General features: G+C 51.7%; 115 protein-coding genes, 4 pseudogenes and 1 other annotated feature (1 of these 120 only partly in view). Of the genes and pseudogenes, 66 read left to right on the forward strand and 53 right to left on the reverse strand.

What is annotated here, in order from left to right; genetic code table 11:
- A partial coding sequence (locus M2374_RS17685) for a DUF4376 domain-containing protein (RefSeq protein WP_259155294.1) occupies positions 1–521 on the forward strand: 521 nt, incomplete at its 5' end.
- Positions 514–891: a DUF1353 domain-containing protein gene (locus M2374_RS17690; protein ID WP_259155295.1), complete on the forward strand. Its 378-nt coding sequence runs from the start codon at positions 514–516 to the stop codon at positions 889–891. The genes M2374_RS17685 and M2374_RS17690, both read left to right, overlap by 8 nt.
- 234 nt (positions 892–1125) lie before the next feature.
- Here the strand turns inward: M2374_RS17690 and M2374_RS22290 are convergent, their stop codons facing one another.
- Positions 1126–1242, reverse strand: coding sequence for a YnaM/YnfT family protein (locus M2374_RS22290; RefSeq protein ID WP_275051828.1), 117 nt, complete (start codon positions 1240–1242; stop codon positions 1126–1128).
- Positions 1243–2412: 1170 nt separating this feature from the next.
- Between M2374_RS22290 and cspG the strand changes: the two genes are divergently transcribed.
- Both cspG and M2374_RS17700 read left to right on the forward strand, forming a co-directional pair.
- On the forward strand, positions 2413–2625 hold the full coding sequence (gene cspG / locus M2374_RS17695; protein WP_048221209.1) for a cold shock protein CspG: 213 nt from the start codon (positions 2413–2415) through the stop codon (positions 2623–2625).
- A 411-nt stretch (positions 2626–3036) separates the two neighbouring features.
- Positions 3037–3249 carry a KTSC domain-containing protein gene (locus M2374_RS17700; RefSeq protein WP_181595513.1) on the forward strand — a complete coding sequence of 71 codons (213 nt, stop codon included), beginning with the start codon at positions 3037–3039 and terminating at the stop codon, positions 3247–3249.
- Between the two features lie 431 nt (positions 3250–3680).
- Here the strand turns inward: M2374_RS17700 and M2374_RS17705 are convergent, their stop codons facing one another.
- On the reverse strand, positions 3681–4022 hold the full coding sequence (locus M2374_RS17705) for a hypothetical protein (protein ID WP_249418281.1): 342 nt from the start codon (positions 4020–4022) through the stop codon (positions 3681–3683).
- 150 nt (positions 4023–4172) lie between these two features.
- Here M2374_RS17705 and M2374_RS17710 point away from each other — a divergent pair.
- Positions 4173–4340, forward strand: a pseudogene (locus M2374_RS17710) (isocitrate/isopropylmalate family dehydrogenase); the annotation flags it as partial.
- A 173-nt stretch (positions 4341–4513) separates the two neighbouring features.
- On the opposite strand, the gene M2374_RS17715 reads toward M2374_RS17710, so the two are convergent.
- Complete coding sequence (locus M2374_RS17715) at positions 4514–4918, reverse strand: DUF1398 family protein (protein ID WP_117342950.1); 405 nt, start codon at positions 4916–4918, stop codon at positions 4514–4516.
- Between the two features lie 326 nt (positions 4919–5244).
- Between M2374_RS17715 and M2374_RS17720 the strand changes: the two are divergent.
- Positions 5245–5340, forward strand: a pseudogene (locus M2374_RS17720) (terminase); the annotation flags it as partial.
- A gap of 77 nt (positions 5341–5417) precedes the next feature.
- Here the strand turns inward: M2374_RS17720 and M2374_RS17725 are convergent.
- From M2374_RS17725 to M2374_RS17735, 3 genes are all read right to left on the reverse strand, one after another.
- Positions 5418–8150 carry an autotransporter outer membrane beta-barrel domain-containing protein gene (locus M2374_RS17725; RefSeq protein ID WP_181688225.1) on the reverse strand — a complete coding sequence of 911 codons (2733 nt, stop codon included), beginning with the start codon at positions 8148–8150 and terminating at the stop codon, positions 5418–5420.
- Positions 8143–9363: an autotransporter strand-loop-strand O-heptosyltransferase gene (locus M2374_RS17730; RefSeq protein WP_181688224.1), complete on the reverse strand. Its 1221-nt coding sequence runs from the start codon at positions 9361–9363 to the stop codon at positions 8143–8145. The genes M2374_RS17725 and M2374_RS17730 overlap by 8 nt, the downstream gene beginning before the upstream one ends.
- Positions 9364–9561: 198 nt before the next feature.
- Complete coding sequence (locus tag M2374_RS17735) at positions 9562–9882, reverse strand: adhesin biosynthesis transcription regulatory family protein (protein ID WP_249418280.1); 321 nt, start codon at positions 9880–9882, stop codon at positions 9562–9564.
- 659 nt (positions 9883–10541) lie between these two features.
- Here M2374_RS17735 and M2374_RS17740 point away from each other — a divergent pair.
- Positions 10542–10703 (forward strand): annotated as a pseudogene (locus M2374_RS17740) (NADP-dependent isocitrate dehydrogenase); the annotation flags it as partial.
- 164 nt (positions 10704–10867) lie between these two features.
- Here M2374_RS17740 and M2374_RS17745 read toward each other — a convergent pair.
- The 3 genes from M2374_RS17745 to M2374_RS17755 form a co-directional block, all read right to left on the reverse strand.
- Entirely contained in the window at positions 10868–12448 is a 1581-nt protein-coding gene (locus M2374_RS17745) for a phosphoethanolamine transferase (protein WP_181688221.1), read from the reverse strand.
- Between the two features lie 465 nt (positions 12449–12913).
- On the reverse strand, positions 12914–13771 hold the full coding sequence (yibB, locus tag M2374_RS17750; RefSeq protein ID WP_181688220.1) for a protein YibB: 858 nt from the start codon (positions 13769–13771) through the stop codon (positions 12914–12916).
- A 268-nt stretch (positions 13772–14039) separates the two neighbouring features.
- A complete protein-coding gene (locus M2374_RS17755; RefSeq protein ID WP_181688219.1) occupies positions 14040–16127 on the reverse strand; it encodes a TonB-dependent receptor in 2088 nt (695 codons plus the stop codon).
- Between the two features lie 435 nt (positions 16128–16562).
- On the opposite strand from M2374_RS17755, the gene M2374_RS17760 reads away from it, so the two are divergent.
- The 6 genes from M2374_RS17760 (at position 16563) to zinT (ending at position 22055) form a co-directional block, all read left to right on the forward strand.
- The gene (locus M2374_RS17760) at positions 16563–18149 is read left to right on the forward strand and encodes an ABC transporter substrate-binding protein (protein ID WP_181688218.1); all 1587 of its coding nucleotides are present in this window, start codon (positions 16563–16565) and stop codon (positions 18147–18149) included.
- Positions 18149–19123, forward strand: coding sequence for an ABC transporter permease (locus M2374_RS17765; RefSeq protein ID WP_181688217.1), 975 nt, complete (start codon positions 18149–18151; stop codon positions 19121–19123). The genes M2374_RS17760 and M2374_RS17765 overlap by 1 nt, the downstream gene beginning before the upstream one ends.
- On the forward strand, positions 19113–19925 hold the full coding sequence (locus M2374_RS17770; protein ID WP_181688216.1) for an ABC transporter permease: 813 nt from the start codon (positions 19113–19115) through the stop codon (positions 19923–19925). The genes M2374_RS17765 and M2374_RS17770 overlap by 11 nt, the downstream gene beginning before the upstream one ends.
- Entirely contained in the window at positions 19919–20713 is a 795-nt protein-coding gene (locus M2374_RS17775; protein WP_181688215.1) for an ATP-binding cassette domain-containing protein, read from the forward strand. The genes M2374_RS17770 and M2374_RS17775 overlap by 7 nt, the downstream gene beginning before the upstream one ends.
- Positions 20697–21287: an ATP-binding cassette domain-containing protein gene (locus M2374_RS17780; protein ID WP_117342959.1), complete on the forward strand. Its 591-nt coding sequence runs from the start codon at positions 20697–20699 to the stop codon at positions 21285–21287. The genes M2374_RS17775 and M2374_RS17780 overlap by 17 nt, the downstream gene beginning before the upstream one ends.
- A gap of 123 nt (positions 21288–21410) precedes the next feature.
- Positions 21411–22055 carry a metal-binding protein ZinT gene (gene zinT / locus M2374_RS17785; protein ID WP_404979247.1) on the forward strand — a complete coding sequence of 215 codons (645 nt, stop codon included), beginning with the start codon at positions 21411–21413 and terminating at the stop codon, positions 22053–22055.
- Between the two features lie 57 nt (positions 22056–22112).
- Here zinT and ycaC read toward each other — a convergent pair whose 3' ends face one another.
- Entirely contained in the window at positions 22113–22739 is a 627-nt protein-coding gene (gene ycaC, locus M2374_RS17790) for an isochorismate family cysteine hydrolase YcaC (RefSeq protein WP_096757333.1), read from the reverse strand.
- Positions 22740–22975: 236 nt separating this feature from the next.
- Here ycaC and leuE point away from each other — a divergent pair, with 236 nt between their 5' ends.
- The 4 genes from leuE (at position 22976) to M2374_RS17810 (ending at position 25191) form a co-directional block, all read left to right on the forward strand.
- Complete coding sequence (gene leuE, locus M2374_RS17795) at positions 22976–23614, forward strand: leucine efflux protein LeuE (RefSeq protein ID WP_117343116.1); 639 nt, start codon at positions 22976–22978, stop codon at positions 23612–23614.
- 174 nt (positions 23615–23788) lie between these two features.
- Positions 23789–24151: a DUF1971 domain-containing protein YeaR gene (yeaR, locus tag M2374_RS17800; RefSeq protein ID WP_096757332.1), complete on the forward strand. Its 363-nt coding sequence runs from the start codon at positions 23789–23791 to the stop codon at positions 24149–24151.
- A 3-nt stretch (positions 24152–24154) separates the two neighbouring features.
- Positions 24155–24337, forward strand: coding sequence for a DUF1869 domain-containing protein (locus M2374_RS17805; RefSeq protein WP_096757331.1), 183 nt, complete (start codon positions 24155–24157; stop codon positions 24335–24337).
- A gap of 209 nt (positions 24338–24546) precedes the next feature.
- Positions 24547–25191 (forward strand): hypothetical protein, encoded by a 645-nt coding sequence (locus M2374_RS17810; RefSeq protein WP_115258709.1) that lies wholly within the window; start codon positions 24547–24549, stop codon positions 25189–25191.
- A gap of 54 nt (positions 25192–25245) precedes the next feature.
- On the opposite strand, the gene fdhF is transcribed toward M2374_RS17810, so the two are convergent.
- Positions 25246–27393 (reverse strand): formate dehydrogenase subunit alpha, encoded by a 2148-nt coding sequence (fdhF, locus tag M2374_RS17815; protein WP_153880422.1) that lies wholly within the window; start codon positions 27391–27393, stop codon positions 25246–25248.
- 358 nt (positions 27394–27751) lie between these two features.
- On the opposite strand from fdhF, the gene M2374_RS17820 reads away from it, so the two are divergent.
- Complete coding sequence (locus M2374_RS17820; protein ID WP_115258707.1) at positions 27752–28000, forward strand: GlsB/YeaQ/YmgE family stress response membrane protein; 249 nt, start codon at positions 27752–27754, stop codon at positions 27998–28000.
- Between the two features lie 48 nt (positions 28001–28048).
- Here M2374_RS17820 and yoaJ read toward each other — a convergent pair whose 3' ends face one another.
- From yoaJ to M2374_RS17835, 3 genes are read right to left on the reverse strand one after another with little or no spacing between them, the layout of a single operon-like run.
- Positions 28049–28123: a protein YoaJ gene (gene yoaJ / locus M2374_RS17825; RefSeq protein WP_099530266.1), complete on the reverse strand. Its 75-nt coding sequence runs from the start codon at positions 28121–28123 to the stop codon at positions 28049–28051.
- 2 nt (positions 28124–28125) lie between these two features.
- A complete protein-coding gene (locus M2374_RS17830) occupies positions 28126–28224 on the reverse strand; it encodes a YoaK family small membrane protein (protein WP_096757327.1) in 99 nt (32 codons plus the stop codon).
- A gap of 47 nt (positions 28225–28271) precedes the next feature.
- Positions 28272–29297 (reverse strand): sensor domain-containing diguanylate cyclase, encoded by a 1026-nt coding sequence (locus M2374_RS17835; protein WP_181688213.1) that lies wholly within the window; start codon positions 29295–29297, stop codon positions 28272–28274.
- 186 nt (positions 29298–29483) lie between these two features.
- Between M2374_RS17835 and M2374_RS17840 the strand changes: the two genes are divergently transcribed.
- Positions 29484–29732, forward strand: coding sequence for a DUF333 domain-containing protein (locus M2374_RS17840; RefSeq protein WP_181688212.1), 249 nt, complete (start codon positions 29484–29486; stop codon positions 29730–29732).
- A 7-nt stretch (positions 29733–29739) separates the two neighbouring features.
- Here the strand turns inward: M2374_RS17840 and M2374_RS17845 are convergent, their stop codons facing one another.
- Positions 29740–30087 (reverse strand): DUF488 domain-containing protein, encoded by a 348-nt coding sequence (locus M2374_RS17845; protein WP_096757324.1) that lies wholly within the window; start codon positions 30085–30087, stop codon positions 29740–29742.
- 198 nt (positions 30088–30285) lie between these two features.
- Between M2374_RS17845 and M2374_RS17850 the strand changes: the two genes are divergently transcribed.
- On the forward strand, positions 30286–30993 hold the full coding sequence (locus tag M2374_RS17850) for a CTP synthase (RefSeq protein WP_117342964.1): 708 nt from the start codon (positions 30286–30288) through the stop codon (positions 30991–30993).
- A 37-nt stretch (positions 30994–31030) separates the two neighbouring features.
- Here the strand turns inward: M2374_RS17850 and M2374_RS17855 are convergent, their stop codons facing one another.
- Complete coding sequence (locus M2374_RS17855) at positions 31031–32218, reverse strand: CynX/NimT family MFS transporter (protein ID WP_115258702.1); 1188 nt, start codon at positions 32216–32218, stop codon at positions 31031–31033.
- A 99-nt stretch (positions 32219–32317) separates the two neighbouring features.
- On the opposite strand from M2374_RS17855, the pseudogene M2374_RS17860 reads away from it, so the two are divergent.
- Positions 32318–33110: pseudogene (locus tag M2374_RS17860) on the forward strand (AraC family transcriptional regulator); the annotation flags it as partial.
- Here the strand turns inward: M2374_RS17860 and M2374_RS17865 are convergent.
- The 3 genes from M2374_RS17865 to dgcJ form a co-directional block, all read right to left on the reverse strand.
- Positions 33093–33539, reverse strand: a complete 447-nt coding sequence (locus M2374_RS17865) for a DUF441 domain-containing protein (protein WP_016152803.1) — start codon at positions 33537–33539, stop codon at positions 33093–33095. The pseudogene M2374_RS17860 and the gene M2374_RS17865 sit on opposite strands and share 18 nt — an antisense overlap.
- A gap of 144 nt (positions 33540–33683) precedes the next feature.
- Positions 33684–34187, reverse strand: a complete 504-nt coding sequence (locus M2374_RS17870) for a YbaK/prolyl-tRNA synthetase associated domain-containing protein (RefSeq protein WP_146716730.1) — start codon at positions 34185–34187, stop codon at positions 33684–33686.
- A 45-nt stretch (positions 34188–34232) separates the two neighbouring features.
- Positions 34233–35723, reverse strand: a complete 1491-nt coding sequence (dgcJ, locus tag M2374_RS17875) for a diguanylate cyclase DgcJ (protein WP_096757320.1) — start codon at positions 35721–35723, stop codon at positions 34233–34235.
- 177 nt (positions 35724–35900) lie between these two features.
- Here dgcJ and M2374_RS17880 point away from each other — a divergent pair, with 177 nt between their 5' ends.
- Genes M2374_RS17880 through M2374_RS17890 form a run of 3 tightly spaced genes read left to right on the forward strand, consistent with a single transcriptional unit; the run spans position 35901 to position 37766 of the window.
- Positions 35901–36671: a class I SAM-dependent methyltransferase gene (locus M2374_RS17880; protein WP_181688210.1), complete on the forward strand. Its 771-nt coding sequence runs from the start codon at positions 35901–35903 to the stop codon at positions 36669–36671.
- A gap of 13 nt (positions 36672–36684) precedes the next feature.
- Positions 36685–37095 carry a hemerythrin domain-containing protein gene (locus M2374_RS17885; RefSeq protein WP_117342968.1) on the forward strand — a complete coding sequence of 137 codons (411 nt, stop codon included), beginning with the start codon at positions 36685–36687 and terminating at the stop codon, positions 37093–37095.
- A gap of 38 nt (positions 37096–37133) precedes the next feature.
- Positions 37134–37766: a CatB-related O-acetyltransferase gene (locus M2374_RS17890; protein WP_170973041.1), complete on the forward strand. Its 633-nt coding sequence runs from the start codon at positions 37134–37136 to the stop codon at positions 37764–37766.
- A gap of 86 nt (positions 37767–37852) precedes the next feature.
- Here M2374_RS17890 and M2374_RS17895 read toward each other — a convergent pair whose 3' ends face one another.
- Complete coding sequence (locus M2374_RS17895) at positions 37853–39130, reverse strand: YeaH/YhbH family protein (protein ID WP_096757316.1); 1278 nt, start codon at positions 39128–39130, stop codon at positions 37853–37855.
- Between the two features lie 122 nt (positions 39131–39252).
- The gene (gene yeaG / locus M2374_RS17900; protein ID WP_096757315.1) at positions 39253–41187 is read right to left on the reverse strand and encodes a protein kinase YeaG; all 1935 of its coding nucleotides are present in this window, start codon (positions 41185–41187) and stop codon (positions 39253–39255) included.
- 433 nt (positions 41188–41620) lie between these two features.
- On the opposite strand from yeaG, the gene M2374_RS17905 reads away from it, so the two are divergent.
- Positions 41621–42367 carry a MipA/OmpV family protein gene (locus tag M2374_RS17905; protein ID WP_181688209.1) on the forward strand — a complete coding sequence of 249 codons (747 nt, stop codon included), beginning with the start codon at positions 41621–41623 and terminating at the stop codon, positions 42365–42367.
- Between the two features lie 165 nt (positions 42368–42532).
- A complete protein-coding gene (locus tag M2374_RS17910) occupies positions 42533–43387 on the forward strand; it encodes an aldo/keto reductase (protein WP_181688208.1) in 855 nt (284 codons plus the stop codon).
- A gap of 36 nt (positions 43388–43423) precedes the next feature.
- Here M2374_RS17910 and M2374_RS17915 read toward each other — a convergent pair whose 3' ends face one another.
- On the reverse strand, positions 43424–44308 hold the full coding sequence (locus M2374_RS17915) for a D-hexose-6-phosphate mutarotase (protein ID WP_181505902.1): 885 nt from the start codon (positions 44306–44308) through the stop codon (positions 43424–43426).
- Positions 44309–44480: 172 nt separating this feature from the next.
- A complete protein-coding gene (gene gapA, locus M2374_RS17920) occupies positions 44481–45476 on the reverse strand; it encodes a glyceraldehyde-3-phosphate dehydrogenase (RefSeq protein ID WP_096757311.1) in 996 nt (331 codons plus the stop codon).
- 341 nt (positions 45477–45817) lie between these two features.
- Between gapA and msrB the strand changes: the two genes are divergently transcribed.
- Positions 45818–46231, forward strand: a complete 414-nt coding sequence (gene msrB / locus M2374_RS17925) for a peptide-methionine (R)-S-oxide reductase MsrB (RefSeq protein ID WP_168246963.1) — start codon at positions 45818–45820, stop codon at positions 46229–46231.
- A gap of 41 nt (positions 46232–46272) precedes the next feature.
- Positions 46273–46548: a YeaC family protein gene (locus M2374_RS17930; RefSeq protein WP_115258693.1), complete on the forward strand. Its 276-nt coding sequence runs from the start codon at positions 46273–46275 to the stop codon at positions 46546–46548.
- Between the two features lie 61 nt (positions 46549–46609).
- Here M2374_RS17930 and yajD read toward each other — a convergent pair whose 3' ends face one another.
- The 4 genes from yajD to sppA all read right to left on the reverse strand — a co-directional run bounded on the left by yajD (position 46610) and on the right by sppA (position 50694).
- Positions 46610–46954 carry an HNH nuclease YajD gene (gene yajD, locus M2374_RS17935; RefSeq protein WP_003030690.1) on the reverse strand — a complete coding sequence of 115 codons (345 nt, stop codon included), beginning with the start codon at positions 46952–46954 and terminating at the stop codon, positions 46610–46612.
- Between the two features lie 158 nt (positions 46955–47112).
- A complete protein-coding gene (gene pncA / locus M2374_RS17940; protein ID WP_181517254.1) occupies positions 47113–47751 on the reverse strand; it encodes a bifunctional nicotinamidase/pyrazinamidase in 639 nt (212 codons plus the stop codon).
- Positions 47752–47764: 13 nt separating this feature from the next.
- On the reverse strand, positions 47765–48781 hold the full coding sequence (gene ansA, locus M2374_RS17945) for an asparaginase (RefSeq protein WP_096757298.1): 1017 nt from the start codon (positions 48779–48781) through the stop codon (positions 47765–47767).
- 56 nt (positions 48782–48837) lie between these two features.
- The gene (gene sppA / locus M2374_RS17950) at positions 48838–50694 is read right to left on the reverse strand and encodes a signal peptide peptidase SppA (protein WP_181688207.1); all 1857 of its coding nucleotides are present in this window, start codon (positions 50692–50694) and stop codon (positions 48838–48840) included.
- A gap of 173 nt (positions 50695–50867) precedes the next feature.
- Between sppA and M2374_RS17955 the strand changes: the two genes are divergently transcribed.
- The 3 genes from M2374_RS17955 to M2374_RS17965 all read left to right on the forward strand — a co-directional run bounded on the left by M2374_RS17955 (position 50868) and on the right by M2374_RS17965 (position 54524).
- Positions 50868–51419, forward strand: a complete 552-nt coding sequence (locus tag M2374_RS17955; protein WP_153880414.1) for an NAD(P)H nitroreductase — start codon at positions 50868–50870, stop codon at positions 51417–51419.
- 116 nt (positions 51420–51535) lie between these two features.
- A complete protein-coding gene (gene selD, locus M2374_RS17960; RefSeq protein ID WP_115258691.1) occupies positions 51536–52579 on the forward strand; it encodes a selenide, water dikinase SelD in 1044 nt (347 codons plus the stop codon).
- Between the two features lie 4 nt (positions 52580–52583).
- A complete protein-coding gene (locus tag M2374_RS17965; RefSeq protein WP_117342974.1) occupies positions 52584–54524 on the forward strand; it encodes a DNA topoisomerase III in 1941 nt (646 codons plus the stop codon).
- A gap of 18 nt (positions 54525–54542) precedes the next feature.
- Here the strand turns inward: M2374_RS17965 and gdhA are convergent, their stop codons facing one another.
- Positions 54543–55886, reverse strand: coding sequence for an NADP-specific glutamate dehydrogenase (gene gdhA / locus M2374_RS17970; protein WP_096757292.1), 1344 nt, complete (start codon positions 55884–55886; stop codon positions 54543–54545).
- A gap of 237 nt (positions 55887–56123) precedes the next feature.
- Here gdhA and M2374_RS17975 point away from each other — a divergent pair, with 237 nt between their 5' ends.
- Positions 56124–56399 carry a YnjH family protein gene (locus M2374_RS17975; RefSeq protein ID WP_137399333.1) on the forward strand — a complete coding sequence of 92 codons (276 nt, stop codon included), beginning with the start codon at positions 56124–56126 and terminating at the stop codon, positions 56397–56399.
- Here the strand turns inward: M2374_RS17975 and M2374_RS17980 are convergent.
- Positions 56365–56772, reverse strand: a complete 408-nt coding sequence (locus M2374_RS17980) for a pyrimidine (deoxy)nucleoside triphosphate diphosphatase (protein WP_115259956.1) — start codon at positions 56770–56772, stop codon at positions 56365–56367. The two genes, M2374_RS17975 and M2374_RS17980, sit on opposite strands and share 35 nt — an antisense overlap.
- A gap of 79 nt (positions 56773–56851) precedes the next feature.
- On the opposite strand from M2374_RS17980, the gene M2374_RS17985 reads away from it, so the two are divergent.
- Complete coding sequence (locus M2374_RS17985; protein ID WP_181688206.1) at positions 56852–57421, forward strand: carboxymuconolactone decarboxylase family protein; 570 nt, start codon at positions 56852–56854, stop codon at positions 57419–57421.
- The gene (locus M2374_RS17990; RefSeq protein ID WP_096757289.1) at positions 57414–58037 is read left to right on the forward strand and encodes a CDP-alcohol phosphatidyltransferase family protein; all 624 of its coding nucleotides are present in this window, start codon (positions 57414–57416) and stop codon (positions 58035–58037) included. The genes M2374_RS17985 and M2374_RS17990 overlap by 8 nt, the downstream gene beginning before the upstream one ends.
- Before the next feature lie 7 nt (positions 58038–58044).
- On the opposite strand, the gene M2374_RS17995 is transcribed toward M2374_RS17990, so the two are convergent.
- The 7 genes from M2374_RS17995 to xthA all read right to left on the reverse strand — a co-directional run bounded on the left by M2374_RS17995 (position 58045) and on the right by xthA (position 65167).
- Positions 58045–59352, reverse strand: a complete 1308-nt coding sequence (locus M2374_RS17995; protein ID WP_153880413.1) for a sulfurtransferase — start codon at positions 59350–59352, stop codon at positions 58045–58047.
- A gap of 88 nt (positions 59353–59440) precedes the next feature.
- Positions 59441–60073, reverse strand: coding sequence for an ATP-binding cassette domain-containing protein (locus tag M2374_RS18000; RefSeq protein ID WP_135912156.1), 633 nt, complete (start codon positions 60071–60073; stop codon positions 59441–59443).
- Complete coding sequence (locus M2374_RS18005; RefSeq protein ID WP_135912155.1) at positions 60073–61608, reverse strand: thiamine ABC transporter permease; 1536 nt, start codon at positions 61606–61608, stop codon at positions 60073–60075. Before M2374_RS18005 ends, M2374_RS18000 begins: the two co-directional genes overlap by 1 nt.
- Positions 61581–62750, reverse strand: a complete 1170-nt coding sequence (locus tag M2374_RS18010; RefSeq protein WP_115258683.1) for an ABC transporter substrate-binding protein — start codon at positions 62748–62750, stop codon at positions 61581–61583. The genes M2374_RS18005 and M2374_RS18010 overlap by 28 nt, the downstream gene beginning before the upstream one ends.
- A gap of 26 nt (positions 62751–62776) precedes the next feature.
- Positions 62777–63484 (reverse strand): TVP38/TMEM64 family protein, encoded by a 708-nt coding sequence (locus M2374_RS18015; RefSeq protein ID WP_135953058.1) that lies wholly within the window; start codon positions 63482–63484, stop codon positions 62777–62779.
- Positions 63481–64125, reverse strand: a complete 645-nt coding sequence (locus tag M2374_RS18020) for a TVP38/TMEM64 family protein (protein WP_249414892.1) — start codon at positions 64123–64125, stop codon at positions 63481–63483. Before M2374_RS18020 ends, M2374_RS18015 begins: the two co-directional genes overlap by 4 nt.
- Before the next feature lie 235 nt (positions 64126–64360).
- Positions 64361–65167, reverse strand: coding sequence for an exodeoxyribonuclease III (xthA, locus tag M2374_RS18025; RefSeq protein ID WP_115258681.1), 807 nt, complete (start codon positions 65165–65167; stop codon positions 64361–64363).
- Between the two features lie 444 nt (positions 65168–65611).
- On the opposite strand from xthA, the gene M2374_RS18030 reads away from it, so the two are divergent.
- From M2374_RS18030 to ves, 7 genes are all read left to right on the forward strand, one after another.
- Positions 65612–66832: an aspartate aminotransferase family protein gene (locus tag M2374_RS18030; protein ID WP_181688205.1), complete on the forward strand. Its 1221-nt coding sequence runs from the start codon at positions 65612–65614 to the stop codon at positions 66830–66832.
- Entirely contained in the window at positions 66829–67863 is a 1035-nt protein-coding gene (astA, locus tag M2374_RS18035) for an arginine N-succinyltransferase (protein WP_181688204.1), read from the forward strand. The genes M2374_RS18030 and astA overlap by 4 nt, the downstream gene beginning before the upstream one ends.
- On the forward strand, positions 67860–69338 hold the full coding sequence (astD, locus tag M2374_RS18040; protein WP_181505892.1) for a succinylglutamate-semialdehyde dehydrogenase: 1479 nt from the start codon (positions 67860–67862) through the stop codon (positions 69336–69338). Before astA ends, astD begins: the two co-directional genes overlap by 4 nt.
- Positions 69335–70678, forward strand: coding sequence for an N-succinylarginine dihydrolase (gene astB, locus M2374_RS18045; protein ID WP_181688203.1), 1344 nt, complete (start codon positions 69335–69337; stop codon positions 70676–70678). Before astD ends, astB begins: the two co-directional genes overlap by 4 nt.
- Positions 70671–71636 (forward strand): succinylglutamate desuccinylase, encoded by a 966-nt coding sequence (astE, locus tag M2374_RS18050; protein WP_181688202.1) that lies wholly within the window; start codon positions 70671–70673, stop codon positions 71634–71636. Before astB ends, astE begins: the two co-directional genes overlap by 8 nt.
- Positions 71637–71983: 347 nt before the next feature.
- Entirely contained in the window at positions 71984–72469 is a 486-nt protein-coding gene (gene spy / locus M2374_RS18055) for an ATP-independent periplasmic protein-refolding chaperone Spy (protein ID WP_096757276.1), read from the forward strand.
- Positions 72470–72811: 342 nt separating this feature from the next.
- Positions 72812–73387, forward strand: a complete 576-nt coding sequence (ves, locus tag M2374_RS18060) for an environmental stress-induced protein Ves (protein ID WP_115258676.1) — start codon at positions 72812–72814, stop codon at positions 73385–73387.
- Here ves and cho read toward each other — a convergent pair.
- Together cho and nadE are read right to left on the reverse strand one after the other, a co-directional pair.
- Positions 73347–74234 (reverse strand): excinuclease Cho, encoded by an 888-nt coding sequence (gene cho / locus M2374_RS18065; RefSeq protein WP_181688201.1) that lies wholly within the window; start codon positions 74232–74234, stop codon positions 73347–73349. The two genes, ves and cho, sit on opposite strands and share 41 nt — an antisense overlap.
- Positions 74235–74365: 131 nt before the next feature.
- Positions 74366–75196 (reverse strand): ammonia-dependent NAD(+) synthetase, encoded by an 831-nt coding sequence (gene nadE, locus M2374_RS18070; RefSeq protein ID WP_137399324.1) that lies wholly within the window; start codon positions 75194–75196, stop codon positions 74366–74368.
- Positions 75197–75530: 334 nt separating this feature from the next.
- Here nadE and osmE point away from each other — a divergent pair, with 334 nt between their 5' ends.
- The 7 genes from osmE to chbG all read left to right on the forward strand — a co-directional run bounded on the left by osmE (position 75531) and on the right by chbG (position 81439).
- Entirely contained in the window at positions 75531–75872 is a 342-nt protein-coding gene (osmE, locus tag M2374_RS18075) for an osmotically-inducible lipoprotein OsmE (RefSeq protein ID WP_096757272.1), read from the forward strand.
- Between the two features lie 298 nt (positions 75873–76170).
- On the forward strand, positions 76171–76491 hold the full coding sequence (gene chbB, locus M2374_RS18080; protein ID WP_003832547.1) for a PTS N,N'-diacetylchitobiose transporter subunit IIB: 321 nt from the start codon (positions 76171–76173) through the stop codon (positions 76489–76491).
- Positions 76492–76576: 85 nt separating this feature from the next.
- Positions 76577–77935: a PTS N,N'-diacetylchitobiose transporter subunit IIC gene (chbC, locus tag M2374_RS18085; protein ID WP_115258672.1), complete on the forward strand. Its 1359-nt coding sequence runs from the start codon at positions 76577–76579 to the stop codon at positions 77933–77935.
- A 53-nt stretch (positions 77936–77988) separates the two neighbouring features.
- The gene (gene chbA / locus M2374_RS18090; RefSeq protein ID WP_096757270.1) at positions 77989–78336 is read left to right on the forward strand and encodes a PTS N,N'-diacetylchitobiose transporter subunit IIA; all 348 of its coding nucleotides are present in this window, start codon (positions 77989–77991) and stop codon (positions 78334–78336) included.
- A gap of 10 nt (positions 78337–78346) precedes the next feature.
- Positions 78347–79189 carry a transcriptional regulator ChbR gene (chbR, locus tag M2374_RS18095; protein WP_117342988.1) on the forward strand — a complete coding sequence of 281 codons (843 nt, stop codon included), beginning with the start codon at positions 78347–78349 and terminating at the stop codon, positions 79187–79189.
- A 123-nt stretch (positions 79190–79312) separates the two neighbouring features.
- On the forward strand, positions 79313–80668 hold the full coding sequence (locus tag M2374_RS18100; protein WP_181688200.1) for a 6-phospho-beta-glucosidase: 1356 nt from the start codon (positions 79313–79315) through the stop codon (positions 80666–80668).
- Between the two features lie 12 nt (positions 80669–80680).
- Positions 80681–81439 carry a chitin disaccharide deacetylase gene (gene chbG / locus M2374_RS18105; RefSeq protein WP_137363008.1) on the forward strand — a complete coding sequence of 253 codons (759 nt, stop codon included), beginning with the start codon at positions 80681–80683 and terminating at the stop codon, positions 81437–81439.
- Positions 81440–81475: 36 nt separating this feature from the next.
- Here chbG and katE read toward each other — a convergent pair whose 3' ends face one another.
- A complete protein-coding gene (katE, locus tag M2374_RS18110) occupies positions 81476–83734 on the reverse strand; it encodes a catalase HPII (protein WP_181688199.1) in 2259 nt (752 codons plus the stop codon).
- A 191-nt stretch (positions 83735–83925) separates the two neighbouring features.
- Between katE and cedA the strand changes: the two genes are divergently transcribed.
- Entirely contained in the window at positions 83926–84189 is a 264-nt protein-coding gene (gene cedA / locus M2374_RS18115) for a cell division activator CedA (protein ID WP_115258667.1), read from the forward strand.
- 64 nt (positions 84190–84253) lie between these two features.
- Here cedA and tcyP read toward each other — a convergent pair whose 3' ends face one another.
- From tcyP to hxpB, 4 genes are all read right to left on the reverse strand, one after another.
- The gene (gene tcyP, locus M2374_RS18120) at positions 84254–85645 is read right to left on the reverse strand and encodes a cystine/sulfocysteine:cation symporter (RefSeq protein ID WP_096757263.1); all 1392 of its coding nucleotides are present in this window, start codon (positions 85643–85645) and stop codon (positions 84254–84256) included.
- Between the two features lie 135 nt (positions 85646–85780).
- Entirely contained in the window at positions 85781–86368 is a 588-nt protein-coding gene (locus M2374_RS18125) for a metal-dependent hydrolase (RefSeq protein WP_096757262.1), read from the reverse strand.
- A gap of 95 nt (positions 86369–86463) precedes the next feature.
- Positions 86464–87225, reverse strand: a complete 762-nt coding sequence (gene kduD / locus M2374_RS18130; RefSeq protein ID WP_181688198.1) for a 2-dehydro-3-deoxy-D-gluconate 5-dehydrogenase KduD — start codon at positions 87223–87225, stop codon at positions 86464–86466.
- A 149-nt stretch (positions 87226–87374) separates the two neighbouring features.
- Positions 87375–88043, reverse strand: coding sequence for a hexitol phosphatase HxpB (hxpB, locus tag M2374_RS18135; RefSeq protein WP_096757260.1), 669 nt, complete (start codon positions 88041–88043; stop codon positions 87375–87377).
- Between the two features lie 170 nt (positions 88044–88213).
- Here hxpB and M2374_RS18140 point away from each other — a divergent pair, with 170 nt between their 5' ends.
- Entirely contained in the window at positions 88214–88750 is a 537-nt protein-coding gene (locus M2374_RS18140) for a YniB family protein (RefSeq protein WP_115258665.1), read from the forward strand.
- Positions 88751–88817: 67 nt separating this feature from the next.
- Here the strand turns inward: M2374_RS18140 and M2374_RS18145 are convergent, their stop codons facing one another.
- Both M2374_RS18145 and pfkB read right to left on the reverse strand, forming a co-directional pair.
- Positions 88818–89678 carry a fructosamine kinase family protein gene (locus M2374_RS18145; RefSeq protein WP_117342995.1) on the reverse strand — a complete coding sequence of 287 codons (861 nt, stop codon included), beginning with the start codon at positions 89676–89678 and terminating at the stop codon, positions 88818–88820.
- 262 nt (positions 89679–89940) lie between these two features.
- Positions 89941–90870 (reverse strand): 6-phosphofructokinase II, encoded by a 930-nt coding sequence (gene pfkB / locus M2374_RS18150; protein ID WP_117342996.1) that lies wholly within the window; start codon positions 90868–90870, stop codon positions 89941–89943.
- 287 nt (positions 90871–91157) lie between these two features.
- Here pfkB and M2374_RS18155 point away from each other — a divergent pair, with 287 nt between their 5' ends.
- Together M2374_RS18155 and M2374_RS18160 are read left to right on the forward strand one after the other, a co-directional pair.
- A complete protein-coding gene (locus tag M2374_RS18155) occupies positions 91158–91916 on the forward strand; it encodes a YdiY family protein (protein WP_115258663.1) in 759 nt (252 codons plus the stop codon).
- A 265-nt stretch (positions 91917–92181) separates the two neighbouring features.
- Positions 92182–92415 carry a hypothetical protein gene (locus M2374_RS18160; RefSeq protein ID WP_096757255.1) on the forward strand — a complete coding sequence of 78 codons (234 nt, stop codon included), beginning with the start codon at positions 92182–92184 and terminating at the stop codon, positions 92413–92415.
- A gap of 185 nt (positions 92416–92600) precedes the next feature.
- On the opposite strand, the gene yniD is transcribed toward M2374_RS18160, so the two are convergent.
- On the reverse strand, positions 92601–92708 hold the full coding sequence (gene yniD, locus M2374_RS18165) for a small membrane protein YniD (protein ID WP_096757254.1): 108 nt from the start codon (positions 92706–92708) through the stop codon (positions 92601–92603).
- Between the two features lie 305 nt (positions 92709–93013).
- Between yniD and thrS the strand changes: the two genes are divergently transcribed.
- The 14 genes from thrS (at position 93014) to selO (ending at position 105960) form a co-directional block, all read left to right on the forward strand.
- The gene (gene thrS, locus M2374_RS18170) at positions 93014–94942 is read left to right on the forward strand and encodes a threonine--tRNA ligase (RefSeq protein WP_096757253.1); all 1929 of its coding nucleotides are present in this window, start codon (positions 93014–93016) and stop codon (positions 94940–94942) included.
- A 3-nt stretch (positions 94943–94945) separates the two neighbouring features.
- The gene (infC, locus tag M2374_RS18175) at positions 94946–95488 is read left to right on the forward strand and encodes a translation initiation factor IF-3 (RefSeq protein ID WP_071830666.1); all 543 of its coding nucleotides are present in this window, start codon (positions 94946–94948) and stop codon (positions 95486–95488) included.
- A 96-nt stretch (positions 95489–95584) separates the two neighbouring features.
- A complete protein-coding gene (gene rpmI / locus M2374_RS18180; RefSeq protein ID WP_003030583.1) occupies positions 95585–95782 on the forward strand; it encodes a 50S ribosomal protein L35 in 198 nt (65 codons plus the stop codon).
- A 55-nt stretch (positions 95783–95837) separates the two neighbouring features.
- Positions 95838–96194, forward strand: a complete 357-nt coding sequence (gene rplT, locus M2374_RS18185; RefSeq protein WP_003030578.1) for a 50S ribosomal protein L20 — start codon at positions 95838–95840, stop codon at positions 96192–96194.
- Positions 96195–96314: 120 nt separating this feature from the next.
- Positions 96315–96439: a sequence feature (Phe leader region), on the forward strand.
- The gene (gene pheM, locus M2374_RS18190) at positions 96320–96364 is read left to right on the forward strand and encodes a pheST operon leader peptide PheM (RefSeq protein WP_001386830.1); all 45 of its coding nucleotides are present in this window, start codon (positions 96320–96322) and stop codon (positions 96362–96364) included. It overlaps the preceding feature by 45 nt.
- 125 nt (positions 96440–96564) lie before the next feature.
- Complete coding sequence (gene pheS / locus M2374_RS18195) at positions 96565–97548, forward strand: phenylalanine--tRNA ligase subunit alpha (protein ID WP_045442121.1); 984 nt, start codon at positions 96565–96567, stop codon at positions 97546–97548.
- 15 nt (positions 97549–97563) lie between these two features.
- Positions 97564–99951, forward strand: a complete 2388-nt coding sequence (gene pheT / locus M2374_RS18200) for a phenylalanine--tRNA ligase subunit beta (RefSeq protein WP_115258661.1) — start codon at positions 97564–97566, stop codon at positions 99949–99951.
- Positions 99952–99955: 4 nt separating this feature from the next.
- Positions 99956–100255: an integration host factor subunit alpha gene (gene ihfA / locus M2374_RS18205; RefSeq protein ID WP_003030571.1), complete on the forward strand. Its 300-nt coding sequence runs from the start codon at positions 99956–99958 to the stop codon at positions 100253–100255.
- Between the two features lie 279 nt (positions 100256–100534).
- Positions 100535–101515 carry a vitamin B12 ABC transporter permease BtuC gene (gene btuC, locus M2374_RS18210; protein ID WP_096757251.1) on the forward strand — a complete coding sequence of 327 codons (981 nt, stop codon included), beginning with the start codon at positions 100535–100537 and terminating at the stop codon, positions 101513–101515.
- A gap of 66 nt (positions 101516–101581) precedes the next feature.
- Entirely contained in the window at positions 101582–102133 is a 552-nt protein-coding gene (locus M2374_RS18215) for a glutathione peroxidase (RefSeq protein ID WP_181688197.1), read from the forward strand.
- Entirely contained in the window at positions 102133–102882 is a 750-nt protein-coding gene (btuD, locus tag M2374_RS18220; protein ID WP_117343000.1) for a vitamin B12 ABC transporter ATP-binding protein BtuD, read from the forward strand. Before M2374_RS18215 ends, btuD begins: the two co-directional genes overlap by 1 nt.
- Before the next feature lie 77 nt (positions 102883–102959).
- Positions 102960–103424, forward strand: a complete 465-nt coding sequence (locus tag M2374_RS18225) for an NlpC/P60 family protein (protein WP_096757248.1) — start codon at positions 102960–102962, stop codon at positions 103422–103424.
- Between the two features lie 318 nt (positions 103425–103742).
- Positions 103743–104456 carry an EAL domain-containing protein gene (locus M2374_RS18230; RefSeq protein ID WP_174361058.1) on the forward strand — a complete coding sequence of 238 codons (714 nt, stop codon included), beginning with the start codon at positions 103743–103745 and terminating at the stop codon, positions 104454–104456.
- 61 nt (positions 104457–104517) lie between these two features.
- Positions 104518–105960 (forward strand): protein adenylyltransferase SelO, encoded by a 1443-nt coding sequence (gene selO / locus M2374_RS18235; RefSeq protein WP_181688195.1) that lies wholly within the window; start codon positions 104518–104520, stop codon positions 105958–105960.
- Here selO and M2374_RS18240 read toward each other — a convergent pair.
- The 7 genes from M2374_RS18240 to aroH form a co-directional block, all read right to left on the reverse strand.
- Positions 105957–106736 (reverse strand): heme ABC transporter ATP-binding protein, encoded by a 780-nt coding sequence (locus M2374_RS18240; protein WP_181688194.1) that lies wholly within the window; start codon positions 106734–106736, stop codon positions 105957–105959. The two genes, selO and M2374_RS18240, sit on opposite strands and share 4 nt — an antisense overlap.
- A complete protein-coding gene (locus tag M2374_RS18245) occupies positions 106729–107721 on the reverse strand; it encodes an iron ABC transporter permease (RefSeq protein ID WP_181688193.1) in 993 nt (330 codons plus the stop codon). Before M2374_RS18245 ends, M2374_RS18240 begins: the two co-directional genes overlap by 8 nt.
- Positions 107721–108542, reverse strand: coding sequence for a hemin ABC transporter substrate-binding protein (locus M2374_RS18250; RefSeq protein ID WP_117343004.1), 822 nt, complete (start codon positions 108540–108542; stop codon positions 107721–107723). Before M2374_RS18250 ends, M2374_RS18245 begins: the two co-directional genes overlap by 1 nt.
- Positions 108539–109567, reverse strand: coding sequence for a hemin-degrading factor (locus M2374_RS18255; protein ID WP_181688192.1), 1029 nt, complete (start codon positions 109565–109567; stop codon positions 108539–108541). Before M2374_RS18255 ends, M2374_RS18250 begins: the two co-directional genes overlap by 4 nt.
- Positions 109568–109613: 46 nt before the next feature.
- Positions 109614–111596 (reverse strand): TonB-dependent hemoglobin/transferrin/lactoferrin family receptor, encoded by a 1983-nt coding sequence (locus M2374_RS18260; RefSeq protein ID WP_181688191.1) that lies wholly within the window; start codon positions 111594–111596, stop codon positions 109614–109616.
- A 75-nt stretch (positions 111597–111671) separates the two neighbouring features.
- Positions 111672–111860, reverse strand: a complete 189-nt coding sequence (hemP, locus tag M2374_RS18265) for a hemin uptake protein HemP (RefSeq protein ID WP_115258651.1) — start codon at positions 111858–111860, stop codon at positions 111672–111674.
- 178 nt (positions 111861–112038) lie between these two features.
- A protein-coding gene (gene aroH, locus M2374_RS18270; protein WP_096757239.1) for a 3-deoxy-7-phosphoheptulonate synthase AroH crosses the window boundary here: on the reverse strand, positions 112039–113037 show its 3' portion. It continues 48 nt past the right edge of the window; the window shows 999 of its 1047 coding nt (coding positions 49–1047); its start codon lies off the right edge, out of view; it ends in the stop codon at positions 112039–112041.

Below are 113037 nucleotides of genomic sequence, written 5' to 3' on the forward strand. Positions count from 1 at the left end.
GGGATCCCCCTGTCGGTGCAGCGGCGTTTTACCGTGCAGTGGATAATGATACGGCAGCAACGGGGCGCGCTGTATGGATATCCCTGATGAGTGGCGAGTTCGGTGAAATCAGCCCATTTACGGTAACGCTGGATATGTTAGCCACTGCCAGAGAGGTTAAAAAGCAGGAGATTAATGCCTGGCGTGATAAGCAGGAGAACAGCAGTGTCATTTTTGAATTTAATGGGCATGCGTGGGACGGCGGCAAAGCGTCTCAGTCCCGTTTGTCTCCGGTTATTGCGGCAGCACAGGCAGGCACGTTGCCGCCCGGTTTTTTCTGGACGGATGCAGACAACCATGATGTTGAGTTAACGACTGAAGAGCTTGTGCAGCTTGCGGGGGCAATGACGCAGGCGATGGTCGTTGAGGGGTTCCGGATCCACGAACGCCAGCGACAGATGAAGGAAGAGGTTGCTGCGCTCGATACACTTGAGGCAATTCGCTCGTATCCGGTGGGATGGCCGGAGGTGGACAGTGAGTAAATTTACGACTCCTGCCGTGCTGGAAATGCTCGATGATTATCGCTGGCGTCTGGTTGAGCCGTTTGAATTCTGGCTGACGGACAGCCCGGATGATGTGATACATGTCCCCGCAGGGTACGTTACCGACCTGGCCAGCGTACCGCGCCTTCTCTGGTCAGTGTTCCCGCCACATGGTCGTTATGCGAAAGCTGCCATCATTCATGACTGGATGTATGAGAACGGGCTCCGGACGAAAAGGGCGGCTGACAGGATTTTCCTGGATGGAATGGCCGTACTGGGTGTACCGCGCTGGCGGCGTCTGATGATGTACTGCACTGTACGTCTCTTCGGGCGGGGCAACTACGAACTGTCACATCAAAAGACAATGTGATTTCAAGAATTCACATATCCGGGATATGAATCAGGGCACAGCAGAACAGGAACCGCGGGCGTTACGTCCTAAGGGGACGGTTGCACCATGAACGGAACAATGAATTTTTTCAGAGGCAGAGAAAATGAAAAGAAATGCTGATTGAAATTAGATGGTTGCAGGTGATGAGTGGGGATTTAGTCACAGGGAGTCGCAGTCACGTCATCTGCAAGAGCGTCACTGCGGTTGGAGGGGTTAATTATCATTTCGGTCTGGATTGTTAGACAACCCAACCCCTACTTTTACCGTAGCGTACAACATGATGCACAGAGCGGAAATTACTGCAAAAATCAATGAAAGGCTGGTTATCATAACGTTTCTTTATGTTCGATGGATTCAATTTATTAGACTACTGAAGAGGTAAAAAGTTCCTGAGAATTATTGTGATGGATATTCAAGACGGTATTAACTGCAACCCACCGTTGCAAAATGTAGAATGTGATCTGTTAATAGTTTCACCTCAGTAATTCCCCAAAGCGTCTCCGTACAGAATGTAGATATAAAAGTCAACTCTAACAGATTGTTTTTAAATGTATTTTTGGTTGTAGTGAGATGATTTTAACATCCGTAACCGTATACTGTCATCTTGAAGGCTGCTATGTATCAAAGCGGACGTTGCTAGTAGGTCGATACAATGAGTAGCTGGGTACCGCACAGTCACTATTGCTGTAAATAAAAACATGCTTTAAAAAACAGTATTGATCTTAAATCTAAAATGAGTAAATTACTACTAAGCAGCACAATGAAAGTAGTTGGTAAGTTAGTGAAAAGTAAGAAGTACTGGGAAAGCCATTTTGTTTTACAGGCCACGAAGTTTGTTGTTTGGGTGTAGTTTGCTTTCAGGCCTTGTAGTATTTGTGCTGGTTCGCAAAATGGTAGTGTTAGCGCGACGATGTAAGGCCTTGTTTTTTTGAGTTCATGCTGGCGGTTTTGTTTGTTTTTTAACCCTGCTGGCAAAGGGCAACGCATCAAAGAGTATATGTCGCGATGGGGGATGTGCTTGTTTGAGTTGCCACGCTTAGATTTTAAAAGCGCAGGCAGTTGTATAACGAGATAAATAGAGGGAGGTCTTTTAGTATTAATACCCTATATTATCTGTAGTTAACGGGTACATTTAAAAGCAGTATAAATAGCAGTATCACTTTACTAAGTCCATTAATGTTAAATCTGAAGTTTGTAGTACCTTAAAAGCCCTGGCTGCAATGGTCAGGGCTTTTAAGATTACCCCCTTTCAATTGTAAATTTCCAGACAAATCATTGACAAAACTAACCTTGATTATTGCTCCGTAAGAGTCCATCATGCCTTATCGGTTTGGCATACAGACCTTATGAAAGCAGTTTTAGTAAAGCAGTCCTCATTTCAAGCGTTATCCTTAGATACTCTTCTGCGTGAGCCTCCTCCTAAGTGCCCAATAAGTCCTCATCTGCAAGCAGGCCATGTTCGCCACAACATGTGGCTCAAGAAAATTAAAGGAAGTATCTATGTCGAATAAAATGACTGGTTTAGTAAAATGGTTTAACTCTGACAAAGGTTTCGGCTTCATTACGCCAGCTGACGGCAGCAAAGATGTTTTTGTTCATTTCTCTGCCATTCAGAGCAATGATTATAAAACGCTCGAGGAAGGCCAGAAGGTTGAGTTCTCGATTGAGAATGGTGCCAAAGGTCCGGCTGCCGGAAACGTAGTCGCGCTTTAATTGCCGATAACGACACAGACGCTTACGACATCGATGACGGCACTGGCCTGAGCAGATAAGCGAACGTGATAAAAAACCCGCCCTGAGCGGGTTTTTGTTTTTCATGGATGGCATGTAGCAAGGGTGACTGCCATTTTACTGCAGTTGCTGGAGTGAAAAAATGAAACCAAATAGTGCAAACCCAATGATGGCGACAAAAAGAAAGCCAATTAGTAATTTCCAGCCCAACACCTGTCCTCCATAAGTTTGTTTAACAAGACGGAGAGATAATAATATTCATGATTCATAAGTCAACCGGTGCAGGTGTCTTTGACAATCGCTTCACCAAAAAAATAATTTTGTGAAACAACCCTGAAAGACACCTATGGGTGTACTATGGGTTAGAAAAGATGTTAACAATGAGGAAATAATATGCACTTTCAGAATGTCATATCATCAAGAATCAAATCCATAAGTTATTATTCATCAGAAAAAGTGCTGGAGGTGGCTTTTGTAGATTCAGTAGCCTATCAATTCATTAAAGTGTCTGAAAAAACTCATAATGACTTTCTAACAGCAAAATCCAAAGGCCGTTTTTATGATGGTGTAATTAAAGGTAAATACCTTTGCCGAAAAAAAGGTTGAGTCTTTAAAAATAAAGTCTAACAAAAGCAAAAGCCCCACCGGGAGGCCTGACTGGTAAGTTTAGAGACGACTTAACCTCCAAACTTTAACGGCGCACTACGCGATAAAGTTAAGCGTTAAATAGCGAAAAACTGCCAGCAGAAGGACCTTTCTGTTAAATTTCAATTATAAGTACTATCTTATGGCCTTCGCTCAAAGTCTTAAAGCTACCGCTCTGAATTGCAGCAAAGTGACAGGAGCGGACGTTGCTAACGACAGTCAGAGTTGAACAGCGGGGAGCAAGTCTTTTTGTCTCCTCACCGTCTGGTCGGTGTCCTGCTGAGACTGCTAATTTCCTGTTTTTTCTAGCGCTGTCCTAGCACTGTCCAATCATGATTGGTGGGCTGGCGGGAGTTGAACCCACCGCCGGTATGAAGAACATAGAACATGAATTATTGTTTCAAAATCGCCTCGGCCATCGCTCTCAGACGATCAATTTGAACGTTTATTTCCGAAACAATTTCTTCAGGTTTCAGTCCCTTGTTAGATTGCACAAAATCTCTAATTTGCATCATTTGATGTGCACGAATTTCTAATTCGCTATACATACTTAGCTCGTCAGGAGCATCTTGCGATTGTTCACCTGTTTCAAACTCTACATAGGTATGTGGCGGATTGTGATAAACACGAGAAATCGGAGTTGGCCACCATTCCTCGCCGGTCACTACGTCCGCATCGAATGGCACAGTTTTGTCAATCTCGATTAATTTCTGAATGAGAACAGAAGTTTTCAAACGAACCTCCATTTAGCCCTAAAGTGGTTATCAAAACGCTACGTAAACTATACAAAATCAGCGAGTTATGATGAAGGCAAAAAAACAAGGCTAGATGCTTTTTAAGCATAAAAGCGCTTTAATTCAATTGGATATAATAAATTGCTAAATCTACTGCTGCGCCACATGGGTTGGGTTGAAGCGGCTGACCTGATTGTTAAAGGTATGGAAGGCGCGATCAACGCCAAGACCGTAACCTATGACTTCGAACGTCTGATGGATGGCGCTAAACTGCTGAAATGTTCAGAGTTTGGTGACGCGATCATCGAAAACATGTAATCCACATTCTGGGTTGTATGAGAACGGGAGCCGAGAGGTTCCCGTTTTTTTATACCTGTAAAATTCCTTCCCCAAAACTCTCGCCAAAACGTTTCCCCAAAACCAGGTTTGGCACTTATGCCAGCTTATCCGGTGCCAGGGGGGAAGAAACCGGACTGTTAGTTTAATTATCATTATATTAATGGATTGTTGTTCTCGACATCTTCCATGTATAAAAGTGTATCGTCGACAGAGTAGTAATACCGTTTGTTATCATTGACATCAGTAACCCATCGGAAAACGCCAGCACTAACAAGTGTTGTAATATATTCCCGAAATGTGGATTCCCCGGAAATATGTGTCTGGGCCGCTTTTTTTACTTGTTCAGGGTCCTTGGTTGTACTGACTTTTAATAAATCTCTTTTCCCTCTTATTAATATTACTTCATCATTCGCTGTAACAGCTCTGATGTTATCAGTAGCCAGGTAGTAAATATAATGAGCAATATTCTGGCGTTTAAGTTCAGAGTAAAACCACGAAAAATTATGTTCCTTTCTCACTTGCTCAAACATCTTTTCAAGAACAGTAACCTGATCCATCAGGGTTATAACCTATTGTTAGTTATGAGAGCGTGTAGTGTGCACGATCAGTTTTGTCGCTTCAATCTGGTCAGATCTCTTGGTGTGGTGCGGATAGCGAGGTTATGGGACGATTAAGGGTTCTCCCAGTAGGGGGGCCTTGCTACGGGGCGGGTGCGGCGCGTAGCAAGGCTGGTTTTTGCATTTTCATCGGCCATCACTGTTAGTATAATTTATTGATATTTAATGAGATAAATTTCATAGTGTCGAATATGTGCGCTTTGTTCATCACTGACGCCGTTTTTAAAAGGTGCTCGCAGGATGCAAGTTTTTTCCTGGGGTGAACTATGGATTGTGAACTAAAAAACTTACAACTAAATGTTAGCCAACTGGCCACATTGTCTGATGTGCATCGTCAGACCATTGCGGTGTGCATTAAAAATGACCGGCACCGCTCATGGCGTGAATGTTCAGTCGAAGGGGAGACAGCCACAGATGTGGCTGTCGTTTCCATCGCTGGTTAGAAGTTGATGCGGAAACCTACGCTACCGGTTACCGGAGACTCGATATTCTCTCCTTTCTGGTAGTTTGCCTCAGCCCACACCCCTGCGTTTGGTGTCAACTGGGCACTCACCCCGACACCGTATTTACCTGTCGTGCCTGAGATATCGTTGGTAAAGTCATAGCGGTTGTTGATCTGCACCTTGTTGTTGTCCGAAAACTCGTGGCTGACTGCAGCCTTGAGGTACGGTTTGACTGTTTTTCCGGCAACGTCAAGATTCATACCCAGATTCACACCGGTCTCGGCCTGCAAAGACTTGGTTGCCCCGATGCTGGCTTTCATGCCGTTATTCAGGCTGATATCCTTCTCATCTGCCCGGAACGCCGTTGTCCGCACGTATGGCTGCGCCCATGTATTCTCATTCAGGCTGAAGGTCTTACCAGCTTCGAGACTGCCGCCAAAACCATTCTGGCTGTAATCTCCCTTCACCGCCGAGCCGTCACTCATCCAGGTGCGCAGCTCATTACTAAAGCGGTTGAATTTGATAACCCCGTCCACGTAGTAGCCGTCATTATCAAACCAGGTTGCATACAAACCACCGCCTGTGCTGTCGATCGTACTTTTTCCACCACGGGCATGCTTAATGCTGTTGTCGGTGTAAGAGAAGAAAGCACCCACAGCTAAATGGCTGTCACCCAGCTCAAAGACCTTGTCGCCACCAGTTTCGAAACCGTTCTGGGTCAGAGAATAGCCTGAGCTGGCCCCGCCGCTGATGCGGTTATCTGAACCTGTATAACGGCCCCATACTCCTCCTGGCGCACGGGTGTTCTGCATCACGTCACCGTGACGGAAACGCAGATTCTGCAGTTCGCTGTTGAAGACGTATGCCGGTGCTGTCGCCATGCCCAGTACCGCGTCGGCAGATTTTGTTGTGCGATGTGCAGGAGACGGCACACCTGCATCCGGGTTACCTGCATCCGGGGTGGTCGGCGGAGTAACCGGAGGTGGGGTGTCAGTCTTCAGATACCAGTTGGTATTTTCCTTGCTCAGGCTGTATTCCCAGGTACCAGCATCGACTTTCCCGCCTTTCAGGGTAAACGCGGCGTCACCGCCACCGGTCTGCACCAACTGAAGTGGCGCACCAGCGGATACTGGCTCCCGGCCGGTATTTTTGATATCCAGCACAAAGTTACCACTGGCGTTGCCCGCGACATTCAGCATATCTCCGGTATGCGACGCGATATCAGTGTTCATCCGGAATGTCCCGCTACCCGACAGGCTCCCGAGCGACAGCGAAACCGCCTGGAAGGCTGGTGTCAGACGCGTGGTTGTTGACGGACGGAAATCAACGGTCCCGTTATCCAGCGTTAATGCGCCGACAGTGGAGTCACCATCGAGATGCCAGACAGATGCACCTTTAATCGCCATGTCACCTGCGCCGGTGCTGTCTCCTGCAACGTTCCCCGTCAGGATAGTCCCGTTATCCAGAGTCAGGGTGGTGCCTGATTGTGTCGTCACATTGGCTTTAGCCTGAAGGGCATCCATCGTCATGGCACCGCCACTCTTAAGGACAATCCCACCGTCCTGAGACAACAGACCGCTGAAGCGGGTGTTTCCTCCTTCCTGTGTCAGGGTACCGGTCCCCGTCAGGGTACCTGCAAAGGCTGCAGCACTGTTGTTGAGGTAATACAGGTTGCCTTCATTTGTGACTACGTCACCGACCAGCGTCCCTTTATCAGTCAGGGTGGTGGTGCCGTAGAGCACACCGCCGCTGCGAATATCCAGCGTCCCGCCGCTGTTGATGGTGGTACTAGTGGCACTACCGCCGCTGGAGACGAGCTGGACGCCGCCGTTGTTGATGGTGGTACTAGTGGCACTACCGCCGCTGGAGACGAACTGAACCCCGCCGCTGTTGATGATGGTACTCGTGGCACTTCCGCCACTTCCGCTACTACTATCGATGGAAACATGCTGAACCCCACCGTTGTTAATAGAGGTGCCCGTGGCACTTCCGCCGTAGATAAACTGCCCCCCACCGGAATTAATTGTAGCGTTAGTGGCACTGCCGCCGGTACTGACAATCTGTTGCCCACCGGAATTAATTGTAGTGTTAGTGGCACTACCACCGCTGGAGACAAACTGACGCCCAGTATTGTTAAGCACGGTGTCCGTGGCACTGCCGCCGTCACGGACATACTGGCGACCACCGCTATTAACAGAAGTCGCCTTGGCGATGCCGCCACTGGAGACAAACTGTCGCCCACCGTTTTCGACCGAGGCGTTCAATGCATTAGCACCGTTGTAGACATACTGGTCTCCACCGCTGTTAATTATGGTGTTCATGGCACTGCCGCCGCTGTAAACTTTCTGGTCACCGCCGCTGTTGATGGTGGTACTAGTGGCGCTTCCACCGCTGGAAACAGACTGATACCCACCGTTATTAATGATGGTGTCCGTGGCACTGCCGCCGCTGGAAACAAGCTGAACCCCGCCGTAGTTAATGGTGGTATTTGTTGCCGTATCATTAGCATTCAAAACCATGGATGAGTTTGCTCCGCCACTCTCCAGCGTCTGATTGTCGTAGGTCGCCGCCAGCACGGGCTGTGACGGCATAAGCAGGCCCGCAATCAGCCCTGCCAGCGCGGTTCGCTTGATTTGACGGGGGCGTCGGCCCCCTTTACGGGTCAGTTCTGAGGTTACGACCCACGTTCCTGTGGATTCATTCCAGACAGTGTTATAAACCTTATTCATTGCTTACTCCTTTTTTCAGGGTGGCCTCAACACCCTGTTCAGTTAAAGAACGGTGAAGTTTATTGATGACGCCATTGACCTGGGCGCCGGTTATCAGTCGGGTACATTCAAATTGCCGGTCGGTGTTTTTATGTCTCGGGCACCACAGAAAATCGTGGTGGTCAAAATTCAGCGATGTATCGTCCCAGCATCCATAGCAGCCATGGGGGTTAAATACCCGCCACGGGGTATAAAATTCGCTGTTCGGGAGGCTGAAGCCACTTATCAGCACCACCGGAATACGGGCAGCCCATGCCAGCCATGACAGGCCGCTTGGCAGGCCAATGAAGAAGCTGGCATGGCGAAGGAGGTTCACCCGTTCCTGAAGGGGGAGCTTGCCGGTAAAGTCTTCGGCTCCCCAGGGAATGTGATTCCAGACAAAGCCCTGGCCGTAATGGGCATCCCGGTCAATGCACAGTACCCGGTAACCCAGTAATTTCAGGTGTGCGACAACCTCACTCCAACCAGTGCCGTTGTTCCAGTACTTCGCCTGACAGGTGGACTGTGTGGCGATACACACATAAGGCTCCTGGATAACCCGGGGTGCAGACAAGTCAAGTCGGACGGGGGCTTCACGCGGGTCAACGCCCAGAATGTAGCCTGCAGAACGATGGAAACCGACTTTGCGAAAATCCACGGGCTGATTATCTGTATCGCCACCAAAGTAGAGACCTACGCGGTAAGTTGCGTAAGGCGCTACCGTGCGTGGATTATCCGGCGTGGAAAACTGTATCTGCGGGTACTGAGGTGCCAGCAGGTCGATAATGTCCTGTGCCATCGTGCACTCCAACTGGCACTTGTGCAGAGTCTGGAAGCGTTCGACATAAGGAAACCAGCCGAGCAGGTCGCCTAACGTCCCGGTGGGGAATGAAATCAGCACAGGCCGGTCTTTTAATTTCAGGGTTTCATCCAGCAGGGGAGTCTCTTCCCCCTGACGGAATACCTGAATGCGGAAGCGCACAAAATATTTCTTACTACTAGTCACCCACCCGTTATCTGCATCGCAGCAGAAAAGAATGTTATCGGAGTCGGCATCAAGCAAACGTACGTGCCATTTCCCTTCAGGAAGCAGAACACGAGCGCCATCATTAAAATCATAAAAGATATTTTCAGGTCCGGCCTGCGTTGGAATATCAGGAGGAGGGATAAAAAATGTATTCTTCAGCGTTGACATATTCCCACCTTAAAAATATATAAGCGTTGAAAAGTACAGAAATTATTAAGTATTAGTTGCGGAAAACTGACAACAGTATCCGCAACCTCATGCACCCAGGATGTGTAATGATTTTAATATCGTCTACCGGTTACAAATTTGAGATGCTCTTAAAACTCACTGCATTACTCGAAAATATTGAATGGTTACGCAGGGAATTCATTCGGTTGTTTCGTTTTTTGATATCTTATAATAATTAAGTAGCGCATTAACAACCTGGATGACATGCTCAAATCTGCTGATGCATACCCCAAAGTAGCCATTGCTAACACCATGTTTATCGCAACAGTGAGATCTTGGGCGATTCAATACAAAATAATCGTGCAACGCCCTGATGATTTTATCGCTGCGGATGGGGGTCAGTTCGATCAGAAACCAGAACTCATCATCAGACATATTTCCTGAAGGAAGAATATGATTCTTTTTTTCCAGGAAAGAGCCCTGCTGAGGTTGCTGGCTATGTTCTTTTATGTATTCCACCTTCGTCTCCATTAAGCATTATCTAATTCATAACAAGGACTGTTATCATTAAAAACAATACCATCCGGGAGCGGTTGGAAGTATACCAAAGTGAATTTCAAGAAAAAACAAAAACTAGTAGTGTAAAAATCTGACATTATAAATAATAGTATATTTTTATGCTAATTAATGTTGGTTATTCAAAATATTATTTTGCAAAAATGTATTTTATTGGAATTATCATCTTTTTTTAACAATGTTGAATTTGTTTTGTTTTTTGAAATTAGCAACATTTCAAATATGGCTTATCTATGAAAATGGTAAACAATGTGATTATTTTTTGAGATATCATCAGATGCTTAATTTTCTCAAGGAACAATGTTGCTTTAAACTATATAGCGTTGTATTAACTATTTTCACAATTTAACAAAGAAATCTTCAGGGGATTACCAAACCGTGCAGGGTGATAAGTACGACAATTCCAACCACGTCACTGCTTTGACTAAACGTGTTTAATTGCTGATATGAATATATACTGACCTTCAGCGATGAAGATTACTCCCCAACGACAGAGTGTGGAGGTTTAAATAACTTCATAGGAACTGCGCCACTCCTGGAGTTAACAGGAGATGAATCTATGAGTTTTTTACTTCATCATGAGTAATTTAATGAAATAATGACTGCCCCACATGGGTTGGACTGAAGCGGCTGACCTGATCGTTAAAGGTATGGACGGCGCGATTAACGCCAAGACCGTAACCTATGACTTCGAACCTCTGATGGACGGCGCTAATCTGCTGAAATGTCCAGAGTTTAGTGACGCTATCATCGAAAACATGTAATCCAGACTCTGGGTTGTATGAGAACGGGAGCCGATGGGCTCCCGTTTTTTTATCTATGGAAAACCCCAAATAGGCTCTGTTTCTTAATCCGGCTATCTGATCAATAGACAGGACTAACCTGGAGGATATCTATTGCGGGCATGCTGATTTTTCAACGACGTGTATCAACGGACATTTCGCCATTCATACTGTTTACCCGTGGTATCCATGATGAAAATAGTTTTATCGTAATTCATTAACCAGGAACTCAGCGTATTGATTGGCGCACCCTGACGATGAATACCCAGCCACAACTCCGCAAGCGTATTAAGATCATCGGAAGACCACTGGGTACGATAATCCCCAGTGAGTTTAGTTTTTGCATCAACCAGTTGGCTGTACCAGATAAACATCGGAATATGCAGCGCCTCTTTTGGCGGTGTGACGCCACCGTGTGAATAAACGACTGCGCGCTTGGGGTCTCGGATCAGTGCATGATCGGAAAAATACATTACAGATGAGCGGGTATTTTGCAGTGCACTAAATATGTTGCCCATAAGTGTGTCAGTATAACGAATAGAGTTGTCGTAACAATCATCAGCCTGACTTTCCCCGGCTAATATAGTACTACTTTCAGGAAAACGCTCACAGGATGGTTCATGGCTGCCATAGAGATGCAGCACAATTAGTTTCTTACCGGGCTTCTGTAAGGCATTTTGCAATAATGGCAGTAAGGCCTCATCATAGCCATGATCCACCCATTCTTGCTGATGGGCGTTCATGGCAATCCCGGTAATAATATTGTTATGCGCCCCCCCTTTTCCTTGACGACTATACCAATAAGTATCGTAACCAGCTTTGTTACTGATATTGATAACATTATCGCTATATTTTCGAGGATCGTGGGCGTTCACGGAATCCGCTGTCATTGCCATTGGGACAGCCATAATGGTCACCGGTGCCGGGGCAATCGCGTTTTGAAACAGCAAAAGCTGATGTTTTTGCTTGATGAGTTCAGGCGTTGTATCTCTTGGATAGCCATAGAGCCCCATATTTACCGTACGTGCAGACTCTCCAATAATAAGTACATAGTTTTCAATGCCGGTATCGGTTAAAGTAATTTTATAATCTGGTATATTGTTACCGATATCAGACATGATAGAGATATCCTGTATTGCCTGCATAAACACTTTTCCGGTACTGAGGGGAGTGGCAGACAGGACTCGTTGCATCAGGCTTTCAACATTACTTTTCCTTATTTGGTGTAGATATGCCTGGCCAACAAATGCAATGATGGTTATAGCAAGAAGAATAGGGGGATAGCGATGAAATCGATACGGTATCAGGTTTGCTCCAGTATTCGCCGCATATATAAAAAATGCTGCTAACGTGACAAACGAAAGACAATCGCGCCAGTATAACCCGAGCATCCCTTTGGCCTCACTCGGCGTAGTATCCAAAATACTTAGCGCGAAACCATAGCTAAATTCTGTTCTAAAGTTATGCCAGGCATATAATTGAATCGTAGTGTCCAATGCAACGGGGATCAAAATCACAACGGCCAGAGTATTTCTCAGTAAATTATGCTGTATGCATCGCAATGAAAACATGATCAATATAAATACTAGCGTCCGGTTGATTACCGCGTTATATTTCGCAGTTAAAATATTAACACCAAAAACTATTAGCACGGAAATAATGAGTGGGGAAGCTTCAGATAGTCGCGAAACCTTTTCAGCTGTTTTAAGTCTAAGTTGGATGAACATAATTTATAATTAACTGATCCGATTTTTAAATTAGAGTAAAGCGTATGTAGCGAAATTGTCTCTAGCTTGTTCGCTCTTTTGTGTTTATTTATGCAACTGTGTACTGATGAATAAGTGATATGGCTACGACTCGTGTAGGCCTGCCTACGGCTGAGTACCCGTAACGTCAATGTAACTCGAATTATTTAGTTTTTATTCTGCTTATCCCGTTAGTTATGAAACAGAACGCATGCCTCAACGCGTTAATCTAATCACTGGCTGGCATTCAGGCGTGCGGGCACAAGCACATCACTCTGATGAAAGCATTCCGTTCCTGTAAGAAATAAGCTTGGCTGATTTAATACTATACAGTTTTTGGACTGGATCAGCTAACATCATATATATGTATAAATGGATATTCCCCAAGATCTTCCGGCCATGTTACTGCTCGGAGCCGGTTGATTGTGTCGCAGGGACGGTGAGTTTTTATTTGCCACGAAGCAACACTTTTAGGCGTAGCAATCTGCTTTTTAGATCTTTTTTACCGTACATTTTGAACAAATAAAACCATCTGTTTTTTCCAAGGTAGTTTAGCTTTGTCAACTCCGGGTTTAAGTAATGGCACATGATGAAAATCCCTTGATCATCATCAACTATTTTATTTCTAAGGGTCTTTATTTGGCAGCGGCGTACCAGTTTATAAAACGCTTGCCATTTTTCTTGTGTCGCAACGATGGCACCGCCAATAATATAAGAGCGATTATTGATCATGTGTTCAAAAACATGATCAATGGATTTGGGGTTTAGACCACGTTTAACTGTGAATAAATTTACTTTACGTTTATCAAATGGATAATTCCATAAGGATAAACCGTTTGTGACTTCCGGGTTACGGCAATAGCCGAAATCAATCCAGGCAACCATCTCATTGTTAACAAGATTCATCTCTAACGCTTTGTTTATGAAATAAGCTTTCAGGTTACACACCAGCACGTACTCAGCGGACCAATATTCAGGGTTTATTAGCTGGCGCGTTTCAAGTCTGTTTCTGAAAGCATCATCTTTTTGGATGTCGTGAATTTTTTGCCGAATTGCAGTGAACTTAGTGTTAATGTCAAAGGTAACAACTGTGGTTTTTTTACCCGCTCTAATTTTTTCAATTGCTGGTTTAAGGTCGCAAGAGGTAAAAATGATCATTTCGTTATCCAGAGTGGATAAGTTTTTAAAATAATCAATGTAAGTTTCAGGCGTTCTCTCTAAATGTGGCGAGAAACCTTTATTGGCTGTCCAGTTACCTCGTCCAATATCAAAAAATGCTGTAACGATAGTTATCGATGAATCCATTTCCGTCAACCTGCGTACTTTGTACTTATCCAGTAGGTAATTATATAAAAATAATAAGTCTGACATTTTTAGACACAGTTTATCAGTCCCCACGCCAAACAGGAAGTTGAAATCCATACAGTAAGTGATACGCGTGTTGATCTAAAATTCTGGTAGTTGACAGCAGTGAATATATTCTGTGATTTTACGGACTGTTTGCAGGTGCAGAGACAACATCAGAAAGAGGCCGGGCGATTCGTTATAGCCCGGCCTGTAGGTGAAAAACCAATTAGAACTGGTAGTTTAACGACACCCAGTAGTTGCGGCCCGGATTGACGTATCCGGTTGTGGATTGTGCGGTCTGGAAGTAGTCGCCCGCGTAGGTGCTGCTGCGGCCGACCTGATACAGTGTGACGTCGCTAAAGTCTTTATCTAACACGTTATTTATCGCCGTATTCAGCGTCAGCTCCTTGGTCAGCTTATAGGACATGCCCATATCGAGAACGGTCCAGGCTTTTAAATTGGCCCCTTTATCATCGTACACGGCTTTTTGGACTGCACTAAGGTTGTCATAGTTTTCGGTAAAGCGTGGGGCTTTACCACGATAGCGTGCGCTTAACCAGGCATTCATATCTTCGGTTGCCTGCCAGTTCAAACGGGCGTTAGCCATATGTTTGGGGGTATAGCTCAGCGGTGCGCCTTTGTTTTCGCCATCTTTTTGTTTGCTCTGGGTATAGGTGTAGTTGAGCGATAAGCTCAGCACGTCAGACCAAAGCGGGAAGGTGCTGGCGAATTCAACGCCGTCCGTTCTCGCCTTGCCGCTGTTGGTATAGCTGTTGGTATTGTCATCGATGGAATACGAGACAATTTTATTTTTGTATTCGGTGTAGAAGCCAGTAACGTTGGCGTTCAGCCCCGCGTCGTTCTCATAGTACAACCCGGTTTCATAGCTGGTGCTTTCTTCGGGTTTAAGGTCGGGGTTGCCGACCGTATTGACGGTTCCCTGAGCGGTCACACCGCTGATGCCGTTGTGCAACTGGCTGAGTGACGGGGCTTTGTATCCGGTTGTGACGCCACCTTTCAGGGTCCATTCTTCCGATACGTCCCACACCATGTAAGCTCGTGGGCTAAGGTGTCCGCCAAAGACATCGTTATGCTCATAGCGAGTGCCTGCGGTCAACGCCAGCGAGTCGAGAATATGCCACTCATCTTCCGCGTAGGTCGCCCAGGTTTTCTGGTGGAATGTCTCACCGGTATTGGCCAGCACCACCCCGTCTTTCATGCGGGCATCCCAGTATTCTCCGCCGAGAGTAAGCAGATGCGAATCACCCAATGGCGTCAGCAGGACCGAGTCCAGGATGACGTTGGTATTTTTCAGTTCACGAGCGTCACCGGCCCGGCCCGCGTTTTCTGGCGTGAGTGCGGATGAGACTAGTTGGCGGCCTTTGTTCTCGGTTTCATTCCAGCCCACGGAGGATTTCCAGGTACCAAATGTTAATGCGGTATCGTGACCCAGCGTGACCTTATTACGTTCATAGCGCAGGGTTTTATCGTATCCGCCGGTGAGATTACCCAACTGCCCATCATCATTGTCATAGCGCTGTCTGGCGGAGTCGAGATCCAGCCACAGCGTATTATTTGCGCCGGTTTTCCAGTCCAGACGGGTACCGATGTTGTAGTTTTCAGATTCCGTTGGATATGGCACGCGCGTCGATGTGGTATCGCTCAGAGAGGTGACGCTGGAGCCTTGTCGTTGTGTCGTGCTGCCGCGTACCTGCATGTCCAGTACACCAGCAATTAGCGGGCCGCTTGACCAGAAGTTGGCTACCGTGCTGTTACCCCATTTATTGCTTTCTTGCAGGTTAACGCCGGTATTAATGGACGTGCTCCATTTGTCCGTACTTCTCTTGGTAATGATGTTAACGACACCGCCGATAGCATCTGAACCGTACAGCGTCGACATGGGACCGCGGATCACTTCAATATGATCGATGGCTGCCAGCGGAGGCATAAAACTGGTGTTCATGGCAGAGAAGCCGTTGGGCGTCACGTCACTGCTGCCATTTTGACGAATACCGTCTATCAGGATCAGCGTATAGCTGGCAGGCATGCCGCGAATACTGACCTCCAGACCGCCGGTTTTACCGGTGTTGCTTTCAACATCAACCCCTTCAACGGAGCGCAGGGCTTCACCTAAGTCATTATATTTATTGGTTTGTAATTCTTGTTGAGAAATAACCGACACGCTGGCAGCCGCGTTGGTGATCTTTTTTTCGTAACCCGACGCGGTCACGACCATGACATCATCGGCGAAGGCATAAGTACCGCTGAATCCAAGGCAGGACAGAACGACAGAGGCAACAGGTTTTAAACGCATAGTCAAACTTCCTTTGTTAAAAATTCAAAGGCAGTAAGATAATTGATGAAAATGATAATACAAATAATTATCATTACAAATTTACATAACTTGTCACTCTCTGTATATTTCTTGAATAAATATACATAAATTGTCACTAATTTTAGATAGGGAGTAATGACAAAACGCGTGAGTAGTTTTTACGGTAATTATTAATATTCATTTAATATGAGATTGAATAATAGAGAAGGAGATAAAAATCACGGCAGTGAATCACTGCACGTCGAGAGGTGAGAATTCGACAGTTGTATGATGTTTTTTTAAAATCGTCATACTTTTCTGCGCTGTATCATTTTTTTAGCCAAAGTGGTCCGCCATAATCCCTTCCCCAGGAGACCTCACAACGGGTATGTGCTGTTGTGCGGTATAAAAACAACGCAAAAGCGGGATAAGGTAATGATTAACGGCAAGCTGGCACGGTTGACGTGCGCACTGACTCTGGCATTTTCGACCTCCCTTTTCGCAGCACAACCGGCGGTGGAAGGGCAAACATTGAAACTGGCAATTGGACCCGAACCCACGGAGGGATTCGACCCGATGCTAGGCTGGAGTCACGGCAGCTATCTGCTCCTGCATGCACCTTTGTTAAAACAAAATGCCGATATGAGCTGGGGAAGCCTGCTGACGGAGAAGGTGGAGACCAGCGCTGATGGGAAAACCTGGACATTAACCTTAAAACCCGATCTTAAATTCTCTGATGGCTCCCCGCTCACGGCGGAAGATGTGGTATTTACCTTCAACAAAGCCGCGAAAAGCGGTGGGAAAATCGACATGGGGAATTTCACCCATGCCCGCCTGAAAGATAATCGCACGGTAGAAATGACGCTACGCAGTCCGCAGAGTACGTTTGTGAACGTGCTGGGCTCGTTAGGCATTGTTCCGGCAAAACAATACGATGAAAAAACCTTTGCCAGAAATCCAATTGGCGCAGGCCCTTATCGGCTGGTGAGTTTTCAACCGGGCCAACAGCTGATCGTCGAAGCGAACCCTTGGTACGCGGGTAAGAAAAATGATTTTAGCCGGCTGGTGTTTGTCTTCCTGGACGAAGATAACGCTTACGCGGCCGCACGCAGTGGTCAACTGGGGCTGGTGCGTATTGCGCCATCAATGGCCGTTGCACCTCAGCAAGATAATTTGAAGCTGTGGGTTCGCAACAGCGTAGAGAACCGGGGGATCGTGTTCCCGATGGTCCCTGCGGGTAAAAAAGATGCTAACGGTTATCCGGTCGGTAACGATATAACGGCCGACGTCGCGATCAGACGGGCTATTAACTACGCCATCGATCGTAAGCAACTGGCTGAACAGGTTATGGAAGGCCACGCTATCCCGGCATACAGCGCGGTGCAGGGACTGCCGTGGCAGGGACCGTCGGTTGCGTTTAAAGATGGCGACAGTGACAAAGCGCGCGCGCTTCTGGAACAGGCTGGCTGGAAAGTTGGCCCGGATGGTGTACGTGTAAAAGACGGCAAAGCAGCTCGTCTGACCTTATGGTATGCGAGCGGCGACAGTACGCGTCGTGATTTAGCCGAAGCGGTGCGTGCCATGCTCGAACCTGTTGGCATTGCGGTGTCGCTGCAATCCGGAAGCTGGGAAACCGTTGAGCGCCACATGCATTCGAATCCCACGCTGTTTGGTTGGGGGAGTTTAGATCCGATGGAGCTTTTCCATCACTACAGCGGGCAGGCCGCGGGCGTTGAGTATTACAACCCCGGTTATTACAGCAATCCTGCGGTTGAACAGCATCTCAAACAGGCCATTGATGCGCCGGACTGGCAAAAAGCAGTGCCTTTCTGGCAGCAGGTGGAGTGGGATGGCAAGCAGGGTGCAGGCGTTCAGGGTGACGCTGCGTGGGCATGGTTGCTGAATATCCAGCATACTTATCTGGCTAATCCGTGCATTGACCTGGGCAAAGGGGCGCCGGAAATTCACGGCAGCTGGTCTGTGCTCAACAATCTTGATGAATGGACCTGGACCTGCCGTTGATGAAGTCTGTTGTGGGTCATTTTCTGCGGCTGATCGTATTGTTGGTGCTGGTCGCTGCTGGCACCTTCGTCTTGCTCAGCTTCTCGCCGGTCGATCCGATTCGTGCCTATATTGGTAACGATCTCCTGCATGTTCCGCCAGAACAGTATGCGCGTATCGCCGCACGCTGGGGGCTGGATCAGCCGCTGTGGGAGCGTTTCGGGCACTGGTTTGCACGCGTCTTACAGGGTGATCTCGGATATTCGATGCTGTTTAATGCACCGGTCGCCAGCGTGATCAAAGAGCGTTTTGCGACCTCATTTGCTCTGCTCTGTGGCGCATGGTTGATGTCGGGGTTACTGGGTACGGCAATGGGGTTCGTTGCCGGGCGCTTCCTGAACCGCTGGCCGGATAAAATGATCTGCCGCTTCAGCTATCTGCTTTCATCGTTGCCAACCTTCTGGATAGGAATGCTGCTTCTGGCCGTGTTTGCGGTGCGCTGGCCGGTGCTCCCGGTCTGCTGCGCGTGGGAGCCTGGCAACAGTGGTGATATGGCTGGCTTCACTGAGCGTCTGCGTCATCTGATTCTTCCGGTATGCGCCCTCAGTTTATTAGGGTTAGGGCAAATTACGCTGCACACCCGAGAAAGTATCGCCAGCGTGATGAAAAGCGACTTCGTTCGCTTTGCTCGCTCGCAGGGAGACAAGGGATGGTCGCTGCTGCGCCACCAGGTCCTGCGTCATGCGATAACGCCTGCGCTGTGCCTGCAATTTGCTTCGCTTGGCGAACTTTTTGGCGGCGCATTGCTGGCAGAAAAAGTCTTTGCGTATCCCGGACTGGGGCAGGCGACCATTGATGCCGGATTACGCGGCGATGTGCCGCTGCTGATGGGGATTGTCTTGTTCAGCACCGTGCTGGTGTTCATCGGCAACTCGCTCTCTTCCTGGTTAGTCCATGTGCTAAATCGCGCGGTGGAGCGTCCAGATGCTCTATAACCCAACCCCAACGTTGATTCGCCTTCTACTGTCTGCGGGCGGTTTACTCTTCATCGCCATTTATGGCAACGCTACGCTGGATAACGCACTGAGCGTTAATCTGCTGGCCCGCCATCTGCCACCGGATGCGCTGCACTGGTTTGGCACCGATAATCTCGGGCGTGATTTATGGGTGCGCTGCTTTCAGGGGGCGTTAACCAGCCTGCAAATTGGTATCGGCGCGGCGGTGTGTAGCGGGGTAATTGCTTTATTGATGGCGGCGGTTTCGCGTTTGCATCCGCGCATGGATGTTCTGATGCGCTTAGTCACTGACGCGATGTTGTCGATGCCGCATCTGCTGCTGCTGATTTTGATCTGCTTTACCCTCGGCGGTGGTAAAAGTGGGGTGGTGCTGGCGGTTGCGCTGACCCATTGGCCGCGTCTGGCCTTGATCCTGCGCGCGGAGGCGGAACGTGTCGCACACAGTGACTACCTGATGCTGACTCGGCGGTTGGGACACGGGCATTTTTACTGCTGGCGTCGTCACTACTTACCTGCGCTATTGCCACAATGGTTGACCGGGACGTTGTTGATGTTTCCGCACGCGGTGTTACATAGCGCGGCGTTAAGTTTTCTTGGTTTTGGGCTGGCGCCGCATGAGCCGTCGCTGGGTCTGTTGCTGGCGGATGCGCTGCGATTTATCAGCCACGGCAACTGGTGGCTGGTGCTGTTTCCGGGGTTAATGCTGTTCAGCCTGGTGATGTTATTTGATCAGTTTGCCCGGGCGGTACATCGTTTGTGGTTGAGAGGTGACGCATGTTGAGTTTACAGCAGATCTCGCTGGACGTGGCGCGCTATCGTTGGTATGGCGCGAGAAAGTGGTCATCGCTACTCCAGGATATTTCTTTTGATATTTCCCCCGGTCAAATGGTGGCATTAGTCGGCGGCAGCGGGGAAGGTAAGAGTCTGCTGTTGCAGTGTCTGCTCGATCTGTTACCAGACAATCTGCGCGTTCAGGGCGCGATAACCCTCGATGGAAAAACGCTGGATCGTAATGACATCCGTGCATGTCGCGGCAATACCTTTAGTTATGTACCGCAAGGGGTTCAGGCGCTTAATCCACTGCTGACCATTGAAAAGCATTTGAAAAGAGCGAGTCAACTCTCCGGTCATCCCTGGGACGCGGGGAAGGTAACGCAACTTCTTGAACGGAGCCAACTGGACAACAGCGTATTAGGTGCTTTCCCGCGCCAACTGTCCGGTGGGATGGCAAAACGTGTTCTGGCGTGCCATGCGTCACTCAGTCAGGCGCGCTATATCCTTGCTGACGAAATTACCGCCTGGCTGGATGCGCCTTTGGCGAATCAACTGCTGGGGCATTTACGAGGCCTTTGCGAGCAGGGCTGTGGTGTGCTGTGGGTAACCCACGATCTCACGCTGGCTGCACGCCATGCGGACCGGATTGTTGCCCTGCATCAGGGACGGGTATCGGATAACGTGAGTCGGGAACAGCTGCTGCGTGGCGATATCAGCGAATATTTGCAGCGGCAATGGCGGGCGTTACCTGAGAGAAACCAACTATTTGGAGAGCTGAATGCTGTGCTGTCGTGATGTTGTTATACGCCAGGGCGGTAAGGTGCTGTGGCAAAACCTGACGTTCTCGCTGGCTGTCGGGGAGCGCATGGGGATTTGCGCTCCTAGCGGGACCGGGAAAACCACGTTGGGACGCGTGCTGGCTGGCTGGCAAAAACCAACCTCCGGTGAGATTTTAGTCGATGATAAACCGTTACCGGTCGGGCAATATTGCCCGGTACAACTGGTGCCGCAACATCCTGAATTGACGTTCAACCCCTGGCGAAGTACCGGTGATGCGGTGCGGGATGCCTGGCAGCCGGATGCCTCAACGCTCGCCCGTTTACATATCAATCCCGAGTGGTTAACCCGCCGACCCGGGCAGCTTTCTGGTGGTGAACTGGCGCGTATTGCGCTACTGCGCGCGCTTGATCCGCGCACGCGTTTTCTCATTGCCGATGAAATTACCGCCCAGCTTGACCCTTCTATTCAACGAGATATATGGGCGCTGCTTCTTGAAGAATGCCAGCGTCGTCCGTTAGGAATGCTCATCATTAGCCATCAGCAGGCATTGCTTGATCAGCTTTGTTCGCGAAGGTTGCCCTGGACGTAGTCGTCCTTTCTCCGTGTGGCCGATTTATCGCTGCGGATGAATTTTGCATAACCGCGTTGATTAAATTGTTACGTTATATTATAACAATTCACTCGCAACCATATTGAGGGTGAAATTTTGGCTATTCGTTTGGAAAGACTGGTGGTTGTTTTGGGGATGCTGTTAGCCAGTAGTCAGGTACTGGCACATGGGCACCATTCCCATGGCGCACCGATGACAGAAATAGAGCAAAAAGCGTCAGAGGGCGTTTTTGATAATAGCCATGTGAAGGACAGGGCTCTGAGCGACTGGGATGGCGTGTGGCAGTCCGTTTACCCTTATCTGCAGAGCGGTGAACTGGATCCGGTATTCAAGCAGAAGGCCGAAAAGGATAAAAGTAAAACGGCGGAGGAGTATAAAACCTATTACCGCACAGGCTATGCCACTAGCGTGGACACTATCGGTATCGAGAACGGTGTGATGGAATTTCATACGGGTAATAAGGTCGCGTCGTGTAAATATGATTACGCCGGATACAAAATATTGACCTATACGTCAGGTAAGAAAGGTGTGCGGTATCTGTTTGAGTGCAAAGAGGCAAATAGTCAGGCGCCGAAATACGTTCAATTTAGCGATCATATTATCGCGCCACGCAAATCGAGCCACTATCACATCTTTATGGGAAATACCTCACAGGCAGCGCTGCTTGAAGAGATGGACAACTGGCCAACCTATTATCCGTATCAGCTCAAAGCAGAAGCGGTGATTGACGAGATGCTGCATCATTAATTCCCATCCGGCTGTATTTAAACCCGCCGATAACGGCGGGTTGATAAATTGCGGATATTATTTTCCGGAAGCCAGCGTGCTGTAGCTGGTCATCAGGTTGCGATAGTCAGGAATATGGTTGGAAAACAGCGTGCCCAGCCCTTCAACGTCATTACGCCAGTCGCGGTGTAATTCACAGGCCAGACCGAACCAGGTCATCAACTGCACGCCGGCAGAAGACATACGGTTCCAGGCAGAGTCGCGGGTCAGCGGGTTAAAGGTGCCGGACGCATCGGTAACCACGAACACGTCGAACCCTGCCTCAATGGCCGATAGTGCAGGGAAGGCGACGCACACTTCGGTGACGACACCGGCAATGATCAGCTGTTTTTTACCCGTCGCTTTAATCGCGTTGACAAAATCGTCGTTGTCCCAGGCGTTAATCTGCCCCGGGCGGGCAATGTAAGGGGCGTCAGGAAACAGCGCTTTCAGCTCAGGAACCAGAGGACCATTAGGACCGGTTTCAAAGCTGGTGGTCAGAATGGTGGGGAGTTTGAAGTACTTCGCCAGATCGGCCAGCGCCAGCACGTTGTTTTTAAACTTGTCGGGATCAATATCACGGACCAGCGACAGTAAACCTGCCTGGTGATCGACCAACAGTACGGCAGCCTGATCCTTATCCACACGTTTATAGGTAATCGTCATTTTTTCTTTCTCCAGGTGATGAGAGGGGGCCTCGACGGCGAAATCTATTGATAAACAGTAGTGGCTATCCGGGGTATTGGGTAGTCGCAAAAATGAGTTTCATCGTTGCAAATCTGGAACGAAAAATATTCTGCAACAGAGTGCGCTATTCATAAGCTTCTCTTTCCATCAGGTGATGCATTCGTTAGCATATTGTCTCGCAGCAAGTGCATGTGTTTTATCAGGAAGAGGTTAACGTGTTCGCAGAGTATGGAGTTCTGAATTACTGGACGTATTTGGTAGGGGCTATTTTTATTGTACTGGTACCGGGGCCCAATACGATATTCGTGCTGAAGAACAGCGTAGGGCGAGGGGTGAAGGGCGGTTACCTTGCAGCCTGCGGGGTGTTCATCGGTGATGCCGTGCTGATGTTTTTGGCCTACGCAGGTGTTGCGGCACTGATCAAAACAACGCCCGTTTTGTTTAATATCGTGCGTTATCTGGGGGCTTTTTATCTGTTATATCTCGGCGCGAAGATTCTGTATGCCACGTTAAAGTCGAAGGCCACGGAGACTGCGGCCGAAGAAACGCCCTTTGGTGCTATTTTCAAACGTGCATTAATTTTGAGTCTGACTAATCCCAAAGCCATTCTGTTTTATGTGTCGTTTTTCGTTCAATTTATTGACGTCAATGCACCACATTCAGGGTTGTCGTTCTTTATTTTGGCCATTACGCTTGAAATCGTGAGCTTCTTCTATCTGAGTTTCCTTATTTTCTCCGGTGCTTTTGTCACGCAGTATATTCGCACCAAGAAGAAACTGGCGAAGGTGGGCAATTCTCTCATCGGTTTAATTTTTGTGGGATTTGCCGCCCGTCTGGCGACGCTTCAGTCTTAACGCCATTAGCCCGCTCCTGGCGGCGGGCTTTGCGTTTTCCCCATTCTTATCATTGCCCATCAGTAAGAATACTAACCAATAAATGGTATTTTAAATGTATATTTTGAGGCGTACCCTGTTCACAGCAGCGATTCAATAAGGCTCGCTGGTTGTCGACTGGAAAAGGGAAGAAAGATGCTTCAAATTCCACAGAATCATATTCATACACGCTCAACGCCGTTCTGGAACAAAGACACTGCGCCTGCCGGAATTTTCGAACGCCACCTTGATAAAGGTACCCGTGCGGGGGTTTATCCTCGACTGTCGGTTATGCAGGGGGCGGTCAAATATCTCGGATTCGCAGATGAGCACAGCCCGGAGCCCGTAGAGGTGATGATTATTGAAGCCGGTCAGTTTGGCGTTTTTCCACCGGAAAAATGGCACAACATTGAAGTGATGACCGACGACACCTACTTTAATATCGATTTTTTCGTTGCGCCTGAGGTTCTGATGGAGAGTGCTAATCAACGAAAAGTCGTGCGTACCGGCAAGGAGTGAGTCATGAGTAAAGCAACCTATACCGTCACCGTAACCAATAACAGCAATGGCGTTTCTGTTGATTATGAAACGGAAGCGCCAATGACGCTGTTGGTACCCGACGTGGCAGCCGAAGTGGTCAAAGATCTGGTGAATACCGTACGTTCGTACGATACAGAAAATGAACACGATGTTTGCGGCTGGTAACGCCATAAACGCCGTTACTCTATGATTTATATAAAAAAACCGCAGCATGCTGCGGTTTTTTTATTGACTGACATCCTGTGACTGGTTACTTAAACAGTCCGAAAAAAGAATTCTTAAGAAAACCTTAAGAACATCGCATTCATTGCTAATAGGCAACCATTCACAGGGGTTATGATCGGTACACAGTAACACTACAGAACATCTTGCTTATGAAATTGAACACCCAGCTTACATTACCCACACTCATTCTTGGATTGGTCATCGTCGCGATCCCGTTCACCGCAAACTGGAATCTTCCTCTGTTAAACGGCACCGTTGTCAGATGGATTGAAAATGGGCAGGCGCTGTGGCTACTGTTTGGCGCGATATTTACTCTCGTCTATATTCGGCCTTTATCTCGTCCTGAAGGTGAGAAGCAATTTTGGCTGTGGGCGGCAGTGTGGTGGCTGGTTTTACTGGGCAGAAGCACCAGTTGGGGACGTGATTATTTCCCTGAGCACCCTAAACTTCTGTTCAGAACCATTTCAGTCGTGTTAATTGCCATGATTATTCTGCCAGTGTTATTGTCGAAGCGCTTACGGCAGGATATTGCACGTCGTGTACGTAATGAACCGCTGCCGATTTGGCTGCTGGCAATCACCACCTGTGCATTTTTAATATCTGACACCGTAGAACATCATCGCCTGCTGTCGCCACTGTTTCTGCATAATGCCCATTACGGCGATCTTATTGAAGAGCTGTATGAACTGCCGTTTATGGTGGGATTATTTCTGATGAACCTTGGTTTTATGCGGCGAGATAAGAAGGAAGAATACGCATCTGTTCGTGTAGGCAAGCAACTGCTGGCTAAGTGATCGAAATAACAGCCTGAGCCTTGAACAAAAGACTCAGGCTGTGTGTACTGTTATTTACGCAATAGCCTCACATAAACGTGACTTCATCTCGCTATATGATTGCGCAGCATACTTCTCTGCCCAATGTTGATCGGTGATGTGTTCGATATTCACCGCGCAATACTTGGTTTCCGGCGTTTTCGAGATAGGATCAAGATTATCCTGGGTTAACTCGTTACATGCGCCAATCCACCACTGATACGTCATATACACCGTTCCGCTATTGATGCGCTCGGAGACATCGGCACGGCTGATGACTTTCCCTCGACGGGAACTCACCCACACCAGGTCACGATGACGGATCCCCTGTTTGGCGGCATCCTGAGTATTGATTTGCACATAGCCCGGTTCATCTGCCAGCGCCTGCAGTGCTGCGCAATTGCCGGTCATGGAACGACAGGAGTAATGCCCCACTTCGCGTACGGTACAGAGCACCATCGGGTATTTTTCATCCGGTACTTCGGCAGGGGCTCGCCACTGAGCGGCAAACAGCTTGCCCTTACCGTTGGCGGTATCAAACCGACTATTCTGATAGAGATACGGGGTGCCAGGGTGATCGAGATCCGGGCAAGGCCACTGAATATGGCCCATATCGCCCATTTTCTCATACGTTACCCCATAGAATAGCGGACAGAGTTCGCGCATCTCATCCCAGATTTGCTGGTTGTTTTGATACTGCATTGGGTAACCCATTTCGGTCGCCAACAGACTGATAATTTCCCAGTCGCGCTTCACATCCCCGGTGGGTTCGATCGCCTTCTCAAAACGCTGAAAACCACGATCGGCGCAGGTAAAGACGCCACCGTGTTCGCCCCATGAGGTTGCGGGCAGGATAACGTCGGCCATTTCCGCCGTCTTGGTCATGAAGATGTCCTGCACCACGATAAAATCAAGCGCGTTGAAGCCTTCTCGAACCAGGCCCAAATCGGCTTCGGTTTGCAGCGGATCTTCCCCCATGATGTAGTAGGCTTTAACTTTGCCTTCAATCGCCAGATGCGGGACTTCGGTGATCCGTGTGCCCACCTTGTCATCCATCAGGTTGACGTCAATCCCCCAGGCTTGAGCAAATTTCGCTCTCACTGCGGGATCGGTAACGTCCTGATAGCCCGGAAATTGATTGGGAAGCACGCCCATGTCGCATGCGCCCTGAACGTTATTCTGCCCGCGTACCGGGCCGACGCCGACGTTAGGTCGACCCAGATTGCCGGTCAGCAAGGCCAGACTCGACAACCCACGCACGACGTCGACAGCCTGGCCGAACTGCGTCACGCCCATTCCCCACATCACCGTCGCTGACGGTGCGGCGGCAAAGGTGCGCATCGCCTGGCGTACCTGTTGAGCTGGCACCCCGGTGAGGTGTTCAACGGTTTCAGGCGCATAGTCCTTTACGGTTTCCCAATAGCTTTCCAGGCCTTCGGCATGCTTTTGTACGTATTCACGATCGTAGAGCTGCTCTTCAATCAGCACGTGTCCAAAGGCGTTGACCAGCGCCATGTTACAGCCATTTTTCAACTGCAGGTGCTGGTCTGCAATACGCGCGGTTTCAATGCGGCGAGGATCGCAGACAATGATTTTCGCCCCGTTCTGACGGGCTTTGATGACCCGGCGGGCGACTATCGGATGAGAGTCTGCGCAGTTATAGCCAAAGATGAGCAGGCATTTGGAATTTTCAATGTCGCTGATGGAATTGCTCATTGCGCCATTGCCTAAGGTTTCCTGCAATCCGGCAACGGAAGGGCCATGGCATACGCGAGCACAGCAATCGACGTTGTTGGTGTTGAGCACGCCACGTGCGAACTTTTGCATCACATAGTTGGTCTCATTTCCTGTTCCACGGGAAGAGCCAGTAGTCATGATGGCGCGGGGACCATGAGCATTTTTGATGTCTGATAGGCGTTTTGCGGTGTAGCGAATGGCTTCATCCCAGCTGACGGGCGTGAACTTTCCCCCTTTTTCATAACGGATCAGCGGGCGAGTTAGACGGGGAGTCAGAAGGCGCGTGTCGTTAAGAAAATCCCAACCGTAGTAGCCTTTCAGACATAGCTGGTTTTGGTTGGTCACCCCTTCAGCGGCTTCGGCGCGGATGATTTTGTTATTTTCAACAACAAGCTTGAGCTTGCACCCGGCCCCGCAGTATGGGCATACACTGGTGATTTTTTTCATCAATAACAGACCTGTTAAATGCTGAAATAGCGCGAATTGTAGACGCAGCCACGTGAATAGGTCACGGGCTACGATGTATCGTAGTGACGGGCTGTTAAAGCATAAAGTGTGCCAGAATTGAAAACGTAGTCACGGTAGGGTTGGGCTGCGAAATTAAGCGTAAAGTCACTGACGAAACGACATTAATGACGATAAACGTCAGAAAAGATCGCCATTTGCGGTGATCTAAGATCATGAAACATCGGAATAAGATGAAAATCCATGGTGATGGTGATCACAAATTTTAATTTTTCGGCGCTATGCTATGCTTTTAAATAACGAGTCAATCGTTCACGTAAAAACATAAGCGAGGAAAAAAATGGGTATACTTTCATGGATTATTTTCGGTCTTATCGCTGGGATATTGGCAAAATGGATTATGCCAGGCAAGGACGGCGGCGGATTCTTTATGACTATTATTTTAGGGGTTATCGGTGCAGTCGTTGGCGGTTGGATCAGTACATTGCTTGGCTTTGGCAAAGTGGATGGTTTCAACTTTGGCAGCTTTGCCGTGGCGATTATCGGCGCGCTCGTTGTTCTGTTTATCTACAGAAAAGTCAAAAGCTAAATCAAAACAGATATTGAAGTAGAGGCCACTTCGTGTGGCCTTTATTTTTTACCACCAGCCCAATTCGGTGCCGAGTACCACAATAATGGCGACGCCAATCATGATGAGCGTTGTTTTTTTCATGGTTATGCTCCCGGAGCGGCGTAGCCGCCAATAAAGAACCAGGATAAAAAAACAACGGCGGAAATGAAGATAATGACAGGAAAAATAATACCAATCCGCATGGTTTCACCAGCCAACGTTATGTGAAGATGAGCCAGAATAACAGGGCTTAATGCGTGACAAAAGCAGTTTTGCCCTCGCGTTTTTTATCCAGGTACATCGCGCTATCAGCGTTATGAAGCGCACAGTTTAAGTCGGTTTCTCGCGGATCGACTTCAATCACGCCCAGGCTGGCGCCAGGATAAAACAGGCTGATAGCGCCAAGCTGATAGTCGCCGCAGAGTTGTTGTTGCAACCGGTCTTTAACCCTTTGCATGCGCGTGTGTTGATCTTCTTCACTTTTTTGTGACAGACCCGCGACGAGAAATTCGTCGCCGCCCAGTCGGCCGAGAATATCGTTTTCACTACACACATGGCGCAAACGTTGCCCAACCTGGATCAAAAATTGGTCACCAACTTCATGGCCAAAACGGTCATTGATCAGCTTGAAATCATCTAAATCAATATAGGCGACGATAATTTTTTGCTGCAAATGGCGAGCCAGCGAAAAGAGGGTTTCCATATTTTCGAAAATGGCCCGACGATTAGGTAATCCGGTGAGCGCGTCGGTGTAGGAGTGTGCAATGAGTGCCGCATTCGCTTCACGTAATTGCGCCACCAGTGACTCTTTTTGAATCGACTGGGCAATCAGACTCGCAAACAGATGCAGGACCTGCTCTCCGCGTTGGCTCAACGTTTGTTGCTGCCGGCTGGTGGCGCAAAGCGTGCCGTAAAATGTCCCATCCGGAAGGTGGACAGGCGTGCTCAAAAAGGTGGTAATTTCCAGCGCGCGTGCGGCGGCACAGTCTGGCCAGCGAGCGGGGACGTTATCACTGTACAGGCAATTTTCTTCGATTGCGCGCTTGCACAACGTTTCATCCCACGGCACCGACAAACCCTCGGGTATATGCATCTGTCGGCTGTTACGTGCATACAGAATATGCTGCAGGCGTGCATCTAAATCGACTTTGGTTAAATAGGTCGACTCCATGTCAGTCACCATTTCCAGCATCTCCAGAAGTTGCCGAACCAGACCCTCAACAGACTGCTCGGTGGCTAATGATTGTGAGACTCTGGCAAGGATCATGTCAGACATGAGAGGTAAATACTCCTGAGTAGTAACAACGACGGTGATGCCTGCATGATAAAACAACACTGTGAAAGATGAAACAAGCCGAACTGTATGAAATGTAAGCGGAGAATGAAAACTCATCAGTAAAACATGGAGGTAGGCGGGCAGTCAGGGTAATCTTCCGCAATAACATTATTTGCAGGAGCGGTCATGAAATCTGTGTTTATTGTGTTGCCAGGTATGCTGATGTTAGCGGGATGTTCGACGCAACCCGATGCACCAATGCCACCGAAAGTGGGTATGGCGAATCCGGCATCCGTCTATTGCCAGCAAAAAGGAGGTTCGCTGACTGCGGTACAAACGCCGCAAGGGGTACGTTCTGACTGCAAGCTCCCCGGTGGAGAAGTGATCGACGAATGGGCGCTTTGGCGCAGAGATCACCCGGCTAAAACGCAGTGAGAGCCTGCTACCATTGACGTAGCCACTCGGCCAGCACGAGAGCGTGGTTTTGCTGCGTATTTTTTGCTGCATACAGTAGCGTGACGGTCTGTTGACGCGCGATGTCAGCAAGCCGTTTCCCTTCCTGCTGCTGTTGAGCAAGCTCGGCGCGGTATTGTTCAGCGAAATGTTTAAAATCAATAAGTTCAGCATGAAATGCTTTGCGTAATTCAGTCGAGGGCGTGAGCGCTTTATTCCACTCATCGCAGGCCAGGTCGGTTTTTTTTAACCCCCGTGGCCACAGTCTGTCGACCAGAACGCGATAACCATCATTTTGTTCAGCCGGGTCATACACGCGTTTACATTGAATATTCATTTCTCAATCCGCTCCGTTATGTCACCGAATGGAGACGTTTTATTATCGTCTTTACGGTACATTAAGATCGTAAAACGTGACCATTATAGCATTTTGTCGCGACTGACTCCCAATTTAAGGGATTGTGAAAACAACAAAATATCGGTAGGGTGAGGCTCCTTATGTTGTCCCTTATTGTCTGGACACAAGGAAACTCTCATGGACATTTCCCCTGTAAAAAATACACTTCGCATTGCGCTGGTCGGTGACTACAACCCTGACATTGTCGCGCATCAGGCGATTCCTCTTGCTATTGATGACGCTGCCGCGGTGCTGGAATTAATGGCGGATTACGACTGGCTAACCACATCGGATATTAATAGCGGTGAGGACCTGGTCGGCTATGACGCTATTTGGGTGGTGCCCGGTAGCCCGTATCAGCATCCAGAAGGTGCGCTGACGGCTATTCGTTACGCCCGTGAAAACAGTATTCCCTTTCTCGGCACCTGCGGTGGTTTTCAGCATGCCATCCTCGAATATGCCCGCAACGTGCTGGGTTGGCACGATGCCGCACACGCAGAAACGGATACCGAAGGTCGCATGGTAATTGCCCCATTGAGCTGCTCGCTGGTCGAAAAAACGGATGATATCGAACTGCGGGCGAATACGCTGATCGCCAGAGCCTACAATCAGGAGGTGATCTCCGAAGGTTATCACTGCAACTACGGCGTATCGCAAGCCTTTGCCGACGAACTGGAGCGTGGGGATTTACGCGTAACGGGCTGGGATGAGGCGGGAGATATTCGGGCCATTGAACTGGTGACGCATCCTTTTTATGTTGGCACGCTCTTTCAACATGAACGGGGTGCCTTGGCGGGGAAACCCGTGCCACTGGTTCAGGCGATGTTACGCGCGGCGCGCGGATAAAAAGTCGGGCAGGTCTGCAATGAGCCTGCCCCATGCGTTATGGCGAGGTTATCTCACGGCTGCGTCCAGCATACAGGCCAAACACAGCCATCAGCGTCGCTAGTAGGGCGACGCCAATCAACGGTATCTGCCAGTTACCGTTGAGGTCGTGAATTTTGCCCATTAACGGCGGTCCACATGCCGCCAGCAAGTACCCCACAGACTGCGCCATACCGGATAGCGCAGCCGCCTGGTGCGCAGAACTGGCACGAAGTCCGATGAACGTCAGTCCGAGGATCATCGTCGCGCCCGAGCCAAAGCCAAATAAAATCGTCCACAACACGGCCTGGTTGGGTAGCAGCCAGAATCCTGCGGCTGCAATCGCACACATTAATGAAACCAAAGCGGCAATGGCGCGTTGATCCTTCAATTTAAACAAGATTAAAGGGATCAGTAAGCCGGGTGCGGCAGTAGCGAGTTGCAGCAAACCGTGCAGCGAACCCGCCTGCGCCTCGCTGTAGCCATGGCTAATCAAAATAGCGGGCAACCAGCCGATAATCACGTAATAGACGAGTGAGTTGATCCCCAAAAACAGCGTCACCTGCCAGGCGAGGCTGGAGCGCCAGATCCCTCGGGAATGCAACGCGCGCGAGTTACTCATCGTGGCATGGCTCGTCTGGCGATACTGCGGTAGCCAGATAAACAGCGCCAGCAGCGGAAAGACCATCAACATCATCAGCGCACCGCGCCAGCCGAATCCGTTAAGCGCCAGCGGCACCACGATGGCTGAGCCAATGGCGGCCGCAGCTCCCATCGTCAACGAGTACGCCCCGGTAAGTTTTGCGACATGTTGTGAAAAATCACGCTTAATCAGCCCCGGAAGCAGCACGTTGCCTAATGCTATCCCACAGCCAATGAGGGTGGTTCCACCAAATAAGAATGGCGGTGAGGGCAATGAACGTATGGCAATACCGGCGCAAATCAGCAGCATGGCGGCAAACAGACTGCGCTCAATACCCCATCGACGGGCAACGCCCGCCGCCAGGGGGGAAACTAACGCAAAGGCCAGCAGCGGTAGGGTAGTCAGGAGCCCCGTCTGGGCGGTCGTCAGCGCGTAATCTGCGCGAATGGCATCCAGCAGCGGCGCAGCACCGGTAAAGGTAACGCGAAGCGTGGTGGCGATCATCAGGATACCCGCAATCAGCAATGCACCTTGCTTGCCGCGGGGGGAAGGGGAATAAGTCATCTTTTTCTCTTATCGTCAGGCGAGGCGATACCTTACCGTTTTTACACCATGGATGAATCAAGCTAAAATGACAGATTATCGCTAAAATCGGACAACGTTATGCTGGGACTGAGGCTGGACGGGTATGAACCGGATCGCTATCACGATGCCGCTGTGGCTTTTTGTATTCAGGCTCAGGAAGACGAACTCTTCAGCCCGCTGCATCAGCACCGTAAAGGCCAGTTGATCCTGGCATTGCATGGCGCGATTACCTGTGAAGTTGAACACGCCATGTGGATGGTGCCACCCCAGTACGCGGTGTGGATCCCGGGTGAGATCCCTCACAGCAATCACGTCACCGTTGGCGCTGAGCTGTGTTTTTTGTTTATTGAACCGCAGGCGGTAGTGATGCCTGAACGTTGCTGCACGCTGAAAATATCACCACTCTGCCGGGAACTGATTCTTTCGCTGGCGACCAAAACCGATGCCCAACGGCTGGAGCCGTCAGTGCAGCGGCTGACGCAGGTCTTGTTTGATGAACTTCCGCAGCAACCGCAGGAGCAAATGCAGCTGCCGGTTTCCGATCATCCGAAAATTCGCAGGATGGTCGCAACGATGGCGCAGGAGCCCGCGCAATGGCAGACCTTGGGCCAGTGGGCCAGCGTGTTTGCGATGAGCGAACGTAATCTTGCCCGGCTGGTGGTGAAAGAGACCGGGCTGAGTTTTCGCCGCTGGCGTCAGCAACTACAGTTGATTCTGGCATTACAGGCGCTGGTTGATGGTCGTAACGTCCAGCAGGTCGCCCACATGCTGGGTTACGATTCAACAACCGCCTTTATCACCATGTTCAAAAAAGGCCTGGGTCAAACCCCAGGCCGTTATCTGACGGGGCTGGCTACTGTTTCCCCACAATCAGCGAAACCAGACCCGCGGCGATGAGCGGCCCCACAGGGACGCCGCGAAACAGCGCAACGCCCAGTACCGTACCGACCAGCAACCCGGCGACTAACTGCGGCTGACTGCCCATCAGTGTGACGCCACGTCCACCCAGCCAGGAGACGAATACGCCGATAGCAATGGCGACCAGTGACTTCCAGTTTACGAAGGAGTGAATGAGCGTGGAGGGCGGTAGCGTTCCGCTGGCGATCGGTGCCATCACGCCAATCGTCAGGATAATAATCCCGACAGTCAGGCCCTGTTTTTCAATCCACGGGAAAAAGGTGTTCAGCGGGGTGACACGGACAATAATCAGCACCAGGATTGAAACGGCGACAGTGGTGTTGTGGCTGACAAAGCCCAGAGCTGCCAGTCCGAGCAGGATCAGCAGAGTGACATCAAACATCGTAGTTTCCTTGCCAAAAAAGATAAGCCTGCTTACTGTACGCGCAAATGCGTGGTGGAACAGGCTTTTTTTAGTGATGTATACGCTATTTGGGCGAACGCATAACCGTGCGTTTCTGTGCCGGTAACGGGGCGTTATAGCGTGTTATTGCGTGCGGCGAAACGTGACTAACTCCGGTTGCGCAATGCGCAGGTAATCCTGGGTGTCCATAATGACCGATTTTTCCAGCACCCCAGCGTTAAAGGCAATCTCATCAAAACGCTCGAACAAGAGTGGATCGGCGACCAGCTTGAGCTGAGGATGGAAGCTGAAGGGAGGAATGGCGCCAAAGACGCATCCCGTCAGTTCATCCACTTCAGCAGGGCTTGCCAGGGAGGCCCTCAAGCCGCCAAGATGGCTGGCGAGTTGGCTCAGATCAGCCTGTTGATCGGCAGAAAGAATAGCAAGCACATGCTGATTGACGCCATTGCCTTTCACTTTACACACCAGGGCTTTTGCACCCTGACCCAAGGCTGTGCCACGAATCTCTGATACCGCCTCGCATTTGCCGACGGCGTCGTGGCTGACCACGCGGTACGTTGCGCCGTGTTCCGACAATAACGCGAGCAAACGTTGATGGGTTACATTACCTGTATTTACTTCCGTCATCTCTTACTCCTGATACCACAATAAAAATCCTGCGCAGAAAAAGTATCACGAACGAGGGTGCTTTTTCTGTTTGTTGAGATACAGCTGGGCGTCAGAGGCTTTGTAAGCATCGTTAATGGTGTCACCCGGCTGCATATTATAAATGCCGGCGGAAAAGCTAACGGAGGTCCCTGGCGCAATAATGTGTAAGTTCTCGTCGATCCGTTCCAGCAACTGAGGAGTGAGCTCGGCAGGATAATCGATCAGAATCATGCAGAACTCATCGCCCCCGAGGCGAATAGCATAATCACTTTTGCGGATCGCGTTTTGAATCGCTTTGGCCAGAATAGTGATAATACGATCGCCTTCCTGGTGTCCCAGCGTGTCATTAATGGTTTTTAGCTTGTCACAATCAATAGCGATAAATGTCACCCGCGTTCCGGCGTTGACCAGTTGCTGCAAACGTTGCTCAAGCGTTGGCGTTAAGATTTTACGGTTGTACAACCCGGTCATCGCATCGCTGATATTTTCGCGCCGGACGTTATGATACAAACGAAAGTGGGTTCTGACCAAATTCAGCAGTAGCGCGGTTGCCAGCAGGTAAAAAGCGAAAATTTTCCAGGAAGAGACAATAAAGTACATTAAATCAAGGGAGAGTGTGATCCGTATTCCGCCGGGAATATCATTAACATATTGCACATACTGGAACAGGTTTGATTCACTCTGGTTGATGACGATCTCTTTTCCTGAACTGACGTCAGACAACGTGACGTTCAGATAACGCCAGACGAGGGGACGATCGCTGGTATAAAAAATATGCCGCAGATTGTCCTTGTTCACATCCACCATCACGACGCCTTTGAGTTTACCGGCGTAATAGACCGGGGTGATAAAGCTCATGACTTTTTCTTGCGTCAGGTCATCCTCATAAATACTGGAAATGACGGTGCGGCCGGTAAAAACATCATCGATATCGTTCTGGTGAATTCCCAGCGTGCCTTTTTGCAAAAAAGACCAATGATTCATCGTGAACTGATTAGAGTTAATCAGGTTGTAGAAATAGATATAGTTATTATTTAAATCAATGTAATAACGAAATTTATACTCCAGTGTGGCTAATCCATGGCCATAATCGACCAGTTCACGATTGACGTTGACTGCCTGGTCGAAAGCGGGCAACAAGAATATGTCATCAAGTTGTTCAATACAGTTTGCTGAGTGGGTCTGTAAAGTACCGCGTAACGGCAGGTAGCTATGTGAGGTGAGATTCAGCCCGTACGTGCCGTTAACGTGCTCAAATGCCTGGCACAGTGCTTTTCTTTGTTCAGCAGAAACAGGGGCTTTGGGCGATGAAAAACGGCGCATTAAATGGGCGGCAATACTCTGATTAGTGTATTTATCATACAGGAAAGAAGAGTCGGCTTTCTCAATGACATAACGCATATAGGCGTTCATTGCTCGATCGCTGGCAATCAGTTCGTACACCAGAAAAGAAGAGGTCAAAACAATAACGCTTACGGAGATAAAGTGCCGGAGCGCTTTATGATGAAATTTCATAATGTTTTTCAGCCCTGTAAGTCCGATACTTCAGTTTATCACACGCTAAACGTCCACTCTAACGGTATGGGAATGACCCATTGTTGGCTATTTTTGTAATAAAAATCATTCGTACTCTTCACCTTTAATCTTTAATGTTGTATTTATAATGCAACTTATAGAAAAGGAGACAGGCCGATGAGTACGATGGAAAAAGCAGGCCATACATTTCTGGCCAGCCTGGGGAAAACCCGCCTGCGCCCGGGGGGTATAGAAGCCACAGAATGGCTGTTCAGCCAGTCGCAATTGACGTCAGACAGTCAGGTGCTTGAAGTGGCGTGTAACATGGCGACCACGGCGATTGAACTGGTGCAACGCTTTGGCTGCACTGTATACGCCATTGATATGGATAAAAGTGCGCTGGTTAAGGCGAGAAATAACGTCGCTGTCCATGGGCTGGAAAATCACATTCATGTCATGGCCGCTAATGCGAATACTATTCCTTTCGCCGACAACAGTTTTGACGTGGTGATTAATGAAGCCATGCTCACGATGTACGGTGATAAGGCTAAGACGAAGTTGATTGCGGAATACCATCGGGTACTGAAACCTGGTGGGCGCTTGTTAACCCATGACATTATGTTTACGGCGCAAAAACTGGGAGAGGGCGATCAAAACCAGTTTCAGCAGGTTGTGAAGTCAAATGTGAGTCCACTGACGCAGCAAGGCTGGCGCGATCTATTTCTGGGCGCGGGATTTGAACAGGTGCTACAGCAAAATGGTGAAATGTCGCTAATGTCGCCGCAGGGGTTAATTCGTGATGAGGGATTTAACGGCGCCCTTAAAATTGCTTATAACGGACTACGCACGCATGAGAATCGCCAGCGTTTTCTTAAGATGTTCCGTTTTTTCCGCGCACAGCGTCACCAACTCAACTATATCGCCTGCTGTTCCGTAAAGGGTAAATAAAAAGGATAAAGGGATGAATCTGGATAAAATGAAACATCAGCACGTTGATATTCTCGAAAAAATATCTTTTCTACGTACGTTAAGCCAGTCCGGGGTATCATCCAATGCGCAGCAAATTGCTGCGGCGATCGTGAGCATGAGTGCGATCATTAAAACGCATCTGTCAGCGGAAGATCAGTTTCTTTATCCTCAAATTGAACAGGATGGGAATAGTAAACTCAGACAGGTCAGTACCCAATTTCAACGTGAAATGGCGGATATTGTTGGTGAGTATGATGCGTTTTCGCGCCGCTGGAATATTGCCAGCAAGCTGATGGGTAATGACGAGGCGTTCAGACGCGACGCCAATACCGTATTACGCAAAGTGTTTGAGCGTATGCAGCGGGAAAATAAAGATTTCTATCCGCTGGTAGAAAGGATGTAATGTGCGTTAAGAACATAACTGAGTAAAGGGCTACTGGAATGTCAGAAAAACACTGGTCGAGAATGGAATATCTTCACCAGACAGTGACGAATCCCAATATCGTAATTAAAGGGACGCACAGTTATTACAGCGACTGCTGGGATAAAGGCTTTGAGGCTTCAGTCGTGCGATATTTACTCGGTGACGAGGTTAGCAGAGAGTGGGAACCGCTCGGGCATCTGGATAAGTTGATCATCGGTAATTTCGTCTGTATTGGTGCCGAGAGCGTGATTGTTATGGGGGGAAACAGTACCCACCGGTTGGACTGGATAAGTCTTTACCCCTTTATGGCGTCCATCAACGATGCCTACCAGTTTCGCGGAGACACGGTTCTCAAGGATGGCTGTTGGTTAGGTATGCGCGCGATGATTATGCCTGGCGTGACGGTTGGAGAAGGCGCTGTCGTGGCTGCGGGTGCTGTCGTGACCAAAGATGTACCTCCGTATGCGATTGTCGGCGGGAATCCGGCGAAGATCATAAGATATCGACTTCCCGAAGAGGATATTAAACGATTGCTGGCGCTGGATTTGTATCAACTGGCGGAAGAGACGCTGGTGGCGTTGCAACCGCTGTTGTCATCTGGCGATATTTCAGCGTTGGAGTTGAGCGTTGCCCGGCAGAGACAAGTGTAAACGGCGTATTGGACGTAGAGTGGGCGTATCATGTTGAAAAATCAGCCAGAAACAGTACGTAACTGGCCGATCGTCAATGGTTCATCTCAACTTGTGGCACTCTGCTTATGAAACAGTTCCCGGAACACCGGATAGATATCATCCTGGTCACGGATATGTTGCATGGCAAAGTTATCAAAGGTCGATTGCAGATGCTCGTACTCACGCCATAAGGTCTGGTGCGCGCGGCGGGTGATTTCGATATAGCTATAATATCGCACCACCGGCAGCAGTTTTTTCGCCAGAATCTCATGGCACAACGGTGAGTCATCCGCCCAGTTATCGCCATCTGATGCCTGCGCCGCATAGATATTCCACTGGGCAGGATCGTAACGATCTTTCACCACTTCATCCATCAACTTCAGCGCGCTGGAGACGATGGTGCCCCCGGTTTCCTGAGAGTAGAAGAACTCATGCTCGTCCACCTCTTTTGCCTGGGTATGGTGGCGAATGTAAACCACTTCCACGTTCTTGTAGGTACGGCTTAAGAACAGATACAGCAGAATGTAAAACCGCTTGGCCATATCTTTCGTTGACTGATCCATCGAGCCGGAAACGTCCATCAGACAGAACATCACCGCCTGGCTGGAAGGATCGGGTCGTTTTTCATAATTTTTATAGCGTAAATCAAAGGTATCGATAAACGGGACGCGTTCAATTTTTGCCCGCAGTTCAGCAATCTCTTTGCGTAGGCGTTCTTCCTCCAGCAACTGCGCCGGTTCTGTATTGGCGATGGTCTCCAGGTCAGCTTCAAGCGCGTGCAGCTCCCGACGTTTACCTGCCGTCATCGCCGTGCGGCGCGCCAGTGAGTTTTGCAGGGAACGCACCACGCTGATATTGGCTGGCACCCCATTGGAGGTGAAGCCCGCACGGTGGGTTTTGTATTCCGTTAACTGACGTTGCTGATTTTGCTTCAGATTCGGCAGTGCCAAATCTTCAAACAGCAGATCCAGATACTCATCTTTAGAAATTTGAAACACGAACTCATCCTGGCCTTCTCCATCCTGGCTGGCCTGGCCTTGCCCGCTTCCTGAACCCCCGCCGCCGCCCTGAGGGCGTTCTATACGGTCGTTCTGCACAAAATGGTCGTTACCCGGATGTACGCGATGGCGCAGGCCTCCACGCCCCTGATGGAACATCGGTTCGCTAATATCATCGGTTGGGATAGAGACAGACTCGCCACTATCGACATCAGTCACCGAACGCTTATTAATGGCCTCGGAGATCGACTGTTTAATTTGTGATTTATAACGGCGCAAGAAGCGCTGGCGGTTAACCGTGCTCTTGTTTTTACCGTTAAGACGTCGGTCTATGAACCAGGTCATATGCCCCCCGTACTGCCAACTGTTCGCCATGTCTGTAAGTGCCGGATGGCGCTGGCGCTTATCCGGCCTACGGAACATTGTTTTGCATGCCCGGTAAGCGCATGCGCCACCGGGCACTTATGTTAAGACGATTTACGTACGCGCAAATACCATTCGCACAGTAAACGCACCTGTTTACGCGTGTAGCCTTTTTCCATCATGCGGTCGACAAAATCGTCGTGCTTTTTCTGCTCGTCAGTTGAGGTTTTAGCGTTAAACGAAATGACCGGCAGCAACTCCTCGGTGTTGGAGAACATTTTCTTCTCAATAACCGTGCGCAGTTTTTCGTAACTGGTCCAGTTTGGATTACGACCGCTGTTATTCGCTCTGGCGCGCAGAACAAAGTTGACGATCTCATTACGGAAATCTTTCGGGTTGCTGATACCCGCCGGTTTTTCAATTTTTTCCAGTTCTGAATTCAGCGACTCGCGGTCAAACAGCTGACCGGTATCCGGGTCACGGTATTCCTGATCCTGGATCCAAAAATCCGCATAGGTGACATAACGGTCAAAAATGTTCTGTCCATACTCGGAGTAGGATTCCAGATAGGCGGTCTGGATCTCTTTGCCAATAAATTCAGCGTATTTCGGGATCAGATAACCTTTCAGGAACTCGAGATAACGTTCGGACTGCTCCTGCGGGAACTGCTCGCGCTCAATTTGCTGCTCCAGAACATAGAACAGGTGCACCGGGTTGGCTGCCACTTCTACATGGTCAAAGTTAAACACGCGGGAGAGGATCTTAAACGCGAAGCGCGTTGACAGACCGTTCATCCCCTCATCGACTCCGGCGTAATCCCGGTACTCCTGATAGGATTTCGCTTTCGGATCGGTGTCTTTCAGGCTCTCGCCATCGTAAACGCGCATCTTCGAGTAGATGCTCGAGTTTTCTGGCTCTTTCAGGCGAGAAAGAATGGTAAAGCGAGACAGCGTTTCCAGCGTACCCGGTGCGCACGGCGCGTGGGTCAATTCACTGTGATTAAGCAATTTCTCGTAGATCTTGATCTCTTCGGAAATGCGTAAGCAATACGGAACCTTCACGATGTATACGCGGTCAAGGAAGGCTTCGTTATTTTTGTTGTTACGGAACGTCACCCATTCAGATTCGTTTGAGTGGGCAAGAATGATGCCGTTAAACGGCAGGGCAGAAATACCTTCTGTCCCGTTGTAGTTACCTTCCTGCGTTGCGGTCAGCAGAGGATGTAGCACTTTAATCGGTGCTTTAAACATCTCCACGAACTCCATAATCCCCTGGTTAGCCCGGCACAGTGCGCCGGAATAGCCGTAGGCATCCGGATCGTTCTGGGCGTGGTGTTCGAGTTTACGAATATCCACTTTGCCGACCAGCGCGGAAATGTCCTGGTTGTTCTCATCACCCGGTTCCGTTTTGGCGATAGCGATTTGTTCCAGAATAGACGGCCACACTTTAACCACGCGGAATTTGGTGATGTCTCCACCAAAATCATGCAGACGCTTCGCGGCCCATGGCGACATAATGGTGCCAAGATAGCGACGTGGGATCCCGTACTCTTTCTCCAGGATTTGTGCATCTTCCTGCGGATTAAACAGGCATAACGGGTGATCGTTAACCGGGCTGCGTTCACCGTTGGCGCTCAGGACATAAATCGGTACCCTCTGCATCAGCGACTTCAGTCGCTCAGCAAGAGAGGATTTTCCTCCCCCTACAGGCCCCAGCAGATACAGGATCTGCTTCTTCTCTTCCAGCCCCTGCGCCGCGTGCTTCAGATAGGAGACAATCTGTTCAATCGCGTCTTCCATGCCGTAAAACTCTTCAAACGCGGGATAACGTGCAATAACCCGGTTAGAGAAGAGTCGAGAAAGTCGAGGTTCATGGGCAGTATCGACCATGACAGGCTCACCAATAGCCATTAATAGCCGCTCTGCCGCGTTGGCATAAGCACTGCGATCTTGCCGACAAGTGGTAAGAAACTCCTGCAGCGTGAACTCTTCGTCCTTGGCAGCTTCATAACGCTGGCGATAGTGATCGAATATATTCATGGTATGCCGTCCTTTCGTTTTTTAGCACATGTTAAGAGCCGTTCATATGAATAGTAGAGGCCCCTGAAGAGGTAAACTGAACGACGTCGCTGCTGGAAAAATAAGCAACTCTCATGCCATTTTGATGGTCAGAAGATCAACGTATTCGGTGATACACCTTCTAAAATTAAGCGTAGATGGCATTTGCAAAACTTGCCTGCGCGCGCAAACGAATTTCAATGGCATATCAATAACTCATCGGCAAAAAATAGACATCTTATGTAAAGAAATAGGACGGAATTCATGCCTTGTTCATCGGACTGCAAGTAAAATGTCATCACTCGCTGAGAAATTAGAGGGTTACATAACGAGATGAATACGTAAAATAGTTGGGCTGTCACGCAATGACGGTTACACTTTGGGTGCTTTACATTTGAATAAGGAATTATGGACTGTGACCAAACTCAAACTTCTGGCACTTGGCGTGCTTATTGCCACTTCTTCCAGCGTAGCACAAGCAGAAAGCGACCTGTCGCTGGGCGCGGGCGTTGGTGTGGTTGAGAACGCTTATAAACAATACGATAACGACGTTTACCCGGTACCTGTAGTGACCTATGACAGTGAGAACTTCTGGTTCCGTGGGCTGGGGGGCGGTTACTACCTGTGGAATGACAATTCCGATAAGTTGTCTGTCATGGCTTACTGGTCACCGATGTACTTTAAGCCGGGCGACAGCGATAACAGTCAATTGCGTCGACTGGATAAACGTAAGAGCACCATGATGGCCGGTCTGTCTTACGTCCACAATACGCAATACGGCTTCCTGCGCACCAGCCTTGCGGGAGACGCGCTGGACAACAGTAATGGTATCGTCTGGGATCTGGCGTGGTTATATCGTTACACTAACGGTGGCCTGACGCTGACGCCGGGGATCGGTGTCGAGTGGAACAGCGAAAACCAAAACGAATACTATTATGGTGTATCGCATCATGAATCCTCTCGCAGCGGCCTGCGTAGCTACGATCCAAATAGCAGCTGGAGCCCGTACCTGGAGCTGAGCGCAAATTATAACTTCATCGGCAACTGGAGTGCATACGCGACGGCGCGTTATACCCACCTGTCTGATGAAGTGACCGACAGTCCGATGGTAGACAAATCCTGGACGGGTCTGATCTCTACGGGTATTACCTACAAGTTCTGATAGCTGACCATTCTGAACAGAAGCCCGCATTACAGCGGGCTTTTTTGTGTCTGCTGGCAGGCCGGGCCACAAATAGCCCAAACGATGATGGTGCAATTTGTGCACCATTACAGGACACATGCGCACTGTTTTGCTTTACTGTGGTGCAAAATACAGGAGAGTGCGATGACAGATAAACAGGTGATGTTTACCGGGCAGGCCACGCTTCCTGCTATCGGGCAGGGGACGTGGTATATGGGTGAAAACGCCCATTGCCGGGGAGCTGAAGTGGCGGCGCTGCGTGCTGGACTGGATCTGGGTTTGCGCCTTATTGATACTGCAGAAATGTACGCTGATGGTGCAGCGGAAGAGATTGTCGGTGAGGCGTTATTGGGGCGACGCGATGACGCTTTTCTGGTATCAAAAGTTTATCCCTGGAATGCTGGAGGCCAGAAAGCCATCGCGGCCTGCGAAGCAAGCCTGCGGCGACTGAAGACCGATTATCTGGATCTCTACTTACTGCATTGGACGGGTAATTTTTCATTTGCAGAGACGGTTGAGGCGATGGAAAGGTTGATCGCGCAAGGGAAAATCCGCCGCTGGGGCGTTTCTAACCTCGACTTTGAAGACATGCAGGCGCTATGGCAGGTTACTGGTGGACAGCAGTGTGCCACGAATCAGGTGCTGTATCATCTGGCGTCACGCGGCATTGAGTTTGATTTGCTGCCATGGTGTCAGCAACGGCAGATACCGGTCATGGCCTACAGCCCGTTGGCCCAGGCGGGGCGTTTACGCAGTGATTTGCTCACTAATCCGGTGGTGAGTGAGATTGCGCACGCGCACAAGGCCAGCGCCGCGCAGATTTTATTGGCGTGGGTTATTCGACAACCGGGGGTGATAGCCATTCCGAAGGCGGCAAATGTCGCACACGTTGAGCAGAATGCCGCAGCGCTAAATATGACGCTTTCTGACGAGGAGTTGATGTTGTTAGACTCGGCTTTTCCAGCCCCAGCAGCTAAAACACCGCTAGATATGGCCTGATAAAACGCCAGTTGCCATCAGGCAACTGGCAAAATCTTAGCGCTTAGCAACACGAATTGTTTGTGCCAGGCGAGAAGGCTTCTCAGCGGTGGTTTTCTGCGGCGCGGTCGCGTAAGCGGTTTCTACGCAGACAAATGTTTTGTACCCGTCGTCTGGCATGTCACCCATGCTGACAGACAGGGCCGGCCCTGGGTTCCAGCCGACAACGTTCAGATGGTGATGGTGTACGACGTCGATGTTGCGGTTCAGTGAATCGTCATGGATGACGCTGCACGCTTCCGGGTTCAGGTACACGCGGTCGGTGCGGTCCGGGAACGTCTGGATACCGTCAGCCAGGACATCTTCTTTCGCATCGTTAACTTTATCGATCAGACGGTCACCAAGGCCACTCACTTTCACCGCTGCAATGTCACCGACGTTAAAATAGGTGTGCAGCGCGGAGGTGGTTTCAAATTCACCGTGGGCTTCCAGTTCTATTTCACAAGTAGCACCCACTTTGAAACGCGCTAACAGCGTAAACTCATGCGGCCAAAGCTGACGCGTTTCAGCACTGCTTTGCAGTTCAAACGTCAGAACCACACCGCTATCATCTTCGTTGTGCGCTTTCAGCGTCCACGGCAGATTACGGGCAAAACCGTGCGAGGGAAGCCCTGGCTGTGCCGCCGGGCCAAACCATGGCCAGCAAATAGGGACGCCACCACGCAGCGCTACGCCCGTTTTAAACGGCGTATTGTTGCTTAACCACAGGACCTCATCTTCGCCGGTCGGTTTCCATGACAGAAGATGCGCACCCTGTAGGGCGAAAGAGGCTTTAACCTGCGGGTGATCGACCACCACGACCTCCAGTTCATCCAACTGACGACGGGAGAGGACAGGGGAAATTTGTTCGATTATCGGAAGTGCAAAAATTTTATTAATCATTACGCAATCCTGTTTACCCTAAATAATTCGAGTTGCAGGACAAAACGGTTAACCGTTTTGAACAGCGCTTGCTGCAGCCAACACACCTGTAACTTGAAGTATGACGGGTTTATCTTTGAGCAAAAAAAAGAGCGACCTGAGTCGCTCTTACAGATTACCGTTTCATCTCAACTTATTTGGAGATGTGAGCAATCAGATCCAGAACTTTGTTTGAGTAGCCGGTTTCGTTGTCGTACCAGGATACCAGTTTCACGAAGTTGTCGTTCAGTGCGATACCTGCTTTAGCATCGAACACGGAAGTGCAAACTTCACCGTTGAAATCGGTAGATACAACGTCGTCTTCGGTGTAACCCAGAACGCCTTTCATTGGGCCTTCGGAAGCAGCTTTGATTGCTTTCTTAATTTCTTCGTAAGAAGCAGCTTTTTCCAGACGAACGGTCAGGTCAACAACGGATACGTTCGGAGTAGGAACGCGGAACGCCATACCAGTCAGTTTGCCATTCAGTTCTGGCAGTACTTTACCTACTGCTTTAGCAGCACCGGTAGAGGACGGGATGATGTTCTGTGCTGCGCCACGACCGCCGCGCCAGTCTTTGTGAGACGGGCCATCAACGGTTTTCTGAGTCGCGGTGGTCGCGTGAACGGTAGTCATCAGACCTTCGATAATACCGAAGTTGTCGTTGATAACTTTAGCCAGCGGAGCCAGGCAGTTAGTGGTGCAGGAAGCGTTAGAAACGATGTCCTGACCTTCGTATTTGTCAAAGTTAGCGCCTTTAACAAACATCGGAGTGTTGTCTTTGGACGGGCCAGTCAGAACCACTTTTTTCGCGCCAGCAGTGATGTGCTTACGAGCGGTTTCGTCTGTCAGGAACAGGCCAGTAGCTTCAGCAACTACGTCAACACCAACTTCGTCCCATTTCAGGTTAGCCGGATCACGTTCAGCGGTAACACGGATTTTTTTACCGTTTACGATCAGATGACCGTCTTTCACTTCAACGGTACCGTTGAAACGGCCGTGAGTGGAGTCATATTTCAGCATGTAAGCCATGTAGTCAGCGTCTAACAGGTCGTTGATTGCAACGATCTCGATGTCAGAACGTTCTTGAGCAGCACGGAAAACAATGCGACCGATACGGCCAAAACCGTTGATACCTACTTTGATAGTCATATATTCCACCAGCTATTTGTTAGTGAATAAAAGGTTGCCTGTAAAATTACAAAAACCTTACGCAGCGTCAAGCGGAATCGTGTCAATCATTGCGACAAATCAATCTGCTGCCTAAGCTTTGCGCAACTGACTCGCCTCACTCTTCCTTTGGGCTTGAAACCACATGGGGGCGGCGGCCCGAATTTTAAAGGGCAATCAAGATAAAAACGTGATTGCTATCACGATTTATAGGCTGCCATTTCGCAATGATCAAGTTTAGAACAAAAGTTCGCCCTGCGGTGTTAATGTTTTGTTAGAATCTGTCTCGCAATGTGAGTTTAGATAAAGCGAGATGTGAGCAAATGGCTAATCAACCTTCTCCAGAAGACCTAAAGAAAAATTTATCCGAAATGCAGTTCTACGTGACACAAAATCATGGGACAGAACCGCCATTTACCGGGCGTTTGCTGCATAACAAGCGGGACGGTGTTTACCACTGCCTGATCTGTGACAAACCGCTGTTTCGTTCTGATACAAAATATGATTCTGGCTGCGGCTGGCCTAGCTTTTATGAGCCTGTCAGTGAAGAGGCGATTCGTTACATTAAGGATACGTCACATGGCATGCAGCGCATTGAAATTCGTTGCGGCAACTGTGATGCGCACCTGGGACATGTCTTCCCGGATGGTCCAAAACCTACCGGTGAACGCTACTGCGTCAACTCAGCGTCTTTGAACTTTACCGACGATGAAAACGGTGAGCAGATTAAAGGCTGAAGAAACGATTCAGCAAATTATTCTACGGGAGTGGGTTTAAGATGAATCTTGATGAGATGATTAACAGCATGACGCCGGAAGTTTATCAGCGCTTATCGACGGCCGTTGAGCTGGGAAAATGGCCGGATGGCGTCGCGCTGACGGCAGAACAAAAAGAGAACAGCATGCAACTGGTGATGTTATGGCAGGCGCGTAACAATATCGATGCGCAGCATATGACTATCGACACCAACGGTGAGATGGTCATGAAGAGTAAGCAGCAGCTGAAAGTTGAATTTGGGATAACGCCTGAGCCGATTGCGACGTTCAAATCCTGATTGTGGAAACAACATGAATTCGCAGGTCCGGCACGGCTTACCGTAACGGACCTGCAAAGTCTTACTTCTTGTTCATCATCGCCTTAAGGTCGGCAAACGGGTTGTATTTCGCCTCGCCGACGTCTTTCTGCGCATCTTCGCCCGCTACCACGGTAGAACCATACTGATCCACTTCGGTGTATTTCGAGTGCTCATGATCGTGGCAATACAGGCATAACATCTCCCAGTTACTGCCATCTTCCGGGTTATTTGAATGGTCATGATCGATATGGTGTACTGTCAGCTCGCGCAGGTTGGAATACACGAACTCGCGCGAACAGCGCCCGCAGACCCAGGGGAACAGTTTAAGCGCCTTTTCCCGGTATCCGACTTCCAGACGGGCGTAATTTTTAGGGATAAAAGCCATAAAACCTCGTGCTCCTGTAGAATATGAAAAGCTGCGCCAACGTCAGGCGCAGCAGATGGTGATAATCATAACCTATTGTGCACGACGTGGGGATCAGAGTTTATTAGTGACCATGTGTAGGCCGGATAAGCTATTTTCACTGCCATCCGGCAATAAACTTAACGCTGAGTTTCTTCCCAGTCTGCCAGCGTATACAGCGTTGCACCCGCAGCGGCCATTTCCATAAACGCCTGCGTGCTGTCCTGAGGCTGAATATTCACCCCTCGACAACCGTCGGTAATGACGTTCACCGTATAGCCCAGTTCCAGTGCATCGAGGACGGTAAACTTCACGCAGTAGTCGGTTGCCAGCCCCATGATGATGAGGTCGGTAATACGCTGTTGCACAAGCCACGCATTCAGTTCTGTTGCCTGACGGCGACCGTTATCAAAAAATGCGCTGTAGCTGTCAACCTGCGGGTTTTCGCCCTTATAGAACGTCTTATCAATGCCGCGCTGATTCAGCAGAGGGTGCAGGGCCGCTCCCTGCGAGTTCTGTACACAGTGATCCGGCCAGAATGTCTGCGCCAGGCCATCCAGTTGTCCCTGCGTGTAAGGGGCGACCTGATGCTGGCTGGCAAAGCTGCCGTGATTAGCCGGATGCCAGTCCAGACTGGAAACAACCTTCTCACCGCGCAGCGAACACCAGTCAATCAGGCGATTGGCGACATCCACGGTGCTATCACCTTCTGGAACGGCAAGTGCGCCTCCGGCACAAAAATCGTTTTGTAAATCAACCAGCAGTAATGCTCGTGCCATCGTCACTCCTCCTTCAATCATCTGGCGTCAGCTCACCGCGCAGGTTTTGCGTCATCGCGTCACGGATGGCCTGCGTGTCCAGACCCTGGCTCAGCAAATAATGCAGCTTGGTCAGTGTTGCTTCAACGGTCATATCCGCACCGCCAATCACGCCCGCATGTGCCAGCGCATTCCCCGTCGCATAACCGCCCATGTTGACCTTGCCGGACATGCACTGCGTGAGGTTAATGACCACAATACCGCGTGAGCTGGCATCCTCAAGCTCCTTCAGGAACTCTTTATTCTGCGGGGCATTGCCCACGCCGTAAGAACGCAGAATTAACGCTTTGACTGGCTGGCGCAGGAAGTTACGCACCACGTCTGCGGAAATTCCAGGATAAATCGTGACCACGCCAATCGGCTGCGGGGTGATAGGGTGCACAATCAGCTCGCCCGCACCGTGCGGCGCGGGCGGGGTGCCCAAACGACGGATGTGGATCCCGGCTTCCAGTAAAGGTGCAAGGTTAGGTGAAGCGAAGGCGTCAAAACCGTCGGCGTGCGCTTTGGTAGTGCGATTACCACGATACAGTCGGTTATTGAAGAACAGAGTGACTTCATTGATCGGATAATTGGCCGCAACGTACAACGCATTCAGCAAATTGATTTGTCCGTCTGAACGTAGCTCAGCCAGCGGGATTTGTGACCCTGTCACAATAACCGGCTTGCCCAGATTCTCCAGCATAAACGACAGCGCCGAGGCGGTGAACGCCATGGTGTCGGTGCCGTGCAGGATCACAAAACCGTCGTATTCGTCGTAGTGAGCTTTAATATCTTCCGCAATATGCTGCCAGTCTTCTGGCGTCATATCGGAGGAATCCATCAGCGGGACATATTCGTGAATGGTGAAGTCTGGCATCTCAGGGCGGTGGAATTCAGGCATCAATGCCAGTTGACGCTGAAGATGGCCGGAAACCGGAATGTAACCTTGTTCTGAGCGCTGCATACCGATGGTACCGCCGGTATAGGCAACGTAAATCGATTTCTTCTGCATGACTTTTCTTCTGTCTCAAAGAAAAACCCCTCTTCATCACGAAGAGGGGTCAAGAGTTAGCGGACGTTGGCGCAGGTCAGGCAGAACGCATAACGGTTCTGCGGGTCGTTAAACGCGGCCAGCTTATCACTTTCGGTTTTTACCACGCTTGCCGCAGAGGCCAGTGGTGCCGGGAGCATGGCCTGAATGGCTTCTGGTAGCATAGCGCGAACGGAACCAGACATGCTGTCCATGACCATATCAACGAACGTGGGCTCGTCCTGATAATACTCAATGTGCCATTGTTTCAGTTTCGCCAGTTCTGCCGCTTTTGCTACAGCGTCGTCGAAATCGCCGAGACTGTCGACCAGACCATTCGCTTTTGCATCCTGACCGGTCCAGACGTGGCCCTGGGCGATTTTATCAATCTGCTCTGGCGTTGTCTTACGTGCATCCGCGACCAGCGTGATGAAGCGCTTATAGCCGTACTCGATGCTCAGTTGCATCATCTGCTGCACTTCCGGCGGTAACGCTTTGGTGACGGAAATATCGGCCAGCGGCGAGGTCGCCACGCCGTCGGTATGTACACCAATGGAATCGAGGCTGTTTTCAACGGTGTTGATCACGCCAAAGATGCCGATGGAGCCGGTCAGGGTGCTGGGGTTCGCCACAATGTAGTTTGCCGGGGTTGAGATCCAGTAACCGCCGGAGGCCGCCATGCCGCCCATGGAAACCACCACCGGTTTACCCGCCGCTTTTGCTGCAGCCAGCTCAGCGCGGATCACTTCCGAGGCGCTGACGCTGCCGCCTGGACTGTTAACGCGCAGGACAATGGCTTTTACCTTCGGATCGAGACGCGCTTCACGGATTTGTGCCGCAGTGGTGTCGCCGCCGACGTTCCCCGGTGTTTCTTCTCCGTCCATGATCGCGCCATTGGCGAAGACTACGCCAATGCTGTCACCGGTATCCGCCGGGGTTTTTAGCGTGTAATCGTAATAGCTGACGGCACTGTAGTTCTTCTCTGTTTTGCTCCAGCCAAATTGTTTAGTCAGCAGTTTTTCCACTTCAGCGCTGGAGGCGAGAGCATCGACCAGTTTATTGTCGAGGGCGTACTTCGCGGTGTCGCCACCCACTTTCGTCAGGCCGTCAAGCATCGCTTGTGCGCCCGGGAACACTTGCTGCGCCGGGATCTGGCGGTTAGCGGCAACGGTATCGAGATAGTTCTGCCACAGCTCGCCAATCCAGCGACTGTCGGCTTCACGTGCGGCCGGGGACATATCGTCGCGAATAAACGGCTCGACGGCGGACTTATAGGTACCGACGCGGAAAACGTGGGTGGAGACTTTTAGTTTATCCAGCAGAGACTTGTAATACAGACCGTTGGTCGCAAAGCCGTGCAGGTCAACCGAACCCTGCGGGGAGAGCCAAATTTTATTGGCAAAGCTTGCGAGGTAATACTGTCCCTGGCTGAAGTTATCGCCCACGGCAAATACCGGTTTTCCACTGTCGCGGAATTCGCGCAGTGCTTTGCCGATATACTGCATGGACGGCTGATCGGCCCCGGCAAAGTTTTTTAAATCCATCACGATGCCGGTGATGTTACGATCGTCTTTTGCCTGGCGAATGGTGTTAACGATATCGAACAGTGAGTTTTCTTGCAGGCGATCGGAACTGGCGCCAAACAGCTGACGTCCGATGACGCTTAAGCGGCTGGTGCTCGAGGGCTTATCGACAATAACGCCGGAGATATCGAGCAGCAGTGCGCCACGCTCCGCGTGTTCGCTGGAGGTGCTACTGCTGACCTGCATCCAGATCCCCACGCCCACCAGGACCAAAAAGATAAAGAACAGGTTCAGTACACATTCGCGGACGAAATTCAGTATTCGCCACGTCCATTTAAAAATTCCGGCAATAAAACGCCACAGGGTTCGCATGTATTCTCCCTACCGATGAACAACACGCCCCCCGTTTTACCGGAGAAGGCGTTAAGATGTGGCTATCGTAATGACCCGGCAGGCAATTGTCAGCAGGAATCACCGCCGGCGCTGTAACAAAATCCGCTCACGTGTTAATTTTGTGAACAAATTTCATTGTTGGAGTTAAGCAAATGGATGCACTCGAATTACTTCTTACCCGCCGTAGCGCCTCTCGTCTTGTTGAACCCGCTCCCGTGGGTGAGCAACTGCAAAATATCCTGCGGGCGGGGATGCGCGCACCGGATCACAAATCGCTGCAGCCGTGGCGTTTCTTTGTGATTGAAGGTGCAGGGCGTGAGCGTTTTAGCGCCGTGCTCGAAAAAGGGGCTATTGCCGCAGAGGGCGACGAAAAGGCTGTCGAAAAAGCGCGTGCTGCGCCGTTTCGTGCCCCGCTGATTATTGCGGTGGTGGCGAAATGTGAAGAAAGTGACAAGGTTCCACTGTGGGAACAGGAAATGTCAGCGGGTTGTGCGGTAATGGCCATGCAAATGGCGGCGATTGCGCAAGGCTTTGGCGGGATCTGGCGCAGCGGTGCATTAACCGAAAGTGCAGTGGTGCGCGAGGCATTTGACTGTCGTGCGCAGGATAAAATTGTCGGCTTCCTCTATCTGGGCACGCCACAGCTTAAAGCATCCACCACGATTAACCCTGCCGATCCGAGCGCATTCGTCCAGTATTTCTGATTTCAGCGGCTAAACTGTCTGGATTATGAGCAAAGACACCCGAATTCAGACAGTCACTCTTACCACATCATGGAATGAGCGCTACCATAGCCCGATTGCAATGACAGGAGATGTCCATGAGCGAGCACGCTATTCGTTTAACGCAATACAGCCACGGAGCCGGTTGCGGTTGTAAAATTTCCCCCAAAGTGCTGGAAACCATCCTGCACAGCGAGCAGGCGAAATTTGTTGATCCGAATTTACTCGTGGGGAATGAAACCCGCGACGACGCGGCCGTGTACGATCTGGGTAATGGCACCAGCGTTATCAGCACCACCGATTTCTTTATGCCGATAGTCGATAATCCGTTTGATTTTGGCCGCATCGCCGCGACCAACGCCATCAGCGATATCTTCGCGATGGGTGGCAAACCGATTATGGCTATCGCGATTCTGGGCTGGCCGCTCGATAAGCTGGCACCGGAAGTCGCCCGTGAAGTGACCGAAGGCGGGCGTTTCGCCTGTCGCCAGGCCGGCATTGCGCTGGCGGGTGGTCACTCTATTGATGCCCCAGAGCCGATTTTTGGTCTTGCCGTGACGGGCGTGGTCCCTACCGAGCGCGTGAAGAAAAACAGCACCGCAGAAGCGGGATGCAAGCTGTTCCTCACCAAGCCGCTAGGCATTGGCGTGTTGACCACCGCCGAGAAAAAATCGCTGCTTAAGCCTGAGCATGTTGGGCTGGCGACGGAAGTGATGTGCCGCATGAATATTGCGGGCGCAGCGTTTGCGGACATTGAAGGCGTGAAAGCCATGACCGACGTGACCGGTTTTGGCCTGCTGGGACACCTGAGCGAAATGTGTCAGGGCGCGGGCGTTCAGGCGCAAATCGTTTACCAGGATATTCCAAAACTGCCTGGTGTTGAAGAGTACATCGCGCAGGGCGCAGTGCCGGGCGGCACGCAGCGGAACTTTGCCAGCTACGGGCATCTGATGGGTGAGATGCCGCAGGCGGTACGAGACCTGCTGTGCGATCCGCAAACCTCCGGCGGCCTGCTGCTGGCGGTAACACCGGAATCTGAGGCTGAAGTGAAAGCGGTTGCCGCGCAGTTTGGCATTGATCTCACCGCGATTGGTGAGCTGGTTGAAGCACGTGGCGGTCGCGCCATGGTTGAGATCCGTTAATTCGATGCGGTTGTTTATTGCCGAAAAACCGAGTCTGGCGCGCGCGATTGCCGATGTGCTCCCTAAGCCACATCGCAAAGGTGATGGCTTTATTGAATGCGGAAATGGGCAAGTGGTGACCTGGTGTATCGGTCACCTGCTTGAACAGGCGCAGCCAGACGCCTACGACAGTCGCTATGCACGCTGGAGTCTGGTCGACTTGCCGATTGTACCGGAAAAGTGGCAACTGCAGCCGCGTCCCTCCGTCACCAAACAGCTCAACGTCATCAAGCGCTTTCTGCATGAGGCCAGTGAAGTCATTCACGCGGGAGACCCCGATCGTGAAGGACAGCTGCTGGTCGATGAAGTGCTGGATTACCTGCAACTGGCGCCGGAAAAGCGGCATCAGGTACAACGGTGTCTGATTAACGACCTTAACCCACAGGCGGTGGAGCGGGCAATTTCTCGTCTGCGCGCCAACAGCGAGTTCATCCCGCTGTGCGTTTCGGCGCTGGCGCGAGCGCGTGCCGACTGGCTGTACGGCATTAATATGACGCGCGCCTATACCATTCTTGGGCGTAACGCGGGTTATCAAGGCGTGCTGTCCGTGGGGCGTGTGCAGACGCCGGTGCTTGGTCTGGTCGTGCGCCGTGATGAAGAGATTGAAAACTTCGTCGCCAAAGATTTCTTTGAGGTCAAAGCGCATATCGTCACACCTGCCGACGAGCGGTTTACCGCTATCTGGCAGCCGAGCGAGGCGTGTGAACCTTATCAGGATGAAGAAGGGCGCTTACTGAACCGTACGCTGGCGGAGCATGTGGTGAAACGCATCAACGGTCAGCCAGCGATAGTCACCAGCTATAACGATAAACGGGAATCAGAATCCGCACCGTTGCCGTTCTCACTGTCGGCGTTGCAGATTGAAGCCGCTAAACGCTTCGGACTGAGCGCGCAAAACGTGCTCGATATCTGCCAGAAGCTGTATGAAACCCACAAATTGATTACCTATCCGCGTTCTGATAGCCGCTATCTGCCGGAAGAACATTTTGCCGGTCGCCATGCGGTGATGAATGCGATTAGCGTGCACGCTCCGGATTTATTTCCGCAGCCTGCGGTTAATCCCGATACGCGTAATCGCTGCTGGGACGATAAAAAGGTTGATGCGCACCACGCGATTATTCCCACTGCGCGTAGTTCATCCATCAATTTGAATGACAATGAAGCCAAGGTGTACAACCTGATTGCGCGTCAGTATCTGATGCAGTTCTGCCCGGACGCGGTATTCCGCAAGTGCGTCATTGAGCTGGATATTGCGAAAGGCAAATTTGTTGCTAAAGCCCGTTTCCTGGCGGAAGCCGGGTGGCGTACGCTGCTGGGTAACAAAGAGCGCGACGAAGAAAACGACGGCACACCGTTGCCGGTGGTGGCTCGTGATGACGAACTACTGTGTGAAAAGGGCGAAGTGGTGGAACGCCAGACCCAGCCGCCGCGCCATTTTACCGACGCGACGCTGTTGTCGGCGATGACCGGGATCGCACGGTTTGTGCAGGATAAAGATCTGAAAAAGATCCTGCGCGCCACCGACGGACTGGGAACGGAGGCTACGCGTGCGGGGATTATCGAACTGCTGTTTAAGCGCGGGTTCCTGGTGAAAAAGGGCCGCTATATACACTCGACGGATCCCGGAAAGGCGCTGTTCCATTCGTTGCCAGAAATGGCAACGCGTCCGGATATGACCGCGCACTGGGAGTCGATCCTGACGCAAATCAGTGAAAAGCAGTGCCGCTATCAGGACTTTATGCAGCCGTTGGTGGACACGCTGTATCAGCTGATTGACCAGGCTAAACGTACGCCAGTACGCCGATTCCGCGGGATAACCGCGCCGGCTGGCGTGGAGAAGAAAAAGAGCGCGCCGCGAAAACGTCCGGCGAAAAAAAGCCCGCCTTCAGAGGAGGCAGGCCTGTAATGCGGTCATGACTGATGATTAAATCACACCCTGGCCCAGCATCGCGTCGGCAACTTTCACGAAGCCAGCAATGTTGGCGCCTTGCACGTAGTTGGTTTGTTTGCTTTCACCACCGTACTCGACGCAGGCGTGGTGAATATCCAGCATGATGTGGTGCAGGCGCGCATCCACTTTCTCCGCTTTCCAACCCAGACGCGCGGCGTTCTGCGCCATTTCCAGGCCTGATGTCGCCACACCACCGGCGTTGGCGGCTTTACCCGGCGCAAACAGTACGCCCGCTTCGAGGAACAGATCGGTGGCTTCGATGGTGGTCGGCATGTTTGCGCCTTCCGCCACGGCCTTGACGCCGTTGGCAATCAGCATCTGCGCAGCGTCCACATCCAGTTCGTTCTGCGTAGCGCACGGCAGGGCGATATCCACCGGCACTGACCACGGTTGCTTACCTTCCAGATAGGTCAGGCCAAACTCACGGGCGTAATCCGCCACGCGGCCATCGCGGCTGTCTTTAATGGCACACAGACGTGCCAGTTTCTCTTTCGTGAAGCCACTCTCGTCAACCACGGTACCGCTGGAGTCGGAAGCGGTCACCACACGGGCACCAAACTCCATGGCTTTCTCAATGGCGAATTGCGCCACGTTACCGGAGCCGGAAACGGCGACACGCATGCCTTCAAAGCCCAGACCATGGCGCTTAAGCATTGCTTCGGTGAAGTACACCAGGCCGTAGCCGGTCGCTTCCGGGCGGATCAGACTGCCGCCGAACGACAGACCTTTACCGGTAAAGACGCAGGCGCTGTTGTTGGAGAGTTTTTTCATCATCCCAGCCATAAAGCCGACTTCACGACCGCCCACGCCGATATCACCCGCCGGAACGTCAGTGTCTGGTCCTAAATGACGGAACAGTTCGGTCATCAGGGACTGGCAAAAACGCATCACTTCGCCTTCGCTTTTGCCTTTTGGATCGAAATCGCTCCCGCCTTTACCTCCGCCCATCGGCAGCGTGGTGAGGGCGTTTTTAAAAGTCTGCTCGAAGCCAAGGAATTTCAGGATCGACAGGTTTACCGACGGATGGAAACGCATGCCGCCTTTGTAAGGACCAATCGCCGAGCTAAACTGTACACGCCATGCGCGGTTAACCTGTACCTGATTACGATCGTCCAGCCAGACCACGCGGAACTGGATCACGCGCTCAGGTTCAACCAGACGTTCCAGCAATGACATTTGACGATAGCGCGGGTTTTGTTCGAGGAACGGCCACAGCGTCGTCATGACCTCACGAACGGCTTGCGCGAACTCGGTTTGATTCGGGTCGCGCTTTTGCACATGGTTGAGAAATGACGCCAAAGAACATGTCTGATCCATAGATATAAGAACCTCTTATGTATTGATATGGTTATATTTTTGATGTTTATGTTATGTGTTGTGCAGTTTTTGACTATAACATCAGCAGTGTGACGGGACGCAAGAAAAAATTAACCCCGCTAAGGAAATTAATATTGCGGCGTAGGTCATAACTAAAAACGATGCGGGAAGGGACTAAAGTTTCTGCCGGTTTATACCGTTATACTGAGCATAGAGGTCAGTTTAAAAGGAAAGAGTATGCGCCGTTTTATCATGGCAGGTGCGCTGGTTATGCTCTCCAGCACGGCACTGGCAAATCAGCTTTATCGCCCGGATGTGCAGGTTAATGTGCCGCCAGAAGTGTTCAGTTCCAGCGGTCAGCGGGCGCAGCCCTGTAATCAGTGCTGCGTTTATCAGGATCAAAACTATTCGGAAGGCGCGGTGATCAAGGCTGATGGCGTGCTGTTGCAATGCCAGCGCGATGAGAAAACGATCGGCACTAATCCGCTGGTCTGGCGTCGCGTAAAAGAATAAACGCCTGTAAGAGCGGGATGTCGGCAGGCGCCAGCGGATACGTCAGCGCCTCTTCAGGTAGGCACCACACCAGTTGCTGATGCTCGTGCGCGTGCAGTTCGCCTTGATAATCTGGCACATGCCATGCATGCAGATGGATAATCCGGCCTGATACTTCGCGTTGATGGCTGGCAACGTACTGCCCAACAATCGCCTCAATGCCAAGTTCTTCGTGCAGTTCACGCCTCAGCGCCTGCGGCTGGCTCTCGCCGGGCTCTACCTTACCGCCGGCAAACTCCCACATACCCGGCTGATCCGCATGCGCCGGGCGCTGAGCGAGTAATATTTTGCCATCACGTTCAAGGATAGCGGCGACCACGTCGAGGGTTTTCATCATATTCATCAAGATCTAACAGCAGAAAGTGACATACTATCGCTATCTTTGTTTTATCTAAAGTATTCAGGAGTCACCGTTGAACGATCCTCAGGCGTGGGTAAAACCGTTGACGCGTATCCCTTCCAGTTTGAAACCGCTTGTCGCGACGCAGAAAAAACATTACGGCGACGTGCTGCATCCCACGCGCTGGTGGGGGCGTATGCCGTTTCTGTTTTGGCTGGTCGCGCTGTTTGTCGGATTTCTGGAGCGTAAACGGGCGCGATTAACCCCGGTGATGCGCGCGCTGTTGATGACGCGGGTGTCGCAGGTGTGTCATTGCGCGTTCTGCGTGGATGCCAACAGCTTACGGCTGGCCGAACGCAGCGGGGCGCTGGATAAAGTGTTACAGGTGGCGAACTGGCAATCGTCTGTACTGTTTAGCGCAGAAGAGCGCGTGGCGCTGGCCTATGCGGATGCGATGACTGCCACGCCGCCGCGCCTTGATGATGCGCTGAAGACGCAAATGCAGCAGCATTTTACCGATGACACGATTACCGAAATGACCGCGCTGATTGCCTTTCAAAATCTCTCGGCACGCTTTAACGCCGCGCTGGATATTCCTTCGCAGGGATTGTGCGACAGTTTCAAAGGACGGCCACATGCTTGACCGCCATCTTCATCCGCGGTTAAAACCGCTGTTACATCAGTGCGCTCGCATGATTGATAAGCCCGGTATTTCGCCGGACGGTCTGACGCTCTTCGGTTTCGCTATTGGCGTGCTGGCCTTGCCGTTTCTGGCATTAGGCTGGTATTCGGCGGCGCTGGTCGCCATTGTGCTTAATCGTCTGTTTGATGGGTTGGACGGCGCGCTGGCGCGGCGCAGGGGACTGACCGATGCCGGCGGATTCCTCGATATTTCACTCGATTTTCTGTTTTACGCGCTGGTGCCGTTTGGCTTTATTCTGGCGGCACCCGAGCAGAATGCGCTGGCGGGCAGCTGGCTATTGTTTGCGTTTATCGGCACCGGCAGTAGTTTCCTGGCCTTTGCCGCGCTGGCGGCGAAGCATCAGATTGATAACCCCGGTTATGCGCATAAATCGTTTTATTATTTAGGTGGGTTGACCGAAGGCACCGAGACGATATTGCTGTTCGTGCTGGGCTGTCTGTTCCCTGATTATTTTGCCGTGCTGGCGTGGATATTTGGTGCGCTGTGCTGGCTGACAACGTTCACGCGGATCTGGAGCGGATACCTGACGCTGAAATCGATCCAGCGTCAGGAATAATCAGCGATTACTTGCTGGCGTCCGGGCCGCGCTCGCCGCTGGCTACCGGGTTCTTCGGATTGCTGCTCCACTCGAACCAGCCACCGTCGTACACCGAGACGTTTTTCCAGCCCATCGCACGGGCGTACATAAACGTCTCCGAGGCACGCCAGCCGGTACCGCAGTAGAAGGAAACCTGCTGATCCGGCAAGATGTTCCACTGTTTCCACATTGCGGCGATATCGTCTGCGCTGCGCATGGTGCCGTCCGGGTTATGGAAATCTTCCATATGCGTGGAGTCGCTGCCCGCATGACCCCAACGCGCCCCCGCAATTTCACCTTTTGGTTTAATGTAGCTGTAACCGCTGGTGGTGCCGACAAATTCCGGCCACGAACGAATGCTGACCAGCGACGCATCCTGACGATGCAGCAGGTCACGCGCCTGTTCCATATCCAGCATCAGCTGCGGCTGGGCAGGGATCGTCGCGCCAAAATCAGGCTCCGGTTTAACCGTCGGTGCCGTGCCGCGTTCGACCGGTAATCCTGCGTCGGACCACGTCTGCCAGCCGCCGTCGAGCAGGCGAACATCTTTCACGCCCGCGTACAGCATGATCTGTGCGACACGCGCCGCCGCATAGACATCACGGCCATACAAAATCACCGTCGTGTCATGACGAATACCGTGTTTAGCCAGCATCGCTTTGAGCTGCGCGTCGGAGACTTTGTTCCACAGCGGTTCGCTTTCGACTTCGTTGGTATCAATGTATCCGGCACCCGGAATATGACTGAGCAGATAGAGCTTCGGTGCCCCCCAGGCCGCTTCAATGACTTTCCAGTCACCGGCCGGTTTGGCGGTGACGGCTTTGCCTTGTTGCAGGTCGTGTAGCCACTGCGGATAGACCAGCTGTTCGAAGTGCGGTAGGCGCTGCAATCGCGCGGGATCCTGCAGTGCATCGCTGAGCGTGGAAAGCTGACTAAAGCCCACTTTCTGCAGACGCGCTTTAACGGCCTGCATGTCACTTTCGCTGCCATACAGCGCTACCGGTGCATCGGTTTTTAACTGATGTTGCTTAACCCAGGCGGTGAGTTGCTCGTCGTTCATGTTGTCGAGCCAGGCGGCAGACAGGTTCAGGGCGGCAGGTTCATGGCCGGAAGGGCCATTAAGCGATTGCGGCCAGCCGTTATAAAACGCACTTTGACGGGTATCGATTGCCGCGCCTTGTTGCTGCTGTAACTGGTGGAGGGTGAGCGTCTGTGCTGTTTCAGCAGCCCAGGAAGAAGCGCAAGCGAGCCCTAAAGCCAGTGCCAGCGCGGTCATTTGAGAAACACGTTTCATCGAATAGCCCGACGTTGAAAAAAAGAAGACGACATTCTGTGCCGCCAGCCCGATAAAATCATTGCGTTAACGCAGCATATCGCCACATTCACGCCCAGTTTGCCATCTGCAAAACGCGGCCCGCGGGCGGAACGTCCTGCGCGTCATGGGTAACCTGCACCACGGGAATACCCAGCTTGCGCACTTCGGCAAAGACCCACTGGCGAAACGCGTCGCGAAGCGAGGTGTCCAGTCGGCTGAAGGGTTCATCCAGCAGCAGCGCCTGTGGTTGTGCCAACAGCGCGCGCAGCAGGGCGATACGCGATCGTTGCCCGCCGGAGAGTGATGCCGGATCGCGATGATAAAACCCCGCCAGTCCGGCACGCTCAAGGGCGCGCTCGACCTCATCGCGTCTGGCCGATCCTTTCAGACTTGCGGGGAGTGCCAGCAGCAAATTTTGCCCCACGCTGAAATGGTCGAACAGCAGGGCATCCTGGAACAAAATGCCAATCTGGCGCTGCGCCGTGGGCAATGAGTCGATGCGCCGGTCGTTAAGCCACAGCTCGCCACTCGCCTGAAACGTTGGAGAAAGTGCGCCAATCATCCACGAGAACAGCGATGATTTGCCGCTGCCGGAGGGACCCATAATAGTGACAATGTCACCTTTGTTGACCTCGAAATTGGCCTCGTTGAGCAGAACGCAAAGCCCCAGATGTAGCGAAACATTTTTCACAATTAGCATTAGCGGAGTCCTTGTCGACAGCGGCCAACCCATGCGGAGAGTAATGCTGACAGTGCGAAAACCAACAGCGGCAGCAGCAGTTGCCAGAGCGCCTGTGACGCAAGCCGTGCCGCGCTGCCGCCGCTGCTCAATGCAACGGCCTCGGTGGTCAGCGTGGGAAAGCGTCCGGCCCCTAACCACAGGGTCGGCATATACTGGGCGATACTGACGGAAAATCCCACCGCGAAAGCAATCAGCGCCGGACGCAGCAGCAGCGGACATTTCACCTGCCAGAAGATGCGCTCCCGCGACCAGCCCAGCGTCTGCGCAATCAACATTAACCGCGGATCAATTCGCTGCCACGCCGGTTTGAGGATAAACAGCATCCACGGTGTGACCCACAGCAAATGTCCCCAGACAACCGTCAACAATTGACCATCCAGCTGTGAGTGTAGCGCCAGCGTATATTGTCCGGTGACCAGCGGGAGTGCAGGCAGGATAATCGGCAGCCAGACCCAACGATGTCCGCGCTGTGGTCCCCATTCCAGCCATAGCAACAGCGTGATTAATGCCAGTGCGCTGGCAATCATTCCCACTTGCAGGCTGGTGAATAACGTCTGGCTATCGATGAATGAATACTGTGCAACCAGGGCCAGAACCAGCAGGCAGAGTACGCCGCTTACGGGCACCAGTTGCGCCAGTGAGCGCCCCAGTGGATAGGATGAAAAACGCTGACGCTTCCCGCTAATCCCCGGCAGGGTACGCCGCCAGCTGCGCCAGAGCAGATAACCAACCAGCGCATACACACACAGCAGCAGTACCAGCAGCAGGCTGGCGAGCGAGCCTTTTATCTGTTGGTCGGCATCGCCCTGAGTGAGCCATTGCCAGCTCAACACCGCAAGCGTTGGCGGATTGCCCGGACCCAGCACGATCGCCACATCCACCGCCGACAATGACCATGCAGTGGCCGCCAGCATCACTTTCCCCAGTGCCGGTGCGATGGCGGGTAAGACCAACCAGTTGAGGCATTGCAGGCGGCTATATCCCAGCGAATCCAGCACGGTCACCTGCCGGGCAAGCTGCTTTTCACTGAGCAGGGCCGAGAGTACCCATAACAAAAAAGCGCTCTCTTTGACGGCTAGCGTCAAGCCCAGACCGATCCCGTAGCGGTCAGCCTGTGGGGTAAGAAAAGGCAACACGCGGTACAGCAGACCGCCTTCGGCAAACAACAACAGGACGCTGGTGGCAAACGCGACGTGCGGAATCGCCAACAGCCACGGCAGCCGGGTGCACAGCCGCGCCCAGCCCGCGCCGGGCCACATGGCGAGGATCGCCAACAGGGCAATGACCAACGCACCGAGGGTCGCCAGCGTCACGGAAACCAGCGTCGCCATCAGCGCCTGCGGCAGCTGGGGATCGGCAAACAGCGCCAGCCAATGAGTGATGGAGAGCGCAGGCGTGAAAAGCGCGATGGCGGCAGGTACCAGCGGCAAATAAATCACCGCCATGACGCCCCATATCAGCAGGATTAATGCGTACCGTAACGGCGTAGCCATTCTTGTTCCAGTACGTTTACCCAGGCAGCATGGGGTTCTGGAAGCACGGTGGGTAATCCTTTAGGGATCCGTGCCTGCAGAGCTTCACGTTGTGCCGCAGGTAATTTTTGCGGGTCGAGAACCGAAGGGTCGCCCCAGTAGGCGGGATCGGCTTTACGTAGTTGCGCCTCCGGAGAGAGCAGGAAGTTGGCGACGACTTTCGCCCCTGCGCTGGCGCTGGCGTTAGCCGGGATCGTGACAAAATGCACGTTGCCAATCATGCCTTGCGTAAAACCAAAGCTGTAGCTGTTTTTGGGCAATTCACCGCTGACCACTTTTTGTTGTGCATGCGCGGGGTTAAAGGTCAGCGACAAGCGCAGTACGCCGTTGTTCAGCAGCGTATCCATTCGTGCGGGCGTAGGCGGGAAGTCTTTACCTTCACGCCATAAAAACGGATGCAGCGTGTCAAGATACTGCCACAGCGGAGCCGTAACATCAGCGAACGTCGCGGTATCGGGCGCCATTTTCAACGCTTGTGGTTGGGTAGTAAGCGCCATCAGCAACTGCTCAAGAAATGCAGTCCCGGTAAAATCCGGGGGGCGCGGGTAGGTCACCGTACCAGGATGCGCTTTGGCAAATGCCAGCAGCGCCTGCGGGGTTTGTGGTGGCTGTTCGGTCACATCACGGTTAGCGATAAAAGTAAGCTGCGCGCCTCCCCACGGTGACTCGGCTCCCTCTGTAGGGATGGAGAAGTCTTCGCTGACAGGCTGCAGGGTATCAACGTAGCGCCAGTTGGGTAGCGTCTGCGCCCACTGCGTTTGCAGCAGGTTTGCCTCTTTCAGCGTACGGAAGTTTTCACCGTTCACCCACAGTAAATCGACAGAGCCGCCGGTTTTACGCCCGGAAGCGGCCTCTGTTTGAATACGCTTAACCGCGTCGGCAGCATCGGCCAGACGCACGATTTTCAGGTTAATGGCGTAATGTGTTTTCATCTCGCCGCTTACCCAGTCGAGATATTGGTTCACTGCGTTATCGCCTCCCCAGGCGTTGAACCACACCGTCTGGCCACGGGCGTCGTTTTTGATCTGCTGCCAGCTGTGATCTTGCGCGAAGGTCGCCAGCGGTGAAAACAGCAAACTCAGGCACAATAAGCAATAACGCATACACTCTCCAGTTGTTAAGGGGGGCCTCAGACGTGTTTTCTGTGCCGTTCAAGATAAATGCTTCTCGCCACGGAGATAACCACAGTCAGCGCAAATAATACAAATAGCCCGGTCACGAACCAGAATGCTCCTCCGGTTAACAGACTGCCGGCCCAGGAATAGACGAGTGTCGCGGGTAGCTGACCGACGCCGGTGGCGAGGAAAAAATGACGAAAGCGGATCGATGTCAGACCTGCGGCGTAACTGACCGGGTCAAAGGGAACGAAAGGTAACAGGCGACAGACCAGAATAGTGTGTTTGCCGTAGCGTGCAAAAAAGGCGTCCATGCTATTCAACACCGTTTTTCCGGTCAGCTTTTCCACCGTGCTACGACCAAAAATACGGGCGATGAAAAAGCATAGCGCCGCGCCAGCCATTGCGCTGGTCCAGGAGAGTACGCCTCCCCAGAATGCGCCGAACAATGACGCATTGGCAAAGGTGATCACAAACGCCGGAAGCGGGGCGATAATGGCTTGTAAGATCATTAAGCAAAACGATACCACCGCAGCCTGAGCACCGTATGACCGAATGAGATTTTCAATGGCGTGCTGGTCAACCGTGGCGAATGCCGCCAGGCTGTGACTGACAAAATCACTGACGCCGGGCACCCATACCCAGGCGATCGGCGCCAGCAGTAGCAGGAGAATCAGCCCGGTCCGGCAATAGCGTATGACGTGCGTTTTGTTCAGCTTCATGATTTATCGGCTAACTCACGTTGGACAGAGGGATCAATACGCTTCACGCGGGCCCAGGCTTTGGCTGCCTGTACCAGGGTAAATAAAATAATGCCAGCAATACTGAGTTTAACCACAAACGCCAGGGTGATACCGTCGCTGACGAGTTCATGCGACATGAGCGTATAGATGAACAGGCCGGGGAAGGTGGTGAGCGCAGAAATGACGGTGAATGACCAGAATGGGATGGCGGTCAGCCCATAGGCATAATTTTGAATATTGTACGGGAATAACGGCACCAGGCGGGTGAGGATCAGAAAATCGCTACCGCTTTGGGCAATGCCTTTTTCTATCGCCTGGAAGGTGGCCGTATGCCCGACATATTTCAGCAGCAGATCGCGACCCAGCCAGCGGGCAAGTAAGAACGACAGCGCCGAGGCCACGGTGGCTGCAAACAGCGATACAAGCGTCCCCACCAGCGGGCCAAACAGGATACCGCCGACGATCACCAGCATGCTGCCGGGTATCAGACACAGCGCAGCGACGATAAACAGCAGAATGTACAGCACGTAGCCGTATATGCCGCTCTGGCGGATGAGATCTTGTAAAAGGTGGAAATGGGTTATCAGGCCACTCAGGCCAGAATAATGGAGAACGCCCACCAGGACACAGAGGAGTAGCGCAACGATCAGCAGTCTGTATTCTGCTTTATGCGAACTTCTTTTTCATGGGGGTCTCCTGTAATACCGAGGGTAATAACGCGTTTCGCCAGCGAAAGTGCGCGCGAAGATATAATAAATCCCCGTTGGCAACAATGTATTACCGTGGTTTTTTTGATTTTGCTCAGGCTACATCGACTCTCCAGGCAAGGCCCGGAGAGTGGCAACGCTCAGGCGATCAGACGCGGAATTTGGCCCATACCGGCGCATGGTCGGACGGTTTTTCCATACTGCGGATCTCATAGTCGATGCCGGTTTCTTCGCAGCGCTCCGCCAGCGGGTTGCTCGCCAGCAGCAGATCGATACGCAGACCACGGTTATCGTCAAAGCCTTTTGAACGGTAATCAAACCACGAGTACTGGTCGGCGGTGTCCGGATGTGCGTGACGGAACGTGTCCACCAGACCCCATCCCATCAGTCGTTCCATCCATTCACGCTCTTCCGGCAGGAAGGAGCACTTGCCGGTACGCAGCCAGCGTTTGCGATTCTCTTCACCAATGCCGATGTCCAGATCGGTCGGGCTGATATTCATATCCCCCATGATCAGCACCGGATTGTCGCGCTTCAGTTCAGTCTCCAGATAGTTTTGCAGGTTCTGATAAAACGCGGCTTTGGCCGGGAACTTCAGCGGGTGGTCACGGCTTTCGCCCTGCGGAAAATAGCCGTTAATCACGGTGATATTCCCCAGTGGAGACGGGATTTCAGCCATGATAATACGGCGCTGTGCTTCTTCGTCATCGTTCGGGAAGCCACGACGCACCGAAATGGGCGTTTCTTTCGTCAGCAGCGCGACGCCGTAATGGCCTTTTTGACCGTGATAGAAAACGTTGTAACCCAGCTTTGCGACCTCTTCGAGAGGGAACATGTCATCGTGGACTTTTGTCTCCTGCAAGCCGATCACATCCGGTTGGTGTTTTTCGACAATGGCTGCCAGTTGATGAGGACGGGCACGCAGGCCGTTGATATTAAAAGAGACAAATTTCATAGTCGCTGCCACTTTGCAAGATGAATAGTGCAAGGATGGTAGCAGAATTTCCGCGGGCTGACTGCTTCTTGTCACCTGATTCCAACAATGATTGCTAATGGTGTTAACGATGGGGCAAAAACTGCACTGTTTTGGCGCGATACGCGTCAGAATGGGGCAATAATTTCCGAAAAATTTCGTATACGATCACAATTCCAGAATTATATTTGGCGACTGAATAGAATTGCGTTTTTTCCTCTAATTATTCACCCCGCTGGCGAACGTATTCACTTTATATGCACATATGATGAATATTGATGGTTCGTAACTTATTGATATTTCGTTGTCTCATCGTGTTTATGCATATTTTTTGCTGGCTGGCACGAACCCTGCACTCTACATTTACACCGCAAACACTATATTTATTAACATATAAATAACTTTTTATTTACCGTAGAGGTCGCTATGTCTCTGTCAGTTACGCGTGAAAATTTTGATGAATGGATGATGCCCGTATACGCACCGGCTCCTTTTGTGCCGGTTCGCGGTGAAGGCTCGCGACTGTGGGATCAGCAGGGCAAAGAGTATATCGATTTCGCGGGGGGCATTGCGGTTAACGCGCTGGGTCACGCACACCCGGCTTTGCGCGAAGCATTAAACGATCAGGCCGGTAAATTCTGGCATACCGGAAATGGCTACACTAACGAGCCGGTACTGCGGCTGGCAAAAAAACTGATTGATGCCACCTTTGCCGAGCGTGTCTTCTTCTGTAACTCCGGCGCAGAAGCCAACGAAGCGGCATTAAAACTGGCGCGTAAATATGCTCACGACCGTTTCGGCACGCAGAAAAGCGGCATCGTCGCGTTTAAAAACGCCTTCCACGGCCGCACGCTGTTTACCGTCAGCGCCGGGGGCCAGCCGGCCTATTCGCAGGATTTTGCGCCATTGCCGCCGGATATCCGCCATGCGGTGTATAACGATCTTGACTCTGCCAGCCAGCTGATTGATGACACCACCTGTGCGGTTATTGTTGAGCCGATTCAGGGTGAAGGCGGCGTGGTGCCTGCAACAAAGGCCTTTTTGCAGGGACTGCGCGAACTCTGCGATCGCCACAATGCGTTGCTGATTTTTGATGAAGTGCAGACTGGCGTGGGACGTACCGGCGAATTGTATGCCTATATGCACTACGGCGTGACGCCGGATCTGCTGACCACGGCCAAAGCGCTGGGCGGTGGGTTCCCTATCGGTGCGCTGCTGGCCACCGAACCATGCGCAAGCGTTATGACGGTGGGTACGCACGGCACCACTTACGGCGGAAACCCGCTGGCTTCTGCGGTGGCCGGAAAACTGCTGGAGATCGTTAACACGCCGGAAATCCTCACTGGCGTGAAACAGCGTCACGACTGGTTTGTGGAGCGTATTAACGCCATTAACGAACGTTTTGGATTGTTTAGTGAGGTTCGTGGACTGGGCCTGCTGATCGGCTGTGTGCTGAATGCGGAGTTTGCCGGTAAAGCGAAGCTTATCTCGCAAGAGGCGGCCAATGTCGGCGTGATGATGCTGATTGCTGGCGGTAACGTGGTGCGTTTTGCACCTGCGCTGAACGTTAGCGAAGAAGAGGTTGCCAGCGGACTGGATCGCTTTGCGCTGGCCTGCGAACGTATTAAAGCAGGAGGTTCATCATGATGGTGATCCGTCCCATTGAACGCGCCGATATTACGGCGTTGATGCAGTTGGCCAGTAAGACCGGCGGTGGGCTGACCTCGCTTCCGGCTAACGAAGCCACGCTGATGGCGCGTATTGAGCGTTCACTGCAAACCTGGCAGGGCGAACTGCCAAAAAGTGAGCAGGGCTACGTTTTTGTACTCGAGGACAGTACCACCAGTACCGTGGCCGGGATCTGCGCGATTGAAGTGGCGGTCGGGCTAAACGACCCCTGGTACAACTATCGCGTCGGGACGCTGGTCCATGCCTCGAAGGAGTTGAACGTCTATAACGCGCTGCCGACGCTGTTTCTCAGTAACGATCACACCGGCAGCAGCGAACTTTGCACCCTGTTTCTTGATCCGGACTGGCGTAAAGAGGGCAACGGCTATTTGCTGTCGAAATCGCGCTTTATGTTTATGGCGGCATTCCGCGACCGGTTTAATGAAAAAGTGGTGGCCGAGATGCGTGGCGTGATTGATGAACACGGTTACTCCCCGTTCTGGCAGAGCCTCGGCAAACGCTTCTTTTCGATGGAGTTTAGCCGTGCCGATTTTCTTTGCGGCACCGGGCAAAAAGCCTTTATTGCCGAATTGATGCCCAAGCATCCTATCTATACCCACTTCCTGTCGGATGAAGCGCAAAGCGTGATTGGCGAAGTGCATCCGCAAACGGCACCGGCGCGTGCGGTACTGGAGAAAGAAGGCTTCCGCTATCGCAACTATGTCGACATTTTCGACGGCGGACCGACGCTGGAATGCGATATCGACCGGGTGCGGGCGATTCGGAAAAGCCGGTTGGTGGAGGTGGCTGAAGGCCAGCCCGCGCCGGGCGAGTATCCGGCCTGTCTGGTGGCGAATGAAAACTACCATAACTTCCGCGTCATGCTGGTGCGCGCCGATCCGCATACCCAGCGGCTGGTGCTGACGGCAGCGCAGCTGGATGCCCTGAAGTGCCATGCGGGTGACCACGTCCGTTTCGTTCGTCTATGTGCAGAGGAGAAAACAGTATGACTTTATGGATAAACGGCGACTGGGTAACGGGCCAGGGCGAGCGTCGGGTTAAAACTAATCCGGTGGGCGGCGATGTATTGTGGCAAGGCCATGATGCAGATGCTACGCAGGTGGCGCAGGCATGCCGCGCCGCACGAGCGGCATTTGCGGGCTGGGCCAGGCAACCCTTTTCCGCGCGCCAGGCGGTGGTGGAAAAATTCGCCACATTGCTGGAGAGCAACAAAGCCGAGCTGACGACCATTATCGCCAGAGAAACCGGAAAACCACGCTGGGAAGCAGCCACCGAACTGACAGCGATGATCAATAAAATCGCCATTTCCGTAAAGGCGTACCACACGCGTACCGGAGAGCAACACAACGAATTACCCGACGGCGCGGCGACGTTACGCCATCGTCCTCACGGTGTGCTGGCGGTGTTTGGTCCGTATAACTTCCCCGGCCATCTCCCCAACGGTCATATCGTTCCGGCGCTGCTGGCGGGCAATACGCTGATTTTTAAACCCAGTGAACTGACGCCGTGGACCGGTGAAGCGGTGACTAAACTGTGGGCGCAGGCGGGACTCCCTGCGGGCGTGCTAAACCTGGTGCAGGGTGGGCGCGAAACCGGGCAGGCGCTAAGCGCGCTGGAAGATCTCGACGGTTTGCTGTTTACCGGTAGCGCCAATACGGGTTATCAACTGCACCGACAGCTCTCCGGTCAGCCGGAAAAAATCCTCGCGCTGGAGATGGGGGGCAACAACCCGTTAATTATTGAGAATCCGGAAGATATTGATGCCGCCGTGCATCTGACTATTCAGTCTGCGTTTGTCACCGCCGGGCAGCGTTGCACCTGCGCCCGCCGTCTGCTGGTAAAAAAAGGTGCGCAGGGCGATGCGTTTCTGGCGCGCCTGGTTGAGGTCAGCCAGCGTTTACTGCCCGGCAAGTGGGATGACGAGCCGCAACCGTTTATCGGCGGACTGATATCTGAGCAGGCGGCGCAACACGTCTGTGATGCCTGGCAGCGTCTTGAGGCGTTAGGTGGCCGTACGCTGCTGGCGCCGCGACGGGTAAAAGCGGGCACGTCACTGCTGGCGCCGGGCATTATCGAACTCACCGGTGTGGCCAACGTGCCGGATGAAGAGGTATTTGGTCCGCTGCTCGGCGTCTGGCGTTATGACTGTTTCGACGAGGCAATAAGCCTTGCGAACCACACCCGATTTGGCCTGTCATGCGGATTGGTCTCACCGGATCGCAATCAGTTTGACCAGCTGTTGCTGGAAGCGCGGGCGGGCATCGTTAACTGGAATAAACCGTTGACCGGGGCGGCGAGTACGGCACCGTTTGGCGGAGTGGGGGCTTCAGGAAACCATCGTGCCAGCGCGTGGTATGCCGCAGATTACTGCGCCTGGCCAATGGCGAGTCTGGAGTCACCGGCATTAACATTGCCGACGACGCTGAGCCCAGGTCTGGATTTTTCTCGTGGAGAAAAGCGATGAAAGCGCGTGAGGTCAATTTCGACGGGCTGGTGGGACTGACCCACCATTATGCGGGGCTGTCGTTTGGCAATGAGGCCTCGACCCGGCACCGTTTTCAGGTGTCGAATCCCCGTCTGGCGGCGAAGCAGGGCTTATTAAAGATGAAAGCGCTGGCAGATGCCGGGTTTCCTCAGGCGGTGATCCCGCCGCATGAACGTCCGTATATTCCGGTTCTGCGTCAGCTCGGCTTCAGCGGTAGCGATGAGCAGATCCTGGAAAAGGTGGCGCGTCAGGCGCCACACTGGCTTTCCAGCGCCAGCTCGGCCTCGCCGATGTGGGTGGCGAATGCGGCCACGGTCTGTCCTTCGGCCGATTCACTGGATGGGAAAGTGCATCTGACGGTGGCGAACCTGAACAACAAATTCCACCGTTCACTGGAAGCGCCGACTACCGAAGCGTTATTACGGGCGATATTCCGTGATGAGCATGCTTTTGCGGTCCACAGCGCGCTACCTCAGGTGGCTCTGCTGGGCGATGAAGGGGCGGCCAACCACAATCGCCTTGGTGGAGATTACGGTGCACCTGGTGTGCAGCTGTTTGTTTACGGTCGCGAGGAGGGGAATGTGTCACAGCCGAGGCGCTACCCGGCCAGACAATCGCGTGAGGCCAGCGAAGCAGTGGCGCGGCTGAACCAGGTTAATCCGCATCAACTTATCTTTGCCCAGCAAAACCCGGACGTTATCGATAGTGGCGTGTTCCATAACGACGTTATCGCGGTATCGAATCGCCAGGTGCTGTTTTGCCATGAACAGGCATTTGTCCGACAGCAGGCGCTGTTGAGCCAGCTACGCGCTCAGGTTGATGGGTTTACGGTGCTGGAAGTGCCTGCTGCGGAGGTGTCGGTGGCGGATGCGGTGGCAACGTATCTGTTTAACAGCCAGTTGTTGAGCCGTGATGATGGCTCAATGATGCTGGTTTTACCACAGGAGTGTCGTGAGCACGCGGGCGTGTGGCGCTATCTGAACGGTCTACTGGACGCGGATAATCCGCTTGACGACCTGCGAGTATTCGATCTGCGTGAAAGTATGTCGAACGGCGGCGGTCCGGCATGCCTGCGACTGAGAGTGGTGTTAACGTCACAGGAACTGCAGGCGGTGAATCCGGCGGTAATGATGAACGACACGTTGTTCAATACGCTCAATAACTGGGTTGATCGTTACTACCGGGACCGGCTTACCGCTGCAGATCTTGCTGACCCCCAGCTGTTACGTGAAGGGCGCGAAGCGCTGGATTCGCTGACGCAACTGCTCAATCTCGGCTCGGTGTATCCTTTCCAGCAGGAGCGGGCGATCTATGGATAACTTTCTGGCCCTGACCCTCGCGGGAACCTCGCCGGATATCACCCACGGTGAGGCTCATGGTTTTAACTGGCGGTGGACAGGGCACGGGATGCTGGAGCTGACGCCGGTCGCCGAGGTTGATCGTTCGCTGGTGATCTCTGCAGGTATTCATGGCAATGAAACGGCACCGGTTGAGATGCTGGATGCGCTGCTGTCCGCGCTTTTTCGTGGCGAGTTGACGCTGACATGGCGGTTGCTGGTGATTCTGGGCAATCCGCAGGCGCTGGCGGAGGGGAGGCGCTATTGCCATAGCGACATGAACCGTATGTTTGGCGGGCGCTGGCAGATATTTGTCGAGAGCGGTGAAACGCGGCGCGCCCGCGAACTTGAGCTGTGCCTGGAAGCGTTTTATTCGCGCACCAGGGAGTCCGTGCGCTGGCATCTGGATCTGCACACCGCCATTCGCGGTTCGCATCATCTGCGCTTTGGCGTACTGCCGCAGCGCAACGTGCCCTGGGACGAAGGGTTTCTATCGTGGCTGGGGGATGCGGGACTGGAGGCGCTGGTTTTCCATCAGACACCGGGCGGGACATTTACCCATTTCAGTGGCGAGCATTTCGGTGCGCTGGCCTGTACGCTGGAGCTGGGTAAGGCTCTGGCGTTCGGGCAAAACGATTTGACGCAGTTTGCTCACACGGCGGAGGCGTTGGCGGCTTTGTTGCAGGGTGAGCGTGCATCATCCACGCAAACCACGCCGCTGCGCTATCGCGTGGTGTCGCAAATCACGCGACACAGCGACGATTTTATTCTTCATATGAACAATCAGACGCTGAATTTTACCCCCTTTAACGAGGGCACATTGCTGGCGCAGGACGGCGATGCGCGTTTTGTTGTTACTCATGATGTTGAATATGTGCTGTTTCCCAACCCAAACGTGGCCTGTGGTTTACGCGCGGGGCTGATGCTGGAAAGGTTATAATCAATATCTTTCCCTCGGGTTTATCTCCGGGGGGTATTTTTTTTGTGTGCGCTTTCGTTATTACGGATTATTCCTGGTGAGTTGCTTTATTAATAATCAGGCTTCATGTATAGTCCTCCATAATCCTTTCAAAATCATCCTGTTGTAATATTTAATTTCAATTCTGCGCAATTAATTCTTTTTTTCTCCATAATTGATGAGAATTTGTTTTTTATACTTTCATTGTTTTACCGTTGCTCTGATTAATTGACGCTTCTACCGGTAAAGTTAATCTCGTCAACACGACATCCGATGAGATAAGCATCGTAAGAATGTCGTCAGAATAACTGAAAGGAAGGATAGAAATTATGCGTAAACTGACTGCTCTGTTTGTTGCCTCTACTCTGGCGCTCGGCGCTGCAAATCTGGCACACGCCGCTGATACCACAACTACCGCTCCGGCTGATGCCAAACCGATGATGCACCATAACGGCAAGTTTGGCCCGCACCACGACATGATGTTTAAAGATCTGAATCTGACTGATGCGCAGAAACAGCAGATCCGCGACATTATGAAAGGCCAGCGCGATCAGATGAAACGTCCGCCGCTGGAAGAACGCCGTGCAATGCACGATATCATCGCCAGCGACAGCTTCGACAAAGCGAAAGCTGAAGCGCAGATTGCGAAGATGGAAGAACAGCGCAAAGCTAATATGCTGGCGCATATGGAAACCCAGAACAAGATTTACAACATCCTGACGCCGGAACAGAAAAAACAGTTTAATGCCAATTTTGAGAAGCGTCTGACAGAACGCGCGGCGCAGAAAGGTAAAATGCCAGAGGCTGCTGAGTAACCGATTAGCGTCTACACTACATTATTCGCGTTGTGTCTGGGCATTGCTCAGGACGGCGCGAATCAAAACTCAAGACCGCCGGTCTTGTCCACAACACGTTTAACGAGGTGGGCAGGATCGGCGGTTTTTTCTTTCCAGCCTATTGCACCCTGCAACCGACACGCTATTCTCCTGAAGCCTGCGAAAATTCTACCTGGATCAGCGCGTTAATCTTTTTTCTTAAAACGTCCTCATCCTCGCTAAGGCAAATCAACTCTGCTGCCGATAACAATAAATGTGCAGAGTGAACTTATGGCGGCCAGGGAGCGTCATGCTGACGTACCGCGCCTTTCTGGAGGGATGATGGAATACTTTGATATCCGCAAAATGCCGGTTAATCTTTGGCGCAATGGTGCGGGTGAAACGCGAGAGATTTGTTGTTTTCCGCCAGCGACCCGCGATTTTCACTGGCGGGCAAGTATCGCGTCCATTGCCGCGAACGGTGAGTTTTCTCTTTTCCCGGGCGTAGAGCGAGTGATTACCCTGCTGGAAGGAGGCGAAGTTACTCTGGAAGGCGCCAATCCCTTCAGCCATACCCTGAAACAGCATCAACCGTTTACCTTTGCGGGCGATCAGGTAGTCAAAGCCAAACTGACAGAAGGTCAGATGTCGATGGATTTCAATATTATGACCCGTCGTGATGTCTGCCAGGCCAAAGTCAGGGTTGCGGATCGAACGTTTACCACCTTTGGTTCGCGCGGCGGTGTGGTGTTTGTGTTAAGCGGAGCCTGGCAGTTGGGCGATAAGTTACTGACGGCGGACCAGGGCGCATGCTGGCACGACGGCAAGCACACGCTGCGGTTGTTAAAAGCGGAAGGGAAGCTGTTGTTTAGTGAGATTAACTGGATGCCGGGGCATTCGCCGGATCCAGTTCAATAATGTCATAGTGACCGGACATTACCGGCCGGCAGAGAATTTTGTAACCATCATGATCGAAGCCGGCGGGCATTCGTGCCAGCGAAGCGGCTTCATCCAGCGATGAAACCGCGCCCAGCCATAGCCAGTTATTGATAATGTGATATTGGGTCATTTCTGCGCAGCTTTCTTTTAGCGCAATCGCATTGCTCCACGGCCAGCAGATCACGCGCAATCTTTCCAGTGCCGCCATCAGACGCAGGTGATGCGCCTCGGGACTTTCTTTCCCACAGCAGGCTCCGGCGCAACGTTTAAGCGCTGAGCGAAAGCAGGCGCGACCGCGACTTAGCGGTTCTAGTCCCAGTAAACCGTAGCAAAGCTGGTGCTCGTCGGCGACCGTCTGTAATGCCTGCAGCGCCGCACGCCGGTGTGCAAACAGGCCAAACAGATTCGGGGTATGTGAAAAATCCACATCGCGCGCGTAGATAACCTGGACGCGTTGATCGGTTAATTGCAGAGCACAGAGTTGGCGAGTGCGGCGCAGACGCTTATTGAATAAAGGCTGTTGTTCTTTAATTAGCCGTGCCTCCAGCAACAGGGCACCCATTTCACCCGCCGTGCAAATCCAGGTAATACGTCGGGATTGATGCAGCATGGCCGCTTCGTCTGCGTTGCGTAGATGTGCCATCACCCGGCTGCGAACATTGATGCTTTTACCGATATAAAGCGGCATGGTGTCACTTTCGCCGTGAAACAGATAAACACCGGGCGTGGCCGGAAGCGCTTGTAAAAAGGGGCGCAGTTGCTCGGGGTACTCATAAATTGCAGCTGCTTCAAAGGTAATACGAGGGGCTGATTGGCGGCGTACCACTGTTTACTCCGGATGCTGGTTATTCATCCAGTATAGCAGGCGATTGTTGATTAAAAAAGCAACATGTGTGAAGTTGTTGACGCCGGACATACGAAGCTTTGTTGCTGTCCGGCGTTATGCAAGAAGGTGGATTACGCTTTTTTCCAGAAATCGTCAAACACCGTAATGGGCGTGCGACGTTTGTGTTCCGTCTTTAAATACCAGCTTTCAATTTTCTTCGCGATAGTATCATCCAGAATTTTGCCTTCCAGATAATCATCAATGTTGTCGTACGTTACGCCTAAGGCGGCTTCATCGGGCAGAGAAGGGCGATCGTCTTCGAGGTCGGCGGTAGGCGCTTTCTTATATAAGTGCTCCGGACAGCCTAGCGCGGCCAGCAGCTGTTTCCCCTGACGCTTGTTGAGGCGGAATAGTGGGTTAATGTCGGTGCCGCCATCGCCATATTTGGTGAAAAAGCCGGTAATCGCTTCCGCAGCGTGATCGGTGCCAACCACTACGCCGCTGGTCATTCCGGCGATGCTGTACTGTGCCTTCATACGTTCACGGGCTTTTTCATTACCGCGCACAAAATCGCTCAGCTCAATACCGGCTTCACGTAATGCCTGTTCGCTGGCCAGCACCGCAGCTTTGATATTGACGGTTAACACGCGATCCGGCTGAATGAAGGTGATGGCGTCCTGGCAGTCCTGTTCATCGGCCTGCACACCGTAAGGGAGGCGCACGGCAATAAACTGCAGCGCGTCGTTCCCGGTCTCGTCGCGCAGCTCTGAAATGGCCATTTGGCATAACTTTCCGGCGAGCGTTGAATCCTGACCGCCGCTAATCCCTAATACCAGTGATTTCAGGAAAGGATAGGTTTTCAGATAGGATTTCAGAAAATCTACGCTACGGCGAATTTCTTCTTCTGCATTAATGTGCGGCTGTGCGCCAAGTGCCTGGATTATCTCTTGCTGCAGAGTCATCTAACCCCTCCGAAAAAAATAATGACAAAAAATATGATCGGTTAAAGCTAACGCGTTGACGTCCAAACGACAAGGGATGCAGCCTGATATCGCAGTATTTTGTTTTAATATACCCGTCATACTTCAAGTTGCATGTGCGTCGGGTGCACTCGTTCTCCCCAGTCACTTACTTTAGTAAGCTCCTGGGGATTCGCTCCCTTGCCACCTTCCTGCAACTCGAATTATTTAGGGTATAGATTTTTCCGAAATGGTGTGAGACTCATCTGTAAGCTTGAAAAATGTGTTGTTGTGCTCCAGGCTTATATAACACGCTGAAAAACAAGAGGACGAGAAAATGAACAAGAATCTAACAGGAATTCTGGGTGCAGCGGCGGTATTGACTATGCTGGCGGGGTGTACGGCCTACGATCGTACAAAAGACCAATTTGTTCAGCCCGTGGTGAAAGATGTGAAGAAAGGGATGAGCCGGGCGCAGGTTGCGCAGATTGCCGGCAAGCCGTCTTCTGAAGTGACAATGGTGCATGCTCGCGGGACGTGTCAGACCTACATCCTGGGTCAACGAGATGGTAAAGCAGAGACCTATTTTGTAGCTTTGGATGATACGGGACACGTGGTTAATTCTGGTTATCAGACCTGTGCCGAGTACGACACCGATCCGCAGGCGGCGAAGCAGTAACGACTGCTTAATGCCTGAGCACTCAACGGAACCGGCCATTGCGCCGGTTTTTTTGTGCCGTACGATCTTATTTAATGTCGCGAATTATTTGCCTGAAATGTGAGGGGTGTCATAACGCCAGGTCAATGAGAGACAATTTAGTTGGTCAAGGAAATACCATCCTCTGGTGCAATCCCGTATACTCATTTCAGCCACCTAAAAAAGTAATTTAGCTGACGCAAGTTACCCAGAGCATGGATGCAGGTTATGGCTTGCGGAGTGTCTGGATGACAGATAATCGCATATGAGGATCGTTTTTATGGAAAAGAAACACATTTATCTGTTTTGTTCTGCGGGCATGTCGACTTCCTTGTTAGTTTCAAAGATGCGTGCGCAGGCTGAAAAATACGAAGTACCGGTTATTATTGAAGCATTCCCTGAAACGCTGGCTGGGGAAAAAGGTCCTGTTGCTGACGTCGTGTTATTAGGCCCGCAAATTGCTTATATGTTACCCGAAATTCAGCGTTTGTTACCTAACAAGCCTGTAGAAGTGATTGACTCGCTGTTATATGGCAAAGTCGATGGTTTAGGCGTGCTTAAGGCTGCAGTTGCAGCAATTAAAAAAGCCGCAGCAAATTAATTATATTTTTTAAATTTCCCGTCAAAGAGTTATTTCATTAACATTCACCGCAATATTATATTGCGGTATTTAAGGGTATTTTTCTATGAGTAACGCTATTGCTTCACTTGAAAAGGTACTCCTTCCTTTTGCTGTAAAAATTGGAAAGCAGCCACACGTTAATGCAATCAAAAACGGTTTTATTCGTTTAATGCCGTTAACCCTCGCAGGGGCCATGTTTGTATTAATCAATAACGTTTTCCTAAGCTTTGGGGAGGGGTCGTTTTTTTATTCAATGGGTATCCGACTTGATGCTTCGACTATTGAGAATCTCAATAGCTTAAAAGGTATCGGTGGGAACGTTTATAACGGTACGCTGGGTATCATGTCATTGATGGCGCCTTTCTTTATCGGCATGGCGATGGCCGATGAACGCAAAGTTGACTCTCTGGCCGCAGGTTTGCTCTCCGTCGCAGCCTTTATGACCGTCACGCCTTATAGTGTGGGTGAAGCCTATGCCGTTGGTGCTAACTGGTTGGGTGGTGCGAACATTATTTCCGGTATTATTATCGGTCTTGTGGTCGCAGAAATGTTCACCTTTGTGGTCCGTCGTAATTGGGTTATCAGATTACCCGATAGCGTTCCTGCCTCGGTCTCGCGCTCCTTCTCAGCACTGATTCCTGGCTTTATCATTCTCTCCATTATGGGGATCATTGGCTGGGCACTGGCAATCTGGGGCACCAACTTCCACCAGATCATCATGGATTCTATTTCGACTCCGCTGGCGTCGCTGGGCAGCGTAGTGGGCTGGGCTTACGTGATTTTTGTTCCGCTGCTGTGGTTCTTTGGTATTCACGGTTCACTGGCGCTGACCGCGCTGGACAGCGGTATCATGACGCCTTGGGCACTGGAAAACATCGCTATCTATCAACAGTTTGGTTCCGTAGACGCAGCATTGGAAGCCGGTAAGACGTTCCACGTCTGGGCAAAACCGATGCTGGATTCCTACATCTTCCTCGGCGGTAGCGGCGCAACCCTGGGTCTGATTATTGCTATCTTCCTGGCATCTCGTCGTCCGGATTATCGTCAGGTGGCGAAACTGGCCCTGCCGTCAGGTATCTTCCAGATTAACGAACCGATTCTGTTCGGTCTGCCAATTATCATGAACCCGGTTATGTTCATCCCGTTCATTCTGGTTCAACCGATTCTGGCCGCGATTATGCTGGCAGCCTACTACACTGGCATTATTCCACCGATTACCAATATTGCGCCGTGGACGATGCCAACCGGGTTAGGCGCGTTCTTTAACACCAACGGTAGCGTTGCGGCTCTGCTGGTGGCACTGTTCAACCTTGGGGTCGCCACGCTGGTGTATCTGCCATTCGTCGTCGTCGCCAACAAAGCGCAGAACGTTATTGATAAAGAAGAAAGCGAAGAAGATATCGCTAACGCATTGAAATTCTAAATTTAATCCGGCATGGCCTTTCGGTCATGCCGGACTGAACCAGAGGAAAGAGTATGTTGGATATCGAAAATATCGTGGATACATCGTCAGAAGCTGAAGAGCTTGAAGAAGTGGTGATGGGGCTTATCATCAATTCGGGGCAGGCGCGTAGCCTGGCCTATGGCGCACTCAAGATGGCCAAACAGGGCGATTTTGAGGCGGCGAAGGCCATGATGGAACAGTCTCGTATGGCGCTGAACGAAGCGCACCTCGTACAAACGAAACTGATTGAAGGCGATCAGGGCGAAGGTAAAATGAAAGTGAGCCTGGTTCTGGTTCACGCACAGGATCACCTGATGACGTCGATGCTGGCACGCGAGCTGGTGACGGAACTGATTGAGCTTCACGAGAAGCTGAAATAGCGAGGAGTGCATGATGCAATTACAGATTAACGCACCGGAAATCAAAACCGTTTACGAGCAGCAGTTGTTTAATGGCAAAAATTTCCATGTGTTTATCTATAACAAAACTGAAAGTATCAGTGGACTGCATCAGCACGATTACTATGAATTTACGCTGGTATTAACCGGTCGCTATTATCAGGAAATCAACGGTAAACGTGTGCTGCTGGAACGTGGTGACTTTGTTTTTATCCCCCTGGGATCGCATCACCAAAGTTTCTATGATTTCGGCGCCACGCGGATCCTTAACGTCGGTATCAGTAAGCGTTTTTTTGAACAGCACTATCATCCTTTATTGCCGTTTTGTTTTGTTGCATCGCAGGTGTATCGGGCGAATAACTCCTTTCTCACCTATATCGAAACGGTCATTGCATCACTGAACTTTCGCGAGAGCGGGCTGGATGAATTTGTCGAAGTGGTCACCTTCTACATTATTAATCGACTCCGGCATCACCGTGAAGAACAAGTGTTGGATGACATTCCACAATGGCTGAGAGCGACCGTGGAAACGATGCACGACAAACGTCAGTTTAGCGAAAATGCGCTGGAAAACATGGTCCAGCTGTCGGCAAAATCTCAGGAATATCTGACTCGTGCCACCCAGCGTTATTACAGTAAAACACCGATGCAGATTATTAATGAAATCCGCATTAACTTTGCTAAAAAACAGCTGGAAATGACCAACTATTCGGTCACGGATATTGCTTATGAGTCTGGTTACAGCAGCCCAAGCCTGTTTATTAAAACGTTTAAAAAACTGACGTCGTTTACGCCCAATAGCTACCGGAAGAAGTTAACTGAGTTTAATCAGTAGCTATTATTTGCCAATAACCCATTTTTATAGCTTGCCCAAAATAGCGTCGGGACAGCCACGCTATATCTGACAAACGGGTTGAGCATAATACACGTCAGTGTTTTGACACTGAAGGGAGAAAGTATGAGCCAGAAATTAAAAGTCGTCACTATCGGTGGCGGGAGCAGCTACACCCCTGAATTACTTGAAGGCTTTATTAAGCGTTATCATGAGTTACCGGTGTCTGAATTGTGGTTGGTTGATGTCGACGGCGGTAAAGAGAAGCTGGATATTATTTTCGACCTGTGCCAACGCATGATCGACAATGCCGGCGTGCCGATGAAGCTGTATAAAACACTGGATCGTCGCGAAGCGCTGAAAGACGCTGACTTTGTGACCACGCAGCTGCGCGTTGGACAACTTAAAGCCCGTGAGCAGGACGAGCGAATCCCGCTGAGCCACGGTTATCTGGGACAGGAGACAAACGGCGCGGGCGGCCTGTTTAAAGGTTTGCGGACTATTCCGGTTATTTTTGACATCGTGAAAGATGTCGAAGAACTGTGCCCGAATGCGTGGGTGATTAACTTTACTAACCCGGCCGGAATGGTCACTGAAGCCGTCTATCGCCATACAAATTTTAAGAAATTCATCGGGGTATGCAATATTCCGATCGGCATGAAAATGTTTATTACCGACGTGTTGGCGTTAAAAGAGAGCGATGATTTATCTATCGATCTGTTTGGCCTGAACCATATGGTGTTTATTAAAGATGTGCTGGTCAACGGCGAGTCACGTTTTGACGAACTGCTCGACGGCGTGGCCTCGGGGCAGTTAAAAGCGTCTACCGTGAAGAACATTTTCGACCTGCCGTTTAGCGAAGGATTGATTCGCTCGCTGAAACTGCTGCCATGTTCGTATTTGCTTTACTATTTCAAGCCAAAAGAGATGCTGGCGATTGAAATGGGTGAATACTATAAGGGCGGTGCACGCGCGCAGGTTGTGCAAAAAGTGGAGAAACAACTTTTTGAGCTGTATAAAAATCCTGAACTGAATGTGAAACCGAAGGAGCTTGAGCAGCGCGGTGGAGCGTATTACTCCGATGCGGCGTGTGAGGTGATCAACGCCATCTACAACGACAAGCAGACCGAGCACTATGTCAACATTCCTCACCATGGTCATGTAGACAACATTCCTGCGGACTGGGCGGTTGAGATGACCTGTACGCTGGGGCGCAATGGCGCGACCCCGCATCCACGGATCACGCATTTTGATGAGAAAGTGCTTGGCCTTATCTATACCATTAAAGGTTTTGAGGTGGCGGCGAGTAATGCGGCACTGAGCGGTGAATTTAATGATGTGCTGCTGGCGTTAAATCTGAGCCCACTGGTGCATTCTGACCGTGATGCCGAAATTCTGGCGCGGGAACTGATCCTTGCCCATGAAAAATGGCTGCCAAACTTTACCGGGTGCATCGAGACGCTCAAAAGCGAACAACACTGATAGAGGTCGGCTATGGAACGCGTACTGATTGTGAATGCGGATGATTTTGGCCTGAGCAAAGGGCAAAACTACGGCATTATTGACGCTTGTCGCCATGGTGTTGTCACCTCGACAACGGCGCTGGTCAACGGCGAGGCCATTGAGCATGCGGTGCAGTTGAGTCGTGAGCTTCCTGAACTGTCTGTTGGCATGCACTTTGTGCTGACGCTGGGGAAACCGCTGACGGCAATGCCAGGGCTGACCCGCGACGGACTGCTGGGGAAATGGATCTGGCAGATGGCCGAGGAGGACACCTTGCCGCTGGATGAAATTTCGCACGAGCTGGCCGCACAGTATCAGCGTTTCATTGACCTGTTCGGCCGGGAGCCGACGCATCTGGATAGCCATCACCATGTGCATATGTTCCCGCAGATTTTCCCTGTAGTGGCCAATTTTGCGGCCCAGCACGGTATTGCGTTACGCATCGATCGTCAGACGGTGTTTGAGGCTGCTGACTTACCTGTTGCGTTGCGCACGTCGCAGGGATTTAGCAGCGAGTTTTACGGCGAGGCGATTTCCGAAGAGCTGTTTTTGCAGGTGCTAGACGCCTCAGCAGACAGGGGCGAGTCCTCGCTGGAGGTGATGTGCCACCCGGCCTTTGTCGATAACATCATTCGACAAAGCGCCTACTGTTACCCCCGCTTAACTGAACTTGATGTGCTGACGTCTCCGGTATTGAAATATGCTATTGCGGAGCGCGGTTATCGTCTCGGCAGTTTTCTGAACGTGTAATTCCTGAGTTTGCGGCGCGTCAATGCGCCGCTTTTTTTAGGCCGGAATGGTGTCGACTTTTCCGCTGCGAGACCAGACACGGTGCGCGGTCATGAGTGCCAGCAAAGTATCCATAAACTGCGCATCTGCGCTGTCCGCTTCTACAATCCCTTCTTCACCCTGATTGCTAACCTTCAGCACGGCTTTCAACTGACGCGCATCGCCTGCCAGCGCAATGGGTTTCAAATGTTTGTATGCTTCCAGTAAGTAGTAACGGGTATCGCCGCGCATGTCGATATCCGCAATATTGCCGCAAGGCACAATGACCGCATCCACGGTCAGTGATGGCGAACCGGCAAAGGTACCGGCGATGTTCAGCACCGAGCCATCGTCGGCAACCACGTTCCCCATCCGCGAATAGAGCAATTTTGCATGCACACCGCGGGACTGGAGAGCTTGCATGATGGTGAGCATATCGGCCGATTTGACCTCGTCATTCAGCAAAATGGCCACTATCCGGCCTTTGATATCGCCTTGTTCCCCTGCGTACAAACTGAGTGATGGGGCTTCAGTTAACCCGTTGACGTCCGCAGGCGGGGCGATTTGCTGCTGTTCGTCGGTTAGTTCAAAACCGAGGTTGTCGGCAACAGATTGTGCAAGGGTGGTATCAATGTGCGCCAGTTGTTCAACCACTCTCTCGCGGATATACGGGCGGGTGACTTTGCTCAGTTCAAAACTGAATCCGCCAACAATATGCTGCTGCTCAATAGGCGTCTGACTTAGCCAGAACAGGCGAGGGTGCGCATAGTATTCGCCGAAAGAGGGGCTTCTTTCACGTATCTTACTGCCTTCAATACGTTCCTGATACGATTCAAAACCCCCGCGTTTAGGGCCAGGTGGCGTTTCGCGCGGCCAGTTATCATTGATCGAGTTTGGTTCGTAGTTGGCCGGGTTGGTATCAATATCCATGCGATGCATGCCGTCGCGCTGGAAATTGTGATACGGGCAGGTCGGGCGGTTAATCGGAATTTCATGAAAGTTAGGTCCGCCCAGACGGCTGATCTGCGTGTCGGTATATGAAAACAGTCGGCCCTGTAGCAGCGGATCGTTGGTGAAATCAATACCGGGGACGATGTGTCCTGGATGAAATGCTACCTGCTCGTTTTCGGCAAAGAAATTATCCGGGTTACGGTTAAGCACCATTTTTCCGACGCGCTGAACCGGAACCAATTCCTCGGGGATCAACTTTGTTGGGTCGAGCAGATCAAAATCGAATTTAAACTCGTCCTCTTCCGCAATCAGTTGCAGTCCCAACTCATATTCCGGGTAATCACCGGCTTCGATGGCCTCCCACAGATCGCGACGGTGGAAGTCAGGGTCTCGACCGGTAAGTTTTTGCGCTTCATCCCAAACCAGAGAGGCTTTGCCTGCCAGGGGTTTCCAGTGGAAGCGTACAAAGGTGGCTTTGCCTTGCGCGTTAATCAGTCGAAACGTGTGGATGCCAAAGCCTTCCATCGTGCGATAGCTACGAGGTATCCCACGGTCTGACATGGCCCACATCACGTTATGCAGTGTTTCTGGCTGTAAAGAGACGTAATCCCAGAAGGTATCATGCGCGCTTTGTCCCTGTGGAATAGCCCAGTGCGGCTCTGGTTTAACCGCGTGGACGAAGTCCGGGAATTTATGGGCGTCCTGGATAAAAAACACCGGTGTATTATTTCCTACCAGGTCAAATATCCCCTCTTCGGTATAAAACTTTGTGGCAAATCCGCGAATATCCCGGACCGTGTCTGCTGAACCGGCGCCGCCCTGGACGGTGGAGAAACGCACAAAAACCGGGGTTATCTTATTTGCCTCGCATAGGAAGTCGGCTTTGGTGACGGCACTTAAATCGGCATAGGACTGAAAGTAACCATGCGCGGCGGAGCCACGAGCATGAACGATTCGTTCCGGAATGCGTTCATGATCAAAATGGGTAATCTTCTCACGCAGGATAAAATCCTCGAGCAGCGTCGGCCCACGGTTTCCGGCGCGTAATGAGTTTTGATCGTCTGCAATGCGGACACCCTGATTGGTGGTCAGGGCAAAATCTTCACTGCCTTTACGAAAAGGCTCCAGTGAGTTGAGTTTGTCATTAACGGTGTCGGGGGCCTTTGCACTACCAGGGGCAGTGGGCTGCATGCCCGGCGGTGTGGGTTTGGCGTCGGGTTTGTGCGAGCCGTCTGCGGGGGCCAGGGAATCTAGCCCTGGTCTGGATTCGCTGGCATCATGAACCGGTGCCGGGTGATTGAGTGGATGCTTGTCATTCTGCGACATGAACTCGTCTCCTGTTTTCATTGCTGAAAGGGTCGTTGTTGCTGTCAAAAACATTAACTATAGACCACGCATCCAGGTGAGCCGGGATCCGTTGAAGGGGAATACTGTAATGAACAAGGCAAACAGCGCACGCAAGGCAGGACGTCAGGGCGCAAAATCGGCTAAGATAGCGTTTTTCTGATTTTTAGAATTTGTCTTTAGTGAAGCAACTGATTATGAAACCTCTTCGCCAACAAAATCGCAAGGTTATCAGCTACGTTCCGCGTGTGGAGCCCGCGCCACCAGAGCATGCGATAAAAATGGATGCGTTTCGTGACGTATGGATACTGCGCGGAAAATATGTCGCTTTTGTCTTAATAGGAGAGGCGTTTCAACGTTCGCCTGCGTTTACGGTTCCGGAGTCGGCGCAACGCTGGGCAAACCAGGTCCGTCAGGAAAACGAACTGAGCGATTAATGGGATATAAGAAAACCGCCGGAGCATGATACTCCGGCGGTTTTTTACGCTTCAGGAAACCGGTTTAACGGTGTGCCAGTTCGGCGTTATCGTCACTGTCCAGAATCGTTTTGTCGGTTTGCTTCAGCCACTGACTGGTGAGCGTACCGGCAGTCATGGAGCCACTGACGTTCAACGCAGTACGACCCATATCGATCAGCGGTTCTACGGAGATCAGTAGAGCGACCAGCGTAACCGGCAGGCCCATCGCCGGCAGCACGATCAGTGCGGCAAACGTTGCACCCCCACCCACACCCGCGACTCCGGCGGAGCTAACGGTCACAATACCGACCAGCGTTGCAATCCACATTGGGTCGAGCGGGTTAATCCCCACAGTCGGCGCAACCATCACTGCCAGCATTGCCGGGTACAGCCCCGCACAACCGTTTTGACCAATCGTGGCGCCAAAAGAGGCGGCAAAGCTGGCAATCGACTCAGGCACACCCAGACGACGGGTTTGCGCTTCCACATTCAGCGGAATAGACGCAGCGCTGGAGCGGCTGGTGAAGGCAAACGTCAGTACCGGCCAGACTTTACGGAAGTACTTCAGCGGGCTCACGCCGTTAATACCCAGCAGAATACCGTGTACCACGAACATGATGCCCAGACCGAGGTACGAAGCCACCACGAAGCTGCCCAGCTTAATAATGTCCTGCAGGTTGGAGCCGGCAACCACTTTGGTCATCAACGCCAGAACACCGTACGGCGTCAGCTGCATCACCAGACGAACCAGCTTCATCACCCAGCTTTGCAGGGTATCAATAGCGGTTAATACGCGTTCGCCTTTCGGGGCATCATCTTTCAGCAGTTTCAGGGCAGCGACACCAAGGAATGCGGCGAAGATAACAACGCTGATAATGGAGGTTGGGTTAGCGCCAGTGAGATCGGCAAACGGGTTTTTCGGGATAAACGACAGCACCAGCTGCGGCACGCTCAGGTCGGCAACTTTACCCACGTAGTTGGTTTCGATGGCGTTCAGACGGGCGGTTTCAGCACCACCCTGTACCAGTCCATCCGCCGTCAGGCCGAACAGGTTAGTGACCAGTACCCCAACTAACGCGGCGATAAGTGTTGTAAACAGCAACGTCCCGATGGTCAGGAAGCTGATTTTCCCCAGCTGAGAGGCGTTGTGCAGACGCGCAACGGCGCTGAGGATAGAGGCAAATACCAGCGGCATGACGATCATTTGCAGAAGTTGAACATAGCCGTTGCCGACAATGTTGAACCACTGTACAGAATCTTTCAGTACCTGGCTGTCTGAGCCGTAAATCGTATGCAGGGCAAGGCCAAATACCACGCCCATAACCAGACCAACCAGTACTTTTTTGGCCAGACTCCACTGTTTGTGACGGGCTTGCGCCAGCACGAACAGCAGTACAACGAACACGATAATGTTCGCGATTAATGGAAAGTTCATCCCCGTTCTCCTGATCTTTTTTTATGTATCACCGAACTACAGTGATTCTGTTGGCGCAAGATTAGCAGAACTGTGACTTGCCTCTTATATTCAAATGGAATTGTTTATGCCAAAAATGACATTTTGGCCGATTTCTTAATCAGCCTGGTGTTTTATAAAACGATTAAACTGCATTTGTAGCGTATTAATCATCTGCGATGACCAGCGTACTGCACTGTTTTCAGGCAAAGTTTGTGGCATCCAGATAGCCCAGGCAAACAGCGCCATGCATAAAAAACGCTCCAGCTGGTTGCCTTTTTGCGGTACGAGGATCGGCAGGCGAAAGCGCCAGCGGCAGGGCCACAGCAGAGGAACGCCGGCTGGGGTCAGCATATCGGCCAGAATATGACTAAGGTAGCCGAGCACCATCCCCTGTAACGCATCCGCCGGGATTATCCAGGTCTCGGGTACTTTCAAATAGAACGTCGCCAGCAAGGCAAACACCGCCAGCAGGCTATGCGTAAACCCGCGATGACCAAATGCCCGGGCTATGGGCTTTGAGACCCACTTCAGACGCTGCCCCAGCAACGATTTGGGATGATCGATATCGGGCAGCAGGCAGGTCAAGATAGCTGAAGGAACAATATGCCACCAGTCACCCTGCGCGAGAACGGGCGTCAGTTCGGCATTCTTGGCAAATACCGCACAGGCAATAGAAAAAAGAAGGTGGCCTTCCGCCGTCATGATAAAACCCAATAAACTGTCAATTCATACAGTATAGGGGTTTTATACAGTAGGTGAAAGAGGTGACGTTGTAACCCTTTGTCACAAATAAGCGATTAACGTGCCAGCCAGCCACCGTCGACGGCCAATGTATAGCCATTAATGTAGTCAGAGGCGCGGCTGGCAAGGAATACCGCCGGGCCTTTCAGGTCGTCAGGCGTTCCCCAGCGTCCGGCCGGAATACGGTCGACAATCTCCTGATTACGGTCAGCATTGTCCCGCAGTTGCTGCGTATTGTTGGTCGCCATGTAGCCCGGCGCAATGGCATTGACGTTAATACCCTGTGCGGCCCATTCATTGGCCAGCAGGCGGGTTATGCCCAGCACGCCGCTTTTTGAAGCGGTGTAGGAAGGTACGCGGATACCGCCCTGGAAGGAGAGCATTGACGCAATGTTGATGATTTTTCCGCCCTGACCCTGGCTCAGGAATTGTCTGGCGACGGCCTGTGACAAAAAGAAAACGGATTTGAGATTCAGGTTCATCACATCATCCCAGTCTTGCTCACTAAAGTTCAGGGCGTCCTCACGGCGAATGGTCCCCGCGTTATTGACCAGAATATCGATCCGACCAAAGGTGGAGACCGTTTGCGTCACGATATCGTTCAGCGAGTCCTGCTGGCTGAGGTCGGCCTGGATAGTCAGAAAGCGTCGCCCGAGTGCATGGATTTTCTCAGCGGTTTGCACAGGAATTTTACGATTGACGCCGACCACGTCGCAGCCGGCCTCCGCCAGCGCGACCGCCATACCTTGCCCAAGCCCGGTATCACATCCGGTGACGATTGCTACTTTACCTTCAAGACGAAAAGCATCCAAAATCATATTCACCCCGGCTATCAAATGGTTTTAACGCATGCTGTGAGTTAAAGAATAGGAGAGGCTGGCAGGAAATACAATGAAAAGTGAAACAACGTTTCAAAAATATGACTGGTCTGGCAAAACGGGCAATGCAACCATTGCCCATCAGGGAATTATCCGCGTAGATGCGTGACGGTGAGATCGGCCAGCGAGGTCAATTTAACGTCAGCAAGAACAAAGCGGGCATCGTCCTGGTTCTCATGTGCAGGTACGACGATCGCGCGCATGCGTGCTGCTTTTGATGCAATCATGCCGTTGACAGAATCTTCCAGCGCTACGCAAGATAAGGGCTCCACACCCAATTTTGCCGCGCAGTCGAGGTAGACCTGAGGATGCGGTTTGCTGTAGGGCAATTTCTCTGCCGAGGCCAGTGCGTCGAAGCTGTCGCGAAGATCAAACATCGTCAGCACTTTTTCCAGCATGTGCAGCGGGGAGGCCGATGCCAGACCCACTCGTAAGCCCTGGGATTTGCACAGCGCGACGGCTTCACGTACGCCAGGCAGCAGTGGTTTTGTCTCTTCAACCAGGGCGATAGCCCGGGTGATAATGCGATCGGTGACCTCCTGGCGAGATGGGCCGCTCCACGGTTGCTGGGCGAACCACAGATCTACAACCATATCGATACGCAGCCCCAGCGTATCGGGCAGTTCATGGCGGCGAGTGATATCTACGCCTAAACTTGCGATCACATCCAGTTCAGCCTGATCCCAAAGGGGTTCAGAGTCGACCAGTAATCCATCCATATCGAAAATTGCAGCAAGAATTTGACGCGGGGTTGACATCACAACCTCTCCTTTGAACATGAAACAGCAGGGATTAAGAGCCTGGGTGAACCGGCTCTCAGCGTTCATTATGGCTAATCCTCGATTATACCGCCTTTAAAGATCAGGCGAAAATGGTTATCAACGGGTAAACTTAGGCCAAAATGACACGTCTTAATCAAGGGGAACTCATGACGTATCAACAAGCTGGACGCATTGCTGTCTTGAAAAGGCTGGTGGGATGGGTGATTTTCATCCCGGCGCTGATTTCAACGCTGGTTTCAGTACTGAAGTTTATGTATGCGCACAGTGAAAAGCAGGAGGGGATTAACGCGGTGATGCTCGACTTTGCCCACGTGATGATTGACATGATGCGGGTAAACACTCCCTTTCTTAACCTGTTTTGGTATAACTCACCGACACCTGATTTTCAAAGCGGACTGAATCTGGTTTTCTGGCTGATTTTTATTCTTATTTTTATCGGGCTGGCGATGCAGGATTCGGGTGCTCGCATGAGCCGTCAGGCTCGTTTTTTACGTGAAGGCGTTGAAGATCAGCTGATTCTGGAGCAGGCGAAGGGCAGTGAAGGGTTATCGCGAGAGCAGATTGAGTCGCGTATTGTCGTGCCGCATCATACGATTTTCTTACAAATATTCCCGCTCTATATTTTGCCGGTTATCGTCATCGTGATTGGCTATTTCTTCTTTTCGCTACTAGGTTTTTTGTAAGCGCGTCACTATCAGGCCCACGCGAAAGCTGCGGGCCTGATTAGCAAATAACTCCGCTATATATCTGTTAAGCCGCCAGTATCCTGTCCATCGCTTTCTGCGCCACCACCATATGTTGCCCGCCGAACAGAATCGCCCGATTCAGCAGCGTATAAAGCTGATAGACAGGCTGCCTGTCGAGAAAATCCAGCGGCAGGGGGGAAACCGACTGATAGCCGTCATAAATTTGCGGTGGCTGATCGCTATGTAATGGCAGCATTGCCAGGTCGCACTCTCTGTCGCCCCAATAGCAGGCGGGGTCAAAGATATAGGGACCATGAGGGCCAAGGGCGCAGTTCCCCGACCACAAATCGCCATGCAGTAGTGAAGGCTGTGGCTGGTGTGATGACAAACGCTGCTGAACATGGTCAACAATGGCGTCAATATTGCCAAACGCGATCCCTTTTTCGGCGGCAAGCTCCAGTTGCCAGCCAATCCGCTGTTCTGCAAAAAAGGTAGACCAGCGACGCTGCCACGTATTGGGTTGTGGCGTGGTAGAGAGTGCATTATCAAAGTCGAGGCCAAACTGCGGCTGATCGCTCCATTCATGAAGATGTGCGAGCTGTTGTCCGAGAATAAAGGCGTTGTGGGCATCCAGTGGACGGGGAGGGAGGAAATCCATCACCAAAAAGCTGTAGTCTCTGTCTGCACCGACCGCCCAGACCTTGGGGACTGAAACGGTATTGCTGCGGGAAAGCAGTTCCAGCTGGTCGGCTTCTGCCGTAAAGCCGGTTAATAGCTCCCTTTCATCGCATTTGACGAAAAAATCGCGCCCCGCATAGCGTAAATGCCATGCGGCGTGGATCTCACCGCCGGGCAGTTCATTACGCAGCTCGATTTCGCCTTCACCGAGTTGCTCGCTTAAAAGACGACTGATAGCCTGCCACATGATGTCTCTCCCCATGTTGTCTGCCAGATCATAAGGTTAGCGCAATAATGCGGTAAAAAAACACGAACCAACGCACACCGTGGACGCGTTATCGCTGAAAAAGCACGTAATGTTTGTTGCTATTTCACTCCTTGCCAGAGCGCTGCAGTTATGGGTTCACGTGATCCACTGCTTTGTTATCACGTGATTTTTCAGCATAGACGCATAACACGTATGTCGACAGTTTTGTCGGTAAATCCCCCTGATGATGAGGTGAAGAGCATTACCGCGAAAGGTATGCGTATATTTTCTGCGTATCGTCCTGCGAGCATAAACGGGTACCCTGATTGAGGGTTGCCGCGCTACCTGCCGCTACGCCAAAACGAACAATATCGTCAAATGGCGCATTCTGTGCCAGCTTCAGTGTCATCGCGCCGACCATACTGTCACCCGCGCCAACGGTACTTTGGCTCTTAACCGGCGGGGGTACCACCTGTACGCAGGTTTCACCGTCAACGCCCAGTGCCCCTTGCGGTCCCAACGAAACGACAACACGTTGCGCTTTACCGCTGTGCACAATTTCCTCTGCGGCCTTACGGACGTCATCAGGTTGTGTGAGTTCGCGGTTAACCAATGCGCTGAGTTCTTTGAGGTTGGGTTTGACCAGTTCGATATTGCCGAGCGTTAATGCGGCAGTCAGTGCCTCACCTGAGCTATCAACAATGCAGCGAATGCCCTGCTTTTGTGCCGCAGTAATAAGCTGGGTGAGTTTTTCAAGCTTCACGCCGGGTGGCAGGCTGCCGCTTATCACCAGCAGCGCGCCGGACTCAATTTCCAATACCTGATCCTGAAGCTGGTGGAACTCGTCATCGGTAAGTGTTGCTCCAGGCATAACAAATCGATACTGCTCGCCGCTGGATTCTACGTGGACGTGAAGATTTTGCCGGGTCCAGTCTTTGGCCTCTATGGTGGCGACCGGGACATTTTCATCGGCAAGCAATGATACCAAGTGTTCCCCGGTAGCGCCGCCAGCCGGAAAGATAGCCGTTGCGTTTCCGCCAAGATGAGCAATGGCGCGGGCCACGTTAATACCACCACCACCGGGTTCAAAAACCGGCGAGGTGCAGCGAAGTTTACCTTCGGGATAGATTTGCGGGGTGATTGTTGCGCTATCGAGAGAGGGCGCAAGTGTTAACGTATAGATACGTACCATCTTTACCTCCTGTTAGGCTGTCCTCAGTCTGGCACTTAATGTGACGAAAGTGAAGTAATTAACAACATGATTTATCGCATCTTTATTTAAAATTATCTCTGCAAAGATATATAAATAAAATTACGGTTTAAGAACGCTCTTATTCAAAAAATGAAATAAGAAATTATTGCTATGTTATTCGAGTCTTTTTATAATTTGTTACCTTTCAAGGGGCTTTTGTCATTGATCCCTATGAAAGTTTCCGAGACCGTAATGGTCTCTTTTTTTGTTGTACGGACTCTTTATAAATGAAGCTTTTGAAGACAGTACCCGCAGCACTCGTGCTGATGGGGGGCGTGTTTGCGTCAATGCATGCCGCCGCCGATGATTCCGTTTTTACTGTCATGGATGACCCCTCCAGCGCGAAAAAACCCTTTGAAGGTAACCTGAACGCGGGATACCTCGCCCAGTCAGGCAACACAAAAAGTTCTTCTTTAACCGCAGATACCACCATGACCTGGTACGGTGAAACCACGGCGTGGTCTCTGTGGGGCAATGCCAGCAATACCTCGTCGAATGATGAACGCTCTTCGGAGAAATACGCCGTAGGTGGTCGTAGTCGTTTTAATATGACGGATTATGATTATCTGTTCGGACAGGCCAGTTGGTTGACCGACCGCTACAACGGTTATCACGAGCGTGACGTACTGACTGCAGGTTATGGTCGTCAGTTCCTTAATGGGCCGGTACACAGCTTCCGTTTCGAATTCGGTCCAGGCGTACGCTATGACGAACACACCGATGGCACAACCGAAACGCAGCCGCTGGGTTATGCGTCAGGCGCTTATGCGTGGCAGATGACGGACACCACCAAATTCACACAAGGGGTGTCGGTGTTTGGTGCTGAAGATACGACGCTTAACTCTGAAACCGCGTTAAATGTGGCTATCAACGAACACTTCGGTTTGAAAGTGGCTTATAACGTCACCTGGAACTCAGAACCACCGGCTACGGCACCGGAACATACCGATCGTCGTACGACCGTTTCGCTCGGCTATCGTATGTAGTAAAAAACCGGGTCAAATAAATGGCCCGGCTTTTCCAAATAAAATTCCAGTGTTATTATTTTCTGACCGGCATTTTAATTTTTTCGAAAAAAACTTTTCTTCATACTTTCTCCATAATTACTCTTTTGGGTACATATTCAATTTATTTGACACGAATTGATAAATAAATTGACTAGGAAAAAGTGTGAGCCAGATCTACACTCTTACCTACAGGCAATTAATCGCCTTCAGACCTTAGTATTAATTCAAGTAAGAGAAGATACCTATGAAAAATATCAAAGCGACGGCTGCTGTCATCGTGCTTTCTGCGCTGTCCTTCGGCGTGTTTGCCGCCGTTCCGGTCACCAACGCACCGTCTGATAACACGACACAAGTCGGCATCACGCATGCCTCTGATGTGGAAGCAGGTTCAAATATCGCGCCTGGTTCCCAGTCTACCGGCCAAAGTATGAATGATGCGTTTAATGTTCATACCCTGGTTGCTGGCGAATGGTCTTAATATATTCATTAGTGTCCAGACGTCTACTCAGCCAAATGTCGTAATGAAAAACCGGATATTGATGTGCCGGTTTTTATTTTGTCATAAACAGTAAAGTAATATTGAAATATCTTTTTTAATTTATTGGGTGCATCTGTGTACATCGCGAAATAACGCAAGGTACGATTTATTAACGGCGTGACGGTTCAACCCCAAATCATTGCTGCCCACCTTAGCATCAACATTGCCGCGCAAATGACGAGCAGTACCACAACCATTTTCCAGTGTTTTTTGGCAAAGCGATTTTTTGGCATGGTTCTTTCCTGGTCAGTAACAATGATTACCGCATAGTGTAACAAAGACGGCAGGGCGCCAGTGAATTGATTTACATCATAGATGGCGCGTTGATTGTCGCTTTGAACGACCCGTAATGCCGTGTACACTGTCAAGCGGTGTTATCAAAAAGCGGGTGTAGGTTACAGCGTTGCCAGTCAGGTAATGCGTGACATATTTCGCAGAGTGAAGCGGGAATCAGCCCACACCTTTTTGATAAATTTTAAATAGTGAAACTTTGTATGTGCTCTTACGTGTGGGGCACCACTGCAAATAAGGATATAACATGCCTGTTATTACTCTTCCTGATGGCAGCCAACGCCATTACGACCACGCTGTAAGTCCCATGGATGTTGCGCTGGACATCGGTCCAGGTCTGGCGAAAGCTACTATCGCTGGCCGTGTAAACGGTGAGCTGGTTGATGCTTCCGATCTGATTGAACAGGATGCGAAACTCTCCATCATCACCGCTAAGGATGATGAAGGTCTGGAGATCATTCGTCACTCCTGTGCGCATCTGTTAGGGCACGCGATCAAACAACTCTGGCCGCACACCAAAATGGCGATCGGACCGGTTGTTGACAACGGCTTTTACTACGATATCGATCTTGACCGTACGTTAACCCAGGAAGACGTCGACGCGCTCGAAAAGCGGATGCACGAGCTCGCTGAGAAAAACTACGATGTCATTAAGAAGAAAGTCAGCTGGTACGAAGCGCGTGAAACGTTCGTGAAGCGTGGCGAGACCTATAAAGTCTCTATCCTTGATGAAAATATTGCCCATGATGACAAGCCCGGCTTGTATCATCATGAAGAATACGTCGATATGTGCCGTGGCCCGCACGTGCCGAATATGCGTTTCTGTCATCACTTCAAACTGATGAAGACCGCTGGGGCATACTGGCGCGGCGACAGCAACAACAAGATGTTGCAGCGCATTTATGGTACTGCATGGGCCGATAAAAAAGCGCTGAGTGCCTACCTGCAACGTCTGGAAGAAGCGGCTAAACGCGACCACCGTAAAATTGGTAAGCAGCTTGACCTGTATCATATGCAGGAAGAAGCGCCAGGTATGGTGTTCTGGCATAACGATGGCTGGACAATTTTCCGTGAACTGGAAGTTTTCGTTCGTTCGAAACTGAAAGAATACCAGTATCAGGAAGTGAAAGGCCCGTTCATGATGGACCGTGTGCTGTGGGAAAAAACAGGGCACTGGGACAACTACAAGGATGCGATGTTCACCACCTCTTCAGAGAACCGTGAATACTGCATCAAGCCAATGAACTGCCCAGGCCACGTTCAGATCTTTAATCAGGGTCTGAAATCGTATCGCGACCTGCCGCTGCGTATGGCGGAATTTGGTAGCTGTCACCGTAACGAACCGTCAGGTGCGCTGCACGGCCTGATGCGCGTACGTGGCTTCACTCAAGATGATGCGCATATCTTCTGTACCGAAGAGCAGATTCGTGATGAAGTTAACGCCTGCATTCGTATGGTCTACGATATGTACAGCACCTTTGGCTTCGAGAAAATCGTCGTCAAACTGTCCACTCGCCCCGAGAAACGTATCGGTAGCGATGAAATGTGGGACCGTGCTGAAGCGGACTTAGCGGTTGCGCTGGAAGAAAACAACATCCCGTTTGAGTTCCAACTGGGTGAAGGCGCATTCTACGGTCCGAAAATTGAATTTACCCTGTATGACTGCCTCGATCGCGCATGGCAGTGCGGTACTGTACAGCTGGACTTCTCTCTGCCGTCTCGTCTGAGCGCCTCTTATGTTGGCGAAAACAACGAGCGTCAGGTACCGGTAATGATTCACCGCGCGATTCTTGGGTCAATGGAACGTTTCATTGGTATCCTGACCGAAGAGTTCGCTGGCTTCTTCCCGACCTGGCTTGCGCCGGTTCAGGTTGTGGTCATGAATATTACCGATTCGCAGTCTGAATACGTCAACGAATTAACGCAGAAACTACAAAATGCGGGTATTCGTGTAAAAGCAGACTTGAGAAATGAGAAGATTGGCTTTAAAATCCGCGAGCACACTTTACGTCGTGTCCCTTACATGTTGGTCTGTGGCGACAAAGAGGTAGAAGCAGGCAAAGTTGCCGTGCGTACCCGTCGTGGCAAAGACTTGGGCAGCCTGGACGTAAGTGAAGTTATCGAGAAGCTGCAACAAGAGATTCGCAGCCGCAGTCTTCAACAACTGGAGGAATAAGGTATTAAAGGCGGAAAACGAGTTCAAACGGCACGTCCGAATCGTATCAATGGCGAGATTCGCGCCCTGGAAGTTCGCTTAACAGGTCTGGAAGGCGAAGCTTTGGGTATTGTGAGTCTGAGAGAAGCTATCGAAAAAGCTGAAGAAGCTGGAGTAGATTTAGTTGAAATCAGCCCTAACGCCGAACCGCCAGTTTGTCGTATTATGGACTACGGCAAGTTCCTTTATGAAAAGAGTAAATCTTCTAAGGAACAGAAGAAAAAGCAAAAAGTTATCCAGGTTAAGGAAATTAAATTCCGTCCTGGCACCGACGATGGCGATTACCAGGTAAAACTCCGCAGCCTGGTACGCTTTCTGGAAGAGGGTGATAAAGCTAAGATCACGCTGCGTTTCCGCGGCCGTGAGATGGCTCACCAACAGATCGGTATGGAAGTGCTTACGCGCGTCCGTGACGATCTGAGTGAACTGGCAGTGGTCGAATCCTTCCCTACGAAGATCGAAGGCCGCCAGATGATCATGGTGCTCGCTCCTAAGAAGAAACAGTAAGGCCTTCAAGTAGCAATTCCTGTGGAGCCTACGGGCTTCGCAGGTTTTGTTCGCCTATGTTTCGTTTATTAACAATGCGAAGTGGAAGTTATTAAAATGCCAAAAATTAAGACCGTACGCGGTGCTGCTAAGCGCTTCAAAAAAACCGGTGGTGGTGGATTTAAGCGTAAGCACGCAAACCTGCGTCATATTCTGACCAAAAAATCTACTAAGCGTAAACGTCACCTGCGTCCAAAAGGCCTCGTGTCTAAAGGCGATCTGGGTCTGGTTATCGCGTGCCTGCCGTACGCATAAGCCGTTAACGTTTAATTAATTTTTTTACTAAGAATATAGATACAGGAGAGCACATATGGCTCGCGTAAAACGTGGTGTAGTTGCCCGTGCACGTCACAAGAAAATTTTGAAACAAGCTAAAGGCTACTACGGTGCGCGTTCTCGCGTATACCGCGTTGCCTTCCAGGCTGTTATCAAAGCTGGTCAGTACGCTTATCGTGACCGTCGTCAGAAAAAGCGTCAGTTCCGTCAACTGTGGATTGCGCGTATCAACGCAGCAGCACGTCAGAACGGTATTTCTTACAGCAAATTCATCAACGGCCTGAAAAAAGCCTCTGTTGAAATCGACCGTAAGATCCTGGCTGACATCGCAGTATTCGACAAAGTAGCGTTCACCGCTCTGGTTGAAAAAGCGAAAGCAGCTCTGGCATAAGCCGGTGAAAAGAGGGAGCCTGGCTCCCTCTCTTTTATTTGTAGCGTAATCAATTAGTTGACAATTCACCCGTAAGCCTTTTCAATAAAGGTTGTCCGGTTTTTACTACATAAGGTAACGCAAGCATGAATGCTGCTATTTTCCGCTTCTTTTTTTACTTTAGCACCTGAATCCGGGAGGCTAGCGCGTGAAAGAAGAAACGGAAAACAGCGCCTAAGAGCCTCCCTGGTGGAGGCTTTTTTTATACACGTAATCCTTCAAGCGGCCCCTGTATTGGCTGCATTTTGCTCTCTTGCCGCCTGGATGCAACTTGAATGATTTTGTGTATATATGAGCGACATATGAATATCGCCACACAACGAGGAAAACCATGTCACATCTCGCAGAGCTGGTTGCCAGTGCAACGGCCGCCATTAACCAGGCTTCAGATGTTGCCGCATTAGACAATGTCCGCGTCGAATATTTGGGAAAGAAAGGGCATTTGACCCTGCAAATGACAACCCTGCGCGAACTGCCGCCTGAAGAGCGTCCGGCAGCAGGTGCGGTTATCAATGAAGCCAAAGAGCAGGTACAGCAGGCGCTGAACGCGCGTAAAGCTGATTTAGAAAATGCTGCGCTGAATGCACGTCTGGCAGAAGAAACCATTGATATCTCCCTGCCGGGCCGTCGTATTGAAAACGGCGGGTTGCATCCGGTCACACGTACCATCGACAGGATTGAAAGCTTCTTCGGTGAGCTCGGATTTACCGTGGCGACGGGACCGGAAATCGAAGATGACTACCACAACTTCGATGCGCTGAATATTCCAGGCCATCACCCGGCGCGTGCTGACCACGACACGTTTTGGTTTGACGCCACGCGCCTGCTGCGTACCCAGACCTCTGGCGTGCAGATCCGCACCATGAAAGAAAAACAGCCGCCAATCCGCATTATCGCGCCGGGCCGCGTGTATCGTAACGACTACGATCAGACGCACACCCCGATGTTCCATCAGATGGAAGGCTTGATTGTTGATACCAACATCAACTTCACCAACCTGAAAGGCACGCTGCACGATTTCCTGCGTAACTTCTTTGAAGAGGATCTGCAGGTACGTTTCCGTCCTTCCTATTTCCCGTTCACTGAGCCTTCTGCAGAAGTTGACGTAATGGGAAAAAATGGCAAATGGCTGGAAGTGCTGGGCTGCGGTATGGTCCACCCGAACGTGCTGCGTAACGTTGGTATCGACCCAGAAATCTACTCAGGTTTTGCCTTCGGTATGGGTATGGAGCGTCTGACCATGCTGCGTTACGGCGTCACCGATCTGCGTTCTTTCTTCGAAAACGATCTGCGTTTCCTCAAACAGTTTAAATAAAGGCAGGATAAAACAATGAAATTCAGTGAACTGTGGTTACGCGAATGGGTAAACCCGGCAATTGATAGCGATGCGCTGTCAAACCAGATCACCATGGCGGGCCTCGAGGTCGACGGCGTTGAAGCCGTTGCCGGTGAATTTAACGGCGTAGTGGTCGGTGAAGTGGTTGAGTGCGGCCAGCACCCGAACGCAGACAAACTGCGTGTCACCAAAGTTAATGTGGGCGGCGATCGTCTGCTGGATATCGTCTGTGGCGCACCTAACTGCCGTCAGGGATTAAGAGTCGCCGTGGCGACCATCGGTGCCGTTCTGCCGGGCGATTTCAAGATTAAAGCCGCCAAACTGCGCGGTGAGCCGTCAGAAGGGATGCTGTGCTCGTTCTCTGAGCTGGGTATTTCCGATGATCATAACGGGATTATCGAACTGCCGGCGGATGCGCCGATTGGCACCGATATCCGCGAATACCTGAAGCTTGACGATAACACTATCGAAATCAGCGTTACGCCGAACCGCGCCGACTGCTTAGGCATCATCGGTGTTGCACGCGATGTTGCGGTACTGAACAAAGCCCCGCTGGTTGAGCCGGAAATCGTCCCTGTGGCGGCGACAGTTGATGACGTGCTGCCAATCCAGGTTGAAGCCGTTGACGCCTGTCCGCGCTATCTGGGCCGTGTGGTTAAAGGTATTAATGTTAAAGCACCAACGCCGCTGTGGATGAAAGAGAAACTGCGTCGTTGCGGGATCCGTTCCATCGATGCCGTGGTTGATGTGACCAACTATGTACTGCTCGAACTGGGTCAGCCGATGCATGCGTTCGACAAAGACCGCATTGAAGGCGGAATTGTTGTGCGTATGGCAAAAGAGGGTGAGACCCTGGTATTGCTGGACGGCAGCGAAGCAAAACTGAATGCGGATACGCTGGTTATTGCTGACCACAACAAAGCGTTGGCAATGGGCGGCATCTTTGGCGGAGAGCACTCTGGTGTGAATGATGAGACGCAAAACGTCCTGCTGGAATGTGCGTTCTTCAGCCCGCTGTCCATTACGGGTCGCGCGCGTCGTCACGGTCTGCACACCGATGCCTCTCACCGCTATGAGCGTGGCGTCGATCCGGCGCTGCAGCACAAAGCCATGGAGCGTGCAACGCGTCTGCTGATTGATATCTGCGGCGGCGAAGCCGGTCCGGTTATCGATGTGACGACCGAAGCCACGCTGCCAAAACGCGCAACCATTACGCTTCGTCGTAGCAAACTGGATCGTCTGATTGGCCATCATATTGCCGATGAGCAGGTGAGCGATATTCTGCGTCGTCTGGGTTGTGACGTGACGGAAGGCCAGGATGAGTGGCTGGCGGTTGCACCGAGCTGGCGTTTCGACATGTCGATTGAAGAAGACCTGGTCGAAGAAATTGCCCGCGTATACGGTTATGACAATATCCCGAATACGCCTATTCAGGCAGGCCTGATCATGGGGACGCATCGCGAAGCAGATTTATCGCTGAAGCGTGTCAAAACCATGCTCAATGATAAAGGCTACCAGGAAGTGATCACCTACAGCTTCGTCGACCCGAAAGTTCAGGCGCTGCTGCATCCGGGTGAAGAAGCGCTGTTGCTGCCAAGCCCAATCTCAATCGACATGTCGGCAATGCGTTTGTCCCTGTGGACCGGCTTGCTGTCTACGGTGGTGTATAACCAGAACCGTCAGCAGAACCGCGTGCGTATTTTCGAAACGGGTTTACGTTTTGTTCCCGATACCCAGGCTAACCTCGGGATCCGTCAGGATCTGATGTTGGCAGGTGCGATCTGCGGCAACCGTCATGATGAACACTGGAATCTGGCAAAAGAGGCCGTTGATTTCTATGATCTGAAAGGCGATCTGGAAGCGGTTCTCGACCTGACCGGTAAACTGGGTGACATTCAGTTCAAAGCTGAAGCCAATCCGGCATTACATCCGGGCCAGTCTGCGGCGATTTATCTGAAAGGTGAACGTATTGGTTTCATTGGGGTTGTTCATCCTGAGCTGGAACGTAAACTGGATCTGAACGGTCGCACTTTAGTGTTTGAACTGGAGTGGAACAAGCTCGCAGACCGCGTGGTGCCTCAGGCTCGTGAAGTTTCTCGCTTCCCGGCGAACCGCCGTGATATCGCCGTGGTGGTGGCAGAAAACGTTCCCGCTGCGGATATTTTATCCGAGTGTAAGAAAGTTGGCGTAAATCAGGTAGTTGGCGTAAACTTATTTGACGTGTACCGCGGTAAGGGTGTTGCGGAGGGTTATAAGAGCCTCGCTATCAGCCTGATCCTTCAGGATACCAGCCGTACACTTGAAGAAGAGGAGATTGCCGCTACCGTCGCCAAATGTGTAGAGGCATTAAAAGAGCGATTCCAGGCATCATTGAGGGATTGAACCTATGGCGCTTACAAAAGCTGAAATGTCAGAATATCTGTTTGATAAGCTTGGGCTTAGCAAGCGGGATGCCAAAGAACTGGTCGAGCTGTTTTTCGAAGAGATCCGTCGTGCTCTGGAAAATGGTGAGCAGGTAAAACTCTCTGGTTTTGGTAACTTCGATCTGCGTGATAAGAATCAACGCCCGGGACGTAACCCGAAAACGGGCGAAGATATTCCCATTACAGCACGGCGCGTGGTGACCTTCAGACCCGGACAGAAGTTAAAAAGTCGGGTCGAAAACGCAACGCCCAAAGAAGAGTGATTTGACGTTCCGCTAAGTCACTTACGCCGCCATCAAAGCGGCAGTGAAAAGCATGACGTATATATACCCTAAATACTTCGAGTTGCAGGAAGGCGGCGACGCAGCGAATCTCCAGGAGCGTACATAAGTACGTGACTGGGGTGAGCGAGTAAAGCCAACGCACATGCAGCTGGAAGTATGACGGGTATAACTAAAAAGGCCGCTCTGCGGCCTTTTTCCTTTCCACTACCGAATCGGCACCGTAAAATCCCCCCATCTCTTTTCAGCAGAATGGAAAACATGCTGACCTTCGCCCATCAACAACAGCGACGAAATGTACGCTGGATATTGTCTCTGTCAGCGCTGATGCTGCTGGCAACGATCCTCAGCCTGTGCGCAGGCGAACAGTGGATTGCGCCCGGCAACTGGTTTAGCGCCCGTGGCGATCTGTTCGTCTGGCAAATTCGACTTCCTCGTACGCTGGCCGTACTGCTGGTCGGTGCCGCGCTGGCGCTGTCCGGTGCTGTGATGCAGGCGCTGTTCGAAAACCCCTTAGCCGAACCAGGCCTGTTGGGCGTGTCTAACGGCGCAGGCGTTGGACTCATCGCCGCGGTGCTATTGGGGCAGGGCCAGTTACCCGGCTGGGCGCTGGGCCTGTGCGCGATTGCCGGGGCGCTGATCATCACGCTTATCCTTCTGCGTTTTGCCCGCCGCCACCTGTCGACCAGCCGTCTGCTGCTGGCGGGCGTGGCGCTGGGTATTATTTGTAGCGCCTTGATGACGTGGGCTATTTACTTCTCAACCTCTTTTGATCTGCGACAGTTAATGTACTGGATGATGGGCGGCTTTGGCGGTGTTGACTGGCAGCAGGCCTGGCTGATGGTCGCGCTGCTGCCCGTTTTACTGTGGATTTGCTGTCAGTCGCAGCCGATGAATATGCTGGCGCTGGGGGAGACGTCTGCGCGCCAGCTAGGGCTGCCTTTATGGTTCTGGCGGAACCTGCTGGTGGTGGCCACCGGCTGGATGGTGGGGGTCAGCGTGGCGCTTGCTGGCGCCATTGGTTTTATCGGCCTGGTTATCCCGCATATTCTGCGACTGTGTGGATTAACCGATCATCGCGTATTACTGCCTGGCTGTGCGCTGGCGGGGGCTATTGCGTTACTGTTAGCGGATGTTGTGGCACGTCTGGTGCTGGCGTCGGCTGAACTGCCTATCGGCGTGGTAACGGCAACCATGGGTGCACCGGTATTTATCTGGTTATTGTTAAAATCCGGGCGCTAGACGTCTGCGGTTCGGACTATGATTAAACACGGAAAATTGATCGCTGACTATCCACCTGGAGATGCTATGCAAGACACTATTTTCAATACCGAAGTGACGACTATCGACGGAGATGTCGTCTCATTACAAGCGTATGCCGGAAAAATTCTGTTAATTGTTAATGTTGCTTCAAAATGTGGATTAACGCCGCAGTATGAGCAACTGGAGAATCTGCAGAAAGCATGGCACGAGCAGGGATTTACCGTGTTGGGGTTCCCCTGCAATCAGTTTCTCGGTCAGGAACCCGGTAGTGAAGAGGAAATTAAAACCTGGTGCAGTACTACCTGGGGCGTTACTTTCCCCATGTTCAGTAAAATAGATGTCAACGGCGAAGCGCGCCATCCGCTGTATCAGAAGCTGATTGCCGCCGCGCCCACCGCCGTAGCGCCAGCCGACAGTGGGTTTTATGCGCGCATGGCGAGCAAAGGGCGCGCGCCGCTCTACCCGGACGATATTCTGTGGAATTTCGAGAAGTTTTTAGTCGGGCGCGATGGTCAGGTTTTACAGCGTTTTTCACCCGATATGACGCCTGAAGATCCCATCCTTGTGGAACATATCAACGCGGCGCTGGCAAAATAATGTCTCCTTTGATGCAGCTCCAGAATGTGGCGGAATCGACCCGGCTTGGCCCGCTTTCCGGTGAAATAAGGGCCGGGGAGATCCTACACCTTGTCGGACCCAACGGCGCAGGAAAAAGCACGCTGCTGGCGAGGATGGCGGGGTTAACGACCGGTGAAGGAACCATCGTGTTGGGTGATGTGCCGCTCGATGACTGGCCTGCGGCAAAACTGGCGCAACATCGCGCTTATCTTGCGCAACAACAAAACCCCCCGTTTGCCATGCCGGTTTGGCATTTTCTGACGCTGCATCAGCCTGATAAAACGCGTACCGATTTGCTGCAGGAGACGGCCGACGCGCTTGGGTTGGGTGATAAACTTGGACGTGGGTCGAATCAGCTTTCTGGCGGCGAATGGCAGCGGGTGCGTCTTGCGGCGGTAATACTGCAAATTTGTCCGCAGGCTAATCCGCACGGCCAACTGTTGCTGTTAGATGAACCGATGAACAGTCTGGATGTTGCGCAACAAAATGCACTGGACCGCCTATTGGGCCGACTCTGTCAGCAGGGAATTGCAATTGTGATGAGCAGTCATGACCTGAACCATACGTTGCGTCATGCGCACAAAGCCTGGTTACTCAAGCGCGGGAAGCTGCTGGCCAGTGGTACACGCGATGCGGTGCTGACGCCGGCTAATCTCTCTCAGGCTTATGGCGTAAACTTCCGTCGTCTGGATATCGAAGGCCACAGAATGCTCATATCAACCACTTAAGTTAAATGGGCTCTTGAAAACCCCATTATTTCCACGCTAAATTGGCGCAAGAATAAAAAATAGAGGATTCGTCCTGCATGCGTTTTTGGCTTCTTTTTATCACAGCTTTGTTTTTGGCAGGGTGCAGTAGCCATCGCGCTCCCGCACCCAATGCCCGGTTATCGGACTCTATCGCCGTGATTGCCGGTCTTAACGACCAGTTACAGCACTGGCGTGGTACACCTTATCGTTATGGAGGAATGAGCCGGAGCGGCGTGGATTGTTCTGGCTTTGTACTGATGACGATGCGCGATAAATTCGACCTGCAATTACCACGCGATACGCGCACGCAGTCAAAGATTGGTACCGAAATTGATAAAGATGAATTGCTGCCAGGCGATCTGGTTTTCTTTAAAACCGGATCGGGTGAAAGCGGGCTACACGTCGGTATTTACGATACCAATAATCAATTTATTCATGCCTCCACCAGTCGTGGCGTGATGCGCTCCTCGCTTGATAATGTCTACTGGCGTAAAAATTTCTGGCAGGCGCGACGTATTTAAATCTCCCGGGTGATGGGGCTGGTCATGTATGAAGCAGCTCCATCATCGCCATTTAAAGTCAACTTTCACTTCAGCTGCTGCACTGACAATAACCCTGTGCATTAAGAGAGTATTTTGCTAAAAATATGATTTATGCCGAGTTATTAAAAAGTACAAAGCTGGATATTAGCTTATAATCAGGATAAGCTAAAAAAAAGGATTCGATTTACTGGCTAAAAAGGGAAAAATGAAAGAGCCTCAATTTGCATCTGATGTGACGTATTTTTCCATCCTTTGCTACAGGATGCCGGATTACACCCATGCAGCGGGGCTGGCACAATGATAGTTTCACTGGATAATCTTTATCATTCTGAGTTCTCTTTTCTTCCTGCGAGAAGTGCAGGAGGCGATCTTAAATACGTAGACATCATCACCCATTTTGTTAGTCCTGACGGCGTAGTGCATATGCCATCAGGGTTGGTCATACCTCGGATGTCGGACGATGAGCAGCGTCGTTTATTTAGCGAAAAACTCGAATTAATCGAAACATGCCAACATTTTTTTATTCAACGCAACATTTCTGCGTGGCTTAATTTAACTCCAGCAGTCGCTAATACTTTATTATTAGATGCAGAATATGCTTCGCGTATTGAACGATTTTCATTTATTGAATTAACCATTAATGAAAGTTTTCCCGAGTTAAACAAGGGTAAAGAAAATCCAATACTGGCGGCATTAGCGGCGCGATTTTCATTAGTCTTGACTAACTTCGGCGCGCCAGGCATATCCACGCGTGCAATTTTTGATGGCCTGTTCAAACGTGTCGTACTGGATAAACACTTTATTCAACAACGTATTACGCAAAATTCGTTTGAGCCTTTTATGCGCGCCATTCAGGCACAAATATCCCCAGACTGCGAATCAATAATCATCAGCGGCATTGATACGCAGGAGATGCTCGAACGGGTATTGCCCCTGGGATTCAGCGCCATGCAGGGTGCGCTATGGCCAGCTGTCTTACCCGCGCAGATAACCTCATTGATGCAAGGATAACCCTTGCATTTGCCGGTGTTTAACCGTTCGTTAACAGTCTACACTAGAGGCAGGAGGCCCTATGACCCTGTCTTTTACCACCCGCTGGCGTGATGAATTGCCAGCAACCTATACGGCACTTTCGCCTACTCCCCTGAAAAATGCGCGCGTAATTTGGCATAACGATATGCTTGCTGAGCAATCAGGGATCCCGGCTACGTTGTTTAATAGTGAAAATAACGCAGGCGTTTGCGGCGGTGAAACGCTGCTTCCCGGCATGTCGCCGTTGGCGCAGGTCTATAGCGGACATCAGTTTGGTGTTTGGGCAGGGCAGTTGGGTGACGGACGCGGGATCCTGCTGGGCGAACAGCTGCTCGCCGATGGCTCGACGCTTGACTGGCATCTGAAAGGCGCGGGACTTACGCCATATTCGCGCATGGGAGACGGGCGTGCGGTACTGCGTTCGACGATCCGCGAAAGTCTGGCCAGCGAAGCCATGCATTATCTCGGGATCCCCACGACGCGAGCGCTGTCGGTAGTCACCAGCGACACGCCGGTCTACCGCGAAACGGTAGAAGCCGGGGCGATGCTGATTCGCGTGGCGCAAAGTCATATGCGCTTTGGTCACTTTGAACACTTCTACTATCGTCGTGAACCGGAAAAAGTACGTCAACTGGCCGATTTTGCGATTCGCTATTATTGGCCGCACTGGCAGGACGAGGCGGATAAATATCAACGGTGGTTTCAGGACGTGGTCACGCGCACCGCGACCTTAATTGCCGACTGGCAGACGGTAGGGTTTGCGCACGGGGTGATGAACACCGACAACATGTCGATTCTGGGGCTGACGATGGACTACGGTCCCTTCGGTTTTCTGGATGACTATGTGCCTGATTTTATCTGTAATCATTCGGATCACCAGGGGCGATACAGTTTCGATAATCAACCAGCTGCCGCGCTGTGGAATTTGCAGCGGCTGGCGCAAACCCTGTCGCCGTTTATTGCGGCCGACGCACTCAATGACGCGCTGGATAACTATCAACTGGCGCTGCTGACCCGTTATGGGCAGCGGATGCGACAAAAGTTGGGCTTCTTTAGCGAGCAAAAAAACGATAACGAATTGCTCAGCGAACTGTTTAGCCTGATGGCACGGGAAAGAAGCGATTTTACGCGAACGTTTCGTATGCTGAGTCAGACGGAGCAACATAGTGTGTCTTCGCCGTTGCGCGATGAGTTTATCGACCGCGCAGCATTTGATGACTGGTTTGCGCGCTATCGTTCACGTTTGCAACAGGATAACGTGGCGGACGAAGTAAGACAGGCGCAAATGAAAGCTGCCAACCCGGCAATGGTGTTACGCAACTGGCTGGCGCAGCGGGCAATTAGCCAGGCAGAGCAGGGGGATTACGCTGAACTGCATCGCTTACACATTGCGTTGCGCACGCCGTATGCCGACAGGGATGATGACTATGTCAGCCGTCCGCCAGACTGGGGTAAGCGGCTGGAAGTCAGTTGTTCAAGCTAACGGGCGAGAAAAACCTGCGGCGAGGCGTTAGCCGGATGCAGGCCAATGTGAAGCTGGGCGCCGTACCAGCGCATCAGCTCATTGGCCTTTAATACGGCTTCCGGCGTCCCCTGAGAGACAATATGTCCGTCATGGAGCAAGATAATTTTGTCGGCCCACAGCGCGGCAAGATTGAGATCGTGAAGGACTACGCATACGTGTAACTCCCCCGCAGCCGTTAGCGACGTTAACAAACGTAACAGCTGCTGCTGGTGGTAGAGATCTAACGCTGAAGTAGGTTCATCAAGGAATAGCCAGCCGCGCGGCGCGCCGTCGCACCACAACTGCGCCAGCGCACGGGCAAGCTGTACTCGTTGCTGCTCGCCGCCGGAAAGCGCGGCGTAGTGCCTGCCAGCTAGCGGTGTACATCCGGTCATCGCCATCACCTGAGCAATAAGCGCCGGTTCTGGTCGTTGGGTCCAGGGCGCTCGCCCCATGGCGATCACGGCTTCGACCTGCCAGTCAAAGCCTATCTGTGTTTGTTGCCGCATGACTGCGCGATGGCGAGACAGACTCTGTATACGCCAGTCATTCAGCGGTTTTCCGTTCAGTAAGCAGCGCCCGGCTGTCGGTGTCAGAAAGCCGGTCAGCAGGCGCAGCAGCGTGGACTTTCCCGCACCATTTGGGCCGATCAACGCCACCAGTTCACCCTTTGTCAGCGTCAGTGACACGTCGCGAATCACCGAACGATCCGCCACATGATAGTACAGATTTTCGGCGATGAAATGTTCAGCCATGCGGACCTCGCTGACGAAAAATAAGCCACAAAAACCACGGCGCACCGAGAATACTGGTCAACAGACCCACCGGCATCTCAGCGGGCGAAACCGCTGTTCGCGCGAGGGTGTCGGCGATCAACAGTAAACATGCCCCCGCCAATACAGAACCTGGGATCACCGCCCGATGATCGCTACCAAGCCACATGCGTATCAAATGAGGGATAACCAAACCGATAAAACCAATTACGCCGCAGACCGCGACGGCTGCGGCTACTAACAGTGCGCTGCATAGCAGTAAAATGCACTGCACCCGACGGACATCCACGCCAAGATAGTGCGCGTCTTCCTCTCCGAGCTGCAGCAGATTCAGCGTCGGGGCTAAACGCCAGATGAAAAGCACCGTGGGCAGCATCAGCGAAGTGACCGCCAACAGTGTTGACCACTGCGCTGTTCCCAGACTGCCCATCCCCCACAGCGACAACTGGCGCAGTTGCGCATCATTGCTGACCCACGACAACACGCCGACCGCAGCTCCGCACAATGCATTGATGGCAATACCCACCAGCAACAGGCGTGAAAGCGAACCGTCGCGCTGTTGACTGAGGATAAAAATCACTCCGGTGGTGGCGAGTGCGCCGAGAAATGCCGCCAGCATCGGGGCATACAGCATCAGCAGCGCCGGTAAGGTGACCGGTAATACTACCCACAATGCGACGGCGCAGGCGGCTCCGCTACTGATCCCCAACAGGCCCGGATCGGCAAGTGGATTGCGAAACAACCCCTGCATCACACAGCCCGCCAGCGCCAGTGAACCGCCAATCACCAGTGCCAGCAGCACGCGCGGTAGTCGAATAGTGAGCCAGATTTGACGCAGCGCGCCATCTCCCTCGCGCCAGAAAAGGCTTACCGGCAGACGCAATGCGCCAAAACCGGTGGCCACAATCGTCATCACGACCAGCGTAGCGGCCAGCATCCACAAAGAGCAGGTGATACGCCAGGGCATCAGGGCAATTGCTCCGCTTTGGCACGCAGTTGCTGGATGGCCTGCGGCGTACGCACGCTAAAACCCAGCAATGCCATATCGTCAATCTGCAACACCTGCTTATTACGACCAGCGGGCGTTTGCGCCAGTCCCGGCAGCGTCCACAGATTATCTTCACCCCCCATCGCGTTGACGCCGTCTTGGGAAATCACCACCAGATCGGGCTGACTGGCAATCACTCCTTCTTGAGACAAGGGTTGGTAACGGGTAAACCCTTGCATAGCGTTGCGCAAACCTGCGGCACGAATGGCTGCATCGGCTCCGGTTTGCTGTCCGGCCGCCATGGCGGTCATTCCGCCGTGATTGAGAATGAACAGCACGCGTTTGTTGAGTTCCGAGGAGGGCAGTTCAGCCAGCGCCTGGCGTAGGGTTTGGCGTAGCGCCTCGCCTTGAGCCTGACGATGGGTTGCCTGTGCAATCACCCGGACTTTCTCATCAATCACGCTAAGCGCATTACCTGCCGGCACCGTAACAACGTTGACCTGACTTTGCTTGAGCTGTTCAAGCGCCAATGAGGGCTGCGCCTGCGCGCTGGCCAAAACCAGCGTAGGGCGGGTGGCCAGGATCCCTTCGGCATTGAGCTGACGTAAATAGCCCACGTCCGGCAATGCCGTTGCCGCCGCCGGCCACTGGCTGGTGCTATCCCGCGCCACAAGGGATGACTGCGCGCCCAGCGCGAAGACAATCTCTGTCACGTCACCGCCGAGGGCGACCACTTTCTCTTCGGGCGCGGCCTGAGCCGTCAGCGGCAGAAACGCCATCAGGACCCACAGTATCTTCATGCGGCCAGCCCTTTCGGTGCTAACGCGTCGATTTGCGTACGCCATTGCTTCTGTTCTGGCTCGCCCTCCGTACGCTGCCCATACAGCTGGGCGATTTGCGTACCGTCTGCGGCAAACAGTTCCAGGCTGGTGACGTGACCGTCAGCGGTCGGCTTACGCGTGACCCACGTCTCGGCGACGGTCTCTTCCAGCAGATGCAGCGTAAAGGTCGGGTTGAAAATATTCAGCCAGCCTTTCATTGGCACCAATTTTTCTACCACGCCGGTAAAAATCTGCACGCAGCCGCGGTTGCCGACAAATACCATAATTTCGTTGCCATCCTGACGTGCAGTTTCCAGCAATTGGGCCACCGCACTGTTCGCCACTTTGCAGGCCAGATCGTCACCCACCAGGCGAAAGGCCTGCTGACGGGTTAGGTTGTGGCGTTTCAGCAGGCCAAAAAACTGGTGCACATCGGTCATGGTGCGCCACTCTGCATCTACCGCCGTAGCGTCTGCGTTAACGCCAGTAACGGCGGTTTCGAGTGTTTGCAGCATCAGCGGTGGGTTTTCCGCAAAGATGAAACGGGTCAGCAGCGAGCCCCAGGCAGCAATATCGGTATGCTGCGTGGTGTAGACCTTTAGCAACGCGTCGCCCTGACTATCGAAAAACTGGATGCTCTGGCGCTCGCCGTGAGCGGTGTTCTCGCTGATGTGAAATGCGCAGGCCCATTGATTCAAGAACAGGCGCAGATCGAGGGCGCGCGGATTTAGAATGAGCCCAGCATGGCCGTTCAGGTGTTGATTCGTAAACGCGCCAATAACTTCATGCACCGCGTATTCATTGCGACAAATGCATTTGGTTTCGCCCACGGCCTCCAGTGCACTGAGGATCTCGCGCACCTCACCGCGCAGGCGCCAGGCGTCATGACCAACGCGCGCAAAGGTCAGTTCAGCTTCGCTGATATGCAGCAGACCTGCGATGTCACGGGCGTATTTGCCAGGATGTTCTTTTTTCAGTTCCAGCCAGCGGGTGTAGTAATTCATTGCCTCTTCCTTTCCGATTGCTGCCCCGGTGTCCGGGGCAAAGTGATTACCACTGATAACTCACGAAAATTTTGCCGTTGCGTCCATCTTGTGGAATGCCCTGCGGCGACCAGTACGCTTTGTCAAAGGCGTTACCCAGCACCAGCGTGGTGGTCATGCCTTTCAGCGCCTGCTGCCCCTGGTAGCTGACATAGAAGTCGTTGACCGCATAGCCGGGCTGTTTAGTGTAGCTGTTGCTGATATGGGTTGAACGGTCGGCAAAGGTACCGAGCCAGCCAACTGAGAAACCGCTGTGCGCGACAGGCACGTTTAGCTTGCTGGTGATGGTGTCCGGGTTAATGCTGGAAATATATTCACCGGTGTCGGTGTCTTTGCCGCGCGTGCGGTTATAGGCCAGATCCAGGCTGAACAGATCGGTGGAATAAGTTGTCATCACGTCCCAGCCCCAGATTTTGGCGTTAGCAACGTTGTAGGACATCGTCGTTGCGGCGGCGAAATCGACGCGGGTGGAGATATAGTCTTTCGCTTTCGTGTCAAAATAGCTGGCTTTAAATTCAAGGGCATCGTTCGCCAGCAGCAAATCGTCAAAGCGCAGACCAAAACCATACTCCTGCGTTTCGTTGGTTTCCGGGCGCAGATTCGGATTAGGTACCCAGTAGTTGGTGTAGAAGCGACCGATGGAGAAGTGTTTCGCATCGTTGTACATTTCGCCCATGGTTGGCGCACGGAAGGCCTGGGCGTAAGATCCAAACAGCATCAGCCAGTCGGTTGGGGTTACGGTCATTCCTGCGCGGGACGACCATTTATCGGCATCGACATCTGCGTAACCGTCGCTGCTACCGCGGTAAGAGTCATAACGCGTGCCGCCCAGCAAGGTCACCGGCAGGTCACGCAGGGTGATTTCGTCCTGTAGCCAGCCGGAGCTGAAATCAATTTTCGCCTGTGGGAAACCGGTAGTGGCTCCCGCTGGTTTTTGCTCCTGACGATAGTACTCGCCGCCATATGTCAGCAGATGCGCGGCAAAGGTGTCGCTAAACAGGCGCGTACGGTTGTCAATCTTCCCACCTGTGGTGGTTTGCTTACGAAACTCGCCGGTGGCATCCGGGTTTTGTGCGTTAATGCGCGCTTCAGACCAGTAAATGCGCGCATCGGCATTCAGCCAGTCATTATCCGCCGGGGCTACCGAGTAGGTCAGTTGGGCATCGCGCTGGATCGTCGAACGGTCGGTCATCGGATTGCTGCTGTCCGCGTCACTGGCCTGCGGGTTTTTAGGTTCCCGTGCATCGTTGTTATAATAGCGCAGTGAGCCGGCCAACGTCTGGGCGTTGTCAATTTTCCAGCTGCCTTTCGCCAGCATATTATTAATCGCTTCGTCGTTCGGCGCGGTGGTGCCGTTACTCTGACGGAGGTCACCCCGGTCACGGCTGGACCAGGACAGCAGTCCGTCCAGCGTATCGGTGCGGCCATACGTGCTGACACCCATCCCGAGGCTGTGATCCCCCGTGGCAGCGGTACCGAACACGCGATACCCGCTGTTTTTTCCCGCGCCCAGTAGATCGCTGGCATTCGCCGTCTCATAGGCAATGACGCCGCCCAGCGCGCCGCTGCCGTACAGCAGCGCGGACGGGCCGCGCACCACTTCAATCCGCTTGATGAGGGCAGGATCGAGGAAGGTGCTGTTGAGGTGTCCGGTGTCAGTGCCTTGACGGACGCCGTCAACCAGTACCAGCACGCCGCGTCGGTCGTAGCCGCGCAGATTGACGTCCTGGCCGTTGGTGCGACCGGTGCCGTCAAGAGTCAGGCCGGGGACCCTGCGCAGCAGGTCTGCGGCGGAGCTGGCGGTTTGATTTTCCGGGGCCGTCGCGTCGATGACGCTGACCATCATCGGTGCTTCAAAGGCGCTGCGAGCATTGCCGGTCGCGGTAACGGTCATGTCTTCAACCGCCGCGTAGGCGGCGCCAGGAAGACTGCAGACGATCGCCAGCGCCAACAGCGATGGGCGCATCCTCGCGGTGTGCAGGTAAGGCATAGCAACTCTCCATAAGAAACTCGAAAAGCGCTGGCTGCCTGGGGATAACCTGGGTGGCTGGCGAAATGTGTGGGGTTATTTCGTTAAAATTAGTTTTCCGGCATGGGTCTGGCGCAGCAGGTAATGCTGCCCGTCATGCTCAATGATCACACGTCCCTCATTGCCCAGTAGGCTTTTGCTGTCAATTCGACGCTCAGCGACGGGGGTAGGGGGTGGTGTCTTCTTTTTTGCAGGCGTTGCCGTTGTGTTATCCATACGTGACATAGTGTTTAAAAATAACAATCAATGTAACAATGATAATCATTATCATCAAAGTAAAAATTTGCGGCAAGCCTTTTTGTGAAAAAATTGTGACGAGAGCGATTTTTGAGCAAAAAAGAGGAAAAAACAGGAGGAAAACAAGGGATTGTCACCGGGTAACATATGCTACCCGGCGAAAAAGTTAGAAGCGGCTATCCACCGCAGCCGCGAGTTTTTCGACCAGCAGTTCGGTATCTTCCCAATTCAGGCAGGGGTCGGTTATGGACTGACCGTAGACCAGCGGCTGACCGCTGACGATTTTTTGTGTCCCTTCGCGCAGGAAACTTTCTGCCATAATCCCGGCAATGGCCGTTGAGCCATTGCGAATTTGCTGACAGACGTCATCACACACTTCCAGCTGGCGGCGATGCTGCTTCTGGCAATTGCCGTGGCTGAAATCGACGACCAGATGCTCCGGCAGCGAAAATTCATGCAGCGTATCGCAGGCGGCGGCAATATCTTCTGCAAAGTAATTCGGCTTTTTACCACCGCGCATGATGATATGCCCGTACGGGTTGCCGCTGGTCTGATAGATGGTCATCTGACCGGTTTTATCCGGTGAGAGGAACATATGGCTGGCGCGGGAAGCGCGAATCGCATCGACGGCGATACGCGTATTACCATCCGTCCCGTTTTTAAACCCAACCGGGCAGGACAGCGCAGAGGCCATTTCACGGTGGATCTGGCTTTCGGTAGTACGTGCGCCGATAGCGCCCCAGCTGATCAGATCGGCAATAAACTGGCCGGTGACCATATCGAGGAATTCGGTGGCCGTAGGGACCCCCAGCTCGTTGACCTGTAGCAGGAGTTTACGCGCCAGCTCAATGCCGTGGTTGACGCGGTAGCTGCCGTTCAGGTCCGGGTCGGAAATTAAGCCTTTCCAGCCGACGACGGTGCGCGGTTTTTCAAAATAGGTCCGCATCACGATTTCCAGGCGTGCCTGGTGTTGGGTGCGCAGCGTCTGCAAGCGCGTGGCGTACTCCAGGGCCGCATCGAGGTCGTGAATCGAGCAGGGACCCACGATCACCAGCAAACGAGGATCTTCGCCATTCAGTATTTTTTCTATCCGGCGTCGGGAATCCGTCACGTGATGAGCGACAGAGGACGACACAGGATGCCGTTGCGCCAGCTCAGCGGGAGT

Source organism: Citrobacter sp. JUb117, assembly GCF_024809055.1.
Lineage (GTDB): Bacteria > Pseudomonadota > Gammaproteobacteria > Enterobacterales > Enterobacteriaceae > Citrobacter > Citrobacter gillenii.

Coding starts and splice junctions, on each gene's coding strand:
- M2374_RS17890 (WP_170973041.1), top strand. CDS start 37,134: ATGTCAGAAAAACACTGGTCGAGAATGGAATATCTTCACCAGACAGTG.
- osmE (WP_096757272.1), top strand. CDS start 75,531: ATGAACAAGAATCTAACAGGAATTCTGGGTGCAGCGGCGGTATTGACT.
- M2374_RS17760 (WP_181688218.1), top strand. CDS start 16,563: ATGATTAACGGCAAGCTGGCACGGTTGACGTGCGCACTGACTCTGGCA.
- M2374_RS18100 (WP_181688200.1), top strand. CDS start 79,313: ATGAGCCAGAAATTAAAAGTCGTCACTATCGGTGGCGGGAGCAGCTAC.
- yeaG (WP_096757315.1), bottom strand. CDS start 41,187: ATGAATATATTCGATCACTATCGCCAGCGTTATGAAGCTGCCAAGGAC.
- nadE (WP_137399324.1), bottom strand. CDS start 75,196: ATGACTCTGCAGCAAGAGATAATCCAGGCACTTGGCGCACAGCCGCAC.
- M2374_RS17715 (WP_117342950.1), bottom strand. CDS start 4,918: ATGGATCAGGTTACTGTTCTTGAAAAGATGTTTGAGCAAGTGAGAAAG.
- rpmI (WP_003030583.1), top strand. CDS start 95,585: ATGCCAAAAATTAAGACCGTACGCGGTGCTGCTAAGCGCTTCAAAAAA.
- yniD (WP_096757254.1), bottom strand. CDS start 92,708: ATGCCAAAAAATCGCTTTGCCAAAAAACACTGGAAAATGGTTGTGGTA.
- M2374_RS17965 (WP_117342974.1), top strand. CDS start 52,584: ATGCGGTTGTTTATTGCCGAAAAACCGAGTCTGGCGCGCGCGATTGCC.
- M2374_RS17745 (WP_181688221.1), bottom strand. CDS start 12,448: ATGTTCATCCAACTTAGACTTAAAACAGCTGAAAAGGTTTCGCGACTA.
- gdhA (WP_096757292.1), bottom strand. CDS start 55,886: ATGGATCAGACATGTTCTTTGGCGTCATTTCTCAACCATGTGCAAAAG.
- M2374_RS17995 (WP_153880413.1), bottom strand. CDS start 59,352: ATGAAACGTGTTTCTCAAATGACCGCGCTGGCACTGGCTTTAGGGCTC.
- M2374_RS17930 (WP_115258693.1), top strand. CDS start 46,273: ATGAATCTTGATGAGATGATTAACAGCATGACGCCGGAAGTTTATCAG.
- M2374_RS17770 (WP_181688216.1), top strand. CDS start 19,113: ATGCTCTATAACCCAACCCCAACGTTGATTCGCCTTCTACTGTCTGCG.
- M2374_RS17865 (WP_016152803.1), bottom strand. CDS start 33,539: ATGTTTGATGTCACTCTGCTGATCCTGCTCGGACTGGCAGCTCTGGGC.
- M2374_RS18015 (WP_135953058.1), bottom strand. CDS start 63,484: ATGAAGCTGAACAAAACGCACGTCATACGCTATTGCCGGACCGGGCTG.
- yeaR (WP_096757332.1), top strand. CDS start 23,789: ATGCTTCAAATTCCACAGAATCATATTCATACACGCTCAACGCCGTTC.
- M2374_RS18230 (WP_174361058.1), top strand. CDS start 103,743: ATGATAGTTTCACTGGATAATCTTTATCATTCTGAGTTCTCTTTTCTT.
- ihfA (WP_003030571.1), top strand. CDS start 99,956: ATGGCGCTTACAAAAGCTGAAATGTCAGAATATCTGTTTGATAAGCTT.
- sppA (WP_181688207.1), bottom strand. CDS start 50,694: ATGCGAACCCTGTGGCGTTTTATTGCCGGAATTTTTAAATGGACGTGG.
- pncA (WP_181517254.1), bottom strand. CDS start 47,751: ATGGCACGAGCATTACTGCTGGTTGATTTACAAAACGATTTTTGTGCC.
- M2374_RS17880 (WP_181688210.1), top strand. CDS start 35,901: ATGAGTACGATGGAAAAAGCAGGCCATACATTTCTGGCCAGCCTGGGG.
- ves (WP_115258676.1), top strand. CDS start 72,812: ATGGAATACTTTGATATCCGCAAAATGCCGGTTAATCTTTGGCGCAAT.
- hemP (WP_115258651.1), bottom strand. CDS start 111,860: ATGTCACGTATGGATAACACAACGGCAACGCCTGCAAAAAAGAAGACA.
- M2374_RS18225 (WP_096757248.1), top strand. CDS start 102,960: ATGCGTTTTTGGCTTCTTTTTATCACAGCTTTGTTTTTGGCAGGGTGC.
- M2374_RS17915 (WP_181505902.1), bottom strand. CDS start 44,308: ATGATTAATAAAATTTTTGCACTTCCGATAATCGAACAAATTTCCCCT.
- dgcJ (WP_096757320.1), bottom strand. CDS start 35,723: ATGAAATTTCATCATAAAGCGCTCCGGCACTTTATCTCCGTAAGCGTT.
- M2374_RS17755 (WP_181688219.1), bottom strand. CDS start 16,127: ATGCGTTTAAAACCTGTTGCCTCTGTCGTTCTGTCCTGCCTTGGATTC.
- selD (WP_115258691.1), top strand. CDS start 51,536: ATGAGCGAGCACGCTATTCGTTTAACGCAATACAGCCACGGAGCCGGT.
- M2374_RS17835 (WP_181688213.1), bottom strand. CDS start 29,297: ATGTCTGACATGATCCTTGCCAGAGTCTCACAATCATTAGCCACCGAG.
- btuC (WP_096757251.1), top strand. CDS start 100,535: ATGCTGACCTTCGCCCATCAACAACAGCGACGAAATGTACGCTGGATA.
- yajD (WP_003030690.1), bottom strand. CDS start 46,954: ATGGCTTTTATCCCTAAAAATTACGCCCGTCTGGAAGTCGGATACCGG.
- pheS (WP_045442121.1), top strand. CDS start 96,565: ATGTCACATCTCGCAGAGCTGGTTGCCAGTGCAACGGCCGCCATTAAC.
- msrB (WP_168246963.1), top strand. CDS start 45,818: ATGGCTAATCAACCTTCTCCAGAAGACCTAAAGAAAAATTTATCCGAA.
- M2374_RS17990 (WP_096757289.1), top strand. CDS start 57,414: ATGCTTGACCGCCATCTTCATCCGCGGTTAAAACCGCTGTTACATCAG.
- M2374_RS18005 (WP_135912155.1), bottom strand. CDS start 61,608: ATGGCTACGCCGTTACGGTACGCATTAATCCTGCTGATATGGGGCGTC.
- M2374_RS18125 (WP_096757262.1), bottom strand. CDS start 86,368: ATGACGGCGGAAGGCCACCTTCTTTTTTCTATTGCCTGTGCGGTATTT.
- spy (WP_096757276.1), top strand. CDS start 71,984: ATGCGTAAACTGACTGCTCTGTTTGTTGCCTCTACTCTGGCGCTCGGC.
- M2374_RS17820 (WP_115258707.1), top strand. CDS start 27,752: ATGGGTATACTTTCATGGATTATTTTCGGTCTTATCGCTGGGATATTG.
- M2374_RS17725 (WP_181688225.1), bottom strand. CDS start 8,150: ATGAATAAGGTTTATAACACTGTCTGGAATGAATCCACAGGAACGTGG.
- M2374_RS18145 (WP_117342995.1), bottom strand. CDS start 89,678: ATGTGGCAGGCTATCAGTCGTCTTTTAAGCGAGCAACTCGGTGAAGGC.
- chbC (WP_115258672.1), top strand. CDS start 76,577: ATGAGTAACGCTATTGCTTCACTTGAAAAGGTACTCCTTCCTTTTGCT.
- ycaC (WP_096757333.1), bottom strand. CDS start 22,739: ATGACGATTACCTATAAACGTGTGGATAAGGATCAGGCTGCCGTACTG.
- M2374_RS17700 (WP_181595513.1), top strand. CDS start 3,037: ATGCACTTTCAGAATGTCATATCATCAAGAATCAAATCCATAAGTTAT.
- M2374_RS17870 (WP_146716730.1), bottom strand. CDS start 34,187: ATGACGGAAGTAAATACAGGTAATGTAACCCATCAACGTTTGCTCGCG.
- M2374_RS18140 (WP_115258665.1), top strand. CDS start 88,214: ATGACGTATCAACAAGCTGGACGCATTGCTGTCTTGAAAAGGCTGGTG.
- ansA (WP_096757298.1), bottom strand. CDS start 48,781: ATGCAGAAGAAATCGATTTACGTTGCCTATACCGGCGGTACCATCGGT.
- M2374_RS18010 (WP_115258683.1), bottom strand. CDS start 62,750: ATGCGTTATTGCTTATTGTGCCTGAGTTTGCTGTTTTCACCGCTGGCG.
- M2374_RS17810 (WP_115258709.1), top strand. CDS start 24,547: ATGAAATTGAACACCCAGCTTACATTACCCACACTCATTCTTGGATTG.
- M2374_RS17830 (WP_096757327.1), bottom strand. CDS start 28,224: ATGCGGATTGGTATTATTTTTCCTGTCATTATCTTCATTTCCGCCGTT.
- chbG (WP_137363008.1), top strand. CDS start 80,681: ATGGAACGCGTACTGATTGTGAATGCGGATGATTTTGGCCTGAGCAAA.
- M2374_RS17955 (WP_153880414.1), top strand. CDS start 50,868: ATGGATGCACTCGAATTACTTCTTACCCGCCGTAGCGCCTCTCGTCTT.
- chbA (WP_096757270.1), top strand. CDS start 77,989: ATGTTGGATATCGAAAATATCGTGGATACATCGTCAGAAGCTGAAGAG.
- pfkB (WP_117342996.1), bottom strand. CDS start 90,870: ATGGTACGTATCTATACGTTAACACTTGCGCCCTCTCTCGATAGCGCA.
- M2374_RS17730 (WP_181688224.1), bottom strand. CDS start 9,363: ATGTCAACGCTGAAGAATACATTTTTTATCCCTCCTCCTGATATTCCA.
- pheT (WP_115258661.1), top strand. CDS start 97,564: ATGAAATTCAGTGAACTGTGGTTACGCGAATGGGTAAACCCGGCAATT.
- chbB (WP_003832547.1), top strand. CDS start 76,171: ATGGAAAAGAAACACATTTATCTGTTTTGTTCTGCGGGCATGTCGACT.
- kduD (WP_181688198.1), bottom strand. CDS start 87,225: ATGATTTTGGATGCTTTTCGTCTTGAAGGTAAAGTAGCAATCGTCACC.
- M2374_RS17775 (WP_181688215.1), top strand. CDS start 19,919: ATGTTGAGTTTACAGCAGATCTCGCTGGACGTGGCGCGCTATCGTTGG.
- M2374_RS18000 (WP_135912156.1), bottom strand. CDS start 60,073: ATGCTAATTGTGAAAAATGTTTCGCTACATCTGGGGCTTTGCGTTCTG.
- M2374_RS17975 (WP_137399333.1), top strand. CDS start 56,124: ATGCGCCGTTTTATCATGGCAGGTGCGCTGGTTATGCTCTCCAGCACG.
- thrS (WP_096757253.1), top strand. CDS start 93,014: ATGCCTGTTATTACTCTTCCTGATGGCAGCCAACGCCATTACGACCAC.
- M2374_RS18030 (WP_181688205.1), top strand. CDS start 65,612: ATGTCTCTGTCAGTTACGCGTGAAAATTTTGATGAATGGATGATGCCC.
- M2374_RS18255 (WP_181688192.1), bottom strand. CDS start 109,567: ATGAATTACTACACCCGCTGGCTGGAACTGAAAAAAGAACATCCTGGC.
- M2374_RS17980 (WP_115259956.1), bottom strand. CDS start 56,772: ATGAAAACCCTCGACGTGGTCGCCGCTATCCTTGAACGTGATGGCAAA.
- M2374_RS17885 (WP_117342968.1), top strand. CDS start 36,685: ATGAATCTGGATAAAATGAAACATCAGCACGTTGATATTCTCGAAAAA.
- hxpB (WP_096757260.1), bottom strand. CDS start 88,043: ATGTCAACCCCGCGTCAAATTCTTGCTGCAATTTTCGATATGGATGGA.
- fdhF (WP_153880422.1), bottom strand. CDS start 27,393: ATGAAAAAAATCACCAGTGTATGCCCATACTGCGGGGCCGGGTGCAAG.
- M2374_RS17910 (WP_181688208.1), top strand. CDS start 42,533: ATGACAGATAAACAGGTGATGTTTACCGGGCAGGCCACGCTTCCTGCT.
- btuD (WP_117343000.1), top strand. CDS start 102,133: ATGTCTCCTTTGATGCAGCTCCAGAATGTGGCGGAATCGACCCGGCTT.
- cspG (WP_048221209.1), top strand. CDS start 2,413: ATGTCGAATAAAATGACTGGTTTAGTAAAATGGTTTAACTCTGACAAA.
- xthA (WP_115258681.1), bottom strand. CDS start 65,167: ATGAAATTTGTCTCTTTTAATATCAACGGCCTGCGTGCCCGTCCTCAT.
- M2374_RS22290 (WP_275051828.1), bottom strand. CDS start 1,242: ATGATAACCAGCCTTTCATTGATTTTTGCAGTAATTTCCGCTCTGTGC.
- tcyP (WP_096757263.1), bottom strand. CDS start 85,645: ATGAACTTTCCATTAATCGCGAACATTATCGTGTTCGTTGTACTGCTG.
- M2374_RS17850 (WP_117342964.1), top strand. CDS start 30,286: ATGGACATTTCCCCTGTAAAAAATACACTTCGCATTGCGCTGGTCGGT.
- rplT (WP_003030578.1), top strand. CDS start 95,838: ATGGCTCGCGTAAAACGTGGTGTAGTTGCCCGTGCACGTCACAAGAAA.
- M2374_RS18160 (WP_096757255.1), top strand. CDS start 92,182: ATGAAAAATATCAAAGCGACGGCTGCTGTCATCGTGCTTTCTGCGCTG.
- M2374_RS18260 (WP_181688191.1), bottom strand. CDS start 111,596: ATGCCTTACCTGCACACCGCGAGGATGCGCCCATCGCTGTTGGCGCTG.
- astA (WP_181688204.1), top strand. CDS start 66,829: ATGATGGTGATCCGTCCCATTGAACGCGCCGATATTACGGCGTTGATG.
- M2374_RS17765 (WP_181688217.1), top strand. CDS start 18,149: ATGAAGTCTGTTGTGGGTCATTTTCTGCGGCTGATCGTATTGTTGGTG.
- astB (WP_181688203.1), top strand. CDS start 69,335: ATGAAAGCGCGTGAGGTCAATTTCGACGGGCTGGTGGGACTGACCCAC.
- astD (WP_181505892.1), top strand. CDS start 67,860: ATGACTTTATGGATAAACGGCGACTGGGTAACGGGCCAGGGCGAGCGT.
- yibB (WP_181688220.1), bottom strand. CDS start 13,771: ATGGATTCATCGATAACTATCGTTACAGCATTTTTTGATATTGGACGA.
- astE (WP_181688202.1), top strand. CDS start 70,671: ATGGATAACTTTCTGGCCCTGACCCTCGCGGGAACCTCGCCGGATATC.
- M2374_RS18250 (WP_117343004.1), bottom strand. CDS start 108,542: ATGAAGATACTGTGGGTCCTGATGGCGTTTCTGCCGCTGACGGCTCAG.
- M2374_RS18240 (WP_181688194.1), bottom strand. CDS start 106,736: ATGGCTGAACATTTCATCGCCGAAAATCTGTACTATCATGTGGCGGAT.
- katE (WP_181688199.1), bottom strand. CDS start 83,734: ATGTCGCAGAATGACAAGCATCCACTCAATCACCCGGCACCGGTTCAT.
- M2374_RS17855 (WP_115258702.1), bottom strand. CDS start 32,218: ATGACTTATTCCCCTTCCCCCCGCGGCAAGCAAGGTGCATTGCTGATT.
- M2374_RS18215 (WP_181688197.1), top strand. CDS start 101,582: ATGCAAGACACTATTTTCAATACCGAAGTGACGACTATCGACGGAGAT.
- M2374_RS18155 (WP_115258663.1), top strand. CDS start 91,158: ATGAAGCTTTTGAAGACAGTACCCGCAGCACTCGTGCTGATGGGGGGC.
- M2374_RS17780 (WP_117342959.1), top strand. CDS start 20,697: ATGCTGTGCTGTCGTGATGTTGTTATACGCCAGGGCGGTAAGGTGCTG.
- M2374_RS17805 (WP_096757331.1), top strand. CDS start 24,155: ATGAGTAAAGCAACCTATACCGTCACCGTAACCAATAACAGCAATGGC.
- M2374_RS18245 (WP_181688193.1), bottom strand. CDS start 107,721: ATGCCCTGGCGTATCACCTGCTCTTTGTGGATGCTGGCCGCTACGCTG.
- chbR (WP_117342988.1), top strand. CDS start 78,347: ATGATGCAATTACAGATTAACGCACCGGAAATCAAAACCGTTTACGAG.
- M2374_RS17895 (WP_096757316.1), bottom strand. CDS start 39,130: ATGACCTGGTTCATAGACCGACGTCTTAACGGTAAAAACAAGAGCACG.
- M2374_RS17840 (WP_181688212.1), top strand. CDS start 29,484: ATGAAATCTGTGTTTATTGTGTTGCCAGGTATGCTGATGTTAGCGGGA.
- selO (WP_181688195.1), top strand. CDS start 104,518: ATGACCCTGTCTTTTACCACCCGCTGGCGTGATGAATTGCCAGCAACC.
- gapA (WP_096757311.1), bottom strand. CDS start 45,476: ATGACTATCAAAGTAGGTATCAACGGTTTTGGCCGTATCGGTCGCATT.
- M2374_RS17845 (WP_096757324.1), bottom strand. CDS start 30,087: ATGAATATTCAATGTAAACGCGTGTATGACCCGGCTGAACAAAATGAT.